The 115,343-nt window shown below is 54.2% G+C and carries 101 protein-coding genes and 1 tRNA gene (2 of these 102 cut by a window edge); 45 read left to right on the top strand and 57 right to left on the bottom strand.

Annotation, left to right across the window (positions count from 1 at the left end; translation table 11 throughout):
• Together PXG97_RS04230 and PXG97_RS04225 are read right to left on the bottom strand one after the other, a co-directional pair.
• A protein-coding gene (locus PXG97_RS04230; protein WP_276496469.1) for an aminopeptidase P family protein crosses the window boundary here: on the bottom strand, positions 1–1,206 show its 5' portion. It extends 165 nt beyond the left edge of the window; 1,206 of the gene's 1,371 nt are visible here — the first part of the coding sequence; it begins with the start codon at positions 1,204–1,206; its stop codon lies beyond the left edge, outside the window.
• 22 nt (positions 1,207–1,228) lie between these two features.
• Entirely contained in the window at positions 1,229–2,104 is an 876-nt protein-coding gene (locus PXG97_RS04225) for a helix-turn-helix domain-containing protein (protein ID WP_276496468.1), read from the bottom strand.
• 136 nt (positions 2,105–2,240) lie between these two features.
• Between PXG97_RS04225 and PXG97_RS04220 the strand changes: the two genes are divergently transcribed.
• The 5 genes from PXG97_RS04220 (at position 2,241) to PXG97_RS04200 (ending at position 9,420) form a co-directional block, all read left to right on the top strand.
• Positions 2,241–3,161, top strand: a complete 921-nt coding sequence (locus PXG97_RS04220) for a dihydrodipicolinate synthase family protein (protein WP_276496890.1) — start codon at positions 2,241–2,243, stop codon at positions 3,159–3,161.
• The gene (locus tag PXG97_RS04215; RefSeq protein ID WP_276496467.1) at positions 3,151–4,605 is read left to right on the top strand and encodes an aldehyde dehydrogenase (NADP(+)); all 1,455 of its coding nucleotides are present in this window, start codon (positions 3,151–3,153) and stop codon (positions 4,603–4,605) included. Before PXG97_RS04220 ends, PXG97_RS04215 begins: the two co-directional genes overlap by 11 nt.
• 8 nt (positions 4,606–4,613) lie before the next feature.
• A complete protein-coding gene (locus PXG97_RS04210) occupies positions 4,614–5,615 on the top strand; it encodes a 4-hydroxyproline epimerase (RefSeq protein WP_276496466.1) in 1,002 nt (333 codons plus the stop codon).
• Position 5,616: 1 nt separating this feature from the next.
• Positions 5,617–6,864, top strand: coding sequence for an NAD(P)/FAD-dependent oxidoreductase (locus PXG97_RS04205; protein ID WP_276496465.1), 1,248 nt, complete (start codon positions 5,617–5,619; stop codon positions 6,862–6,864).
• Between the two features lie 351 nt (positions 6,865–7,215).
• A complete protein-coding gene (locus tag PXG97_RS04200; protein WP_276496464.1) occupies positions 7,216–9,420 on the top strand; it encodes a S9 family peptidase in 2,205 nt (734 codons plus the stop codon).
• Between the two features lie 361 nt (positions 9,421–9,781).
• Here PXG97_RS04200 and PXG97_RS04195 read toward each other — a convergent pair whose 3' ends face one another.
• The 8 genes from PXG97_RS04195 to PXG97_RS04160 form a co-directional block, all read right to left on the bottom strand.
• Entirely contained in the window at positions 9,782–10,339 is a 558-nt protein-coding gene (locus PXG97_RS04195; RefSeq protein WP_276496463.1) for a TetR/AcrR family transcriptional regulator, read from the bottom strand.
• Between the two features lie 65 nt (positions 10,340–10,404).
• A complete protein-coding gene (locus tag PXG97_RS04190) occupies positions 10,405–10,896 on the bottom strand; it encodes a GAF domain-containing protein (protein ID WP_276496462.1) in 492 nt (163 codons plus the stop codon).
• Between the two features lie 48 nt (positions 10,897–10,944).
• Positions 10,945–12,372: an alkaline phosphatase family protein gene (locus PXG97_RS04185; protein ID WP_276496461.1), complete on the bottom strand. Its 1,428-nt coding sequence runs from the start codon at positions 12,370–12,372 to the stop codon at positions 10,945–10,947.
• 6 nt (positions 12,373–12,378) lie between these two features.
• On the bottom strand, positions 12,379–13,593 hold the full coding sequence (gene eboE, locus PXG97_RS04180; RefSeq protein WP_276496460.1) for a metabolite traffic protein EboE: 1,215 nt from the start codon (positions 13,591–13,593) through the stop codon (positions 12,379–12,381).
• 28 nt (positions 13,594–13,621) lie between these two features.
• Positions 13,622–14,812 (bottom strand): 3-dehydroquinate synthase, encoded by a 1,191-nt coding sequence (locus PXG97_RS04175; RefSeq protein WP_276496459.1) that lies wholly within the window; start codon positions 14,810–14,812, stop codon positions 13,622–13,624.
• A gap of 34 nt (positions 14,813–14,846) precedes the next feature.
• Positions 14,847–15,755 (bottom strand): UbiA-like protein EboC, encoded by a 909-nt coding sequence (eboC, locus tag PXG97_RS04170; RefSeq protein ID WP_276496458.1) that lies wholly within the window; start codon positions 15,753–15,755, stop codon positions 14,847–14,849.
• Positions 15,755–16,696, bottom strand: a complete 942-nt coding sequence (locus PXG97_RS04165; protein ID WP_276496457.1) for a TatD family hydrolase — start codon at positions 16,694–16,696, stop codon at positions 15,755–15,757. Before PXG97_RS04165 ends, eboC begins: the two co-directional genes overlap by 1 nt.
• A 14-nt stretch (positions 16,697–16,710) precedes the next feature.
• The gene (locus PXG97_RS04160; RefSeq protein ID WP_276496456.1) at positions 16,711–17,613 is read right to left on the bottom strand and encodes an EboA domain-containing protein; all 903 of its coding nucleotides are present in this window, start codon (positions 17,611–17,613) and stop codon (positions 16,711–16,713) included.
• 426 nt (positions 17,614–18,039) lie between these two features.
• Here PXG97_RS04160 and PXG97_RS04155 point away from each other — a divergent pair, with 426 nt between their 5' ends.
• Positions 18,040–18,273, top strand: coding sequence for a hypothetical protein (locus PXG97_RS04155; RefSeq protein ID WP_276496455.1), 234 nt, complete (start codon positions 18,040–18,042; stop codon positions 18,271–18,273).
• A 269-nt stretch (positions 18,274–18,542) separates the two neighbouring features.
• Here the strand turns inward: PXG97_RS04155 and PXG97_RS04150 are convergent, their stop codons facing one another.
• Both PXG97_RS04150 and PXG97_RS04145 read right to left on the bottom strand, forming a co-directional pair.
• Positions 18,543–19,154: a hypothetical protein gene (locus PXG97_RS04150; RefSeq protein WP_276496454.1), complete on the bottom strand. Its 612-nt coding sequence runs from the start codon at positions 19,152–19,154 to the stop codon at positions 18,543–18,545.
• 48 nt (positions 19,155–19,202) lie between these two features.
• Positions 19,203–19,769, bottom strand: a complete 567-nt coding sequence (locus PXG97_RS04145; RefSeq protein WP_276496453.1) for a hypothetical protein — start codon at positions 19,767–19,769, stop codon at positions 19,203–19,205.
• Positions 19,770–20,907: 1,138 nt separating this feature from the next.
• Here PXG97_RS04145 and PXG97_RS04140 point away from each other — a divergent pair.
• On the top strand, positions 20,908–21,930 hold the full coding sequence (locus PXG97_RS04140) for a rod shape-determining protein (protein WP_276496452.1): 1,023 nt from the start codon (positions 20,908–20,910) through the stop codon (positions 21,928–21,930).
• A gap of 294 nt (positions 21,931–22,224) precedes the next feature.
• Here PXG97_RS04140 and PXG97_RS04135 read toward each other — a convergent pair.
• Positions 22,225–22,298 (bottom strand) — tRNA-Arg (locus tag PXG97_RS04135).
• A gap of 153 nt (positions 22,299–22,451) precedes the next feature.
• Between PXG97_RS04135 and PXG97_RS04130 the strand changes: the two genes are divergently transcribed.
• Entirely contained in the window at positions 22,452–22,868 is a 417-nt protein-coding gene (locus tag PXG97_RS04130; RefSeq protein ID WP_276496451.1) for an organic hydroperoxide resistance protein, read from the top strand.
• An 88-nt stretch (positions 22,869–22,956) separates the two neighbouring features.
• On the opposite strand, the gene sucC is transcribed toward PXG97_RS04130, so the two are convergent.
• Positions 22,957–24,153: an ADP-forming succinate--CoA ligase subunit beta gene (sucC, locus tag PXG97_RS04125; RefSeq protein ID WP_276496450.1), complete on the bottom strand. Its 1,197-nt coding sequence runs from the start codon at positions 24,151–24,153 to the stop codon at positions 22,957–22,959.
• Positions 24,154–24,335: 182 nt separating this feature from the next.
• On the opposite strand from sucC, the gene PXG97_RS04120 reads away from it, so the two are divergent.
• The 6 genes from PXG97_RS04120 to PXG97_RS04095 all read left to right on the top strand — a co-directional run bounded on the left by PXG97_RS04120 (position 24,336) and on the right by PXG97_RS04095 (position 31,230).
• Positions 24,336–25,412 carry an AI-2E family transporter gene (locus PXG97_RS04120; protein ID WP_276496449.1) on the top strand — a complete coding sequence of 359 codons (1,077 nt, stop codon included), beginning with the start codon at positions 24,336–24,338 and terminating at the stop codon, positions 25,410–25,412.
• Positions 25,413–25,533: 121 nt separating this feature from the next.
• On the top strand, positions 25,534–26,202 hold the full coding sequence (locus PXG97_RS04115) for an ABC transporter ATP-binding protein (RefSeq protein ID WP_276496448.1): 669 nt from the start codon (positions 25,534–25,536) through the stop codon (positions 26,200–26,202).
• Positions 26,203–26,613: 411 nt separating this feature from the next.
• The gene (locus tag PXG97_RS04110; RefSeq protein ID WP_276496447.1) at positions 26,614–27,396 is read left to right on the top strand and encodes a hypothetical protein; all 783 of its coding nucleotides are present in this window, start codon (positions 26,614–26,616) and stop codon (positions 27,394–27,396) included.
• A gap of 142 nt (positions 27,397–27,538) precedes the next feature.
• Positions 27,539–28,318, top strand: coding sequence for a transporter (locus PXG97_RS04105; protein ID WP_276496446.1), 780 nt, complete (start codon positions 27,539–27,541; stop codon positions 28,316–28,318).
• A gap of 114 nt (positions 28,319–28,432) precedes the next feature.
• Positions 28,433–30,343, top strand: a complete 1,911-nt coding sequence (locus PXG97_RS04100) for a RecQ family ATP-dependent DNA helicase (protein WP_276496445.1) — start codon at positions 28,433–28,435, stop codon at positions 30,341–30,343.
• Between the two features lie 269 nt (positions 30,344–30,612).
• Entirely contained in the window at positions 30,613–31,230 is a 618-nt protein-coding gene (locus tag PXG97_RS04095; protein WP_276496444.1) for a head GIN domain-containing protein, read from the top strand.
• Between the two features lie 505 nt (positions 31,231–31,735).
• On the opposite strand, the gene PXG97_RS04090 is transcribed toward PXG97_RS04095, so the two are convergent.
• Positions 31,736–31,963: a VF530 family protein gene (locus PXG97_RS04090; RefSeq protein ID WP_276496443.1), complete on the bottom strand. Its 228-nt coding sequence runs from the start codon at positions 31,961–31,963 to the stop codon at positions 31,736–31,738.
• Between the two features lie 71 nt (positions 31,964–32,034).
• Here PXG97_RS04090 and PXG97_RS04085 point away from each other — a divergent pair, with 71 nt between their 5' ends.
• The 3 genes from PXG97_RS04085 to PXG97_RS04075 all read left to right on the top strand — a co-directional run bounded on the left by PXG97_RS04085 (position 32,035) and on the right by PXG97_RS04075 (position 34,304).
• Positions 32,035–32,655 (top strand): YdcF family protein, encoded by a 621-nt coding sequence (locus tag PXG97_RS04085; protein ID WP_276496442.1) that lies wholly within the window; start codon positions 32,035–32,037, stop codon positions 32,653–32,655.
• Between the two features lie 111 nt (positions 32,656–32,766).
• A complete protein-coding gene (locus PXG97_RS04080; protein WP_276496441.1) occupies positions 32,767–33,714 on the top strand; it encodes an NADP-dependent oxidoreductase in 948 nt (315 codons plus the stop codon).
• 62 nt (positions 33,715–33,776) lie between these two features.
• The gene (locus PXG97_RS04075) at positions 33,777–34,304 is read left to right on the top strand and encodes a DinB family protein (RefSeq protein WP_276496440.1); all 528 of its coding nucleotides are present in this window, start codon (positions 33,777–33,779) and stop codon (positions 34,302–34,304) included.
• 104 nt (positions 34,305–34,408) lie between these two features.
• On the opposite strand, the gene PXG97_RS04070 is transcribed toward PXG97_RS04075, so the two are convergent.
• The 4 genes from PXG97_RS04070 to PXG97_RS04055 form a co-directional block, all read right to left on the bottom strand.
• Positions 34,409–35,983, bottom strand: coding sequence for an amidase family protein (locus tag PXG97_RS04070; RefSeq protein WP_276496439.1), 1,575 nt, complete (start codon positions 35,981–35,983; stop codon positions 34,409–34,411).
• Positions 35,984–36,090: 107 nt separating this feature from the next.
• Positions 36,091–37,380: an acetyl-CoA hydrolase/transferase family protein gene (locus tag PXG97_RS04065; protein WP_276496438.1), complete on the bottom strand. Its 1,290-nt coding sequence runs from the start codon at positions 37,378–37,380 to the stop codon at positions 36,091–36,093.
• A gap of 50 nt (positions 37,381–37,430) precedes the next feature.
• Positions 37,431–38,630: a phosphoglycerate kinase gene (locus PXG97_RS04060; RefSeq protein ID WP_276496437.1), complete on the bottom strand. Its 1,200-nt coding sequence runs from the start codon at positions 38,628–38,630 to the stop codon at positions 37,431–37,433.
• A 138-nt stretch (positions 38,631–38,768) separates the two neighbouring features.
• The gene (locus PXG97_RS04055; protein WP_276496436.1) at positions 38,769–39,356 is read right to left on the bottom strand and encodes a nitroreductase family protein; all 588 of its coding nucleotides are present in this window, start codon (positions 39,354–39,356) and stop codon (positions 38,769–38,771) included.
• 231 nt (positions 39,357–39,587) lie between these two features.
• Here PXG97_RS04055 and PXG97_RS04050 point away from each other — a divergent pair, with 231 nt between their 5' ends.
• Together PXG97_RS04050 and PXG97_RS04045 are read left to right on the top strand one after the other, a co-directional pair.
• The gene (locus PXG97_RS04050; RefSeq protein ID WP_276496435.1) at positions 39,588–40,841 is read left to right on the top strand and encodes a PAS domain-containing protein; all 1,254 of its coding nucleotides are present in this window, start codon (positions 39,588–39,590) and stop codon (positions 40,839–40,841) included.
• 45 nt (positions 40,842–40,886) lie between these two features.
• Positions 40,887–41,249, top strand: coding sequence for a histidine kinase (locus PXG97_RS04045; RefSeq protein ID WP_276496434.1), 363 nt, complete (start codon positions 40,887–40,889; stop codon positions 41,247–41,249).
• A gap of 51 nt (positions 41,250–41,300) precedes the next feature.
• On the opposite strand, the gene PXG97_RS04040 is transcribed toward PXG97_RS04045, so the two are convergent.
• Both PXG97_RS04040 and hppD read right to left on the bottom strand, forming a co-directional pair.
• Positions 41,301–43,034, bottom strand: coding sequence for a phospho-sugar mutase (locus PXG97_RS04040; protein WP_276496433.1), 1,734 nt, complete (start codon positions 43,032–43,034; stop codon positions 41,301–41,303).
• 198 nt (positions 43,035–43,232) lie between these two features.
• The gene (gene hppD / locus PXG97_RS04035) at positions 43,233–44,327 is read right to left on the bottom strand and encodes a 4-hydroxyphenylpyruvate dioxygenase (RefSeq protein WP_276496889.1); all 1,095 of its coding nucleotides are present in this window, start codon (positions 44,325–44,327) and stop codon (positions 43,233–43,235) included.
• Positions 44,328–44,502: 175 nt separating this feature from the next.
• On the opposite strand from hppD, the gene PXG97_RS04030 reads away from it, so the two are divergent.
• The 3 genes from PXG97_RS04030 (at position 44,503) to PXG97_RS04020 (ending at position 46,805) form a co-directional block, all read left to right on the top strand.
• The gene (locus tag PXG97_RS04030) at positions 44,503–44,901 is read left to right on the top strand and encodes a hypothetical protein (protein ID WP_276496432.1); all 399 of its coding nucleotides are present in this window, start codon (positions 44,503–44,505) and stop codon (positions 44,899–44,901) included.
• 256 nt (positions 44,902–45,157) lie between these two features.
• A complete protein-coding gene (locus PXG97_RS04025; RefSeq protein ID WP_276496431.1) occupies positions 45,158–46,075 on the top strand; it encodes a hypothetical protein in 918 nt (305 codons plus the stop codon).
• 43 nt (positions 46,076–46,118) lie between these two features.
• Positions 46,119–46,805, top strand: coding sequence for an SGNH/GDSL hydrolase family protein (locus PXG97_RS04020; RefSeq protein WP_276496430.1), 687 nt, complete (start codon positions 46,119–46,121; stop codon positions 46,803–46,805).
• 58 nt (positions 46,806–46,863) lie between these two features.
• Here PXG97_RS04020 and PXG97_RS04015 read toward each other — a convergent pair whose 3' ends face one another.
• Positions 46,864–47,082, bottom strand: a complete 219-nt coding sequence (locus tag PXG97_RS04015; protein ID WP_276496429.1) for a cold-shock protein — start codon at positions 47,080–47,082, stop codon at positions 46,864–46,866.
• A gap of 398 nt (positions 47,083–47,480) precedes the next feature.
• On the opposite strand from PXG97_RS04015, the gene PXG97_RS04010 reads away from it, so the two are divergent.
• Positions 47,481–47,861 carry a methylglyoxal synthase gene (locus tag PXG97_RS04010; RefSeq protein WP_276496428.1) on the top strand — a complete coding sequence of 127 codons (381 nt, stop codon included), beginning with the start codon at positions 47,481–47,483 and terminating at the stop codon, positions 47,859–47,861.
• 249 nt (positions 47,862–48,110) lie between these two features.
• Positions 48,111–48,707: a hypothetical protein gene (locus PXG97_RS04005; RefSeq protein ID WP_276496427.1), complete on the top strand. Its 597-nt coding sequence runs from the start codon at positions 48,111–48,113 to the stop codon at positions 48,705–48,707.
• 78 nt (positions 48,708–48,785) lie between these two features.
• On the opposite strand, the gene PXG97_RS04000 is transcribed toward PXG97_RS04005, so the two are convergent.
• The 9 genes from PXG97_RS04000 to PXG97_RS03960 form a co-directional block, all read right to left on the bottom strand.
• Positions 48,786–49,949 (bottom strand): acyltransferase family protein, encoded by a 1,164-nt coding sequence (locus PXG97_RS04000; protein WP_276496426.1) that lies wholly within the window; start codon positions 49,947–49,949, stop codon positions 48,786–48,788.
• A 174-nt stretch (positions 49,950–50,123) separates the two neighbouring features.
• Complete coding sequence (gene trpS, locus PXG97_RS03995; protein WP_276496425.1) at positions 50,124–51,098, bottom strand: tryptophan--tRNA ligase; 975 nt, start codon at positions 51,096–51,098, stop codon at positions 50,124–50,126.
• An 87-nt stretch (positions 51,099–51,185) separates the two neighbouring features.
• Positions 51,186–51,734: a copper resistance protein NlpE N-terminal domain-containing protein gene (locus PXG97_RS03990; RefSeq protein WP_276496424.1), complete on the bottom strand. Its 549-nt coding sequence runs from the start codon at positions 51,732–51,734 to the stop codon at positions 51,186–51,188.
• A gap of 318 nt (positions 51,735–52,052) precedes the next feature.
• The gene (locus tag PXG97_RS03985; RefSeq protein WP_276496423.1) at positions 52,053–52,964 is read right to left on the bottom strand and encodes an EamA family transporter; all 912 of its coding nucleotides are present in this window, start codon (positions 52,962–52,964) and stop codon (positions 52,053–52,055) included.
• Between the two features lie 253 nt (positions 52,965–53,217).
• Positions 53,218–54,015 carry a queuosine precursor transporter gene (locus tag PXG97_RS03980; protein WP_276496422.1) on the bottom strand — a complete coding sequence of 266 codons (798 nt, stop codon included), beginning with the start codon at positions 54,013–54,015 and terminating at the stop codon, positions 53,218–53,220.
• A 123-nt stretch (positions 54,016–54,138) separates the two neighbouring features.
• Complete coding sequence (locus tag PXG97_RS03975) at positions 54,139–55,056, bottom strand: ribonuclease Z (RefSeq protein WP_276496421.1); 918 nt, start codon at positions 55,054–55,056, stop codon at positions 54,139–54,141.
• A gap of 14 nt (positions 55,057–55,070) precedes the next feature.
• Complete coding sequence (locus tag PXG97_RS03970) at positions 55,071–55,448, bottom strand: STAS domain-containing protein (RefSeq protein ID WP_046313463.1); 378 nt, start codon at positions 55,446–55,448, stop codon at positions 55,071–55,073.
• A gap of 54 nt (positions 55,449–55,502) precedes the next feature.
• The gene (locus PXG97_RS03965) at positions 55,503–56,450 is read right to left on the bottom strand and encodes a phosphoribosylaminoimidazolesuccinocarboxamide synthase (RefSeq protein ID WP_276496420.1); all 948 of its coding nucleotides are present in this window, start codon (positions 56,448–56,450) and stop codon (positions 55,503–55,505) included.
• Positions 56,451–56,624: 174 nt separating this feature from the next.
• A complete protein-coding gene (locus PXG97_RS03960) occupies positions 56,625–58,115 on the bottom strand; it encodes an SDR family oxidoreductase (protein WP_276496419.1) in 1,491 nt (496 codons plus the stop codon).
• A 160-nt stretch (positions 58,116–58,275) separates the two neighbouring features.
• Here PXG97_RS03960 and PXG97_RS03955 point away from each other — a divergent pair, with 160 nt between their 5' ends.
• Positions 58,276–58,713 carry a nucleoside deaminase gene (locus PXG97_RS03955; protein ID WP_276496418.1) on the top strand — a complete coding sequence of 146 codons (438 nt, stop codon included), beginning with the start codon at positions 58,276–58,278 and terminating at the stop codon, positions 58,711–58,713.
• 4 nt (positions 58,714–58,717) lie between these two features.
• Here PXG97_RS03955 and PXG97_RS03950 read toward each other — a convergent pair whose 3' ends face one another.
• On the bottom strand, positions 58,718–60,193 hold the full coding sequence (locus PXG97_RS03950; protein ID WP_276496417.1) for a helix-turn-helix domain-containing protein: 1,476 nt from the start codon (positions 60,191–60,193) through the stop codon (positions 58,718–58,720).
• Between the two features lie 163 nt (positions 60,194–60,356).
• Here PXG97_RS03950 and aceB point away from each other — a divergent pair, with 163 nt between their 5' ends.
• Both aceB and aceA read left to right on the top strand, forming a co-directional pair.
• The gene (gene aceB / locus PXG97_RS03945) at positions 60,357–61,955 is read left to right on the top strand and encodes a malate synthase A (RefSeq protein WP_276496416.1); all 1,599 of its coding nucleotides are present in this window, start codon (positions 60,357–60,359) and stop codon (positions 61,953–61,955) included.
• A 43-nt stretch (positions 61,956–61,998) separates the two neighbouring features.
• Positions 61,999–63,279: an isocitrate lyase gene (gene aceA, locus PXG97_RS03940; protein WP_276496415.1), complete on the top strand. Its 1,281-nt coding sequence runs from the start codon at positions 61,999–62,001 to the stop codon at positions 63,277–63,279.
• A gap of 116 nt (positions 63,280–63,395) precedes the next feature.
• Here the strand turns inward: aceA and PXG97_RS03935 are convergent, their stop codons facing one another.
• The 4 genes from PXG97_RS03935 to PXG97_RS03920 all read right to left on the bottom strand — a co-directional run bounded on the left by PXG97_RS03935 (position 63,396) and on the right by PXG97_RS03920 (position 67,300).
• Complete coding sequence (locus tag PXG97_RS03935; RefSeq protein WP_276496414.1) at positions 63,396–64,469, bottom strand: CNNM domain-containing protein; 1,074 nt, start codon at positions 64,467–64,469, stop codon at positions 63,396–63,398.
• 72 nt (positions 64,470–64,541) lie between these two features.
• Positions 64,542–64,916: a hypothetical protein gene (locus PXG97_RS03930; RefSeq protein WP_276496413.1), complete on the bottom strand. Its 375-nt coding sequence runs from the start codon at positions 64,914–64,916 to the stop codon at positions 64,542–64,544.
• A gap of 98 nt (positions 64,917–65,014) precedes the next feature.
• Complete coding sequence (locus tag PXG97_RS03925) at positions 65,015–66,442, bottom strand: aldehyde dehydrogenase (protein ID WP_276496412.1); 1,428 nt, start codon at positions 66,440–66,442, stop codon at positions 65,015–65,017.
• 3 nt (positions 66,443–66,445) lie between these two features.
• Positions 66,446–67,300: an SDR family oxidoreductase gene (locus tag PXG97_RS03920; protein WP_276496411.1), complete on the bottom strand. Its 855-nt coding sequence runs from the start codon at positions 67,298–67,300 to the stop codon at positions 66,446–66,448.
• Between the two features lie 155 nt (positions 67,301–67,455).
• On the opposite strand from PXG97_RS03920, the gene PXG97_RS03915 reads away from it, so the two are divergent.
• Together PXG97_RS03915 and PXG97_RS03910 are read left to right on the top strand one after the other, a co-directional pair.
• Positions 67,456–68,301 carry a hydroxymethylglutaryl-CoA lyase gene (locus PXG97_RS03915; RefSeq protein WP_276496410.1) on the top strand — a complete coding sequence of 282 codons (846 nt, stop codon included), beginning with the start codon at positions 67,456–67,458 and terminating at the stop codon, positions 68,299–68,301.
• 2 nt (positions 68,302–68,303) lie between these two features.
• The gene (locus PXG97_RS03910) at positions 68,304–69,044 is read left to right on the top strand and encodes a (Fe-S)-binding protein (RefSeq protein ID WP_276496409.1); all 741 of its coding nucleotides are present in this window, start codon (positions 68,304–68,306) and stop codon (positions 69,042–69,044) included.
• 88 nt (positions 69,045–69,132) lie between these two features.
• Here the strand turns inward: PXG97_RS03910 and PXG97_RS03905 are convergent, their stop codons facing one another.
• Positions 69,133–69,810 carry an outer membrane beta-barrel protein gene (locus PXG97_RS03905; RefSeq protein ID WP_276496408.1) on the bottom strand — a complete coding sequence of 226 codons (678 nt, stop codon included), beginning with the start codon at positions 69,808–69,810 and terminating at the stop codon, positions 69,133–69,135.
• A gap of 146 nt (positions 69,811–69,956) precedes the next feature.
• The gene (locus tag PXG97_RS03900; protein ID WP_276496407.1) at positions 69,957–70,604 is read right to left on the bottom strand and encodes an outer membrane beta-barrel protein; all 648 of its coding nucleotides are present in this window, start codon (positions 70,602–70,604) and stop codon (positions 69,957–69,959) included.
• Between the two features lie 159 nt (positions 70,605–70,763).
• On the opposite strand from PXG97_RS03900, the gene PXG97_RS03895 reads away from it, so the two are divergent.
• Complete coding sequence (locus PXG97_RS03895) at positions 70,764–71,675, top strand: TIGR02587 family membrane protein (RefSeq protein WP_276496406.1); 912 nt, start codon at positions 70,764–70,766, stop codon at positions 71,673–71,675.
• A 7-nt stretch (positions 71,676–71,682) separates the two neighbouring features.
• Positions 71,683–72,096 (top strand): hypothetical protein, encoded by a 414-nt coding sequence (locus PXG97_RS03890; RefSeq protein ID WP_276496405.1) that lies wholly within the window; start codon positions 71,683–71,685, stop codon positions 72,094–72,096.
• A 111-nt stretch (positions 72,097–72,207) separates the two neighbouring features.
• Here the strand turns inward: PXG97_RS03890 and PXG97_RS03885 are convergent, their stop codons facing one another.
• From PXG97_RS03885 to PXG97_RS03875, 3 genes are all read right to left on the bottom strand, one after another.
• On the bottom strand, positions 72,208–72,537 hold the full coding sequence (locus PXG97_RS03885) for a 2Fe-2S iron-sulfur cluster-binding protein (RefSeq protein ID WP_276496404.1): 330 nt from the start codon (positions 72,535–72,537) through the stop codon (positions 72,208–72,210).
• A complete protein-coding gene (locus PXG97_RS03880) occupies positions 72,534–73,550 on the bottom strand; it encodes an NAD(P)/FAD-dependent oxidoreductase (RefSeq protein ID WP_276496403.1) in 1,017 nt (338 codons plus the stop codon). Before PXG97_RS03880 ends, PXG97_RS03885 begins: the two co-directional genes overlap by 4 nt.
• 113 nt (positions 73,551–73,663) lie before the next feature.
• The gene (locus PXG97_RS03875; RefSeq protein WP_276496402.1) at positions 73,664–74,401 is read right to left on the bottom strand and encodes a DUF72 domain-containing protein; all 738 of its coding nucleotides are present in this window, start codon (positions 74,399–74,401) and stop codon (positions 73,664–73,666) included.
• A gap of 289 nt (positions 74,402–74,690) precedes the next feature.
• Between PXG97_RS03875 and PXG97_RS03870 the strand changes: the two genes are divergently transcribed.
• The 3 genes from PXG97_RS03870 (at position 74,691) to PXG97_RS03860 (ending at position 77,109) form a co-directional block, all read left to right on the top strand.
• On the top strand, positions 74,691–75,203 hold the full coding sequence (locus PXG97_RS03870) for a hypothetical protein (protein WP_276496401.1): 513 nt from the start codon (positions 74,691–74,693) through the stop codon (positions 75,201–75,203).
• 144 nt (positions 75,204–75,347) lie between these two features.
• A complete protein-coding gene (locus PXG97_RS03865; RefSeq protein ID WP_276496400.1) occupies positions 75,348–76,100 on the top strand; it encodes a hypothetical protein in 753 nt (250 codons plus the stop codon).
• Positions 76,101–76,245: 145 nt separating this feature from the next.
• The gene (locus tag PXG97_RS03860) at positions 76,246–77,109 is read left to right on the top strand and encodes a pirin family protein (protein WP_276496399.1); all 864 of its coding nucleotides are present in this window, start codon (positions 76,246–76,248) and stop codon (positions 77,107–77,109) included.
• A gap of 6 nt (positions 77,110–77,115) precedes the next feature.
• On the opposite strand, the gene PXG97_RS03855 is transcribed toward PXG97_RS03860, so the two are convergent.
• On the bottom strand, positions 77,116–77,523 hold the full coding sequence (locus PXG97_RS03855) for a hypothetical protein (protein ID WP_276496398.1): 408 nt from the start codon (positions 77,521–77,523) through the stop codon (positions 77,116–77,118).
• 133 nt (positions 77,524–77,656) lie between these two features.
• Here PXG97_RS03855 and PXG97_RS03850 point away from each other — a divergent pair, with 133 nt between their 5' ends.
• The gene (locus PXG97_RS03850; protein WP_276496397.1) at positions 77,657–78,232 is read left to right on the top strand and encodes a helix-turn-helix domain-containing protein; all 576 of its coding nucleotides are present in this window, start codon (positions 77,657–77,659) and stop codon (positions 78,230–78,232) included.
• Between the two features lie 94 nt (positions 78,233–78,326).
• On the opposite strand, the gene PXG97_RS03845 is transcribed toward PXG97_RS03850, so the two are convergent.
• The 5 genes from PXG97_RS03845 to PXG97_RS03825 form a co-directional block, all read right to left on the bottom strand.
• Complete coding sequence (locus PXG97_RS03845) at positions 78,327–79,739, bottom strand: MBL fold metallo-hydrolase (RefSeq protein ID WP_276496396.1); 1,413 nt, start codon at positions 79,737–79,739, stop codon at positions 78,327–78,329.
• Between the two features lie 197 nt (positions 79,740–79,936).
• Positions 79,937–82,231, bottom strand: coding sequence for a patatin-like phospholipase family protein (locus PXG97_RS03840; RefSeq protein ID WP_276496395.1), 2,295 nt, complete (start codon positions 82,229–82,231; stop codon positions 79,937–79,939).
• Between the two features lie 190 nt (positions 82,232–82,421).
• A complete protein-coding gene (locus PXG97_RS03835; protein WP_276496394.1) occupies positions 82,422–83,831 on the bottom strand; it encodes a sugar MFS transporter in 1,410 nt (469 codons plus the stop codon).
• 172 nt (positions 83,832–84,003) lie between these two features.
• On the bottom strand, positions 84,004–85,044 hold the full coding sequence (locus PXG97_RS03830) for an aldose epimerase family protein (RefSeq protein ID WP_276496393.1): 1,041 nt from the start codon (positions 85,042–85,044) through the stop codon (positions 84,004–84,006).
• A gap of 165 nt (positions 85,045–85,209) precedes the next feature.
• A complete protein-coding gene (locus tag PXG97_RS03825) occupies positions 85,210–86,028 on the bottom strand; it encodes an RNA polymerase sigma factor (RefSeq protein WP_276496392.1) in 819 nt (272 codons plus the stop codon).
• Between the two features lie 296 nt (positions 86,029–86,324).
• On the opposite strand from PXG97_RS03825, the gene PXG97_RS03820 reads away from it, so the two are divergent.
• Positions 86,325–87,242, top strand: coding sequence for a mechanosensitive ion channel family protein (locus PXG97_RS03820; RefSeq protein WP_276496391.1), 918 nt, complete (start codon positions 86,325–86,327; stop codon positions 87,240–87,242).
• Here PXG97_RS03820 and PXG97_RS03815 read toward each other — a convergent pair.
• From PXG97_RS03815 to namA, 4 genes are all read right to left on the bottom strand, one after another.
• Entirely contained in the window at positions 87,239–88,468 is a 1,230-nt protein-coding gene (locus tag PXG97_RS03815) for a metal-dependent hydrolase family protein (protein WP_276496888.1), read from the bottom strand. The genes PXG97_RS03820 and PXG97_RS03815 overlap by 4 nt on opposite strands.
• 168 nt (positions 88,469–88,636) lie before the next feature.
• Positions 88,637–90,283, bottom strand: a complete 1,647-nt coding sequence (locus PXG97_RS03810) for a M1 family metallopeptidase (RefSeq protein ID WP_276496390.1) — start codon at positions 90,281–90,283, stop codon at positions 88,637–88,639.
• Positions 90,284–90,403: 120 nt separating this feature from the next.
• Positions 90,404–90,691, bottom strand: a complete 288-nt coding sequence (locus tag PXG97_RS03805) for a GNAT family N-acetyltransferase (protein ID WP_276496389.1) — start codon at positions 90,689–90,691, stop codon at positions 90,404–90,406.
• A gap of 54 nt (positions 90,692–90,745) precedes the next feature.
• Entirely contained in the window at positions 90,746–91,819 is a 1,074-nt protein-coding gene (namA, locus tag PXG97_RS03800; protein WP_276496388.1) for an NADPH dehydrogenase NamA, read from the bottom strand.
• Positions 91,820–91,996: 177 nt separating this feature from the next.
• Here namA and PXG97_RS03795 point away from each other — a divergent pair, with 177 nt between their 5' ends.
• The gene (locus tag PXG97_RS03795) at positions 91,997–94,312 is read left to right on the top strand and encodes a GH92 family glycosyl hydrolase (protein ID WP_276496387.1); all 2,316 of its coding nucleotides are present in this window, start codon (positions 91,997–91,999) and stop codon (positions 94,310–94,312) included.
• Here PXG97_RS03795 and PXG97_RS03790 read toward each other — a convergent pair.
• The 5 genes from PXG97_RS03790 to PXG97_RS03770 form a co-directional block, all read right to left on the bottom strand.
• Positions 94,309–95,361, bottom strand: a complete 1,053-nt coding sequence (locus PXG97_RS03790) for an FUSC family protein (RefSeq protein WP_276496386.1) — start codon at positions 95,359–95,361, stop codon at positions 94,309–94,311. The genes PXG97_RS03795 and PXG97_RS03790 overlap by 4 nt on opposite strands.
• 100 nt (positions 95,362–95,461) lie before the next feature.
• Positions 95,462–95,860 carry a response regulator gene (locus tag PXG97_RS03785; RefSeq protein WP_276496385.1) on the bottom strand — a complete coding sequence of 133 codons (399 nt, stop codon included), beginning with the start codon at positions 95,858–95,860 and terminating at the stop codon, positions 95,462–95,464.
• 252 nt (positions 95,861–96,112) lie between these two features.
• Complete coding sequence (locus PXG97_RS03780; protein ID WP_276496384.1) at positions 96,113–97,237, bottom strand: sensor histidine kinase; 1,125 nt, start codon at positions 97,235–97,237, stop codon at positions 96,113–96,115.
• A 66-nt stretch (positions 97,238–97,303) separates the two neighbouring features.
• Entirely contained in the window at positions 97,304–97,699 is a 396-nt protein-coding gene (locus PXG97_RS03775) for a response regulator (protein WP_276496383.1), read from the bottom strand.
• On the bottom strand, positions 97,692–99,182 hold the full coding sequence (locus PXG97_RS03770; RefSeq protein ID WP_276496382.1) for a PAS domain-containing sensor histidine kinase: 1,491 nt from the start codon (positions 99,180–99,182) through the stop codon (positions 97,692–97,694). The genes PXG97_RS03775 and PXG97_RS03770 overlap by 8 nt, the downstream gene beginning before the upstream one ends.
• A 366-nt stretch (positions 99,183–99,548) precedes the next feature.
• On the opposite strand from PXG97_RS03770, the gene PXG97_RS03765 reads away from it, so the two are divergent.
• From PXG97_RS03765 to PXG97_RS03745, 5 genes are all read left to right on the top strand, one after another.
• Positions 99,549–102,371, top strand: coding sequence for a DUF4961 domain-containing protein (locus PXG97_RS03765; protein ID WP_276496381.1), 2,823 nt, complete (start codon positions 99,549–99,551; stop codon positions 102,369–102,371).
• A gap of 203 nt (positions 102,372–102,574) precedes the next feature.
• Positions 102,575–103,603 carry a FecR family protein gene (locus tag PXG97_RS03760; RefSeq protein WP_276496380.1) on the top strand — a complete coding sequence of 343 codons (1,029 nt, stop codon included), beginning with the start codon at positions 102,575–102,577 and terminating at the stop codon, positions 103,601–103,603.
• A gap of 59 nt (positions 103,604–103,662) precedes the next feature.
• Positions 103,663–106,932: a SusC/RagA family TonB-linked outer membrane protein gene (locus PXG97_RS03755; RefSeq protein ID WP_276496379.1), complete on the top strand. Its 3,270-nt coding sequence runs from the start codon at positions 103,663–103,665 to the stop codon at positions 106,930–106,932.
• 28 nt (positions 106,933–106,960) lie between these two features.
• Positions 106,961–108,526 (top strand): RagB/SusD family nutrient uptake outer membrane protein, encoded by a 1,566-nt coding sequence (locus PXG97_RS03750; RefSeq protein WP_276496378.1) that lies wholly within the window; start codon positions 106,961–106,963, stop codon positions 108,524–108,526.
• 17 nt (positions 108,527–108,543) lie between these two features.
• Positions 108,544–109,554 (top strand): cadherin repeat domain-containing protein, encoded by a 1,011-nt coding sequence (locus PXG97_RS03745; RefSeq protein ID WP_266206053.1) that lies wholly within the window; start codon positions 108,544–108,546, stop codon positions 109,552–109,554.
• 143 nt (positions 109,555–109,697) lie between these two features.
• Here the strand turns inward: PXG97_RS03745 and PXG97_RS03740 are convergent, their stop codons facing one another.
• Entirely contained in the window at positions 109,698–111,350 is a 1,653-nt protein-coding gene (locus PXG97_RS03740; protein WP_276496377.1) for a M28 family peptidase, read from the bottom strand.
• A gap of 247 nt (positions 111,351–111,597) precedes the next feature.
• Between PXG97_RS03740 and PXG97_RS03735 the strand changes: the two genes are divergently transcribed.
• The 3 genes from PXG97_RS03735 to PXG97_RS03725 form a co-directional block, all read left to right on the top strand.
• Complete coding sequence (locus PXG97_RS03735) at positions 111,598–112,752, top strand: acyl-CoA dehydrogenase family protein (protein ID WP_276496376.1); 1,155 nt, start codon at positions 111,598–111,600, stop codon at positions 112,750–112,752.
• A gap of 6 nt (positions 112,753–112,758) precedes the next feature.
• On the top strand, positions 112,759–114,285 hold the full coding sequence (locus tag PXG97_RS03730; protein ID WP_276496375.1) for a sensor histidine kinase: 1,527 nt from the start codon (positions 112,759–112,761) through the stop codon (positions 114,283–114,285).
• A 453-nt stretch (positions 114,286–114,738) separates the two neighbouring features.
• Positions 114,739–115,343, top strand: partial view of an NAD(P)/FAD-dependent oxidoreductase gene (locus PXG97_RS03725; protein WP_276496374.1) — the 5' end (the start) only. It continues 781 nt past the right edge of the window; 605 of the gene's 1,386 nt are visible here — the first part of the coding sequence; its start codon is at positions 114,739–114,741; the stop codon falls past the right edge of the window.

Genomic DNA, 115,343 nt, shown 5'->3' with positions numbered 1-115,343 from the left:
TACTTTGTCGTTTCGGCGTATGTCAATGAGCTCAGGAATAATGTAGATGCCTGGCTCCACCGTCAGTACAAAACCTGGCTCCAGTGCACGACCCAGGCGCAGCGACTTTAGCCCGAATTCGGTGCTTTTGCGCAGCTCTGAAGTATAACCGACGTATTGCTCGCCCAGGTTTTCCATGTCGTGCACATCCATGCCCATCATGTGGCCCAAACCACATTGGAAGAACATGGTATGCGCACCTGCCTGCACGGCTTCTTCGGTATCGCCACGCATCAGCCCCACCTGTTTCAGCCCATCTGTTAGCTTGCGGCAGGCCAGCAGGTGCACATCTTTGTACAGCATACCCGGCTTCAGGGCAGCCATGGCGGCTTCGTGTGTCTCCAGCACCACCTGGTATAGTTCGCGTTGGCGCTCTGTAAATGTTGGCCCCACCGGGAACGTGCGGGTCATGTCGCCGGCGTAGCCTGCCGTGGTCTGTATGCCGCCATCAAACAAGAGCATATCCTCATGCCGCAAGGTGTTGCCGCGGTAGTGGTTGTGCAGGATGTGCCCTTGTGTGGTGCAGATAAGCGGGAAAGAAAGGTGATTTCCTGTCGCTTCTGCATAGCGAACCGCTTCGGAGGCCACTTCATGCTCTTTCATGCCTTCGCGGGCAAACTGCATCACGCTGCGGTGCATGCGCGAGGTGTAGGTAACGGCTCGCTCGATCTCCGCTATTTCAGCATCGGATTTAATGGAGCGTTGTGCCACCACGGCTTGTATCAGGTGCAGGCTCGGTTCCAGTACAGTTTTCCTAGTCCAGACCTGTAGTTTGAGCTGATGCTCGGGGCGGTAAGGGGGCAGGTAATGCAGTTTTGTTGCTCCGGCCACGTAGTCGGCTAGCTTCTCGGTTGACAGCACCTTGTGTACACCCACCTGTTCGGCGAGCGAGGCCAGGCTGGGCAGCGGTCCTGTCCACACGACATCATCTATACTTTGCTCCGGTCCGAAAAGGATTACTTCGTTGCGGTCTATATCGATTACGCCCGTCAGGTCAGCCAGGTCCAGGCCGAAGTAGTAGCGGAAGGTGCTGTCCTGGTAAAAAGGATACCAGTTGTCCTTGTAATTCATACTGGCTTCCTCGTTGCCCAGGAGTAGAACCAGGCCCTCGCCGAGTTGTTGTTTCAGTTGCTGGCGACGTTGGGTATAGGTGTTTGCATCAAACATATTAGATGGCTTCAGATTAAGTTTATACTTTATTTACAGATGCCTGGCGGCGGAAATCGCGTGGGGTGATGCCGATGGTCTTAATAAACACCCGGTTGAAATGCGACAGGTTGGCAAAGCCGCAGGTGAAGGCGATGCTGGCAATGGTCTGGTCAGAATGCAAGAGGGCCTGGCAGGCGTTACTTAAACGAAGCTCGTTCAGAAAAGTGACCAGGGTTTTGCGGGTGCGTTCTTTAAAGAAGCGGCAAAAAGCCTCGCGGCTCATGTTGGCGACCGAGGCCACCTCCTCCAGGGTGAGCTGCCGGTGGCTCTCTTCTACCAAAAACTGCAGCACCTGCTCCATGCGCTTGCCTTCGCGCTCACTCAGGTTGTGCATCTGGTCGGCCAGGTTCAGGCGCTGCAGCGTAGCCTGGTGCATCAGTTCGTCCACCAGTTGCAGGGCGCCCACCACTTTGCCCAGATGGTGCCTGTGGTGTAGCTGCCGTACCTGCTCCACAAAATTATCCGGCTCCGCCAGACATACCTTGTAGCAGCCACTCAGTTGCTCAAAAAACTCTTTTACTTCCTGCATTTCCTCAGCCGCCCAAAAAGCTTCACCGAAGGCACGCAAGTCGAAGAACAGGATGATACTGTGGCTTTGCCGGGCTTTGTCGTGCTGATAGTAGGCATCGTCGCTGCGGAACACGTGGGGCACGTTCTGGCCCAGCAGGAAAATGTCACCTGGCCCGAAGCGGCCGATGTAGTCGCCCACGATCAGTTTGCCCTCGCCTTCCAGGATGCAGCTCAGCTGTATTTCGGGGTGCTGGTGCAGTTTATCGTAGAAGTAGGCCTGGCAATCCACCTGGTAGCGGATCAACTCTTTGCTCGGCTTCGGTATTTTAAACGGAATGACCTTCATGATGGTACCATGTTAGCTATTCTCAGGGTCACTTGCAAAATACAGGTCAATATTCTATCATATATTACTAATCCAGTACAGGATTTTGCTTATCTTATACTATACTTTTGAGATAGAACAAAATCTCTTTATTATGATCAACTGGAACGGCGTATTCCCGGCACTTACCACAAAATTCCATGCCGATGGCAGCCTTGACTTCGATACATTCTTTAAGAACGTAGATGCACAGCTGGAAGTCGGTGTGGACGGCATCATTCTGGGCGGCACCTTAGGCGAAGCCAGCGTACTGCGCACAGATGAAAAACAGGAACTGACCCGTAAAACGATTGCATATGTAGCAGGAAGAGTGCCGGTGCTCATGAATATTGCCGAAGGCGCTACACAGGAAGCTATTTTACGTGCCCGCGAAGCTGAAGAGATGGGCGCCAGCGGCCTGATGCTGCTCCCACCCATGCGCTACTACTCCGACCACCGCGAGACGGTTGCCTTCTTCAAGGCAGTAGCCGAAAGCACGTCGCTGCCCATTATGATCTACAACAACCCGGTAGACTATAAACGGCTCATCACCCTGGAGATGTTTGATGAACTACTCGTGCACGAGAATATACAGGCCGTAAAAGAATCGACCCGCGACCTGACCAACGTCACGCGCATGCGCAACCGCTACGGCGACCGCATTAACATACTATGTGGCGTAGATACCCTGGCCCTGGAAAGCCTGCTAATGGGCGCGCATGGCTGGGTGGCCGGTCTGGTGTGTGCTTTCCCGAAAGAAACAATGGCCGTGTTTAAGTTAGCCAAAGCAGGAAGAACACAGGAAGCACTGGAAATCTACCGTTGGTTTATGCCGCTGCTGGAACTGGATATTCATCCGAAACTGGTGCAGTACATTAAGCTGGCCGAGCAGATGGAAGGCATTGGCAGCGAACATGTGCGTGCGCCACGCCTGCCACTGATCGGGGAAGAGCGTGATAGCATAATCGCCATTATCCAAAAAGGAATTGAAACAAGGCCACAGCTGCCAAATTTTAAAGAAGAAGCCTATGCTGTATAACGAAGCTTTAGCACACGCAGAACAGGCGTTTGACTCATACAAGAAAACCACTCCGGCCCAACGGGCACAGCTCCTGCGAAGTATAGCGGAGGCTATTGAGGCGCTGGGGGATGAACTGTTGGATACGGCCAGCCGGGAGAGCAATCTCCCACTGGCCCGCCTGACCGGCGAGCGCGGGCGCACCTGCAACCAGTTGCGCCTGTTTGCCGATCTGGTAGAAGAGGGCTCCTGGGTGGAGGCAACCATTGATACGGCTATGCCCGACCGCCAGCCTTTGCCGCGTCCGGACCTGCGCCGCATGCTGGTGCCACTCGGGCCTGTGGTGGTGTTTGGAGCCAGCAACTTTCCGTTAGCTTTCTCCACCGCGGGCGGCGACACGGCCTCCGCGCTTGCTGCTGGCTGTACCGTGGTTTACAAAGAGCACCCGGGCCACCCGAAAACCTCACAGTTAGTTAACAAAGCCATCGCCCGGGCGCTTGAGGCAAACGCGCATCCGGCAGGTGTGTTCCAGCATGTAGGCGGCGGCGTGGAAGTAGGGCAGGAGCTGGTAAAGCATCCTGCTACAAAGGCTGTTGCTTTTACCGGATCTTATCAGGGCGGCAAAGCCATTTTTGACCTGGCCATGCAGCGCGAAGTACCCATTCCGGTATATGCCGAAATGGGTAGCACCAACCCTGTGTTTATCCTTCCGGAAAAACTGAAGGAGAACACGGCTGAGTTGGCACATCAGGCGGCGGCATCGGTGTTGTTGGGGGCGGGGCAGTTCTGTACCTGTCCGGGCTTGCTTTTCGTGCCGGAGTCGGCCGTAACCGGGGAGTTCATGGAAACGCTTGAAGCAGAGCTTGCCACAGCCAGTCCCGCCAAAATGCTGCACGACGGCATTGCCGGCAACTATTACAGGGGACTGGAAAAGCTTCTGAAAGCGGAAGGGGTGCAGGCACTGGTACAGCAGGAAGCTGACGTGCTGGAAGGACGTGCCTCCCTGGCAAGTACCAGCGTCGCGCAGTGGTTGCAGAACCCGGCTTTGCAGGAGGAAATCTTCGGCCCTTTTACCCTCGTTGTAAAGTATAACAGCGATGCAGAGTTGATCTCTGCAGCAAAAGCATTGCAGGGACAACTGACTTGCACGCTCTGGGGCACCGACCAGGAGCACGAACTTCAGCAGGAACTGACCGATGTACTGCGCGACAAATGTGGGCGTCTGTTATTTTCAGGGGTACCAACCGGGGTGGAAGTAAGTTCTGCCATGACGCACGGCGGGCCATTTCCGGCCACGACTGACAGCCGCAGCACGTCGGTGGGCACCTACGCTATTAAGCGTTTTGCACGGCCTGTCACGTTTCAGTCGGCTCCGCAGGCGCTTTTGCCAACAGAACTCCAGGATGAAAACCGCACCGGCCTGTGGCGCACCATCAACGGAAAACTTTCCCAAAGCAGCTTATAAGTAGACGAATGGCCAGAAAAACATTCTTTTGCATCGATGCTCATACCTGTGGCAACCCGGTGCGCCTGGTGGCAAGCGGCGGCCCTATGCTGCAGGGCCACAACATGAGCGAAAAACGCCTGCACTTTCTCCGGGAGTACGACTGGATCCGGAAAGGGCTGATGTTTGAGCCACGCGGCCACGACATGATGTCGGGCAGCATCCTGTACCCGCCGCACGACCCCGAAAACGACGTAGCCGTGCTCTACATCGAGACCAGCGGCTGCCTGCCCATGTGCGGCCACGGCACCATTGGTACGGTAACGATTGCGCTGGAGGAAGGTCTCATCACCCCGAAAATACCTGGCCAGCTGCGCCTCGAAACACCGGCCGGTCTGGTACGCGTGCAGTATACCCAGGAAGGCAGCAAAGTAAAATCAGTAAAGCTGACCAACGTGCCTTCTTACCTGGATGCGGAAGACCTGACGGTAGAGTGCCCGGAACTGGGTACGCTGAAAGTGGATGTGGCCTATGGCGGTAATTTTTACGCCATCGTGGACCCGCAGGAGAATTTTCAAGGTATAGAAAACTATACAGCCGACAAGCTCATCTCCTGGAGCCGCGTGCTGCGCCAACGCCTCAACGAGCAGTATACTTTTGTACACCCCGAGAACCCGGCTATTCAAGGCCTCTCGCACATTCTCTGGACCGGCGAACCCTTAGCTGCTACTTCCACGGCCCGCAATGCAGTTTTTTACGGCGACAAAGCCATCGACCGCTCGCCTTGTGGCACCGGCACTTCGGCACGCATGGCACAGTGGTATGCCAAAGGCAAGTTGAAACCGGGGCAGCAGTTTGTCCATGAAAGCATCATCGGCTCGGTATTCACCGGCACCATTGAGGAGGAAACCACGGTGGCCGGCAAACCGGCCATTTACCCCGGCATCGAAGGATGGGCGATCATCACCGGGCACAACACCATCTTTTTTGATGATGAAGATCCGTACGTTCATGGTTTCCAAGTAATCTGATATGAGCAAGGTAACTATCATCGGTGGGGGCGTGGTGGGGCTGTTTACGGCCTACTACCTTTCAGAAGAAGGCTTTGACGTGACCCTGCTCGACCAGGGAGACATGCAGCAGGGGTGCTCCACCGGCAACGCCGGTATGATTGTGCCCAGCCACCTGGTGCCGCTGGCCTCGCCGGGCATGATCAGCAAAGGACTGAAGTGGATGTTCTCCGCGACCAGCCCCTTCTACATCCACCCCCGCTTGAACAGGCGCCTGCTGCAATGGTGCCTGCACTTTTACCGCGCCTCCACTAAAAAGCATGTGGAGCACAGCATCCCCTACCTGAAAAACCTGAGCCTGCTGAGCAAGCGCCTCTACCAGGATTTTGCGTTGCAGCACCCTACCTCGCAGATCGGGCTAGAGGAGAAAGGCCTGCTGATGCTGTACAAAACACCTGAAATGGAGCGGGAAGAAACAGAAATGGCGCACCTGGCCAACCAGCATGGGATCGAGGCCAAGGTGCTGTCGCGGGAGGAAGCGCAACAGCTCGAACCAAAAGTTGAGCTGGACGTGCGCGGGGCGGTGCATTTTACAGGAGATGCGCACCTGGACCCTGCCAAACTGCATTGTTTTCTAAAGGACTACCTGGTGGCTAAAGGAGTGAAGCTGGTGGCGCAGGCGCGGGTAGTGAAATTTGAGAGCAAGGGCGACAGGGTACGATCCATCGTTACCACCCAAGGCGACTTTACTTGTGATCAGCTGATCGTGTGTGCCGGAGCGTGGTCCGGGCAATTGGCCGGCAAGTTAGGCCTTTACCTGCCCATGCTCTCGGGCAAGGGCTACAGTTTTATGCAACAGAATAAACCCGCCTTGCAATTGCCTGCCATACTTTGCGAACAGAAGGTAGCTGTGACCCCCTTTGGCGAGCAGGTGCGTTTTGGGGGCACAATGGAAATTACGGGCACCAACCACAGCGTCAATCAGCAGCGGGTGCGGGGCATCTTTGAGGCGATTCCGAAATACTATGCCACCTTCCAGCCTACCTTTCCGGAGCAGGAGAAAGTATGGAGCGGCCTGAGGCCCTGTTCACCGGATGGCCTGCCTTATATTGGCGCCACACAGCGTTGGAGCAACGTGCTGTTTGGTACCGGCCATAGTATGATGGGCGTGAGTCTGGCACCGGCAACAGGCAAAGTGCTGGCCGAGCAGTTGCTGCAGAAAAAGGCAAAATTCCTTACCGATGCCTTTTCGCCGGACAGGTATAGCTAAAGCTGTATTGGAATATTTTCGGTTTATACTTTGGCTACTCTCCGTGTCATTTAGTGCTGTTCCGAACATCCTTGTCCGGAAACCAGTCTGCTGCAGACTTTTCAGTCCGCATAAGCAGTCACACCTTATTAAAAAATCCCCGGCAGGTAACTTCGGATAAAGAAGTCCGGAAGAGCGGGACGCTTACAAAATGCGGTTTGGTAGCATTTCAGAAAACCGGGATGCACGGCTGCAAATAAAACTGTATATTTCCTGCTGTGAGTTCTTTACAAGTAATCTAAATTAGTAAGAGCAAGATCTTAAATGCACATAACCCCCGCATTGGGCTACTATTCATCACATCATTCCGTCATGCACAGCTTTAAACTCCGAACCCTTTTACTGCAGCTGTTGCTGCTCGTTATCTTTGCCACCACCTCCCTTGCCCAGGGTAACCAGAACCGCCAGTGGTTGAAAGCCGGCAATGCCTATCTGCAGGCCGAGCAGGGGCAGCTGGTCAAGTATACGTTGCCGGATGGGGCTTCCCAAGTTTTCCTGGAGAAAGCCGCACTGGTACCAGCCGGTAAAACCGAACCCTTAAAGGTGCGGGGCTTTGCTTTGTCTGCTGATGAACAGAAAGTGCTGCTCTATACCAATACCCAAAAAGTATGGCGCTATGATACCCGGGGCGATTACTGGGTGTATGACCTACAGGCAAAACAGCTACGTCAGATGGGTGCCGGAAGACCAGAGTCATCGCTGATGTTTGCTAAATTCTCGCCGGACGGATGCAAGGTGGCCTACGTGAGTGAGCACAATATTTTTGTAGAAGACCTGCAGAGCGGGCAGCAAAAGCAGCTGACGAAAGACGGCACCCGCAAGCTCATCAACGGCACCTTCGACTGGGCTTACGAAGAAGAATTCTCTGCCCGCGACGGCTTCCGTTGGAGCCCCGACAGTAAAAAAATTGCTTACTGGCAGCTGGATGCCACGCAGGTAAAAGACTACATCATGTTCGACATGCTGGATGGTGTCTATGCCAAGGTGATTCCGGTAGAGTACCCGGTAGCCGGGGAAGCGCCCTCGCCTTACAAGATCGGCGTGGTGGACATCAACTCAGCTATTACCCGCTGGATGGAGATTCCCGGTGATGCGCGCAACACCTACCTGCCCCGCATGGAATGGGCCGCTTCTGGTGATGAACTGATTGTACAGCAACTGAGCCGCAAGCAAAACGAAAGTACACTGTACCTGTGCAATGCAGCTAACGGCCAAGCCAAGCCGATTTACAAAGAGCAGGACGAGGCATGGATCGATATTCTACCGAGTTGGGACAATTCCTATAGCTACGGCGGCTGGGATTGGTTGAGTGGCGGCAAAGAGTTTTTGTGGGCGAGCGAGAAAGACGGCTGGCGCCACCTCTACCGCGTAAGCCGCGACGGCAAAAAAGAGAACCTGATCACCAAAGGCAACTATGATGTGATGGAGATTGCCGGTGTCGACGAAAAGGGAGGATACGTATACTTTCTGGCCTCGCCGGAGAATGCCACCCAGCAATACCTTTACCGCACGCGCCTGAATGGCAAAGGCAAAGCCGAGCGGCTTACCCCGGCAGCGCAGCCAGGCACCCATACGTATACTTTGTCGCCTAACGCCACGTATGCCCAGCACCGCTTCTCGAACCACTATACTCGACCTGTTAGCGAGTGGGTGACGTTGCCTAACCACCAGGCAATTGGCGGTGAAAGTGCCGTACAGCAAGCTTTGGCCAAGGCAGATAAGGCTGCCAGCGGCGTGGAGTTTCTCAAGGTTAAAACTGCGGATGGGGTGGAGATGGATGCCTGTATGGCCAAGCCTGCCGATTTTGACCCGAAGAAGAAATACCCGATCGTGTTTTATGTATACACCGAGCCTGCCGGCCAAACCGTGACCGATACGTATGGGGCAGGTCAAAACGGTCTGTACAAGGGCGACATGGCGGCAGATGGCTACATCTATGTGTCGTTGGATAACCGGGGCACGCCCGCACCGAAAGGAAGGGACTGGCGCAAGAGCATCTACCGGAAGGTAGGCCAGCTCAACATCTCCGACCAGGCAGCGGCGGCACGTGAGCTGCTCAAGCTGCCGTTTGTAGATACTGCCAGGGTGGCCGTATGGGGCTGGAGTGGTGGCGGTTCTGCCACGCTCAACCTGCTTTTTCAGCACCCGGACATCTATAAAACAGGAATTTCGGTAGCTGCTGTAGCCAACCAGCTCACCTACGACAACATTTACCAGGAGCGCTACATGGGCCTGCCGCAGGAAAACCGCGAAGACTTTGTGCAGGGGTCTCCCATCACCCATGCCAAGAACCTGCAGGGTAATTTGCTCTACATCCATGGCACCGGCGACGATAACGTCCATTATAACAATGCTGAGCAGTTAATAAATGAGCTGATTAAGTATAACAAGCAGTTCCAGGTGATGCCGTACCCGAACCGCTCGCACAGCATTTCGGAAGGAGAGGGCACCAACGAACACCTGTCGACTTTGTTTACGAATTACCTGAAGCAGTACTGCCCGCCGGGAGGGAGGTAACTGCCGCGCTTCCCGTAAGCAAGTCACGGAGATGCATCAGCTTGCAGGCTACCGGTGCGCTTTATTTCCCGTGCCGTCTCCATTGCTGTAGCCAGTAAGGTTAACAAAGTGCAGATCGGATGTTTTGCCTGGTCCTGATCAATCCCTCCGGACAGAGCCCTCGTGAGGGCGGCGTGCTTGAGGATGTGGTCGAACCGCTTTATATTCTTATCTGGTTTACCGATACTGTTGGCTAAGAGGTCAGCCTACAGTATCGGTAAATCTTCAGGCTTAAATATCATCCTGTCAGGCTGGAGCATGCTGCCGGGAGGTTATTTCCAGTGTGTTGCCAGAAGTGGCAGAGCGTTGCCTTGCAGCTTGGCTAGCGCAGGTAGGATAGTATTCTGGTAGCGGTAGAGAGGAAGTATCTTTTATCGTGAAATATGGTCGAGAGCATGACGGCGCCTTCTATTTCCTGTACGGCCTGCTCTGCCATCATGTGTGCCTTTGCCTGTTCATGCTGCGACTGAAGCAGGTAAGCAAATGTTGCAATCAGGTCTTCAAAGAACTGTCTGATGATTTGAATAAACTCAGGCTTCACCTGAGCCGACTCCAGCCCGATGTTGGCCATCAGGCACCCTCCCGGTTGATCAAAATAACTACTTTCCAGCGCCAACAGAATTTTCTGGAGTCTTTCTTTGCTTGGCAACTGCTCCTCATAAGCTATAGAGCAAACAATAGTTTTCGTGGCGTCGTGGTCACTGATGAGAACCTGCCTCATCAGCTCCTCCTTGTTTGGGAAATAGTAGTATATACTTCCCTTCAGCAGGCCGCATGCCTTCCCGATATCAGCCATGGAGGTAGCGTGATAACCCTTCTCACGGAAAACCTGGCAAGCCTTGCTTAAGATCTGTGCTTTATCTGTTTTTTGCGTTGGCATAAGTTAGACCGGGGAAGTGAAGGCTGGTAAACGCAGCGGAATGCACACCATATAGTTAGCGGCGCCTATCGCTGCTCCGGGGCAGACTTTGCGCTAAGGTACAGGCTCATTTCTGTTCCAATCTTCAGCAAGGTATCCTGCTCGTCTTGCGTAAAGTCGTAGGGCACTGGCTTTGCAACACCGAACACGCCGTATAGCTCCCCATTCAGCAGCATGGGAACAGCTATTGATCCCTCCACTTTTGTTTCTTTTGCCGCCGGACGGGCCACCCCTGAATTATCCGTTTGGAGGTTACACATCTCCACAGGCTGCCTGCGCTCTGCGGCAATGCCTGCCATACCTTTTCCGATAGGGATCTCCATCATCTTAGGCAGCAGGAAGGCCGGAATCCCCTGCTGCGCTTGTAGCTTCAACAGGTTTGCTTCCTTATCATAAAAATGAAGCGTGCCGGTAGAGCAGTCAAAGGATAAAATAATGTCGTTCAGGAGCGCTTGCCAGTTAACTTCCGAGTCATGGTTGCGGAGGTTTGCGAGAATAGCTGAAGTAGTGGAAGGCATAAATTTTTGTTGTTAGAGAGGACGAGAGAATGATTTTATAACGAAGAATTAGTTTACCAGCGAGCCGGCATGGTGAAATGAGTCCGCATCCTGCTTACGTTTCACATCAAGGTGATGAAGTATGAGCTGGAATACATCCGTTGCCTGTAAGCTGGACGGGAGTGACAGATCTTTGTTATTGGAGAGGAACACAGGCCACTCATCTTGTGTCTCAGGAACTCGCCCATGAGAGCCTTTCACAAGCGTAGCATCCAGTGGGATGATGTCCATCAAGGTTCTGAAGCCAAGCTTTTTCTTGATGAGCTTGCCAGCCACCAGGGGCAAGAGGAATTTTATCTTCGGATCAGCGAACATCTCTACCGGGTCATAGCCTGGCTTTTTGTGGATATCTACTATTCGTGCAAAGTCGGGTGCCTTCCTGTCGTCGAGCCAGTAGTAGTAGGTGAACCAGGCATGCTTGCTGGCCACCACCACCAGTTCGCCGCAGCGATCGTGGCCCAGGCTATACTTATCCCGTTCATCGCCTGCCAATACTTCTTCCACCCCCGGTACCTGTGCCAGGAGCTGCTTTACTTCCTCTATGCGCTCTTTATTTTTCACATAAACATGGGCTACCTGGTGGTCTGCCACGGCGAAAGCCTCGCTGGCTCCTGCATCCAACAGCTCCAGTCCCCGTTCTTCCCGAAGGGCAACCAAGCCACGCCCCCGCAGTATCCGGTTCAGGTGCACGGGCTGATTCACCTCCGAAATCCCATACTCCGACAGCACGATCACATGCGCATTGCGTGCTTCGTAGAACTTGATCAGATCGGCACAAACAGCGTCTATTTCCTTCAGGTCTGTGGCAATGCGCGGGTCATTTGGGCCCAGGCGCTGCAGGTTGTAATCGAGGTGCGGCAGGTAAATGAGCGTGAGCGTCGGGTCGTACAGGTTATCGGTTATTTTAGAGGCATCTGCTATCCACTTGCTCGATTTGATAGAGGTCTTAGGTCCCCAGTAATGGAACAAGGGAAAGGTCCCCAACTCTTTCTGCAAGGTGTCGCGCAGACTCGCCGGGTGGGTATAGCAGTCGGGCAGCTTCCGCCCGTCGGCCAGGTACTGCGGCCGTGGTGTAAGGGAGTAGTCGACGGTGGAGTACATGTTGTACCACCAGCCCATGTTGGCGCACGTAAAGGAAGGGTCTGCCGCTTTGGCGGCTTCCCATACTTTTTGGGCCTGTACCAGTTTGTTCGACTGCCGCCAGAACTTTATCTCGCACTCCTCGCGGAAGTACCAGCCATTCCCGACAATACCGTGCTCCTCCGGCAGTTTACCCGTTAAATATGTTGCCTGCGCCGCGCAGGTAACGGCAGGCAAGACAGGATGTATAGGTGCCTGTTGCGCTGTTTTTGCCGACCACTCCGCTAAGAAGGGAGTATGCTCACCTATTAGCGACTGCGTGAGCCCCACTACGTTGATTACTACCGTCTTTTGCATCTTGGTTTAGTTTATGATGTTCGTAACCCATTCCAGTTCGCGCTGGATGGATTGAGATAAGTCAACTTTTAACCCTTCGGGCAGCACTTCCCAAGTATAGGTCTCTACCTCCAGGTGATTTGTGATGTGCTTGTTTTGTAAGTATACCAGTACCTGCTCCACATCGTCCTGTGTAGACTGGAGTCCGTTATAAGCATCCGTAAAGAGCGGTACATGGAAATGGGTTCTCCACTCCTGGGCTTCTGTCTCCTGAATGGTGTCCAGGGCCAGCTGTAAGTCAGGATAATGGATGAGCTTGCCTGCTGCATCCTGTGCCACCACCTGGTGCAGGTAAGTGGATTCTGCAAAGGGAGCAAGCTTTCCGGCCAGTGCTGCCTTACCGGCACTATCAGCAGGCAATTTCACTTTTAAGGCAGCGCTCAGCTGTATTTTTCCTATTTTGATTCCGGCTGATGTAAGCTTTGCAAACGCTTCTTCCGGCTTTTCATAGGCAAGTGCAAAGTGGCACACATCGTAGCAGAGCTGTATGTGCGTCAGAACAGCTTCTTTGGCCTGCTGCTCCGTTAGTCCGCTGCATTGCACAAGCCTTTCCACCCCTTTAGGAAGCAGCCAATCCTGATAATACCGGATGACCTCTTCGCTGTTTTCAAGGAGTCCGTCCGGCTCCGGCTCGATATCGATGTGGATGGTCTTACCCGTGCTTTCTTTTATTTGACGCAGTTGCGCTACAAGGTCTACCAGGCTAGCTGTTGCGCTGGAGTACACGGTATTTAACTGTTCCGCGTTATTTTCGTGCCAGGGTTTGTAGGAGAGGGGCGAGGTGGAAATTCCCCCTTCAACTCCTTCAGGCAATAGCGTGGCCAGAATATGTGCCAGGCGCAGGGTATAATCCAAGCGGGCTTCGGTTGTCCAGTCAGGTTTGTGTACCTCATCCTTTACCACCTGGTTATGGAAGCCCCCGTAAGGAAAGCCGTTCATGGTGTACACATACAAGCCGTGTTCATCCAGCCACTCCCGAAAAGCGGTTAATCTTTCCTTTTCCGCCAACGCTCTACTGGCTTTATCCGAGAGGCGCAGGCCGATGCCAAATGGTTTACCAGGCGAGAGCTTCTCTTTGAGTTCCGGTAGGTATCTCTTTAAGCTGCTGAATACCTCTTCCCAGGTTTCCCCGGGGTGAATGTTGGTGCAGTAAGATAAATGCAGTGCGTCGTTTATGAGCATGATGAGCGACTAATAGGTAAGCAAAAAGTTATGCAATAGGCTTGAGAACCCTTTCAGGCTGCCATTGCTGTAGCTGCCTTACAGCTTCGGACACAAGTGCTGCATCCAGGTGATGAACCTCTACGCCATGGCCTATCTTCTCAAGCAGCATAATGGTGAGTTGCCCGCCCAGGTGCTCCCGGAACTCCTGCAGGCCCTGAAGTATGAGCAGCTCTTTTGCCGGCGTTTCCAGGCCCTGCGAAAGCTCCGGAAGGTAGAGGGCAAAACCCAGCTCGTAGAGCAAGCTTAGAATATCTTCCCACTCCTCTTCGCTCAGCATTCCAGCCAGTTTAGAATAGGTTACATCCAGGGCAATGCCAACAGCCACAGCCTCTCCGTGGCGTAGGGAATAATTGGTGACTTGCTCCAACTTGTGCGCAGCCCAGTGCCCAAAATCCAGCGGACGGGAAGAACCAAACTCAAAAGGATCGCCGCTGCCGATATGCTCCACGTGCATTTGGGCACAGCGGAAAATCAACTCCTGCATGGGCTGCATTTCCCGGGCCACCAGCGCTGCAGCGTTCTGCTTTATCTGTGCATAAAAAGCGCTGTCTTTTATGAGGGCTACCTTTATGGCTTCGGCTATTCCGCCGCGCCAGTCGCGGTTCTCGAGCGTAAGCAAAAATTGGCTATCGTTTATCACGGCAAAGGGTGGGGCAAAAGTGCCCAGGAAGTTCTTCTTGCCGAAAGCATTGAAGCTGTTCTTAACGCCCACGCCAGAGTCATTCTGGGAAAGCACCGTGGTCGGGATGCGGATGTGGCGGATGCCACGATGTGCCGTGGCTGCTGCAAAACCAGCCATGTCCAGCACCGCGCCCCCGCCAATAGCGATCAGGTAGGAGTGCCGGCACACACCAAAGTTATGGATAGCTTCCAGCACCCGGTTCAACAGGGCGGGGTCGTTCTTTGCCTCTTCGCCGCCAGGTATCAATACCGGGTCTGCCACAGCAGCTAACGTATCGGAATGATGCGCTAGGTAGGTTGCTATATCAGAAAGCAAATTTGGGTGGGCTTTGGCTACGCCATCATCAACCACAAAAAGCACCTTGCGAGGCCCTGTGCCGTCGCTTTTTTGCTTTAGAATGTCAGCAAGCATTGGGTTCTCCTTGCCGAAGAGGCTTTCTGTAAAATAGATGCCGTAGGTAAAGGGCACCTGAAATTCCTGGATGATTGATTTCATAAGTAAGAGTTGACTCTAATGCCGTAGCTAGATTTTAAGTAACGGCAAACTTTTTGGCAATGTAACGCGACACGGGCAAGAGCAGGAGCACGAGAAGGCCATATTGCCAACCTGCAAAACCAGCCGCCATACTTGCGTTCATCACGATCAGGGCCAGTACGCCTGCTTTAACTGCCCGCATCACAGCAGCAGGTTCCTTTGCAGGCATGGCCTTAAAAAGTGGCGGAAAAATAAGGTAGCCGAACAGGGCCAAAAAGGGCAGGCTATAGAGTACGTTAAACTGCGGCAGGAAAGTAAGGCAAATAATGGCGCCAATAACGATAGCGTATAGTAAAACGGCTCCCTTCAGGGCCGAGCTGTTCCCTCCGTGCACCTCGCCGCGGCTCACCATGGTAATGGCTGAAATGTACACGATTGGGATCAGGGCCAGATACCATAGTTGCTCCACGGCAGCCGGAATAGCGCTGATGCCCAGAAGTAGGTTTCCCCCACGGCAGGCTCCCATATTAACCGGGCCTAGCACAGGGTGGTGTTTTCCCTTCCAGTCGTATAGCAAAGCACAGGCTGCTGTGGCAGCGGCAATAACAGCACTTAGTGCCGATACCTGCCAGGCAGCCAGAATGCCGCCCGCCAACAGTGCAGCGCCTAGTGCGGCAGCTCCAGATACTGTTGCTCTACCGCTCGGAATAGGCCTTTCCGGGCGCTCCACCCGGTCGAGTTCCGCATCGAACACATCGTTGAAAACTACGCCGCCCCCATAGAGACCGATCGTGGACAACACCAGCCATAAGAGCGGCTGCAGCGCCGACAAACTAAGAGAGTCGCTCTCCCGAAAAGCGAGCGAGAGCAGTGCGCCGGAAGCTGCAAATCCCATCAAAATATCGGCAATGGCTGTCACAATGTTTGCGGGGCGCATCAACCTGATATAGGCTCCTATGTTCATTAGCGAATGATGTTGTCCTCTATCTGGCCTGTTGACTTGCGTTTGCCAACAAAAGGCTCCTGCCCGCCCCGAAGAATGGAGTTGTCAGAAAACTTATCGCGCTGGTCTACCTGCACAGCCTGTAGCCAATCCGATTCCTTCATCTGGCCGCTCTGCCCGAAAGCATCCAATGCATTCTGATAACATACCTTGCGCACGTCCTCTGCCGAGATGCCGCGCTCGAGCATCAGCGAAGCGGTTTTGGGAACCGACAGCGGATCACTTACACCCCAGTCAGCAGAGCTGTTCACGATGATGCGCTCCGTGCCATACTGCTTCACAATCTCAACCATGCGCTCATTCCCCATTTTAGAGTTCGGATAAATGGTAAAGGCGGCCCAAAAGCCCCTGTCGAGCGTGTCTTTTACTGTTTCCTCGTTGTTGTGATCTACAATTACCATGTGCGGCTGGATGCCGTGCTCCATGGCCACCTCCATACTTCGGATAGTGCCTGCCTTTTTATCGCGGTGCGGGGTATGGATCTGCACCGGGAGCCCTACTTCCTTTGCCAGGTCGAGTTGCAGCCGGTAATACTTGTCTTCGGCAGCCGTCTGGTCATCATAACCGATCTCACCGACTCCCACCACGCCTTCCTTGCATACAAACAAGGGCAAAAGCTCCATAACCTGCTCGGCCAGCGCCTCGTTGTTTGCCTCTTTCGAGTTAAGCCCGATGGTGCAATAATGCTTGATGCCGAACTGACTGGCCCGGAAGCGCTCCCAACCCAGCAGGCTGCTGAAATAGTCTTTAAAGGAACCTGCCTCAGTGCGTGGCTGGCCCAACCAGAAAGAAGGCTCTATAATCGCAACGATACCCGCAGCGCTCATTCTGGCATAATCGTCCGTGGTACGGGAAGTCATGTGAACGTGTGGGTCAATGAACATCATTTTGTTTGGTGTCATGGTGTGTAAGGGTTTTATTGATTGGTGGTGGATACTTTTTCGCCTATGTAGTTCCAATTCAGCTCGCCTGTTTCTATTTTGTTTTTCAGGACAGGGTGCGCCTCCAGTAGCTCTCTTGCCTGCAGGAAACTACCCTGAGAGCAGGCCAAAGCTGCTGCCTCCTGCTGAATGGCATCCGGGTGTTCAAAAAGTTTTTTGATGTCCTGGATGAGTTCCTGGTTGATGAAAGGCCCTACTGGCCGCCATAGCTCTGGTGTTACCGTGCGTCCTGCGGCCCAACGCTCGTGGGCGTAGTCTGACAGGATACGGGCCAGAGTGGGGTTGCTGCGCTTCTCCAGCCCATAGATACGGTAGAGCGGTTTGCCTACGAACACTGTCTTGAGCACCATCTGGTTCCAGGCCCCCTCCTCCAGGTAATCGGCAGGGTAGGGGTTGTTCAGGGCAATCGCTTCGAACACGGTGCCCATGTTAGTCCTGACGCCTTCTGCCGCTCGAAGCTTGTATGCATCAGGGTAAGGCAGGAGAGGAAGGCTGGCGTACAGCGCCACCAGCTCACCCATTTCAGCAGTACCGAACAGCTGGTCTATTTTCTTGAGGTAAGCTTGTTTGTCCTGGTGCGGTGTAGCGAGCAGTAACAGGGTGCGTGCCGCCTGGTCCGTAGTCCAACAGGAAGGATTAAAGCCCGCTCGTATGGTTTCGGCTTTGGCCAGGTCGGCGTCATGCAGCTGGAGCATCTGTTTGCCTGTAAAGCGCGGCGCGGCGCTAAAGGCGAGGTAAAGCTCTTTGCCCGTTTCGGCCTCAGCTACTCGCTGTAGCTTTTCCTTTAGCCAACTCACGGCCTCCTCTGAAGCGCTTCTTGTAAAAATATCAAGTATAAAGTCTCTTGACCTTGATAAATCTGCTTGATAGGTTGTCATGATATAACTGCGAAAGCTTATGATGATTGGTTCTTTTTGGGATGCCAGACCAGGTGGCTAAAACCTGTTTTGCATTACAATACCTTTAACATGCTTGAGCGGGCTTGTGATGGGGCTTTGGATCCTGAGCATTTCTATATACTTAGTATTCGATATTGTTTACCAAACGGTCGTTTTAAGATTTGGTTTTGAGTAAGGCGAATTTCTAGGGTAGCCTTACAAATAATGTTTAAAAAATATCATGCCCTCTCTGCCGCCCCAAGCGCCTCTTTAGAGTGCAGTAGCAAAAACAGAACAGGGACTTAAGAATGTGAAGCTGCTGTAGGCAACTTCCTTGAAGTATAAGCATGCGAGGCTTTTCAATACTATACTCCCCTTAGAACCTCTAGTCCAAGTATAGGGAGGATGCGGTGTAGGTCTGGCAGGATGACGGGCGACATTGTGCATGATAGGTACACAAACCTGAAGCAAGCAGCTTTTAACCTGATGGACGAGGTGCCAAAGACGGCGGACAACCGAAAGCGGGACCCACTGATAGAGGAGATCAAGCACACGCTAAGCCAGCAACATTGGATAAGGGGCTTCAACATCAGGCTACGCGAAGAGGGGCACATTTATTTAGGAGAGGGTTTCGTGGTCCCTAACCAGGAGGATAACTAAACCCAACTGATAGAGGATACGATTCGAGAAGTTGAAAAGCTTAACCGGCGCCTCCAGGTGTTTACCATTATGCCCGTAAGGAAGCTGCCAGAACAGGAGAAGGCCTGACCTGCCACCGCAGGCAGTAGGCGAAGCTGTTTGCCAGAACCAGCATAAGGACTATACAGAAGCACACGGTCTGCAACAACAAGGCGCAAGGCAAACAGCAGCTGCTGTTTGCCTTGCGCCTTACTAGCTTTATAGGTTTACTTATAGTTGTTGCGTGTCAGCTAATAGTTGTCTCTGTCTCTGTCGCGGTTACCGTAGCCTCTGTCATGATCCCGGTCCCGGCTGGAGCCCCTGCTGCCGTAGTCATGGGAACTGTAGCGATTGCCGTAGCCATACTCTCTATCTCTATCTCTATCTCTATCCCTGTCTTGGCCGTACCCGTAGTTTCTGTCTCGGTCCCTGTCTCCGTACATGTCCCGGTCGCGGCCCCTGGAAGAGTAATTCGAGGAGTAGTCGCCGCGGCTGTAGTTGTCGCGGTTGGAGTTGGAGCTGCCATAGTTGTCTGAGCCGTAGCGGCTGCCGTACCTGTCGCCCATATCCTGATTGCCCCGGCGATCTCTATCCCTGTCGTAGTCACGGTTCATGGAAGAGGAGTAGTTGCCGTAGTCTGAATCAAATCTTCTGTTATAGTTGCCGCGGTCTGAGTCGTAGTCTCGGTTGCCAGAGTAGCCACCGTAGTTTGAGCCGGAGCTGTAGTCGGAGCGGCCTGAACGGTCGCCGTAGGAGCCTTGGCTGCCGTAGCGTCCTGAGTCGCGGTCGCGGTCATCGGAGCGGTTGCTACCGCTGCCTTGTCGGTTTCTTCCGTAGTCGGAATAGTCATTTTGATCTCTCATAGCTTGTCTTGGTTTAATTTAAAAAATGGATTTATCTATCTTGCAAGGTTAGCGATTAGCCGTTTCCCGTTGTGCTGTGTCCTGGTCGATGTAATCATAGAGCAGGCCTGCGGCGATGGCATATACGCTGTGGTGCAGCACATCCAAAGCGATCTGCTTTGGCGACCATTCAGTGATGGGCTCTGAGGCATTGGCAGCGGGAAGCATTACCAGGGCGGTTGACCAAATGGCACCGAAATGGGTGGCTGTTGCAGGCCAGCCCTTAACCCCGGCCAAGGAGAGCAGCCCCCGAGCCACCCCCCAGGAAGTGCCGTACTGCCAGTGCATTATCTGGGAAAAGCGCTCTGCATGCTCTTCCTTTACCTCTTTGTTTGTTTTGTCAGTATCTTCAGGCTCGCCGCTTAGTTCCTCCGATTCCTCCTTGTTGCTTGGCGTAACGCCCAGCACCTGTCCGGCTACTTTAGTTGGCGCCTTGCTCCCCTCTCGCTTTGTGATTTGCATCTCAATCATCTGAGAAATAGTAATGGCAGCTGTGCCTGCCAATCCTGCCAAAATACCTTTGCCTATAGCATTTCCTAAGTCAGACAGCGCGTGCTGTACCGTGTCGTTTGTCATGTATATATCTATTTTCTTGAGCAAAAAAGGTTGTACGTGATTTCATATGGAAGCAGTGCATCAAATCATGCTGCCTTGCCAAATGTGCTACTTGCTTCTACGAGGCAGTGTAGTTCCCGACTAAAACGACCTGAGTGCGATACGTTAAGAGCTGTTTCACTTTAGTAACCGTGCTTTATTTTATAGTGGCCTCTATAGGTAACCTCTTAATTTAGGACGATCCATGAAAGTGGAAATGTTTGTTTTTATACTTCGGCGGGCGCTCTTTTCGATGTAGGCAGACATGTATAGGCGGGTAGAAAATGCGGCAGAATAGTCGGTGTCAGGCAACTTCGGCAATCAATTGGTGTGGCATGAGCCACGGCAGTTAGTTCTACTGGCTTACCCAAAAACCTGCAAACGGAAAATGGCCGCTCCATTGGTAGGTTAACCCCACAGTATAAATGCGGTTTACTGCAGATTTGTCTCTGACTTTAAAGCCCGAAGAAGTAGAGTAACTTGCTTGCTGTTAGCCTATCTTCTTGAGATCGGCTCTCTTCAAACAAAGCCTGCGCAGGCCGTAGCACAACGCCTGCAGAAGAGATTTTCACACGTAGTTTAGGGTTAAAGGTAGTATAGCGCAGCAAGTGGGCCTACTGGTAAGTAGATGGCTGTTGCTTTTATAGCGCTATATGCCTTAATTTGTTAAATCATTTTCAGAACCGTGCTGCCTTCCAAACTACTATCAGTTTTCATGTTAGCAAAGCCGCTTACCGGCCTTGTTGCGGCATCGCATCACGTATCGTTATGTGACGTGCTGAATGGTTACTGCCTTTTCTTTTATTCCGCCCCAAAAGCCTTCATTAAGTAGGCCGGAGATTCCGGCCACAGGCGCAAGCCAACCTACCTGAACGGAGGCTCATCCTCTTCGAACGAATTTTGAGCATTTTCAGAAAGTTACTTTTCTGTGGCGCCCACACCGCAAGGGGCAGATAACCTGCAACTTTGGGTCATGGCTGCACGGCCTAACTCCGCTCCATCATTTCCATGATGGGGTGGCGTAGCCTCAGAAAAGCATGCTAGTATATACCTGGAGCTTGTTCATCAGCTCCTTTACCTGCCGACTCGGGCACAGGAGTCGTAATTGAATACAACACAAATGGGTTTTTTAGATTTTTTTAGAGAGGACATTGCCATTGATCTGGGCACAGCTAATTTCCTGATCATGCAAGGCGACAAGGTGGTGGTAGACGAACCCGCAATTGTGGCTTACAGCCGGTCTTCGGGCAGAGTGCTGGCCATAGGCCGGAAGGCTATGCAGATGGAGGGGAAGGTGCACGAGGACATTCGTATTGTACGGCCCATGAAGGATGGTGTCATTGCTGATTTTCATGCGGCAGAGCATATGATCAAAGGTATGCTACTGCTGATCCATGCCGGTAAAAGGAAGTTGGCTACCTCATACAGGATGGTGATTTGTGTGCCTTCCGGTATTACTGAAGTAGAGAAACGTGCCATACGCGACTCAGCCGGTATTGCCGGTGCCAGGGAGCTGTACCTTGTACACGAGCCTATTGCAGCTGCCATTGGCATTGGCCTGGATGTGGAGGAGCCAAATGGGCACATGATCGTGGATATCGGAGGGGGCACGACCGAGATAGCCGTAGTCGCGTTGAGCGGTATCGTCTGCGACCAATCTTTGAAGGTGGCAGGTGAGAGCTTTAATGCCGACATCAGGCACTATATGCGGAAACACCACAACCTGCTGATTGGGCAGTCCACAGCCGAGCGAATTAAGAAGGAGGTAGGGGCGGCACTGCCTGAGTTAGAGGACCCACCTGCTGACCTGCCTATCAAAGGACGCGATTTGCTGACAGGTTTGCCGAAGCAGGTGTACGTTTCCTATGTCGATGTCGCTCAATTTCTGGATCGCTCGCTGTCCAAGATAGAGGAGGCGATCATGAAAACCCTGGAAGCAACCCCACCCGAACTCTCTGCTGACATACACCAAACAGGTATTTACCTGACGGGGGGTGGCGCGCTGCTGCGCGGGCTGGACAGGAGAATCTCCGCCAGAACGAAACTTCCTACCCATGTGGTGGAGGACCCACTCCGTGCAGTGGTGCAAGGCACGGGCATTGCCATGAAAAACATTGACCGGTTTAAGTTCCTGATGAGGTAGCAGGTACTTTCCTTGCTTTAGGTGCGGGTTAGCTGCGTAGGACTTTTCTCGAGAAGCATCTTCTCCAGAGTAGCAGGTGGTATGTAAATACAATCAATAGAAAACTGCTTGCTGGAAAGAGCTTTAGTAGAGGGTTGCAGTTCCTGTTCGATCATTCTGGAGTATCTGGTGATTGATGGGAGAAAAGTACAAACCGTTCGAGGAACGAGGTGGTGCGGGTTATCAGGCCTGCTAAGTAAGTAGATGAATAAAAAAAGGACAAAGAGCTAATTTTTGCTCTTTGTCCAGTACTTGTGCACCCGAGAGGATTCGAACCCCTAACCCTCGGAGCCGAAATCCGATATTCTATCCAATTGAACTACGGGTGCTTGGGTATGCAAAAATAGCAAGTAAATGCACATTACGAAACATCCACCGTTAAAAAATGCTTTTAACCTTAACAATAGGGGCGCCGGAAACATTATCCCCCCTTCAGCAGTTCATCTCTTCTAGAGATAAGTTATTGTAAATAAGTTAAAACTATGGAAAAAGTGTATACAGCGGTGGTGACCGCAACAGGAGGCCGGCAAGGCAAGATTAAGTCAGACGACGGAATAATTGATATGAAGTTAGCCTTGCCTGAAGGTTTGGGAGGAAAAGGGGGGAGTACAAATCCCGAGCAGCTTTTTGCTGCAGGGTACTCTGCTTGTTTCCAAAGCGCTTTACTGGTGGTGGCAGGCAAGCATCATGAACGTCTGGACCCGGCATCTACCGTGACTGCCCATGTGGATCTGAACAGGAGAGATGATGGGGGCTATGCCCTGAGTGTAAAGCTAGAAGTAGAACTAAAAGGCGTAGATAAAGAGAAAGCAAAGCAAATGGTAGATGAGGCGCATCAGATATGTCCGTACTCTGTCGGCACGCGTGGCAACATTGAGGTAGAGCTGGAGGTGCTGTAAGTTTAGGGAGTAGCCAAGATAGCTTACCCGGTATAAAAAAGAAGGGCTGCCAAAACTAGCAGCCCTTCTTTTTTATACCGGGTTTAGGTTATACCTCAGCTAAAACCTGCTTTACTTTTTCAGCAGCCTCTTTCAGGGCTACAGCAGAGTAAACTTTCAAACCAGACTCATCGATGATGCGAGCACCTTCCTCTGCGTTTGTTCCTTGCAGACGAACGATGATCGGAACACGGATGTCTCCGATGTTCTTGTAGGCTTCTACCACACCGTTAGCAACACGGTCACAGCGCACAATACCACCGAAGATGTTGATCAGGATCGCTTTCACATTCGGATCTTTCAGGATGATGCGGAAACCGGCTTCCACTGTCTGCGCGTTGGCGCCACCCCCTACGTCCAGAAAGTTAGCAGGCTCACCGCCAGAAAGCTTAATAATATCCATGGTAGCCATCGCGAGGCCTGCACCGTTTACCATACAGCCTACGTTGCCATCCAGCTTTACGTAGTTCAGGTTAAACTCACCAGCCTCAACCTCCAAAGGATCTTCCTCTGTAATGTCGCGCATAGCTGCCAGGTTTTTGTGGCGGTACAGGGCGTTGTCGTCCAGGTTAACCTTTGCGTCAACAGCCAGGATCTTGTTATCAGAAGTTTTCAGAACCGGGTTGATCTCGAACATAGAGGAGTCTGTCTCCACATATGCCTTGTACAGGTTGGTTACAAACTTCACCATCTCCTTGAAAGCCTCACCTTCTAAGCCGAAAGCAAAGGCGATCTTACGAGCCTGGAAGCCTTGCAGGCCTACAGCAGGGTCGATCCACTCTTTGATGATTTTCTCAGGAGACTTTTCAGCCACCTCCTCGATGTCCATACCACCTTCTGTAGAGGCCATGATCACGTTACGACCTTTCGCGCGGTCCAGCAGGATACTCAGGTAGAACTCCTTCGGGTCCGACTCGCCTGGGTAGTATACGTCCTGGGCTACCAATACTTTCTGTACCAGCTTTCCTTCCGGTCCGGTCTGGTGCGTTACCAGCGTCATACCCAGAATCTGGTCTGCAATCTCTTTTACCTGGTCCAGGTTTTTGGCCAGCTTCACGCCGCCACCTTTACCACGGCCACCCGCATGGATTTGGGCCTTGATCACGTGCCAGCCTGTGCCGGTTTCTTCGGTCAGTTTCATGGCAGCTTTTACTGCCTGGTCTGGCGTCTCAGCCACGATACCCTCTTGGATACGTACTCCGTAGCTCTTTAAAATTTCTTTAGCCTGATATTCGTGTATGTTCATGCTTTCAGTTTTAATGGACGCACGAAAGTAAGCCTTTATCGGCTTAAATTCAAGAAAAGTGTTTTTAAAATATAAGCAGCCTGCTCGTGCATCAGGCTTCTTTTGTAACGTGCATTACGGTAAATCAGTACCAGAGTATACTCATTATTGTACAAGTTGATGCTATTCACGATGCAAATTTTATGATGAATGTATACTTATATGCCAAACGTGTAGCCATTGCAGCCCTGGTGGTGCTCCTGATCGCCACCGGCTTTTACCTGCTGGGCAGGCACGCCTACTTTTTCCTGCTGGTGTTCGGAGCCATACTGCTGGCCGTGCTGTTTTGCGGCATGACCGACTGGTTTAGGGATAAGCTCCACCTGAAGCGCGGGTTGGCACTACTGCTATCTGTGCTTCTCTTCTTTGGGGCGATAGTTGCCGCTTTTTGGCTGGTGGCCCCCACTGTGAGCCAACAGGTGCAGGAAATGCGGCAGACCATACCCCAGGCGATAAAGCAGGTGCAGGACTGGCTCAGCCAGTATGGCTGGGGGCAGAAGCTGATAAGCCAGGTGCCTAACGATATTAGCAAGGCCATGCCCAATCAGGATGCGCTGCTCTCCAAGCTTTCGGGTGCTTTCTCCAGCACGTTAAGCTTTCTGGCCGATTTGCTCATCGTTATTATCACGGCGCTTTTCCTGGCTTCTAACCCCTCGATGTACACTACCGGTTTTGTGAAGCTTTTCCCGTTGCGTAACCGCAGCCGCATAATTGAAGTGCTGGGTAAAAGCTACACTACCCTGAAACTGTGGCTGGTGGGGATGCTTTCGGCGATGGCCATAATTGGTGTGAGCACAGCCATAGGCTATAGCGCCATCGGCTTGCCGCTGGCTTTCGCACTGGCCTTGATCGCCTTTTTCCTGGCCTTTATACCTAACATCGGTCCCTGGATTGCGGGCCTTCCTGCCGTTCTGGTCGGGTTAACCGTTAGCCCGCAGATGGCACTGTACGTGATTCTGGTGTATGGCGGCATCCAGATGGTGGAGAGCTACGTCATCACTCCGCTCATATTTCAGAAGACGGTGGATTTGCCGCCGGCCCTGCTGCTGTTTTTTCAGGTGCTGCTGGGCATTTTGCAAGGGGGGCTGGGCCTGTTGCTGGCCGCGCCTATACTTGCCGTGCTGCTGGTGTGGGTAAATGAGTTTTACGTGAAGGACGTGCTGGAAACAGAGCCTGTGGATGCTTCAGATGAATCGCTTCCCGAAGGTTCAGGCCTTTGAAAGGAGGGGCTTACCGGCAAGTATAACCAGCCTTGCAAAGTATAGGCTACCTACAACGGCAAAATTTTTGTAGCTTTGGCTGACCATCTTAGGTATCAAGCCAAATTATACTTTTCAGAACGTGCTGCAGGTAACAAACATCCATAAAAAATACGGGGCACTGGAGGTGCTGAAAGGCATCGACCTGACAATTAACACAGGGGAGGTAGTTTCTATCGTGGGGGCCTCCGGGGCCGGCAAAAGTACGCTGCTGCACATACTGGGTACGCTGGATACAGCGGATACCGGCGAGGTAATGTTTGACGACAAGAACATCGCGAAGATGAGCGCTACCGAAATGGCGCGTTTCCGCAACAAGCACATCGGCTTTATTTTCCAGTTCCACAACCTGTTGCCTGAGTTCACGGCGCTGGAGAATGTATGCCTGCCGGGGTTTCTGGCTGGCCGGCCGGAGAAGGAGGTGCGCCAGCGCGCCGAGGAACTCCTGAACATGCTGCACCTCTCGCACCGCCTGGAGCATAAGCCTTCTGAGATGTCTGGCGGGGAGCAGCAGCGCACGGCTGTGGCACGCGCCCTCATCAACTCGCCCAAGGTTATCTTTGCCGACGAGCCCAGCGGCAACCTCGACTCCAAAAACGCACAGGAGCTGCACGACATCTTCTTCCGCCTGCGCAATGAGTTCAACCAGACCTTCGTGATTGTAACCCATAACGAGCAGCTCGCCGCCATGGCCGATCGCACCTTGGTAATGAAGGACGGCCAGATAGTGGAGGAGATGAGGGTGAGCTAGGCTGTTGGCCACTAAATCATTAAAACGCTGTTTTCCTGCCGGGACAGGCCACCGCCTGTCCTTTTTCGCTGCTTCAGCAGCTTCGCTTCCGTAAGATCAAATAAATTATATTTGGGAAAATCAGTTCCCAGCGCAGCGCAGGTCCCATGCCTTTGGGCTTTGGCCTCTCCAAGGCTTTGTTTCTCTTTCTCCCCATATCCCAATTTCCTCGATCTACGTATTTATACTTCACCCTTTCCTCAACTTTTAGCTTTTGAGCGGCGTAATTTCCGGGCACATTTTATGGTATGAAAAATTTTGCAACAAGCTGATTATCAGTATGATAAAACGCAAATTTTTTCTGATTTTTTGCACTATTTGCCCTGCAGCTCTGTTAGGTATATGTAACACAACTATGAAAGCTAAATGAGTATGAATCAACCTGATAAAGAAACAAAGGTGCAGAAGAAACCGAAGATTGAGAGCTACGATATAGCCAAGTCTGACGAGACGCTCCACCTGGCCACTGACTTGGCAAAGTTCATCAAGGAGAACCGCCTTTTCCAGAACATCCAGGGCAAGGAGTACGTGAACGTGGAGGGCTGGCAGTATGCTGGTTCGCGTTTGGGTATTCTGCCGGTAGTGGAGCACGTGGTGAACATCAGCACAGACGATGAGATAAAGTACCAGGCAAAGGTGAACCTGTTGGACCTGCGTAGCCAGCAGGTGGTTGGGGCCGGCTTTGCCATCTGCTCTAACCGGGAGCAGGGTAAAAAGTACTACCAGGAGTTTGCCATTGCCTCTATGGCGCAAACGAGGGCCATCGGTAAAGCCTACCGTAATATCCTGGCTTGGGTGATCCGGGCTGCTGGCTATGAGCCAACGCCTTCTGAGGAAATGGACTACGGCGGAAACGAGTCTGCTGCTAAGCCGGCTGTACCAACCGAGAAGAAAGCAACCATGAAGTCTTCTACGGCGGCACCGGCTGCGGAGGCAGAGCAGCCTGAGGAGCAGAGCACCAGTGTGCGTTATGCCTCGGCCAAGCAGAAGGAGGAGATTATCCGCCTGCTGAACAACCCGACCATTACGCGCCAGGAGAAGACGAAGATGCTGCTTAACATCAACCGATTTGATGAGGAGCGTGCTGCACAGGCCATCGAGAAACTGAAGAAAGTGATTGAGGAGCGCGAAGACGGACAGTCTGCCGCTGCTTAACCGGTATAGGACCAATAGCTGTAGTCCCCATCTCAATCGAGGTGGGGACTTTTTTGTTTTAGCAAGCGGAGGAATGACAGGTTGTCCCCTGAGGTTTGCTCCGCCGTATAGACAAGGGAAGACAGATACCGAGGCACCAGCTATGAGACATACGACACAGCTACGATTGGTCCTGCTGCTGGGCATGCTAACCTGCTTTGCCCGTACCGGCTTTGCGCAGGGGGAAGAGAAAATAAAGACAGACCGGCCCGACCAGACGGAAGCATCGACGCTAATACCGAAGGGCACAGTACAGCTGGAGGCAGGGTATTTTTACCAGAAGGCGACGGCCGAGGGGCTTTCTATCAGAACGCATGCTTACCCAACGGCTTTGCTCCGGGTGGGCGTGCTGGACCGGCTTGAGCTGAGGGTGCTAAGTGCCATCCGGGATTCGGTGGTGGAGAACGGTGTGAAGCTGGACGTGGACGGGCTGGCGCCGCTAAACCTCGGGCTCAAGGTTAAGCTGTGGGAGGAACAGGGGTGGAGACCCGAGGCAGCCTTGCTGGTGCGGGCGGCATTGCCGGTGGGCTCCCGCGCTTTCCGGCCCGATGAACCGGAGCCGGAACTAAGGCTCTCGCTCTCGAACGAGGTAACAGACAAGATTGAGATAGCCTATAACCTGACCCACAGCTGGGTGGAGGGAGACCCCAGGCGGGGGTATACTGTCAGCCTGAGTGGAGAGGTGCATAATAAGCTGACGGTTTTCGGGGAGGTATTTGGCAACAAGCAGAAAGGGGAGAAAGCTGAGCATCAGGCTGACGCCGGTGTACTTTTCCTGTTACTGCCCCACCTGCAGCTGGATGTTGCCGCCGGGGCAGGGTTGAATAAGGCGGCCCCTGACTTCTTTTTTACAACAGGCATTGCCGTGCGCCTGCCAAGGTAGCGCAGCAACGGCAACGCCTAGTCTATGCTCTGGCCCGCAAGTATAAACCCGGCCTCCTGGCGCTGACTTCTATGCGCTAACCCTTATCTTCGCGTTACAGAAACCAGCTATAGCGTGCAGGACATCCACCACATACTTAAAACCTATTGGGGCTACGACACTTTCCGGCCATTGCAGGAGGAAATCATTTCCTCGGTGCTGGCGGGGCAGGACACGCTGGCCCTATTGCCCACGGGTGGTGGTAAGTCGATCTGCTTTCAGGTGCCGGCTATGGCGATGGAAGGGGTTTGCCTGGTCATAACGCCGCTCATCGCCCTGATGAAGGACCAGGTGGAGAACCTTAAAAAGCGGGGCATTTCTGCCGTGGCCGTGTACGCTGGCATGAGCCGCCGGGAAATTGATGTTGCCCTGGATAACTGCGTGTATGGCGGCGTAAAGTTTTTATACTTGTCACCGGAGCGTCTGCTGACCGATCTGTTTCAGGAGCGGGTGAAGCGCATGAAGGTAGGGCTGTTGGCGGTGGATGAGGCACACTGTATCTCCCAATGGGGCTACGACTTCAGGCCTCCTTACCTGCAGCTGGCCGAACTGCGCGAGGTGCTGCCCCAAGCGCCGCTCATAGCGTTAACAGCGACTGCAACCGAACAGGTAAAGCAGGACATACAGGTGAAACTGAGGTTCCCGAGGCCCAACGTGTTTCAGAAGAGCTTTGCCCGCGCTAACCTTTCTTACTCCTGTCTGCCAACGGAGGATAAAGCGAACCGCCTGCTGGAAATCCTGCAGCGCATGCCTGGGCAGAGTATCGTGTATGTGCGCAGCCGCCGCCAAACAGTGGAGATGGCCAAGTTCCTGCAGAGCCGCCGCATTTCCGCTGCTGCTTACCATGCCGGACTTAAGTTTGAGGAGCGCAGTAAGGTGCAGCAGCAGTGGGTGGAGGATAAGGTGCGTGTCATGGTGGCCACCAATGCCTTCGGGATGGGGATAGATAAGCCGGATGTGCGGCTAGTGGTGCACCTGGATTTGCCGGAGAGCCTGGAAGCTTATTACCAGGAGGCGGGCCGCGCCGGTCGGGATGAAAAGTATGCGTACGCTACCCTACTGTTGGGGCCAAACGATGTAGCAGAGCTGCAGCGGAAGGTGGAGGAGGCGCACCCGCCGGTGGAGTTTATCCGCAGGGTATACCAGTGCCTGGCCAACTACTACCAGCTGGCCGTGGGCAGCGGGCAGTTCAGCAGTTTCGATTTTGACGTGGCCGACTTTGCCAAGCAGTATAAACTGAACCCGCTGGAAGCGCACCATGCCGTGAAGCGGCTGGAGCAGGAAGGCCACGTGCAGCTCAACGAGAGTTATTACATGCCCTCGCGCCTGATGCTGGCGTTGGAGAACACGGAGCTGTACAGCTTTCAGCTCAAGAACCCGGAACACGACAAGCTTATCCAGCTGATACTCCGGATGTATGGCGGAGAGGCCTTTGTGAATTTTGTGAAGGTGCGGGAGCGGAAAATGGCGGAGCTGCTGAAAGTGCCGGAGCAGGAGCTGCGCCGCAAGCTGGAGTATTTGCACAGGCTGCAGGTTATTAACTACGAGCCCCAGCACGACTCCCCGCAGCTCGTCTTCACGGCTCCGCGCGAGGAGGCAAGCCGCGTGGTACTTAACACCAAAAAACTGAACACCCTGCGCGAGCGGGCACTGCAGCAGGCAAAGGAAATGGGCCGCTATGTGCAGACGGAAAACCGCTGCCGCACCCAACTGCTGCTGGAGTACTTCGGGGAGATCTCTGACGCTTGCTGCCGCATCTGTGATTATTGCCTGGCCGAGCGCAAAAAAAAGCGGGAGGGCGTGGAGGAAAGCCAGCTGCGCGCAAAAGTACTGGAGCTGCTACAGGGCAGGTCCTGCCTTCCCAAGGAACTGGTGCAGCAGTTCGAGCCGAAGCATGCCGAGGCCATCACAACGCTTATTCGGGAAATGCTGGATGTAGGCCAGTTGCAGTACCAGGAGAGCGGCAGGCTGGAGGTAAAAGAATAAAGTTTTCACACCTTACTGCTACTCCTTCACCTGCCCCTGAACCTCCTTTGCGGTATATTTTATACTTCCCGGGGGCGCTCCTCTCATTTCTTGCAACCAATCTCCGTTTTATGGTATCTACTTAGCATTAGGTATCACAAAATAAAACTATGACTAGGATGACCAGAAAAAGAGGGGTGGGAACGCGGAGTAAATTACTTACCTTATTTGTCGGAGTAGCTTTTTTGAGTGCCTGCGAAGATAACAACTGCATAAAAGGCGAGGGAGCGGTGGAAACACGCACGCTGAACCTGCAGCCCTTCAGCAGGGTGGAGGCGAACGGTGATTTTAAAGTATACATCACGCAGGGAGAGACGCAGCAGGTAGAGGTAAAGGGTGAACCCAACATACTGGACCAACTCGAAACCAGCATCAGCAACAACACCTGGGAAATTGAGTACCGCGACTGTGTGAGGAGAAGCAAGACGGTGGAGGTATACATTACCATGCCGCAGGTGGAGTCGCTGTACCTAAATGGCTCCGGGCGTATTGCCAGCCAGGAGGAGTTTACAGCAAACGAGCTGGCTGTGGAGGTTAACGGTTCGGGAAAGATCGATTTTTACGTAGCGGCGGCGAAAGTGATTGCCCGCGTGACCGGCTCTGGCGAGGTGGCGCTGCATGGGGCGGCGCCTTTGTACAACGTGAATATCTCTGGCTCTGGCAAGGCCGCAGCCTTCGACCTGCAGGCCGAGAACGCAACCGTAAACCTTACCGGATCCGGTGTGGCGGAGGTAAACGCATCCGAGGCTTTGGCGGCAGACATTTCAGGAAGCGGAATAGTGTACTACCTGGGCAACCCGGCTGTCACCTCCAACATCTCCGGCTCTGGCAAAGTCGTGAAGAAGTAAAAGTTCTTTAGCAGCAGGCAGGCGGAGCACCTATAACTTCGCCTGCACTTGCCGCAGACGCTCTTGTGCCAGCTGCAGGTTTCCGCCGGGGAGCCGCTCCAGGCGTATATTTTCTGTGGGAACTGGCTTAGCAGGTGGATGAATAAAGGCGCTGGTATTACACTTTAGCAAGCAACTACTGTCTGGAAGGAAGGAGTCTTCGGGCCTTTCTGTTTCCCAGCGCTACCGAAGCTGGCAAAGCCACAGCGGCTATCATCATATAATTCAGGTTGCTTAGGGTTGTTGCCCAGTCTACATCAATTCCTGAGAGAAGGCATCTCCAGGTATCCCAAAGCTTCAGGAAGGCCACGCCTAAATAAAGTATACCAAAGTATGGCAGGCTGTATTGTGCTACTCGCAGCATGTCGTTTTTCTTCATATATGAAATATATAAAATATAAACGGCGGCTCCAAAGCTTATAAAGTATAAGCCTGCATTTGCTGCAAAATTCTTTGCCCGGCTGCCTTACCTGAACTTGCGGCGGGTGTACAAGTATAAACCCTCCACTTTCTCACGGGCCCAGGGCGTGCGGCGCAGGAACGTGAGGCTGGACTTGATGCTGGGGTTGTTCTTAAAGCAGTTAAGGTTGATCTTGTGGCTTAGGTGCTCCCAGCCGTATACTTCTACCAGGTGCTCCAGCATCATCTGCAGCGTTACGCCGTGCAGCGGATTGTTTTTCTGTTCTTCTGCCATACTGCAAAGTTACGTATTTCAGGGCAAAGTATAACGGCACCCTGCAGTGGCAACAGCCGTATAAGGGGGCTATGTTAGAAGAACTCATCATCAGGTCGCTGGCCGATACACTGCCTGATCAGACCTTGGACGCCTTGTTCCTTTTCGGGCAAACAGAAGATAACCAGGAGTCGGGCTTTGCGGTGGCCCGGCAACTGCTGGAGCAGGAGCGGGTGCAGAAAGTACTTTTCCTGAAAACAAAACCCCTTAGCGGCTACCCGGGCTACGAGGCATGGCACCGGGAGCTGGTGAGCCGGGGCATCTCCCCACAGCGAATAGAAGGCATTCCGGATCCCGGTACAGCCTACCTGCATACTTTGATAGAGGCCGAGGCCATGGCCAAACACGCTAAGGCCAAAGGCTACCAGACTGTTGCCGTGGCAGCGGCGCCGTTTCAGCAGCCCCGGGCCTTTATGGCCGCCGCTACGGCAGCACGGCGGCATTATCCACAGCTGTGCCTGTACAGCATTCCCGGTAAAGCCTTGCCGTGGTGCCGCGAGGCCACGCACTCGCAGGGCAAAGTAGAAAACACCCGCGCCGGGCTGATTGCCGGTGAGATGGAGCGCATCCACAAGTATAACGCCCAAGGCGACCTGGACTCGGTGGGGCAGGTGCTGAGCTACCTAAATCGACGTGACAGCAAACAGCTGTAATTCCGCCATCAAGAGCCTTCACTTAAAACTTACCGCCTTGGCATAACCTTCAGCCGTGGCCTTCGCGTTCTTGCTAGTAGATAGTTATGTGCAACCAATCATCCAGAAGCTATGAAAGCAATTGTTTTAACCAAACCCGGCGGTATAGAGCACCTACAACTGCAGGAAATAGACAAACCCACACCACAGAAGAACGAAGTGCTGGTGCGGGTGCATGCCATCAGTGTGAATCCTGTAGACGCAAAGACCCGGGAGGGGAAGTCTTTGTACGACAAGCTGAAGGAGGAGCCACCCATTATCCTGGGCTGGGACATCTCCGGTGTGGTAGAGGCGATAGGAGAGGATGTGACCTACTTTAAAGAGGGCGATGAGGTGTTTGGGATGGTAAACTTCCCGGGTCACGGCAAAGCGTATGCGGAGTATGTGGCAGCTCCCGAAACGCACCTGGCGCACAAGCCGGCCAACATTCCGCACCACGAAGCCGCCGCCGCCACGCTAGCCGCCCTTACCGCCTGGCAGGTGCTGGTGCACGAGGCCGGCATCAAAGCCGGGCAGCGTGTACTCATCCATGCCGCGGCTGGCGGGGTGGGCCACTTCGCCACGCAGATAGCCAAATACTTTAAGGCCACCGTTATCGGCACGGCCTCCCCCGAAAACCACGACTTTATCCGAAACATGGGAGCCGACGAGCAGATTGACTACCACCAGTATAACGTGGAGGACATCGCCATGGACGTAGACATCGTGCTGGATTCCTTAGGGGAAGAAAACACCCGCCGGTCGCTAGCCACCCTTAAGGAAGGGGGAAAAATAATCTCCATACTGGGCGGGGCCAAAGAGGCTGTGCAGGAGGAGGCGAAGAAACGCAACATAGAGGCCAAGAACTACCTGGTGCACTCCAGCGGCGAGGACCAGGAGCAAATTGCGCAGCTGATGCAGCAAGGGCACCTGCGGCCGCATGTATCGCACATGTTCGAGTTTGAGGATATGGGCAAGGCGCACGAGCAAGTGGAAACGCGCAAGACCAAGGGCAAGGTGGTGGTAAACGCCATCCCGTAAATTTATACTTTAGCTGTGGAGAATAACGTAGCTTTCAGTCTACATACCGATCAGAAACAAAAATGACACAAGCAACCAAACCGGAGGCGTGGATGAGCGGGCCTGTGGAGGGTATTCCGCCTCTGCTGCAGCCAGTGGCACACGCGCTGCTGCAGGCAAGGGAGGAGGTGCACACGTATTTGGATGGCTTTCCGGATGAACTGCTGTGGGAGCGGCCAGCCGGTGTGGCCTCCATCGGGTTCCACCTGCAGCACCTGAAAGGCGTACTCGACCGGCTCTTTACTTATGCCCAGCAGCGGCAGCTCACGGAGGAGCAGCTAAACTACCTATACGCCGAAGGCAAACCCGCAGAAAACCAGGTGTACCATGTGCAGGGCCTGCTCCAGACTTTCGGCCAGCAGGTGGACAAGGCGCTGGAGCAACTTAAAAGTATAGATGAGAATGCCTTGACCGACTTCAGAGGGGTGGGCCGGAAGCAGTTGCCGTCCACCGTACAAGGCCTGCTTTTTCATGCCGCCGAGCATACCATGCGGCACGTGGGGCAACTGCTGGTAACGGCAAAAGTCTTGCTGGCCAGGGAAGGTAGGTAGGAGTGGCTTTAAGCTTACCCGGCTTCCTGTGCAGCTGCATGTACCGCTCCATGGCAGCCGGCTCATACTTGCATACTTTCGGCGCCATACAAAGTACATGAGGTTTATTTTCCTACGGCCGTAAACCTTACCGGCGGCTTTCTGTGCCTGGTGCCCTGCTCATAGGCGTACGTATACTTTATGAGCGTCGGCTCATCGTACATGCGCCCCAAAAACTGCAGCCCGGCAGGCAGGTTTTCATACGTATAGCCCATTGGCACAGTAAAGGCCGGCTGCCCTGTGTGGGGCGCTATGATCTGGCTGTTGTCGCCCTTATAGCCGGAGAAATCGCCTACCTTGGCAGGTGGGTTGTTCCAGGTGGGGTAGATGATGGCGCCAAGCCTATGCTTATCCATGGCAGCATCCACCGCATTCCGAAAAGCGATTCTTCTGGGATCGTTATAGGCATCGCCGCACGTATGGGAGTCGCCTTTCTCCTCAAACTGGTGCTGCTGGAAGTACTTTAGGTTCTCTTCGATGTAGGGCGCATACTTGCCGGAGGCGATCACCTCATCCAGGCTCTTGACAGGCACGTCCGGCCCTTGGGAGGCAAGGTAGTCGTTCAGGTCCTGCCGGAACATATCACACCACTGGTCCTGGCGCAGGCTATCAAAATCCGCAATCTCTAAGGAGTCCACAACCACGGCTCCCAAGGCTCTCAAATCGGCGATGGCCTGCTCGAACAGCGCCTTCACCTGTGGGTCCGGGTCCTTCTCGCTCAGCTGCCGCAGCACCCCGATGCGGGCACCTTTCAAGCCGTCCTTCTTCAGGTACTGCTGGTAGTTCTGTGGCACTTTGCCCCGGCTGTGCGCCGTTAGCGGGTCAGCCGGATCGTAGCCTGCAATCAGCTCCAGCACCCGGGTGGCGTCCTCTACGGTGCGTGCCATAGGGCCGCCCACGTCGTTGCGGAGGTAAAGCGGCACAATGCCTGCCCGGCTGGTCAGGCCCAGGGTGGTCCGGAAGCCGACCAAAGCGTTGTGCGAGGAAGGCCCCCGGATGGAATTGCCGGTGTCAGTGCCAAGCCCTATGGTGCCAAAGTTTGCCGCCACAGCCGCGGCGGTACCACCGCTGGAGCCTGCAGGCACGTGCTCCAGGTTGTAAGGGTTGCGTGTTTCGCCTGCTATGGAGCTGATGGAAACCATAGGGCTGAAGGCCCACTCCGCCATGTTGGACTTGGCCAGCACTATGGCTCCGGCCTCTTTCAGCCGCCTCACCTGCGTGGCGTCCTCTGCGGGCTCAAAGCCTTTCATGGCCAACGACCCGGCGGCCGTCTGTAAGCCTGCGGTATTGTAGTTGTCTTTCACGATGATCGGGATGCAGTGCAGGGGGCGCAGCTTTTTGGTGCGGGTAAACTCCTCGTCCAGTTCCTGGGCGCGTTGCATGGCTTCGGGATTTGTCAGTACAATGGCATTAAGCCCGGTAGGCTGGTCATACTTGTCTATGCGCTGCAGGTAAGTGGCCACCAGTTGCTGGCAGGTGCAGGAGCCCTCCCTGAAGGCTTGGTGAATCTCCCCAACGGTGGCTTCCTGCACATCAAAATCGCTCATATTGGTGGAGGCTGGCTGTGATCCGGAGCTACAGCCATAAAATAAAACAAGGCTGAGCAGCAGGAACAGTTTTGATAGGAGAACTCTTAGCATAGGCAGTTGGCAGGCTTTGGTAAATCAATATAAGAAATAAATCCCTGCTACTCTTAAAAGCGGCAGGGATTTATACTTGCAGGCAGGTTGGGTCTGGCGCCTACAGCCTAAAGGTAGCCATAGCGGTCCACGGCCTCCCGCTCCAGCCGCTCGCGGTGGTCGGGGTGGGCGATGTTGATGAGTGCCTTGGCGCGTTGGCGCAGGTTCTTGCCATACAGGTAGGCTACGCCATACTCAGTGACCACGTAGTGCACGTGCGCACGGGTAGTGGTCACGGCGGCCCCCTCGTTTATGAGCGGGGTGATTCTGGAGATACCCTTGTTCGTAACAGAAGGCAAGGCGATGATCGGTTTACCCCCCTGGGACAGGGCGGCACCGCGTATGAAGTCCATTTGCCCGCCGATGCCGGAGAACTGGTGTTTGCCTATGGTATCGGCTACCACCTGGCCCGTCAGGTCTATTTCGATGGCGCTGTTGATGGCCGTTACCTTTGGGTTGGAGCGGATGATGGTCACATCGTTCACATAGTCGGTACGCTGCATCAGGATGAGCGGGTTGTCGTCCACGAAATCGTAGAACTTGCGGTTGCCCACGATAAAGCCGGTGGCGATGCGGCCCGGGTGCCTGTACTTGTGCTCGTTGGTGATGACGCCTTTCTCCACCAGCTCCATCACGCCGTTCGACATCATCTCGGTATGGATGCCCAGTTCCTTGTGATTGGTCAGGCTGCTGAGCACGGCGTCGGGAATGGCGCCAATACCCATCTGCAGCGTAGCGCCGTCCTCCACCATCTCAGCGATGTACTTGGCAATGGCCTTTTCCCTGTCGGTTATCCGCAGGCTATAGTCAACTTCCGGCAATGCCTCGTCCACCTCTACCAGCACGTCGAAACGCCTGATGTGGATCAAACCGTCGCCGTGGGTGCGGGGCATTTGCGGGTTCACCTGGGCAATCACGTGCTTCGCGTTCAGCACGGCCTCGCGCGTAATGTCCACCGACACGCCCAGCGAGCAATAGCCGTGCCTGTCGGGCGGCGACACGTGCACGATGGCCACATCCAGCGGCATATGGCCTGAGCGGAAAAGGTTCGGGATTTCACTCAGGAAGATCGGGACATAGTCGCCGCGACCGCTGTTTACGGCCTCGCGCACGTTGGCCGACACAAACAGGGAGTTGATGAAGAACGATTCTTTGTAGCGCTCCTCCGAGAGCGGGAACTCGCCGTAGGTTGTGATGCTCACCAGCTCCACATCGCGCAGCTCATCAGCCCGCTCGGCCAGCTTACGCACCAGGTACTGCGGCGTGGCCGCGCTGCCCTGTATGAACACCCGGTCCCCGGACTTTATGACTGAAAGGGCTTCCTCGGCAGTTTTGTAATTTGCTTTATTATCCAGCATAGGTATAAAAAACTGCCCTTCTGGTTTAGGGAAGGGCAGCGGGTATAAGGTTAATAATCATTGCGTTCGAGTGCGGCCACACCAGGCAGGGTTCTGCCTTCCATGTATTCCAGCAGCGCTCCGCCACCGGTAGATACATAGGACACGCGGCTGGCGTAGCCAAATTTATTCACGGCAGCGGCAGAGTCTCCGCCCCCGATCAGCGAGTAAGCGCCTTTGGCTGTGGCGGCCACCACGGCATCGGCCACGGCCTCTGTGCCCACCGAGAAGTTCGACATTTCAAATACCCCCATTGGGCCGTTCCAGAGGATGGTTTTGGAGTTGGCGATAACAGCGGCATACTGTTCGCGCGCCTCCGGCCCGATGTCCAGCCCCATCCAGTTCTGCGGAATGTGGTGGCTTAGCTTGGTGTCGATGTTGGCGTCGTTGCTGAAAGCATCGGCAATCACGGAGTCCACCGGGATCATGATGTTCACGCCTTTTTCTTTGGCCATGCGGATGAGTTGGTTTGCCAGCTCCAGCTTGTCTTCCTCCACCAGTGAGGAACCGATCTGGCCGCCATCCGCCTTTACGAAAGTATAAGACATGCCGCCGCCTATGAGCAGGTTGTCCACGCGGTCGAGCAGCTTCTCAATGATCTGGATCTTATCGGAGATCTTGGCGCCGCCCATGATGGCTGTAAACGGGCGCTCGGCGTTCTCCAGCACGCGGCGGGCGTTATCCAGCTCGGCCTGCATCACGTAACCCATCAGCTTGTCGTTCGGGAAATAACGGGCAATAACGGCTGTGGAGGCATGCTCGCGGTGGGCGGTGCCGAAGGCATCGTTCACATACACATCTCCCAGCGAGGCCAGCGCCTTGGCAAAATCAGGGTCACCTTTCTCCTCTGCCTTGTGGAAGCGCAGGTTCTCGAGCAGCAGAATCTCGCCAGGCTGCAGCTCCTGTGCCAGCTGCGCCGCCTCGGGGCCAACACAGTCCGGGGCAAACAGCACGCGGGTGTTAAACTCCTGCTCCAGGCGCGGCACCAGGTGGCGAAGCGAGAATTTCTCCTCAGGCCCACTCTTCGGGCGGCCCAGGTGCGACATCAGGATCACGGCACCGCCATCGCTCAGGATCTTGTTGATGGTAGGCACTGCCGCACGGATGCGGGTGTCGTCGGTGATTTTATACGCGCTGTCGAGGGGCACGTTGAAGTCTACACGGACCAAAGCCTTCTTACCGGCAAAGTTATACTCGTCTATTGTTCTCATGGGTATGGTTATGATTTCGTAAAAGCGTTAACTCGTTTTTCGTGATCCACGGAATTTTGTTGCTCTACAAATATAGTGATTTGGCAATGGCAAGATAAGCGGAACAGGATCAAATCAAAAGAGAAACGAGCTGTTAAGCTAGCTGACCCAGGTTACCTTCTCTGGCAGCGGTACGGTGCGCTTGCCTTCGTGCGCGGCGTTTTCGGCATAGCCCAAGTATAAAATGCCCAGCACCACGTCCTGCTCCCGCAGCTGCAGGTGCTTTTTCATACTTGGATGGTAGGCCATGCCGCCCGAGCCCCAGTAGCTGGCAATGTTCAAGGCTGTGGCCCCTAGCAGGAGGTTCTGGATGGCGCAGGAGGTGGCGGCTATCTCCTCCAACTCCGGAATTTTGGGCAGGTCGCCGCGGCGCATGTAAGCCACGACAACGTGCGATGCCTTCTCGCCCATGTGCAGCAGCTTCTCATACTTCTCGTTCAGGAACTTGTCTGCCGGTGTGTTCTGCTCATAAAGCGCCGCGTGCTGCTGGCAGAAGCCCTTAACGGCAGCATCCGCGTAAACAATAAAGCGCCAGGGCTCGGTGTGTCCGTGGGTGGGGGCCCAATCGGCAAGCTCCAGCAACTGTTGTACTTGGGTGTCGGGTATGCGTTGCCCGTTCATTTTTGGCGGCTTTGTCGTTCTTCTCAGGGTGATAACACGGGCTAGGCTTTCAAAAGTATCGTTCATAAGGTCTTCCGTTTCTAAAGAATGGTTGTTGTCTCAGAATGCTTGTGTGTCGGCTGCTGGCTGGCAAAAGCGACCACTAGCAGGCTGCTTCTCTCCAAAGGTAATGAATTGCGCATGCTGTACTAAATTAACACAGAACACTTCTCCTTGTTATGCGTTTAGGAGGTTGCAGTGCAACCGTTCCCAGCGTATCTTTGGCAACACCCGCATAACAACCGATTACCTACCCTGATGATGGATTTTGTAAAAGTATTTGAAAACGTGCCAGAGGCCTTGGTCGTGGTTTCGCCAGCCTACAAGATATTAGCCGCTACAGACAGATACCTTCAGATTACCATGCGCAGACGCGAGGACATTGTGGGGCTGCACTTTCTGCAGGAGGCTTTCCCGGATAAAGAGCTGCCCTATGAGGAAAACCCGGTACGGAAGTCGCTGGACAGAGCCGTAAGTGCTAAGCAAGTGGATTACCTGGACGTGATCCGCTACGACCTGACCAAACCGGACGGCACCTATGAGGAGCGTTATTGGGAGGCGTCGCACACCCCTGTGTTAGACAGTGAAGGCAATGTGGAGTACATCATCCAGCGTACCTCCGACGTGACGGAGCGGGAGAAGGCGAAGAGGGCCCTGCACGAGAGCAACGAGAAATTCCGGTTTATGGCCGAGGCCATGCCGCAGCTTGTTTTCACGACAGACGATAAGAGCCAGGTAACCTATTTCAACAAGCGTTGGGAAGAATATACAGGTGTGACTTTGGAGCAGCTGCATCAAGCCAGTTGGCATGAGATAATTCATCCGGATGACCTGAAGGTTACGCAGGAAAAATGGGAGCGTGCGATCCTTAACGGCGAAGCGATGCAGGTGGAGTTGCGCAAGCGGGATAAAGACGGCGAATACCGCTGGCACTTGTGCCGTGCCAACCCCATGAAGGATGCGGAAGGCCACATTACCATGTGGGTGGGTAGCTCCACAGACATCCACGATACCCGTAAGCTCGTGCAGGAGCTGCTGGAGTCTAACGAGCAGATGGCACAGCTATCGGACCAGGTGCAGCATGCTTATGAGAAAGCGGAGTCGGAGCGGAAGACGCTGGAGACGTTGATTATGGAGGCACCAGCCATGTTTGTTCTCCTGAAAGGCCCGGAACACAGGTTTGAATTACTGAACGACAAGTACCAGCAGCTTTACCCCGGCCGCAACCTGATTGGCCTGCCGCTCGCGGAGGCGCTGCCAGAGATAGAGGAGCAGGGGTTTATAAATCTGCTGGACAATGTATACAACACTGGCGAGACGTATGTGGCGGAGGGGGTGCCAATCCTGCTTCCGCAGAAGGGAACCAGGCCTTTAGAGGAGAGGTTCTTCAACTTCTCTTACCAACCTGTATATGTGGCTGGCAAGGTAACGGGGATACTAGCCTTTGGCTATGACACTACGAATGAAGTGCTCTTTAAGCGGAAAATGGAGAATCTTGGACAGGTCGGGTAGCAATATGAAAAACCATATAGAGGGCAGGGAAGGAGCCAACATTAAATGGAGATAGCCCAGATAGATTTTCAGCAGCTCAGAATCAAACACATTCTGTATAAGTCGAAGGTGCGCTCTTTTCTCTATGGCGGTGCTTTCGATGCTGCGTTCTTTTCATCTTCCGGGCCAATCGACCTCTGGTTTACGACGGTGGGGATGGTGCGCTATGAAAGTGAGCCCGAGATAGCCTCTCTTGTAAGGCTACATCGGGAGCTAAATGCGCTGGCCCTTGAGCTGTATAACCTGTACCGCCATGGCCAAATAGACCAGGCGCACGACGGGCTGAAAACCCTAGAGAAAAAGTCGGATCAATTTATTGAGATCCTCTCTCACCTCGATAAAAGGCTCCAGGAGCCCTTGTTAGATTAAAACAAAAAAGGCCGGCAACTACAGTTGCCGGCCTTTTTTGTTCATGGTTCCTTATTTTAGCTTCAGGTCTTTCAGTATCTGCTCAATTTTCCGGTTCAGCTTCTGCTCCGTGGCCTCGTAATCAGCAGGGGAGGCGAGCGGTTCTTTCACGCTCATGTAGAACTTGATCTTCGGCTCAGTGCCGGAGGGGCGGGCCGATACTTTGGTGCCGTCCTCAGTAAGGTACTGCAGCACGTTAGAGCTCTCCAACTGCAGCTTGTGCTCCTCGCCGGTGAGCAGTAACTTGCGGGTGCTCATCTTGTAGTCATGCACCTCCGCTACGTTAGAGCCGCCAATCTGCTTCGGCGGGTTGCTGCGCATCTCGGCCATCATCTGCTGTATTTCCTCAGCGCCGCGCTGGCCTTTCTTGGTAAACGAAACCAGCTCCTCTTTGTAGAAGTTATACTTGGTGTACATCTCCACCATCATCTCGAACAAGGTCTGCCCGTTATCCTTGGCCACGGCAGCCATTTCGGCAATCAGGGCGCAGGCCGAGATGGCGTCCTTGTCGCGCACAAAGTCGCCGATCATGTAGCCGTAGCTTTCCTCGCCGCCGCCAATGTATACCTCCTGGCCTTCCTTCTCGCGGATGATCTGTGCGATATACTTGAAGCCGGTCAGCGTCTCATACATGGTTACATTGTAGCTGTCGGCAATCTCCTTTATCAAATCGGTGGTTACGATGGTCTTCACCACGAACTCCTTACCCGTTAGTTTGCCGGCATTTTGCCAAGCCTGCAGCAGGTAATTGATGAGCAAGGCACCGGTCTGGTTGCCGTTCAGCAGCATAAACTCGCCTTTCTGGTTTTTCACGGCGATGCCCACTCGGTCAGAGTCGGGGTCGGTAGCCAGCACCAGGTCCGCGTCAATTTCCTTAGCCTTGTTCAGGGCCAGGGTCATGGCCTCTTTTTCCTCCGGGTTCGGGTACACCACCGTCGGGAAATTGCCGTTTGGCTCGGCCTGCTCCTGCACCACATGCACGTTGGTAAAACCGAAGCGCTGGAGCACCTCCGGCACCAGCGTGATGCCTGTGCCGTGGATAGAGGAGAAGACGATCTTGAGGTCGTGCTGGCGCTTAATTGCCTCCTGCGAGACAGACAGCTTCTGCACCTCCTGCATATACGCCTCGTCTACCTCCTGGCCGATCATCTCGATCAGCTCCGGGTTTGGCTCAAATTTTACCTCATCAATGCTGGTAATCTTGTTTACCTCACCGATGATGTTCTTGTCGTGCGGGGCGGTTACCTGGGCGCCGTCGTTCCAGTATACTTTGTAGCCGTTGTATTCCTTGGGGTTGTGCGAGGCAGTTACCACCACGCCGCTCTGGCAACCCAGGTGGCGAATGGCAAACGAGAGCTCCGGCGTAGGACGCAGCGCTTCGAACAAGTATACTTTGATGCCGTTGGCAGAGAAGATCTCCGCCGCGATACGGGCAAAGGTATCGGAGTTGTTGCGGCAGTCGTGGGCGATGGCCACCTTTACCTGCTCTCCCGGAAAATTCTGCTTTAGGTAGTTGCAAAGGCCCTGTGTGGCCATTCCCAGGGTATAGCGGTTCATGCGGTTGCTGCCCGCGCCCATGATGCCGCGCAGGCCGCCGGTGCCAAACTCCAGGTCTTTGTAAAAAGCATCCGACAGCGCCTCGTGCTCGTTGCGCTCCAGCATGCCGTTTATTTCGCTTTTAGTAGCCTCGTCGTAGTTGCCGGCCAGCCACTGGTCGATTTTAAGTTTTACAGATTGGTCTATCATAGTCTGTTTTTGCTGATATTATAGTAGCAGTATTCTCTCCTTCATGTATAACGCCGCTGCGGGGCAGGCGTTAAGACAAAAAATCACACCAGCCCTTGCCGTACTTAGCGCACAGCCCAAGAACTGGTGTGAAGTATAGTTATATCAAAATAAAGGTATTTTAGCCACATTTACACGCGGCTATACTTTATTTTTCGCCTAAAGGTTGCCTCTTAGCGCCTGCTCGCGCTCAATCGCCTCGAACAGCGCCTTAAAGTTGCCCTTGCCGAAGGACTTGGCCCCTTTGCGCTGGATGATCTCATAGAACACGGTTGGGCGGTCCTCTACCGGCTTGGTGAAGATCTGCAGCAGGTAGCCTTCGTCGTCGCGGTCCACCAGGATGTTGAGCTTCTTCAGGTCGTCCATGTCCTCATCGATGTGGCCGATGCGCTCAATCAGATCCTCGTAGTACGTCTCAGGCACGTACAGGAACTCCACGCCGCGGCGGCGCAGCTCACTTACCGTGTGCAGAATGTCGTTGGTGGCCACGGCAATGTGCTGCACTCCGGCACCGCGGTAAAACTCCAGGTACTCGTCTATCTGCGATTTTTTCTTGCCCTCGGCCGGCTCATTTATCGGGAATTTGATGTAGCCGTTGCCGTTGGACACCACTTTCGACATTAGGGCAGTGTACTCGGTGCTGATGTCCTTGTCGTCGAAGGTGAGCAGCAGGTTAAAGCCCATCACTTTTTCATAAAATTCCACCCACTCGTTCATGCGGCCCAGTTCCACGTTGCCCACGCAGTGGTCTACATACTTCAGGCCCACAGGCTCAATATCGAGTTGGCTCTGGCGCGGCACGTAACCCGGCATAAACACGCCGTTGTAGTTTTTGCGCTCCACAAAGGTGTGGATGGTATCGCCATACGTATGGATAGAAGCCACTTTCACCTCGCCGTGCTCGTCGGTGAGGGTGGTAGGTGCATGGGCCGGTCTTGCGCCGCGGGCCACTGTTCCGCGGAAGGATTCTTCGGCATCGTCTACCCACAGGGCCAGCACTTTTACGCCGTCGCCATGCTGGTGCACGTGCTTCGAGATCTCGGAGTTGGGGTCCAGCGAGGTGGTGAGCACCAGGCGGATTTTCTCCTGCTGCAGCACGTAAGAGGCACGGTCGCGCATGCCGGTTTCGGGGCCGGCATAGGCCACCAGCTTAAAGCCGAAGGCAGTCTGGTAGTAGTGCGCCGCCTGCTTGGCGTTGCCCACGTAAAACTCAATGTGGTCGGTGCCGTTAAGTGGCAGGATATCTTTAACTATGGTTTCGGAAGGTGAGGTGTTGGTATTCATAGTCTTTTGATTAGTTAATAATGGATTACGTAAAAATACAGCTTTTAACGGTTTATCAAAACGTAGGCCCCAAGCCCAAATTATCAAACCTATTTCTTGCAATTACTGAGGCATGTTTCCAACTTTGTAAAAAACAAGACTACATATGAACGCAAAAGCCCTGAACGAGTCCATTGTGGCCATCCTGGAGAAAAAGCAAGAGTTGCGAGCGCTTGACTACAACGATGCGCGCTACGATGACATAGAAGAAGAGCTGCACGACCTGGAAGACGATTTTAACGAAGAATACGGCGATGAGCTGGAGGAGGTGCTGGAGGATGTGCACGGTAAAATAAAGTCGGATGCTGATATCCTGCTGCCAACCGCCTACCTGGCCAGCTCGCTGGACGGAAAAGAGCTGGAAGACGGCGATGATACCGAAGGCGTTTGGGTGGAGTCAGATACGTTCCCGGGCGTGGAGATGCGCTTGGTGCTGGTGGCCAACCCGCCCCGCGTGCTGCTTATCCTCTCGGACCAGGAGCGCGTGCTCTGGACAGCCGAATAAAAGATTTTATACTTGAGTAGCCTTTAGGCTGCTGTTTATACTTGCCGCACTTGCCAAGGCTTTGAGCTGAGGTGGGTGCGGCTTTTTTTCATTGTTACGTAATTCAAAGTTTTAACTATATTGTGGTAGTAAGATGTAAGAGAAGAAGAAAGTTGAAAAAATGCTGGCTAAGGCACCTACAACTGAAGTAACTGCATTTATTATAAAATTTTGGCTGATTTAAATTAAAACTGACCTGAGACGAGAAAAACTGCGCATGAAACAAACTATACTACTCATATTTATCTGCTTCACATCATTTTCGTCTTTTGGACAAATCTATCCGGAAGATTCTACCATGCAGGTTATTGGCTACTGGGATCTGAATGAAAAACAGACATATGAGGTGACGAAGGAGAAGTATCGGGTGCAGCATGCAGACACTACGCAGCGTGAATTGGTAAAGTATGAGGTGGATATCACCATTGTTGACTCTACAGCTAGCTCATACACCATTGAATGGGTATACCGCCACATCGATCAAGACTCAGAGAACGAGTTTGAGAAGAAATTAGCAGGTATTTCGAACAACAGGAAAGTGATTATCAAAACCAGTGAAATGGGAGCATTTCAGGAAGTGGTTAACTGGCAGGAGTTACGCGATGAGATTAAAGGCGCTACCGGAGTTGTACGCAAAGAATTCAAACACATTCCTAAAATCGACCTTGTGATTGATAAAGTAGAAGCCATGTTCCTGACAAAGGAAGCGATCGAGTCGATGGCTATCAAAGATATTCAGCAGTTTTACTCGTTCCATGGAGCTGTTTATACTTTAGGAGAGGAGGTGAGCGGGCAGTTGCAAGTGCCGAACAACTATGGAGGAGAACCGTTCAACTCTGATGCTTCCCTTATTCTAGATGAGCTTAATGTGGAGGATAATAATGGTGTGATTTGGATGTGGCAGACCATAGATTCTAAGGCGCTGACAGATGCAACCTACAGTTTTTTGAAAGAGAGTGCCACCGCGGCAGGCAATAAGTTTCCGGAGAGAAAAGACTTCCCCTCGGTGCAAAGTAAAACCACGACAGCTGCGCGTATACACGGCTCTGGCTGGCTGGTGTACAGCCGGGAAACAAAAGAAGTTACAGCAGATGGGGCATTGGCATTTGAAGAGCGTACTATCGAAATAAAGTAAGTAGAAGAGCGTGCCGAATAAATGAACCTTAAAGAATCCTTTTATGAAACACCTATACCCTGTCACTTTTCTCCTCATCATGCTAACCACAGACGTTGCCGTTGCGCAGGATTGGGCGCAGCTGAACAAGTATAAAGCGGAGAACGCAAAGCTGAATGCCCCTGCCCAGGGCGAAAACCGCGTGGTGTTTATGGGCAACTCTATAACCGAGGGCTGGGGCAGTCACGATCCTTCCTTTTTTAAGGGAAAGCCCTACATCAACCGTGGCATCAGCGGGCAGACCACGCCGCAAATGCTAGTGCGTTTCCGGCAAGACGTGCTAGAACTGCAGCCGGAAGTGGTGGTGATTCTGGCCGGCATCAACGACATAGCCGGCAACACTGGACCTGCCACGCTGGAGGAGATCATGGGTAACATTGCCTCCATGGCAGAACTGGCCAGGGCAAACGGTATTAAGGTGGTGCTCTGTTCTGTGCTGCCGGCCCTGGATTTTAAATGGAACCCGGGGCAGGAGCCGGCGCCAAAGGTGGTTGCCCTGAACACGATGATCAGGCGCTACGCGGCGGAAAAGAAGCTGGTTTACCTGGATTATTTCTCCGCCATGGCAGACGCGCAGCAGGGCTTGCGGCAGGAGTACACGTACGATGGCGTGCATCCGAATGCGGCTGGGTATAAGGTAATGGCACCCTTGGCCGAGGCGGCTATAAGCAGAGCGCGGGCGCAGGAGTAATGTAAAGAGCATTAAAAAAGGCAGGTGAGAAATTACTCTTGCCTGCCTTTGCTGTATTTTAAGCTTTGTCTTCTTCCCCAGAATCCGTCTTCTTGTTTTCTTCGGGAGGGGTGTCCGTAATGTTTCCAAACTCATCTACGTAGGCGATCATGGCGTCGAGGCTTCCGCCGGCGGAGTTCTCCTGGCGCTCCTGCTTACGCTGCATTTTATCCTCCTTCTTCTTTTGCTTCTGTTTCTCGCGTTGCTTCTTCAGGAAAGTGTTCTGTGATCTTGCCATATGCTATCTTGTTATGTGAGAAATGTGCCCCGGCCAAAAGGTATGGCGAGCGAGGCTTTACAAGGATGGCGGCCTAACCTAACCAGCGCGTGACTCATAAAAGAGCCGTGGCCGGTGGGCTGCCAACGTTTAAACCCTGATAGGTGATGTCTGATAAAACCGCAGGTGAGGGTAAACCAAAAGCGGCTACGAGTGCTGATCAGAGGTGAACTCAGGATGTTACAGTATTACAAAGATAGCAAAATTCTGGGAGAAACGCAGGTTCTGGAGCAGGTTTCTCGGAAGGAGGTATGGCAAAGAGATGCATCTAAAACAAATGGTAACGCATGCCGATTCTAAAAAAACTGTATCTTTAGGCATGGCTACCTTAGCAGGGGCCTAACACTAAAACAATGCATATGAGAACCACTACCATTGCGCTTATTGCCCATAATCAGAGAAAGACAGAGTTGCTGAACTGGGCCAAAGTACACCGTGACGAGCTGGTAAAGCACCATTTGATAGGCACCAGCAACACCTCCAAGCTGCTAAACGACATGCTGGAGCTGGATGTGCAGCCCTTCGGCCACGGCCCAAGCGGCGGCGACATACTGCTGGCGGCAAAGATACTCCAGCACGAGGTACACAAGGTCATCTTCTTTATCGATGCCGAAACACCCCACGGGCATGAGCACGACATACAGACGCTGATTCGCACGGCCGTGATCAACAACATCCCGATCGCGCTCAACCGCGCCTCTGCCGACCTCCTCATCATGGAGGCTGCCGACGAAGTATAAGGCGGCTAAGTTAATGGCAGGTGTTGCACTTATGGCTGTTTTGGCAGCGGTAAGTGCTTTTTTATTTTGGGGCAACGTCATGTAACCGGCTCCAGTAGTTGCACTTTTTAGGGTGTTCTACTGCAATGTGTTTTGTTTATACTTCGTCTGTGGGTGCATTTACTTCTCTTGTGGCTGATTTTTAACCTTAACCACTATCAGCCCCGTAAATTAATAGTAACTGCATAATTGAACTTAAAAAAGAGAGCTATGAAAACAACGAAAAGAAAAGTAAGCATGCTTATCAGCAACGGTCTTTGCTGCGCCCTATTGGCGGGCTTAGTGGCCTGTGGCGGAGAAAGGCAAGAAACGGCAGCCGTTGCAGAAGACGACATGGTAGCGGAGGAACAAACCGACGCAGATGCCGGTGTGATGGATAATTGGGATACCAACAGGTTTAACACCACCTTTGCCTCCAACAACCGCTACGGGGAGTGGGACGCCAACGATGACAATAACCTGGATGAGAATGAGTTTTACGGCGGTTTCTACGATACCTGGGATGTGAACAATGACAACAGCCTGGACGAGAACGAGTGGACCACTGCCACCAGAGACTACGGCATCGAGAACCAGAACTGGAGCGATTGGGATACCAACTCGGATAAGAGCCTGGACGAGAATGAATTCAGGACCGGGATGGCCAACACCAACTACTACACCGACTGGGATGCTGACCGCAACAAGATGATCAACGAGCGAGAGTACACGGATGGCATCTTCGGCCTGTGGGATGATAACGATGACGACATCCTGGACAACAATGAGTACAACGAGAGGTACAACCGCTACTACAATGCTGATTAGGCCTTGTTACAGACCATAAGCAAGAGGGCCTGCCACTTTCGTGTGGCAGGCCCTCTTGCTTTACCGGAAGTACCTCATTTATACTTTTACATAAATCCGGTTGCGGTCCATGAGGTAGCCCATGAGCCAGTGCACCAGCATATAAGCCAGCGCAAACATCAACGAGGCGAACTCGCCCTCGCCCCAGCTCAGGAACCAGTTCTGGTAAATCCAGCGGCTTAGGCGGGTCTGCTCGTCTACCTTAATAAAGCTCAGGGTTTTGATGATGATGATGGACATGGCGTAGATAAAGAGCGGGTTCTTGCCGAACACCTCAAAAAAGTAAGTCCATTTTCTAAGCTGCAGCACCTCGATCAGGAGCATCAGCGTGGAAAGCACCAGCATCACCAGGCCCACCGTATGCAACGTATAAGTGCTGGTCCAGAGGGCTTTGTTGATCGGGAAAACCATGTCCCACAGCAGCGCCACGATAATGATGGCCGCCCCAGCCAGGTTCAGCTTAAACACCGTCCCCAGGTTATTGCCGTAGCGCTGGATGGCCATGCCCACCAGATAACCGGCAATCACGTTAACGGCAGCCGGTAACGTGCTCAGAAGCCCTTCGGGGTCAAACGGAATACCGTAGCCTTTGTACAGCACCTCCGGGGAGAAGAACAGCAGGTCGAACTTCAGGGCCGCGTTTCCTTCCAGCGAGTACGGGTCTGGCTGATCGCCGAAGAAGTACAGCACAGCCCAATAACCCAGCAGCACCACCGCACTAAAGATGATGGCGCCTTTGGCTTTAAGGTAATGCACCACCAGGGAGCCGATGAGGTAGGCGAGGGCAATGCGCTGCAGCACACCCATCACACGGATGGCGGTAAAGTCTATCACCTCAAGGCCTCCGCCCTCGGCATGGGCCACGAACGGAAAGGCCCGCATGCCCAGACCGATCAGGAAGATAATGGCGGTACGCTTGAACACCTTCTTCAGGAAAACGCTATCGGGCTGCAGCTCAAACTTGCGCATGCTAAAGCTCATGGCATTGCCCACCGCAAACAGGAAGGCCGGGAACACCAGGTCGGTAACCGTAAAGCCGTGCCAGGCGGCGTGGCGGAGCGGCGGGTAAATGGTGCTCCAACTGCCAGGGGTGTTCACGATCACCATCAACGCCACGGTGAGCCCCCGCAGCACATCCAGCGAGAGGTAGCGTTCTGATCGTTTTTTTGTTAAAGGTACTGATGCTGCGACTGCGTTTGCCATACGTTCAGGGTCTGGTGTAGGAATTAAGTATAGTTTGCCGCCTTAAGATATAGATATTACATGATATGTTAAAGCGAACGGGTAAATCAGTGTGAGGACACAAAAAAAGCGGCAGCTGACCTTGGCCAACTGCCGCTCCTATGCATTGACTCCCGAAGAAGCCTGCAGCTATGCTTAATAACCCAGTCTCTGGCGCACGCGCTGCAGAACCGGTGTTGCTATGGCTTTCGCTTTTTCGGCTCCTTCCTTCAGTTTCCTGTCCAGTTCCGGCAGGTTGTTCATGTAGTAGTTAAACACCTCACGCTCCTTGGCATATTGGCGGATGATGAGCTCGTAAAGCGCTTGTTTGGCGTGGCCGTAACCATAGCCGCCGGCCAGGTAATTCTGGCGCATTTTCTCTACCTCCTCCGGCGAGGCCAGCAGGCTGTACAGCTTAAAGGTAGTGTCCTCCTCCGGGTTCTTAGGCTCCTCCAGCGGGGTACTGTCCGTCACGATGCTCATGATCGTCTTGCGCAGCGGTTTGTCCGCCTCAAAAATATCGATGATGTTGCCGTACGACTTGCTCATTTTCTCGCCGTTGATGCCTGGAACCGTCATCACTGTTTCGTCGGTCTTGGCCTCCGGCAGCACGAACGTGTCGCCGTAGACGTGGTTAAAGGAGCTGGCAATGTCGCGGGTGATCTCCAGGTGCTGTACCTGGTCCTTGCCCACGGGCACAAAGTTGGCGTCGTACATCAGGATGTCGGCGGCCATGAGTACCGGGTAGGTAAACAGGCCGGCGTTCACGTCAGCCAACCCGCGGCGCGCGGACTTGTCTTTAAACGAGTGGGCATTGGCCAGCATGGGGAACGGCGTGAAGCAGCTCAGGTACCAACTCAGCTCTGTTACCATCGGCACATCGGACTGGCGGTAGAAAACGTGCTTGTCTGTATCAAAACCAAAGGCAAGCCAGGCCGCAGCCACCGAGTATGTATTGTGCCGCAGCACCTCCGCATCGCGAATGGTGGTCAGGGAGTGCAGGTCGGCAATAAAATACATGGCCTCCTGTTCGGAGGTTTCTGAAAACTTGATTGCAGGAATAATAGCGCCCAGCAGGTTGCCCAGGTGCGGGCGGCCCGTGCTCTGGATGCCTGTAAGATATCGTGCCATAGGTTAGGGTGTTCTTGTTTGTACCGCAAAATAACGTAAAATGCTGAAAACACCCGAAACCCGGCTACCACATTTCCACAGTGCCGCCTAAAGTTTGCGGAGCGAGTAGTCCTTGGAGTCGCTTATTTCTTCTTGCCGGTTGTTGAGTAGCTTCACCTCGCTTTCGCTCATCTGAAGGAAGTACATCAGGTCCAGGTCGCCGTCGGTGGGGACGAGCTGCAGGATCACGGCGTCCGGGTTCTGCTTGTTCCCTTTGGCCAGAAACCACTTGCCGCTTCCTGAAACGATGTTTTTATCGGTAGCTTTGCCCACGTACATCTGCCGCATCGTGAACGAGCGGTTAGCGTCTTTGGGGCTGCCGGACAGGATTAACTCGGTGCGTATGCCCTTGCAGTCGGCGCAGGCAAACGTGCCCCTGAAAGTACCGACTGGTGGGGCCATAACAGGGGCTTCTTCTTTAGCTGTGGCAGCGGCCGCGGCCGTTTTGCCCTTGGCGCTGGTTTTTTTAGCCGTTGTTTTGCTTTTAGACCGGCTTTCCTTCAGCCACTCCTGGTAACTTTTGCCGGATTGGGCCTGCGCCTGCTGCAGGCCAAGGGTAAGGGAGAATAAGACGAAGAAGGCGATGATTGTTCTCATAAGGTGCGGTTTTTTCATTCGGTGTGTATCAAAAGAAAACGTACCAGTCTCTATGCTGAATTGGCGTTGTTTTTCAATTTAAACTGCCATATACCCGCAATTATTGTTCTTGTGGCCTTTGTTGCGGCTGCAGGAGCAGCTTTATGCCCTAACAGGCGCTCAAGAGGCAGAGGCATTGGAGGTGTGGCTAGGGGAGAGGGAAGGGAGGCGGCATCTGGGCAGGAACGCAAAGCACTTTACCCCACCAGCAACAGAAAGGGTCAGGCACTGCAAAAAGCTTCACCTGACCCGTCTGTCATTAACCATCAACAAAAATCTTTAAGAAGCTGCCAGCACTTGCTCCCGTTTCTTCTGCTTCACAGAGCTGATGTTGGACAGCACGATAGCCAACAAGATCAGCGCCACACCCAGCCATTGCACTGCCCACACCTCCTCCTGCAGCACCAGGCTCGACATCAGCACTGCCACCGGCAACTCAGCGGCGCTAAGTATAGCGCTCAACCCTAGCCCTGTTTTAGGGATACCGTAGGCATAAAACAGCGGCGGTATAACGGTGCCGAACAGCGCCAGGACCACCCCCCATTTTAGCAGGCCGTTGAACAGGGCGCCATTTACCAGGAAAGCTGGCGGAAAGATGCTCAGCACCAGTACAGCGGCCCCTGTAAGTAAAAGTGCGCTCTTCGTGGTGGGGTGCAGCGCGTTGCCAACCGAGCCGTTGATCATCAAAAAGAAAGTATAGCACAAAGCAGCCAGGAGGCCATACACGATGCCAGCCACATCAAAGGTAGGAATGCTCTCGGATATAAGACGGCCTGCCAGCGCCGTGCCGGTAAGTATAAGCGCCACCATGGCTAACTGAAAAGGGCTGGGCAGCTTGCGCTTTATGATAGATTCCAGCAGCAGGCTCATCCAGGTGAACTGCATCAGCAGCAGGATGGCGATAGAGGCCGGAACGGTTTGCACGCATTTGTAGTAGAAAATGCTGACAAGGCCGGTGCTGGTACCCATGGCCACCAGTTTCAGGGCTTCCCTGAACGACGTGCCGTTGCTCTTGCTGCTCAGCAGCGTTCGCAACAACACGATGGTCCAAAGAATAATCAACCCAAAAAAAACCTGCGTGCCCGTTACTTCACCCAGGTTAAAACCTTCCTTGTAGGCTAGCTTAACAAAAGTAGATAATACCCCAAAACTGCATGCGCCCAAAAAAACCAAGGCGACTCCTCTGAACATACGTGTCCCTCCAGTCTAAAAAATCAATCAACCAAAAAATAGCAAAGGAGGGGCCGGTGCAGCCCCAAAAGAGAATGGGGAGCTGTTACAGGTCGTGCAGCTCGTAGCCTGTGATGAAAATCTGAGTATGTGCTAAATGTGCAGGCATTTTCTATTTTGCAAGACTACAAAGGTAAGGGCACTGCACGTATAAATGCAAGTAAAAAAGTTGTTGCGACTTTAATTTGCTGTCAATCAGGCTGTAAAAAGTGTTCTAGCCTTCGCTCTCCAGGGCCGCTTCCTCAATCTGCTGCTCTGCATAGCGCTCCCCTAAGTAGCCGTCAATCAGGTAGTGGGCCAGGTACAGGAGGGGGGTAAGCAGAATCGCGACACTGAATTTGTAGATGTAGTTGATGAGCGCCACAGATAGCACCTGCTTCATGCTCCAGTTGCCAAACACGAAGAAAGCCACAAACAGCACCACCAGCGAGTCGATGATCTGGGAGACAAGGGTAGAGCCGGTGGCGCGGAGCCAGATCTTGCTGCTGCCGGTGAAGCGGCGCAGCCAGTGGAACACGGTGGCATCCAGGAACTGTGAGAGCAGGAAGGCGGCCACCGAGCCAAGTATGATGCCCAGGCCCTGGCGGTAAACACTGTTGTAGGCGTAGTTGATGTCAAAAGGGTTGCCCTGTGCGTCGGTGCTGTTCACATCGAGCCAGAACTGCGCGGGCGGCAGGCCTGTAACTGCCGTGATGACCAGGAAGGCATAGAGTATGAGTACGACAGTGAGAACACTTATCTTCTTTACGCCAGCCTTGCCGAAATATTCGTTGATGATGTCGGTGGTAACAAACACGATCGGCCAGATAATGACACCCGCTGTCAGGTTAAAGTCCAGCTTCTCGCCTCCGATTGGGATTTGGGCACCCGGCAGGCCAAAAAGCGCCTCACCCGAGAAAATCTTCACCCCGATCAGCTCTGCCAGCAAGGCATTGGAGATAAAGATGCCGCTTAGCACCAGAAAGAGGTTGGTGCGCTTTTGCTCTTGTGTAGTTTTAACGGGTTGCGGCATGCTGTGGCAAAGCTTAAGGTTTGGCAAACAAGGTATGGGGCGCTGTTGAAGCGGAAAATCGGGCTCAAATATAGCAATCTTCCGCTATACTTCTGAGAGGGAAGGCAAGGAGGTATGCCTGTGCTACTCCCGCACCGCAAAGATGCTTCCTTCGGTAGCCAGCTCGGTCGCCGCAAAAACCTCCCGGGCCTCCTGCAACAACGGCGTCAGGTCCTTGTAGCGCACCGAGAAGTGCCCGATAAGCAATTGGCGCACCTGGGCAGCAGCGGCCAGCTCAGCAGCCTGCTGGGCTGTGCTGTGGTAGGTATACTCCGCGCGTTCGCGCAGCTCGTTAGTAAAGGTGGCCTCGTGGTAGAGCAGGTCCACGTGTTGCAGGTAGGGCAGCAGGGATGGCTTATAACGGCTGTCGGAGCAGTAGGCGTAGCTGCGGCTGCGTTTGGGCTCCAGCGTTACCTCGCTGTTGTGCACCAGGATGTTTCCGGCTTCGTCCCTCACGTCTTCGCCCCACTTCAGGCGCACCAGCTGCGGCGGGCGCAGAAAGTCCGGCAGCTTCTCTTTGATGAGGGGGCGCGGCTTCTGCTTTTCGCGGAACAGGAAGCCGCAGCAAGGCACCCGGTGCTCCATGGGGATGGTGTGCACGGTAATGGCTTTGTCCTCAAATATTTTCTTATAGCCAGTCGTGTCCAGCTCATGGAAGACAAGACGGAAGTTAAGGTTGGTGCCGGAGTACTTGAATTGAAGGCTGAGGATCTCAGAAAGGCCGGGAGGGCCGAAGAGGTGCAGCGGTGCCTGGCGGCCCTGCAAATGCATGGTGGAGAGAAGCCCTGCCAGCCCAAAGTAGTGGTCGCCGTGCAGGTGGCTGATGTAGATGTTACAAATGCGCTGATGCTTTATCTTGTAAAGCATCAGCTGCATTTGTGTGCCTTCACCGCAATCAATCAGGTGGTGCTGATTACCAAGTGTAAGTACCTGGGCGGTATGGTGCCTGTTTGCCGAAGGGGTGGCCGACGAACTACCAAGAATCCTGAGTTCGAAATCCACTACGGCGTATTTTGTTAGTCTTCCTTGTTAGTCAGATCCTGCTCTATCTCGTGCAGAAACACACGGTCGATGGCCTCTTCAACAGTTGGCAGAATGTTCAGTACGGACTCTAGCTTAGAGATCGAGATCAGCTTCATCACGTGGTCCTGCAACCCTGTCAGGATCAGAAGGCCGTTTGACGAGTTGCAAAGGCGGTTAGCGATCAGGATAGAGCTAAGGCCGGAGGAGTCTGTATATTTTACTTCGTTCAGGTCAAGAATCAGGTTGTTGATCCCTTCGGCATTCAATTTCACGAACTCAGACTTGAGGTCTGGTGCGATCGAAGTATCCAACTTCTTCTCATCAATCGTGATAATCGTGTAGTTTTCTTTCTTATCTATCGTGTACTTCATGGTCAACCAGTAAAGGATTTAAATGCGAATGTACCAAAATCTACTTTAACAAACTTAATTTTTGGTAGTAAAAATATTGTCATTAATGTGTTTCTCAATGCGTTCAAACACTGAGTTGTAGTCTTCTCTCAGGAACTTTTCGCCCGTGAAGACCTCATAGAGCTCTATATAGCGCTCCGATATGTTTTTAACAACCTCATCGGTCATTTCCGGCACCTGCTGGCCATCTTTGCCCTGAAAACCGTTTTGGATAAGCCATTGGCGCACAAACTCTTTCGAGAGCTGGCGTTGTGGCTCACCTTTCCGCTGCCGCTCCTCGTAGCCCTCGCTATAGAAGTAGCGGGAGGAGTCCGGGGTGTGAATCTCGTCGATCAGGTAAACCTGGCCGTCGTGCTTGCCAAACTCATACTTGGTGTCTACCAGTATCAGGCCGCGCTGGCGGGCCAGCTCGGTTCCCCGCGCAAACAGGGTGCGGGTATAACGCTCTAATATCAGGTAATCTTGCTCCGACACGATGCCTTTTGCCAAAATTTCCTCCCGCGAGATGTCCTCGTCGTGGCCTTCGCTGGCTTTGGTGGTAGGGGTGATAATGGGCTCAGGCAGCTTATCGTTCTCGCGGAGGCCCTCCGGAAGATCCACCCCACAAACCGTGCGCCTGCCAGCCTTATACTCCCGCCAGGCATGGCCTGCCAGGTAACCGCGTATCACCATCTCCACCTTAAATGGCTCACAGTGGTACCCGATGGTCACGTTAGGGTCTGGGGTGCTTAGGACCCAGTTCGGCACCACATCAGCAGTGGCTTCCAGGTTTAGGCTGGCAATCTGGTTCAGCACCTGGCCTTTGTAAGGAATGGCGCGTGGCAGCACCACATCGAAAGCAGAAATACGGTCGGTGGCAACTACGGCCAACCTGCCTTCGAAATAGTATACGTCGCGTACTTTGCCCCTATAAAATCCGGTCTGGCCGGCAAAGGAGAAGTTAGTTTCTTTAATGGCCTCCATTAAATCAGTATCGTTATAGGCAAGCAAAGTTAATTATATTTTACAGGGCAGGAAATAAATCTAAAGGTTGCGAAAAAACTCGGGTCAAATAAAAAAACATAGCTGCTAAAAGATATTGAAGTATACTTAGGGCAATCCTTTTAGTTTTATACTATAGAGGCTATAGTTTGCACCTTATTTTGATTTTTGAAGCTGCAGCTGCTGTTGATCCTCTTTTGGCGTGCCAGCCCTGTAGCGGACGATGTTCCGGGCCATTCCGCCGAAGATGATGAAGTGGAATGGCAGCACAGCGTACCAGTAGAGGCGCCCCAGCAAACCGTGCGGGCGGAAGGCCGCCAGCTGCTCCAGGTAAGTGCCGTCGGCTTCCTCACAAATCCTGAATTGCAGCCAGGCCTCGCCAGGCAGCTTCATTTCGGCGTAGAGCAACAGGCGCCTGCTTTGCCTGTCGGCCAGCAGCACCCGCCAGAAGTCTATGGTATCGCCGGCCCTTACTTCTGTGGGGCTACGGCGGCCGCGCCGCAGGCCTACGCCGCCCACTAGTTTGTCCAACAGCCCCCGGAGCCGCCACAGGAAGTCGGTCTTATACCAGCCGCGCTCCCCGCCTATGCTCCAGATGTTGGCCAGCACCTCCTCCGGGTCGCGGTCAAATCTCAGGCGCTGTTTGTCCGTGAGCACGCCATGCTCGGGTACCTGTACAAAATCCATGTAGTTGAGGGGCATGGTGCCGCTCACAAGCGCGTCCTTCCAGCTCGAGACGACAGAGTTCTGCTCTATTTTGCTGTAGGCCAGGTGCACCGCTTGCTCGTACGGCAGGCAGTGGTGCGGTAGCAGCTCCTGTATACTTGTGTCCTGTACCACGGCGTCGTTCCGCAGGCTGTCCACCAGGCTTTGCGCCAGCGTGTAGTTGGTGCTGGTCACAAAGTATAGCCAGTAGGAGGAGAGGCGGGGGGTAAGCACGGGCAAGGTGATGATGTAGCGTTTCAGGTGACGTGCCTTAGTCAGCCTCAGGAGCATGTCCCTATAGGTGAGCACATCGGGGCCGCCGATCTCAAAGCGCCTGCTGTAGCATTCTGTTCGCCCCAGCACCGCAGTCAGGTAAAACAGCACGTCGCGGATGGCAATGGGCTGGCAGCGGGAGTTTAGCCATCGGGGGGTGATCATCACTGGCAGTTTCTCCACCAAATCGCGGATGATCTCGAAGGAGGCGCTGCCGGAGCCGATGATAATGGCTGCCCGGAGAACTGTTAGTTTTGCCTGTGCCGTAGCCAGCACATCTTCCACATGCCGCCTGGAGGCCAGGTGTTTCGAAAGAACTTTATCGTTGGAGATGCCGCTGAGGTAGACGAGCTGCCGGGCAGTGGTGGTGTTAAGGTAAGCGGTGAAGCACTGTGCCGCCGTGCGCTCAGCAGCGGAAAAGTCGCTGTTGCCTGAGCCCATGGAGTGCACCAGGTAGTAGGCGGCGTCAATGTCTGTGGGCAGGTGCGTGAGCCCATCCGGCTGCAGCAGGTCCCCCTGCACCACCTGTACCTTGTCTTGCAGCGTGTCAGGCAGCACGAAGCGGCGCGGGTCGCGCACCAGGCACACTACCTCGTGCTGCTGCTCTACCAGCAAAGGCAGCAGGCGCTTTCCAATATAGCCGTTGGCCCCGGTCAACAATAGCTTCATCGTTTTTATACTTGGGTGCAAAGGTAGGTGTACTTTCAGAACAGGCAGACGCCGGATAGGTTAATTTAAATTCTTCTCGGCGGCCAGGTTTATACATTGCAACCTGTGGGGGCGCAGCCTGTATAAAGCAGGAAGTCTAAACTTAAACTTAAGTATGAGTATGGAGCAGTATTTAAAAGCAGCCTTGGAGGAGGCAAAGAAAGGCTACGCAGTGGGCGGCATTCCCATTGGCTCGGTGCTGGTGCACCAGGGCAGGATCATAGGCCGTGGCCACAACAAACGCGTGCAACAGGGCAGCGTGGTGCTGCACGGAGAGATGGACGCCCTTGAGAACGCCGGCCGCCAGCCTGCCTCCGTCTACCGCGAGTGTGTGCTCTATACCACACTGTCGCCTTGCCCCATGTGCTCGGGCACTATTTTGCTGTACGGCATCCCGAAGGTGGTAATAGGGGAGAACCGGACCTTTATGGGAGAGGAGGAGCTGCTCCGCTCCCGTGGGGTGGAGGTAGAGGTGGTTGACGACCAGGAATGCGTGCAGCTCATGCAAAAGTTCATTGCTGAAAAGCCGGAGCTTTGGAACGAGGACATTGGCGTATAGGCGACTACTCCTCCCGCAGCTGCCCCAGCACCTGCCCCACGCGCTCCTGCCACAGCTGCTTTTCCAGGATAACTGGCGGGGCGGCCCGCTCCAGGCAGTCCAGGGCGGGGCAGCGCTCGCAGGTTTCGTTTACCTTCCGGATCACGATGGCAGGGTCTTCCAGGAAGTTTACCTTGCTGCGCAGGTTCTCGTTTAGCAGCAGGCCAATGCTGACGGTGCCGTGGCGGCTCTCGGAGGGCTGCGCCAGGGCCAGCACCAAATACTCGTTGGCGGAGTTGATGTAGGAGGAGCGCTGCAGGCCCACCAGCGTTTTTTCCGGATGCCCGGGCTTCTCCAGCTCCTGGAAAAGCGTGAGCGAGATCCAGCGGCGGCAGTAGTGCTCGTTCAGGAAAGAGGCGTGGGGGTTGTGCAAGCCGGCCAGGTGCAGCTCCTTGCTAAGTATAAACTTGTCGCGCTGTGGCTCGTGGTTAAAGCGCAGGAAGAACAGCTGCTTGATGCCGAAGAACTTGGGCAGCAGCGAGGTGAGGCGGTGCAGCAGTGTTTCGGGCGAGGTGCTATACTTCTCCATGAGTTGCAGCAGGCGCTCCGGCTGCCAGGTTGGCAACGCAAAGAAATCCTGCATGTCCTGTACCAGCCGGTCCTGGTTTAGCAGCAGCGCACCGGCAAAATAAGATGCCTTAAAGTTATTAAGCACCTCCTCAAAGGAACCCACTTTTACCCAGGTGGAAGTATAAGGCCGCTCCTGCAGCTGCAGGAAGTGGAAGCCCAGCTCCCGCGCCACGGCAAAGGTTTTCTGGTGCTCCGTAAGGGACGGGTTAAGCAGCAGGCGTGGTTCAGGTACGGGGACCAGCACCGAGCGCAGGGGAGCCAGTTCCGGGTGCTCGGCAAAGCCTTCGGTGCCGGTGCTGACGCCGTACTGCTTCTGCAGCAGCAGGGCCAGTTCCTCATACGTGGGCGTCACCTCTTCATCCAGCCCATGCTTCTCTATAAACCGCTCCGCCTCCAGCTCGATGTCCTCAAAATAGTTGTCGTGCAGCTCCTGATAAGAGCGCAGGGCGGAGAAATAGAACTGCTCTACCCGCAGGTCGAAGGCGCGGGAGATCTCCAGCAGGGTGTTTACGAAGGCGCTAAGCTTGGCCGGTGCGGTGGCAAACAGGTCCAGCACGCGGCTCATGTCCAACCCAAAATGCTCCAGCGGCAGCTCCGATAGGATGTTGCTCTGCAGCAACTCGCCCACCGGCTGCAGGCGCTTGCTCAGTTGCAGCGACACCAGGTAGTCATAACTTACGCCCAGTGCGTCGGCAATCACCGCCACCTTGCTCGGCTTGGGGTGCTTCTTCCCTTTCTCGATCTCGTTCAGGTACGACACCGAAATCCCTGTTCTGGCTGCCAGGTCAGTGAGCGAGATGCTTTTATCGGTTCGTAACTGTTTCACTTTCAGTCCGAAGATCATCCGGATGACATCTTCCTGCAGTTTCATGTGCGGCGAAATTCTGGTTTGTACTTCAAGTAAGGCCTTTTTGCGTGATTCACCTTAAAAACGTAAAAAAATATTTTAGCGAAAATTCGCCACTTATATAAAATTCGCGTATAAATGGAAAAAGGCATTAAAATCATAGTATAAACTAATAAAAGAAGAAGCCATGGTCATCGCAAGCACTGTAGAGGTTAAGGGCAAGCAGCAGCCCGGATTTGATAGTATTCTCACCCCTGAGGCTCTTGAGTTTCTGGAGATGCTCCACCACAAGTTTAATGCACGGCGCAAGGAACTGCTGCAGCTGCGTGCGGAACGCCAAAAAGCGATCGATGCCGGAGAGCAGCTTTATTTTTTACCGGAGACGGAGCAGGTGCGCAACGGAGACTGGAAAGTGGGGAGTATACCGGCGGACCTGCAGCTGCGCCGCGTGGAGATAACCGGCCCCGTGGACCGCAAGATGGTGATCAACGCGCTGAACTCAGGGGCCAACGTGTTCATGGCCGACTTCGAGGATGCCAACTCGCCGACCTGGGAGAACGTGGTGCAAGGGCAGGTTAACCTCCGCGACGCCATCCGCCGCGACATCGACTTTACGGTGCAGAACGGCAAGACTTACCGGCTGAACGAGAAGGTGGCCGTGCTGAAGGTGCGCCCCCGAGGCTGGCACCTGCCCGAAAAACACTTGGTGATCGGCGGCGAGGAGATCTCAGGCTCGCTGTTCGACTTTGGCTTATACTTCTTCCACAACGCCAAAGAACTGCTGGAGCGCGGTACCGGCCCATACTTCTACCTGCCCAAATTGGAGAGTCACCTGGAGGCCCGCCTGTGGAACGATGTATTTGTGGCGGCGCAGGAGGCGCTGGGCATCTCAATCGGCACGATCAAGGCAACTGTGCTCATCGAGACCATAACTGCGGCCTTTGAGATGGAAGAGATCCTGTACGAGCTGCGCGAGCATATCGTGGGCCTGAACGCCGGCCGCTGGGACTACATCTTCAGCGCCATCAAGAAGTTCAGGAACAGGCCGGAGGTGCTGTTCCCGGATCGTACCGACGTGACCATGCGGGTGCCTTTCATGCAGGCCTACACGTCGTTGCTGGTAAAGACCTGCCACAAGCGTGGGGCGCATGCCATGGGCGGCATGGCCGCCTTTATCCCGAACCGCCACGACCCGAAGGTGAATGAGACTGCTTTCGCTAAAGTAGAGGCAGACAAGGCTTTGGAGGCAAAGAACGGTTTCGACGGAACCTGGGTGGCGCACCCGGACTTGGTAGCGGTGGCCCGCACAGAGTTTGACAGCGTGCTGGGTGAGCGGCCGCATCAGAAAGAGGTGCTGCGCGAGGAAGTGCAGGTAACGGCGAAGGACCTGACAGATTTCCACATCCCCGGAGGCAAGATCACAGAGGCAGGGCTGCGGCTGAACATCAACGTGGGCATTATGTACATCGGCAGCTGGCTGTGCGGCACTGGCGCCGCGGCTATCCATAACCTGATGGAGGATGCCGCCACCGCCGAGATCTCCCGGGCGCAGGTATGGCAGTGGCTGCACCACCCGCACACCAAAACCGATGACGGCGTGGAGATTACCGAGGAGCGCGTGCTGCAGCTGATACAGGAGGAAACGGCCAACATCAAGGAAGAGGTAGGCCTGGTAACTTTTAAGAACTGCCACTACGAAAAGGCCGCGCAGCTCTTCTCCGAACTCGTGCTCACCAACTGTTTTGTTGATTTCCTGACCCTGCCGGCCTACAAGTACATTGATTGATCATCTCCTGAAACAAAGCATAAAACCGCAAAAGTCTAAAGCCATGACAAAGAAAGATAGAATCCAGAAAATTGAAAGAGATTGGATCGAGAACCCGCGCTGGGCGGGCATCCGCAGGCCCTATAGTGCCGAGGAAGTGGTGAAGCTGCAGGGCTCGGTGCAGATAGAGTACTCCCTAGCGCGTAGTGGTGCAGAGAAGCTATGGCGCCTGCTGCATTCGGAGAAGTATGTGGCGGGCCTGGGGGCGCTTACGGGCAACCAGGCGGTGCAGGAGGTGGAGGCAGGGCTTAACGCCATTTACCTGAGCGGCTGGCAGGTGGCCGCCGACGCTAACCTGGCCGGGCAGATGTACCCGGACCAGAGCCTGTACCCGGCGGACTCCGTGCCGAACGTGGTGAAGAAGATCAACAACGCCCTTATTCGCGCCGACCAGATTCAGAGCGTGAATGGCGAGGGCGAGAAGGATTACATGGTGCCGATCGTGGCCGATGCCGAGGCAGGCTTCGGCGGCAACCTAAACGCGTTTGAGCTGATGAAGATGATGGTCGAGGCCGGTGCCGCCGGTGTGCATTTTGAGGACCAGCTCTCGTCGGCGAAGAAGTGCGGCCACCTGGGCGGCAAGGTACTGGTGCCCACGCAGGAGGCAATCAACAAGTTGGTGGCGGCGCGCCTGGCCGCTGATGTGATGGGGGTGCCCACCTTACTCGTGGCCCGCACTGACGCAGACGCCGCCAACCTGCTTACCTCCGACATCGACCCGCGCGACCACGCGTTTATACTTGACCAGCCGCGCACCAGCGAAGGGTTTTACCACGTGCGCTGCGGCATGGAGCAGGGCATCGCCCGTGGCCTGGCCTACGCCCCCTACGCCGACCTGATCTGGATGGAAACCTCGCACCCGGACCTGGAGCAGGCACGCCAGTTTGCCGAGGCCATACATAGGCAGTTTCCGGGCAAGTTACTAGCCTATAACTGCTCGCCGTCTTTTAACTGGGCGGCAAAACTGAGTATAGAGCAGATGGAGACCTTCCGCGAAGAGTTGGCGGCCATGGGGTACAAGTTCCAGTTCATTACCCTGGCCGGCTTCCATGCCCTGAATACCAGTATGTTTGAACTGGCCAAGGCTTACCGTGAGCGGGGCATGGCAGGCTATTCGGAACTGCAGCAGCGGGAGTTCGGGTTAACCAAAGATGGCTTCAAAGCCGTGAAGCACCAGTCGTTTGTAGGGACCGGGTACTTTGATGCCGTGCAGAACACGGTTACGGCCGGTGCTACCTCCACCGCTGCCCTGGTGGGTTCTACGGAAGAAGAGCAGTTTCATTAGCGGGGAAGTATAAACAGGAAGAGTGCAGACCAAAGCGCCAGCCACGGCATTGCCGTGGCTGGCGCTTTACTTGCTGGTTAGATATCGTAGCTTTTTTTGATGCTATAAGCAGGGGCTCAGCTTGGTTTTCTGTTAGCGTCGTTTTCGGGAGTATAGCCCAGGCGCCGGGCCCGCTTCTCCCAATTCTGGCGCGCCCAATGCTGCAGGTCGGCCACCTGGTCCAGCTCGTCAATAATCTCCATGCCCAGCAGCGTCTCAATGATGTCCTCCACCGTGATCAGGCCTGCTGTGCCGCCATACTCATCCACCACCAGGGCAATCTGCTCCTGCTGCTCCAACAGCTTGTTGAAAAGCGTTGGGATCGGCATGTGCTCCGGCACTACCTGTATCTTGCGCAGCACTGTTTTCAGGGGTTTGTTGCCTTCGTCGTTGATGATCTTGTGAAGCACTTCGTTCTTCAGGACATAGCCCTGGATGTCATCGAGGTTGGTGGTGTAAACGGGGATGCGGGAGAAGCGCAGGTCAGGGAAATCGCGGAAAAAGTCGGACATGGACATGTTTTCCTGGGCACTGACGATAACGGTGCGGGGAGTCATGATGTGGCGCACCATGATGTTGTTAAACCGTAGGATATTCTGGATAACCTGCGACTCACTTTTCTTAAAAATACCCTCTTTTATGCCCAATTCGGCCATGGCCGTGAAGTCTGCCCGGCTCAGCACGCTACGGCCTTTTTCGGTCTTCAGGCGCTTGGTGATCACCTGCGACAGTAATATGATCGGGTAAAGGGGCGAGTAGATCATTATTTTAAGCGTGCGCACGGTAAAAGGGGTGAGCTGTTTCCAGTAGTTTGCCCCGAGCGTTTTAGGGATGATCTCCGTGAGGATCAGGATAACGATTGTCAGCACCACCGACACGATGGTCAGGGACTCCTCGCCCCAGATCAGCTGCGCCTGCGCGCCCACGCCCGCAGCACCGATGGTGTGGGCAAAGGTATTGAGGGTAAGGATAGCGGCCAGCGGCCGGTCGATGTTGTCTTTAAAGTTCTGCAGGTCTTTGCCAAGCGAAGGGTTCTCGTTATTCACGATAGCCACGTGCGAGGGTGTAACACTCAGCAGGGAAGCCTCCAGAAGAGAGCAGAGGAAAGAGAAAAATAATGCTATGCCTAAATATAGAAGGAGTAAGCCCATGTAAAGTATAGTGGTTGTCGGGTGTAAAGCTAGTGGATTGGCACGGCTTTTAAAAAATAGCTTTTGTGCCGCTTAATGCACCACCCGTAGAATTGGCTCGGGCAGCGGCTGGTGCGTTTCGTGGTCGGCGGTGAAGTAGCCCACCATGCTGGGGCCGTAGCCAAGGTTTACCTCAATAAACTTATTCTTCTCGGGCAGCATCTGAATGATCTCCTGGCGCAACTCCTCCAGGCGCTGCACCATCTCCTGCAGTTGCCCTTCTGTAACAGGAGGGGTTTCTTTCAGGGTGGTAGCGGTGTTCTCCGCTGCTTTCTCCACCGGGCCCCGCGTCTTGGTCAGCAGGTCCACCTCCAGCTTGCGGATGTCTTTCTCCAGGTTCAGGTACTCCATCACCTTCTGCTCCAGCGGCACCAGCGAGTCGTCTAAATATTGTATCAGGTTTTCCATTGTTTTCCTTTTATTGCACATGGGGCACTAGCCTGACAGGCCATGCCTCTTCCTGAAACGAAGTATAAGCTTGCTAGGTTAAAGATCACGGCAGCGGCTTAAAGCCATTTAAAGAGTTTGCGCAGGGCGGGCAGGCGGTTCCCATAGGGCGGGTAGCGCAGCGGAAGGTCCAGCCAGGTGCCGCGGTGCAGCACGCTTTTTTTCTGCGAGAACAGGTCAAAACTGCTTTGCCCGTGGTAGCTGCCCATGCCGCTCTGGCCCACCCCCCCAAAGGGCAGGTGCGGGTTAATGATGTGCGAGATCGTGTCGTTGATGCAGCCACCCCCGAAGAAGGTATGCTTCAGCACCCGTTGTTTCTTTTCCTCATCTGACGTGAAAAAGTACAGGGCCAGCGGCTTCTCGTGCTGCTTCACCATGGCAATGGCCTCGTCTAAGCTCCTGTAGGTGAGCACGGGCAGGATCGGGCCGAATATCTCCTCCTGCATCACCGGGTGTTGCCAGGTTACCTTATCCAGCAGGGTAGGGGCAATATACCGCCTGGCGGCATCGGTTACGCCGCCCGCACGCACCAGCCCATCCTCCAGGTAACTGCTGAGTCGGTTAAAATGCCTGTCGTTCACGATACGGGCATAATCCGGGCTCTGCTGCGGGTCTTCCCCATAAAACCTTTCGATGTACTGGCTGATGAGCTGCATGAGCTCTTCTTTTATACTTTCCTGCACCAACAGGTAGTCCGGGGCAATGCAGGTCTGGCCGGCGTTCAGAAACTTTCCCCAGGCTATGCGGCGGGCGGCCAGGCCCAGATCGGCATCTTCTTCCACAATCGCCGGACTTTTGCCTCCCAACTCCAGCGTTACCGGCGTCAGGTGCTCGGCGGCGGCTTTCATCACGATCTTGCCCACGTGCGTGCTGCCCGTAAAAAAGATATAGTCGAAGCGCTGCTGCAACAGGTGCTGTGTGGTGGCCACGCCTCCCTCCACTGTCGTGATGTAAGACTCATCAAAGTTCTGTCGGATCATCCTGGCAACTACCGCAGAGGTGGTGGGCGTAAGCTCAGATGGCTTGACGATGGCACAATTTCCTGCGGCCATGGCCCCGATGAGGGGGTTGAGCAGCAACTGGAAAGGATAGTTCCAGGGGCCGATGATGAGGGCAAGGCCATAAGGGTCGGAGTGGATATAGCTGCGGGACGGGAAATTGATGAGCGACTCTTTTACCCGCTTCGGTTTCATCCACTTGCCCAGGTTCTTCAGCACCAGCTTTAGCTCCAGTTCCACAAAGCCAATCTCGGTGCTGTAAGCCTCCATCTCGGGCTTGTGGAAATCGGCGTACATGGCGTCCATCAGCTCTTGCTCGTGCTGCTGAATGACCTGGTGCAGCTCACGCAGCCGCTCCCTCCGGAAGCTTAGGTCCAGGGTATGGCCGCTGGAGAAAAATTCGTTTTGCTTGCCGATAAGCAACTGGATCCGCTGCAGGTCGGTTTCTACTGCGGTGGGCGTGGTTCGTAAAGTGTTGGTGCGAGGCATGGCTTATACGTTTGTAGTAGTGGGTTTGCCCGGAACAGCCTCTGCAGCAGGACGTCCTGCAAAGCGATCCATGGAGGTGTATACGTTAAAACCGCGGCCTACCAGGCTGTCGAAAAGCCTTGTTGGTAAAATTCCGCGGAGCAGGGGCAAAAGGTGCACCAGGGCAGGCCGGCGAAGTAGGATCTTATTTTGCTCCACGGCATCCAGTATACTTTTGCTGATGGTTTCAGGCTTTAGGATAGGGGTGAGAAAAGGAGCCTTCACCCTGGCGAACATGCCGGTGTCGATGTAGCTCGGCGTAACGGTGGTAACATGCAGGTCCTGCCGCAGCGCCTCCAACTCCAAACGCAGGCTCTCCGACCAGCCCAGCACCGCCCATTTGCTGGCAGCGTACACGCTCATGCGCGGGTTGGGCAGCAGGCCGGCTGCCGAGGCAATGTTCACGATGTGGCCGCTGCCGCGCGCCAGCATGGCGGGCAAGAACGCCCGGGCCACGGCCATGGCTCCCAGCACGTTTATATCCAGCGTGCGCTGAATGTCCTGGTACGTATGCTCTGCGAATGGCTTGCCTACCACGATACCGGCGTTGTTGAAAAGGATATGGGGCACGCCAACCTGATGCATCACTTGCCGCGCGGCCTCCTCCACCTCCTCAGGCTTGGAAACATCCACCACACAGCCCCAAACACTGTGGCCATCTGCTTGTAGTTGCTGTGTTACCTGCTGCAGGGCCGAGGCATTTACATCCCATATCACCAGCTTTCGGGCAGCCCGCTGCAGGCAGCCCTGGCCCATCAGCTTCCCGATGCCCGAGGCGCCTCCTGTCACCAGCACGATGCTGTCTCGTATCTTTGTCATAGGGCAGTGGCTACTGTTATTTCAACATGGTTTTAAGAGATAATATATTTAATATCAGCATAATATCAAAGTATAAGTTTGTACTTTTTTAGTTTAGAAGATAACTGTATCTTTGGGATAGGCAGCCATGCCACACGTTTGAACGAACACGCACTATGAAAATAATTGAATGCCCCCGCGATGCCATGCAAGGCATACAGGGCTTTATACCTACCGATGTCAAGGTAAAATACATCAACCAACTGCTGAAGGTCGGTTTTGACACCATTGACTTCGGCAGCTTTGTCTCGCCGAAAGCCATCCCGCAGATGCGCGACACCGCCGAGGTACTGGCAGGGCTGGATCTGGAAACTACTTCCTCAAAGTTACTGGCCATCATTGCCAACACGCGCGGTGCGGAGGATGCCGCAAAGTATGCGCAGATAGGTTACCTGGGCTTCCCGCTGTCGGTATCGGAGACGTTTCAGCAGCGCAACACCAACAAAAGTATAGCCGAGGCCATGCAGCAGCTGGCCGAAATACAGGAGATCTGCCACAAGCACAACAAAACGCTGGTTACCTACATTTCCATGGGCTTCGGGAACCCCTACAACGACCCCTGGGATGTGGAGACGGTGATTCGGTTTGTGCAGGAACTGGATGAGCTGCAGGTAAAGATCGTGTCGCTTTCGGACACCATTGGCGTGGCTACGCCAGAGAACATCACCTACCTGTTCAGCCGCCTGATCCCGGCTTTTAAGCACATCGAGTTCGGGGCGCACCTGCATACCACCCCTACTACCTGGCAGGAGAAAGTGGAAGCTGCCTACCAATCCGGGTGCCGCCGATTCGATGGGGCCTTGCGTGGCTACGGTGGCTGCCCCATGGCCAAGGACGTACTAGTGGGCAACATGCCTACCGAAAATATGATCAGCTACTTCGAAAATATTGGCGTAGATTTGCACCTCAACAAAGTTGCCCTGCAGGCCGCCATGGCTGAGTCCGGGGCGGTTTTTCTATAGTTATGGCAAGGAGAACAATAGTCGATATTTTTGTGCCGTGCTTCGTAGACCAGCTGTTTCCGGACACGGCCATGAACATGGTGAAAGTGCTGGAAAAGGTAGGGTGTGAGGTACGCTACAACCAAAACCAGACCTGCTGCGGTCAGCCCGCCTTCAATGCCGGCTTCTTTAATGAGGCCCGCGAGGTGGCCGACAAGTTCCTGGACGATTTCTCAAGCGATACCTCGCATTACATTGTGGCGCCTTCTGCCTCGTGTGTGGGCATGGTGCGCAACGCGTACCAGGATATTTTCGTGAAGTCGTCGAAGCTGGTGAAGTACAGGGCCATGCAGAAGAAGGTGTACGAGCTGACGGAATTCCTGACCGATGTATTGGGCATTACGCGCATTGAAGGAGCATCCTTGGCGGGCAGGTACACCTACCACGACTCCTGCAGTGCCCTGCGCGAGTGCGGCATTAAGGCCGGCCCACGCGAGTTGCTAAGCCATGTGCGCGGGCTGGAACTGGTAGAAATGGAGGATAGCGAAACCTGCTGCGGCTTTGGCGGCACCTTTGCGGTGAAGTTTGAGGCCATTTCCACAGCCATGGCCGAGCAAAAGGTAGACAACGCCATCGCCACTGGTGCCGATTACATCGTCTCCACCGACAGCAGCTGCCTGATGCACCTGGAGGCCTACATCAAAAAGCAGAACAAGCCGATCAAGACCATGCACATTGCCGATGTGCTGGCAAGTGGCTGGTAAGTATAGATCATACTAAGCAAGTATAAAAAGAGAGGCCTGCGCAAGTATAGTTTGCGCAGGCCTCTCTTTTTATACTTGCTATACTTGTTTAGCGGCTGATGTAGTAGCCTAAGCCAAAGGAAAGGGTGCTGCCACTCAGGTTAAGGCCAAATTCAGAGGAGGTTGATTTGCTATCTTCAAAGTACTCCAGCTCTGAGGTTGATGTACTGCGCGTGTATCCTAAGCTTCCGAAACCTGCGCTCAGGCCTATTTTGGAGGTTGGGAAAAAAGTTATCCCAGGTCTTAAGCCTACACTAAAGCCTGTGGATTCATAGTTTGATCTTGAACGACTGTTACTGTAGTCTGAGTGGTAGTCATGTTCAGCTGAAACATAGTTCAAATAAGCCTGACCGGTGAAAGCGATTTTCTCTGAAACAGAGAAGTACTTCTTTAGGTACGGGCCTATTGCAAGGCTGCGGTTTGTGGTTTCACTGGTGGAGCGTAATTCGAGACTGCCACCTGGTAACACATTATAAACTTTAGACTCGTCATTTGAAGAGGTATAACCTACAGAAATACCCGCTTCCAGACCATCCCTTAGCATGTAGCCTATACTAGGAGCTAATGTAAATGATCTATTTACAGACTTTTGTGTGTCAGCATCATTTTTATGATTGTTATTTTGATAGCCCAGAGAGCCGGAGGCGACAACGGTACCCTGAGATGTTTGAGCGAGAGCTGCCGAAGTTAAACATGCAAATACAGCGGCAAAGAATAGTTTCTTCATGGTTTGTCTTCTTTAGGAATATAAGTTTTATACTTGGGTGTAAATCAGGTTATTTATCGACAATGGTTCATATGGCCACTCCCCGGCTCCATCATCCGGAGAAGCAGATAGTATAAGTACAGGAATAAAAGCAAGTGACGTTTGTGTTAGCGATTGATGAAATAGCTTAAGCTGAAATAAAGGGCATCCTCGAAATCAATGCTTAAGCCGGAGTATGTTTTGACTGGAGAATCGCTTGCTTGCGTTTTCTTCAATGTCTGGTCATATCGCAATCCCCCAAGGCCAGCACTTATGCCAAGTTTATCAGTAGGGAAATAAGTTATTCCCGGGGCAAGCGCTGCATTGAAAAAAGAGGTCTTCTGCTGGGAAACAGCATTCGCGTCATTCTCTCTTTTGTAGCAGCCAAGCCCGGCAGAAAGTTGGCCGGTAAGGGCAAACTGCTCAGAAAGCATGAAGTACTTTTTAAGGTAGGGGTTAACGGTGAAGGCATTCGTTTTTGTCTTCGTTTCGCTTCTGTCACCTGTACTGTTAAAGTTTGTGTTTGTGGTTGTTGAACGTGAAAAGCCCAAACCAGCACCAAGCTCAAAGTTATTTCCAAGCAAATAGCCTACACTTGGGCCTACTCCAAACGCTGTTCCAAGAGATTTTTGGCTCAGTGTGTCGTTGCGTTCGGATTCTGAGGTTTGGGTACTAAAGCGAAGGCTGCCAGTTACCACAACGGTACCCGGAGAAGTTTGCGCAAAGGCTCCAGAGCCTAGTAGAGCAAATACTGCTGCGGCTAAAAGCTTTTTCATGTTTGTTTTCTTTTGTGTCAGAACATTTAAATAGTTAAAGATATGCAAATATCGTTATTTAACAATACTTGCTTTTGCCATCATGTACTTTTGAGTCCAAAGTATAGCCAAAGCAGCCAGGAAGCGACAGCCGCCGTATAAGCCACCAAATATTTAGAAGTGGCAGAGACTAAACAAAGGAAAAAGGCAACAAGCAACAACCGGCCGCTGCGGCAGTCGCTGAAGGAGTATGCCCGCGGGATAACCGGCGGCCTGCTATTCAGTTTCCCGCTGCTCTATACCATGGAAGTATGGTGGGCTGGTTTTACAGTCTCGCCACAGCAGTTGCTGCTGCTGGTAGGGGTCACTTATCTGCTTTTGCTGGGTTACAACCGCTTTGCCGGTATGCGTCCTGATGTGTCGTGGCGCAGCGTAATGGTAGATTCGGTAGAGGAGTTAGGGATTGGCCTGCTGCTCTCCTTTGCTGTATTGCTCATGCTAAACCGGATCGAGTTTGGGCAGATGTCAACCGACGAAATAATGGGGAAGATAATCATCGAGGCCATGGCCGTGTCCATTGGGGTGTCGGTGGGAACTGCTCAGTTGGGCGTGAACGAAGGGGACACAAGCGCGGACGAGGAGACAGAGCGGAGGCAGAAGGAGCAGGCTGAGCGAGCGAACAAAGACTCCCTCTACCGCTCGCGTCTGGGCAGCACGGTGCTGGCGCTTTGTGGGGCTATATTGGTGGGTGGCAACGTGGCCCCTACCGAGGAGGTGCTGAAAATCGCCACGGATGCCACCTCTGTTAACATTCTGATGATGGCGCTGGTCTCCATTGTACTATGCGCCATCATCTTGTTCTTTAGTGATATTAAAGGGCGGGCTAGCAGCCACCAGAACGGCTTCCTGTATAACCTTACCTTCGATACCTGCATCAGCTACCTGGTGGGGCTGGCGGCGGCGGCATTTATGCTGTGGTTCTTTGGTAGGTTTGATGGCGCCAGTTTCTGGGTGATTACCTCTCAGGTAGTAACATTGGGGGTTTTAACCTCTTTGGGAGCCTCGGCGGGTCGTTTGCTCATTAAATCGTAAAATGCACATGGAGGAAAAACAAGATCATGCAGATGATATAAAGGACCGGAAAAATTGGTTTGAATGGGTTGTTTTCGGAATCGGGCTGCTGTTGTTGCTAAGCGTTTTTGGCTACCTGGGCTTTCAGGCGTATACCCGCAAGCCTTCAACTCCAGACCTGGTGGCGGAGAACTTTCCGGATCCGACCAAGTATGCCCCCTACCGTTACCGCGTGGTGCTGTACAACAAGGGTGGCGAAACGGCAGAGCAGGTAAAACTAGAGGTAAAGGTGCAACACAATGGTACAGCCGTGGAGCAGGCCGACCTTGATTTTCCCTTTGCCCCGCAGGAGTCCAAACGCGAAGGGTGGGTAAACTTTGACAATGATCCCAAGCAGGCGGACACGGTGGTGGTGAAGGTGGTAAGCTATAAGCGGCCGTGAGGGGTAGAACTGCCCCGGGCTTAAGCTTAGGAAACCTGCATTTAAAATTACGCAAATAAAAAAGGTGCCACCGCAGCAGCACCTTTTTGAAGTATGAATCAGGAAGCACGCCTACGCTTCCGGCATAATGCGTACCACCAGGCCGTCAAGCTCCGGGTTTACGCGCAGCTGGCACGAGAGGCGGCTGCTTTCAGTGGCGTGTGGCAGGGTTTCGAGCATGTACGCCTCGTCGTCGTTCATCTCAGGCAACTCTCCCTCGCCGTTCTGGAGCACCTCCACGTGGCAGGTGGCACAGATGGCCATGCCGCCGCATACAGCCTGCACCGGGAACTCATTCGCCTTCAGCACCTCCATTACCGAAAGGTTCATGTCCAGCGGAGCCTCCAGTGCTATACGTTCTCCGTTTTCCTGCTCAACATATATGTTTATCGCGTCTTTCATTGCTGTAGCTCCTGAATGCCGTTAACGGTGGTATACTTTAACACAAACTTTTTATCCGGGTAGATGATGTTGTAAGCGCTTTGGGCCATCAGCGCCGCCTCGTGGAAGCCACAGAGGATAAGCTTCAGCTTGCCCGGGTACGTGTTGATGTCGCCAATGGCGTACACCCCCGGCACGTTGGTGGAGTAGTCTTCGGTGTCCACCACGATCGCATTCTTGTCCAGCTCCAGTCCCCAATTCTCAATAGGCCCCAATTTCGGCACCAATCCGAACAGAGGTATGAAGTTATCCACCTCGATCTGGTAAGGCTCTGTGTTATCCACCATCACGGTAACGGCCTCCAGGTTGTCTTCGCCGTGTACCTCCGTTACGTTCGATTTCAGGATCAGCTTGATGTGGCCTTCCTCTGCCATACTCAACACCTTAGCCGCCGACTCAGGGGCTCCCCTGAAGGTAGTACCGCGGTGCACCAGCGTCAGCTCTTTGCAAAGGCCTGCCAGGTAAATGGTCCAGTCCAGGGCAGAGTCGCCGCCGCCGGCCAGCACCACGCGCTTATCGCGGAAATGCTCCGGGTCGCGCACCATGTACTCCACGCCCTTGCGCTCGTAACGCTCCAGGTTCTCGATGGCAGGCTTACGGGGTTCAAAGGAACCGAGTCCTCCGGCAATCACTACCACCTTACAGGCAATCTCGGTGCCATCCACCGTGTGCACGATAAAAGAGCCATCGTCCAGTTTCTCCAGTTCCTCCACGCGCTCGCCTAAGGTAAAGGTGGGATGGAAGGGGGCAATCTGCTGTTCCAGGTTTTTGATCAGGTCTCCGGCTAAAATCTCTGGGAAGCCCGGTATGTCGTAAATCGGTTTTTTAGGATAAATCTCAGACAGCTGTCCGCCAACGGCAGGCAGCGCATCTACTACGTGGCAACGCATCTTGAGCAGGCCGGCCTCAAACACGGCAAACAGACCGACAGGTCCTGCGCCCACAATGCATATATCCGTTGTTATTTTGCTCATGGTATATGTCAGTTTTTCGAATTATTTACGGGTGTAAAGGTAGCCACCATGCGGCAGCTTCCATAGGTTTTTCTAGGTTTTTTGGGTGTTTTGATACAATTTTCGCGCCACTCTCAGCCATTGATTTGCCGCACGATCTCCCGCAGCCTCAGTGCGTTAAAGGCAGCGTAGCCAAGCTGGTCGTTGTCAAAATAGACATACACTTGCAGGCCCTGCTGTTGCCATTGTCGGCACTGTTGCGCCCACCATTGCAAGGCTTCCTCTGCATAGGAACCTGCGTACTTGCCGTCGGGGCCGTGCAGGCGCACATAAACAAAATCAGAAGTGACATGCAGCGGCGAAACATGGCCGTCCAGTTCATAAATACAAAACGCGGCATTATGTTTTCGGAGGAGGTCCAAAATTTCACTTGTGTACCAACTCGGGTGCCTGAACTCGAAGGTATACTTGTAGTAGGGCGGCAAAAATGAGAGGAACTCACGAAGGCGGCCGGCATTTACTTTCCAGCCTGGCGGCAGTTGGAACAGCACCGGCCCCAGCTTGTGCTCCAGGGCATTGGCGCTGGAAAAGAAGCGGCTCAGGGGCTCTTGCGGCTCCAGCAGCTTTTTCATGTGGGTAAGGTAACGGCTGGCCTTTACCGCAAACATGAAATCATCGGGCACCGACCGGCGCCAACTGGCAAAGGTATCCGCAGACGGTAACTTATAGAAGGAATTGTTGATTTCCACCGTCTGAAAGAAGCGGCAATAGTAACCTGTAAAGTCCTTTGCCCGTAGTTCCTTGGGATAAAACGTGCCCACCCAATGCTTGTAGTGCCATCCCGAGGTGCCAATGTGTATATGCTGCTCCATCTGCTGCTTTGTTACAGCGTATACCCACAGCAGGAAGCAATGGTTATTTGCTTGGTTTTTTCAGGAGGTGAAAAAGTGTTTTAGCTGCTGCAGGAGGAGTGTCAAAACGGGCAGAAAATCATCCTAAATCATACGTAAAAACTGAATATAGGGCAGTTATCTTAACTATATAAATATGGAATAGCAATAAGCTGGGGGTGAAGGTGCTTTATTAAGAAGTTAAACACAGAACTAGCTGTTCTAACATAGCGTTTAAATAAGAAAGAATATTAACTAAAATGTGCATATCATGAACTCTAACTATCCATACGACCGCAACGCATCTGAGCAGCGTGATGTAGGCAACAGCTATGAAAGCAGCCACATAAGCTCAAACCAGAACAGGCAGCACAGTTACGGCCGCGATAATGCAAGCATGCGTGGAAACGACTTTTACGGCACCCAGAGCTATAACAGTGATTATAACCGCGGGGCTTACAGTACCTCCACTTACGGCACTGGCCGCAGCAGGCAGGGGGGCTATGCTGCCCGGAACACGGGAAGTATGGAAAAGCACTACGTCGAGTTTCCGGATTACAGCAACAGGCCTACCTATGGCAGCTATGCCGGTAGCCGTGCCTACACAAATTTTATTAACCATAACTATGGCTACGCCAGGTCCGAGGCAGGGAACACCGGCGAGGATAAAAGCCAGCCCGGGGCAGCGGAACGTAAGTCTGGTACAGCAGGCACAGGCACACGCACCCCATTCCGGTCGGAAAACCAGTCTAGGTACAGCGAGAATGATGGCCGACGAAGATAGTTAAGAAGTTCATAAACATATATAGAAAGGCCTGCTTTAACAAAGCGGGCCTTTTTCTTTGCCTGTACCGCAGGAGGATAACCGTTCTTTCCCGCCTGCGTTTAGATTAACCTGTAACAAATGTAGAACAAACTTACCTTGGCTATGAGAGACGAAAGAGAAAATAACCCCTATTACCACGAAGGCCTCTGGACCGGCCGGGACGCGTATGACTTTAACCGCGATACGCGCGACGGCGACTTCGGAAAGGAGCACCAGGAGCGTTACCGCCACGGCAACAACCCCCAGGATTTCCGCAACCGCCGTGATTTCGATGCCAACCGCTTCCAGAACTATCCAAGCCGCGACCACGACATGGAGGACAACTACTACGACAACACGCGAGGCCGTCAGCGGGAGCTTGGCAACATTCGGCAGGGATATGGTTTCCCTAGCTTTGGAGATTCAGCCGACAGCTATAAAGGAGACATGCGCCACATGCAGCGTGAGCGTAGAGCGCAGCAGGAGCAGGGCTATGGCTCAGGCAGAATGAGCGGCTACAGCGGCGCTGCCTTTGGCGGCTCCAACTATAGCGCCCACGGCGATTTTGGCGGCTCCTCGCATTACGGCTCCATGAGCGGAGGGGGTGGCCATATGGACGATACGGTGTCCTCTTCCGGTTATGGCGGAGGCCACAGCAATAACTCGATGCACCCGGACAGGAGCACCCACTCCGACAGGGGAGAACCCAATTACACAGGCAGCAACCGCAACCCGCTGGAGCAGCAGGGGTACAGGGGCAACAGCAACATGCACCGGGAAAGAGGCAGCTATAGCAGCTCGTACAGAGACCGCTACAGCAGGGGCAGCCGCCGCACCGACAGAGGTGGCTATCTGAACCAAGATCCGAATTACTAGAATAAACCTGCTTTTGAGTGGTCATACAACAGCACCTGCCGCATTTGCGGCAGGTGCTGTTCTTTTTGTTGTGGCACATTTTATACTTCAGGCTTCCATAACATTACCGCACCCACCGTGTTTCATACTTTGATAGCGAATAAAGATGAAAAACAGAACAGTAGCCCGATTGCTTTACGCTGAAACCGTGGACATGGGAGGCTTGCCGGTGCGCCAGCCTTTCCCTACAAAGCAAGTAGGCCAGATCGACCCCTTCCTGCTGCTACACCATCACCTTACAACCATGCCGGAGCATGTGGTGCCGCATAAAACAGGCGTGGATCCCCATCCGCACCGCGGCTTCTCGCCGGTCACCTTCGTTTACCGGGGTGGGGTGCACCACCGCGACTCCCGGGGCAACAACAGCGTGGTATATGAGGGGGGCACGCAATGGATGAACGCGGGCCGCGGCCTTGTGCACAGCGAGCGGCCACCTCAGGATATTCTGGAGCGGGGAGGGGTGCAGGAGATTATTCAGGTCTGGGTAAACACGCCAGCGGCCAATAAAATGGACCAACCTGAGTATACGCCGCTTCAGGCTGAGGCTACACCTACGGTAACAGGAGAAGGGGTAACCGTGCAGGTCGTGGCTGGGGAGTTTGGAGGAGTAAAGGGCCCTGTCAACACCAAGTCGCCTGTTCTGGCGCTGCGCCTGGAACTTAGGGCGGGCGCTAGCTATCCTCTCCCGCTGCTAGCCGCTTATAATGCCTTTTTATACTTGCTGGACGGGCTCCTGCACGTGGAAGGCTACGGTTTGGTGGAGGGGCTGCACCAGGTAGTGTTCAACCAGGATGGGGAAGGCATCACCCTTACGGCAAAACAAGACACCCGCGCCCTGTTGCTGGCAGGTAAGCCGCTGGAGGAGCCGGTGGTAGCCAACGGACCTTTTGTGATGAACAACGAAACTGAAATCATGCAGGCCATGCGCGATTACCAGATGGGGAAACTGGGTATTCTGATAGAGGAGTAAACTATGTTAATCGTTCATGTGGAGCCAAGCCAGGGCAGACTCAACTGTCGTGAACTGCTCCATATGCCCCTGTACGTTATAACATTCCTGCGCCTTTCGCATCATGTTCTCAAACGTGATGTAGCTGAACACATCCGGCTTTACCACGCGGGCTACCTTCTGCAGGTTGCTCTCGAGCAGCAGCGGAACGATCTCTTTCATGATCCACTGCTGGTCCTCGAAGGTAACGTGCGTCAGCAGCCTGGAATCGACAAGCCATAACCTGATGTTGTTTTCAAGGAGGATTTGCTTGGTTAGCCGAATTCCCTCGCGGTACTCCAGGGTGCTTACACCACGGAGCCAGGTAATGTGCAGCAGGTAGTCCCCGGGGACCATGCGTGCCGTTAAGTAGTCGGGTAGTGTCAGGGGTTCCATAGGATGTCTTAGCTGTGCAAAGCTATAAAACTTTGAAACATAACATGGCCCGTACCTTTATTTGATGCAGCATATTTTTATACTTTGCAATATGGTAGAAGGTGATTATAAACGGGAGCGCTAGCTTAAAAGTATGGCAACAAAAAAGATACTCATAAAAAACATGGTTTGTGACCGCTGCAAGCGCGTGGTGGCCGAAGAGCTGCAAAAGCTAGGCTACACGGTGCTGCAGGTGGGGCTTGGCGAGGCGGAGGTAGCTGCTGAGGGAGAGGCAGACATGAAGCAGATAAGGCAGGTGCTGGAGAGCAACGGCTTCGAGCTGCTGGACGACCGCAAAACGCAGCTGATCGAGAAGGTGAAACTGGCCATTATCGAGCTGGTGCACCAAAGCGGTGAGCAGGAGCTGCATGTGAACACATCCGATTACATTGCGGAAAAAGTGGGGCTGGACTACAACTATATCAGTTCGCTCTTCTCTTCTTTTGAGGGCATCACCATTGAAAAGTACCTGATCCTGCAGCGCATAGAGCGGGTGAAGGAACTGTTGGTGTATGATGAGCTAAGCCTGAAGGAAATCGCCTACGAGTTAGGATACAGCAGCGTGGCGCACCTCTCCAACCAGTTCAAGAAAGTTACCGGCCTTACCCCCAGCCACTTTAAGCAAGTGAAGAGTGACAAGCGTAAAACGCTGGACAAGGTACAGGATTAAGGTAGCATCAACACAAGTATAAAAAAGGAGAGGCAGTGGCTACAAAACCACTGCCTCTCCTTTTTTATACTTGTTTCCGTGTACCGTATGGGCTCTATTTCAGGGTGCTCGGGCATACAAAGCTGGTGCGCGGCATGTTTGTCTCCGCAATGGCTTTGTACCCGCCTTGTATGTCTACAAGGTCGCGGTAGCCCCTTGCCCTCAGTATAGAGGCGGCGATCATGGAGCGGTAGCCACCGGCGCAGTGAATGTACAGTGTCTTGTCGTGGGGCAGTTCAGCCAGGTGCTCGTTCAGGTAATCGAGGGGGGCGCTATGCGCCGCCTGCAGGTGCTCAGCCTCGAACTCCCCTGGCTTGCGCACATCCAGGATATAAATTCCCTTGTCCTGCCCGAACTTCTCGGCAAGCTCTGTAGCAGGTATAGAGGCAATTTTGTCCGTCTCTTTCCCGGCTTGTTTCCACGCTTCAACGCCTCCTTTCAGATACCCGATCGCATGGTCGTAGCCAACGCGCGCCAGCCTTGTTACGACCTCTTCCTCACGGCCTTCCTCCGTTACAAGCAGTATCCGCTGCTTGATGTCCGGAATTAAGGCGCCCACCCAAGGGGCAAAGCCGCCGTCTATCCCGATGTTAATGGCGTTAGGGATAAAACCTTGGGCAAAGTCCTGCGGCTTGCGGGTGTCCAGGATAAGGGCACCGGTCTCGTTGGCGACAGCCTCAAATACCTCTGGGGTAAGTTCCTGCAGTCCCTGCGCCATCACCTCGTCCATGCTGGCGTAGCCTTCGCGGTTCAGTTGCACATTTAGCGGGAAATAGGTGGGCGGTGGGAGCAGGCCATCTGTTACCTCTTTTACAAATTCCTCCTTGGTCATGTCGGCGCGCAAGGCATAGTTGGTTTTCTTCTGGTTGCCTAACAGGTCGCTTGTTTCTTTGCTCATATTCTTGCCGCAGGCAGAGCCGGCCCCGTGCGCCGGGTAAACGATCACATCATCCGGCAGGGGCATGATCTTGTCTCTGAGCGAGTCGTAGAGGAAGCCTGCTAGCTGCTCCTTTGTCAGCTCTGATTTGGCGGCCAGGTCCGGGCGGCCCACATCCCCGATAAAAAGCGTGTCGCCGGAGAAAATGGCATGCTCTTTCCCGTTCTCATCCAGCAGCAGGTACGTAGTGGACTCCATGGTGTGGCCTGGGGTGTGCAGCACCCTAATGGTCACGTCTCCTACTTTTAACTCCTCACCATCCTGTGCGCTATACATCTCGAAGGATGGCTGTGCATTCGGGCCGAACACAATCTGAGCCCCGGTAGCCTTCGCCAGATCCAGGTGGCCTGATACGAAGTCTGCATGGAAGTGCGTCTCCAGCACATACTTTATTTTCGCGCCGTCTTTTGCGGCCTTCTCGATGTATGGCCTTACCTCGCGGAGCGGGTCAATGATGGCGGCTTCGCCGCTGCTCTCGATGTAGTAAGCGCCCTGTGCCAGGCAGCCGGTATAGATCTGTTCTACTTTCATAGATCGGTCCTTCTATTGATAATCAGGACAAATATCGATAAAATATATGCTTTCCGCAGTGATAATGATCACTAATCTAAAAAGAGGGAAGGTTAAAAAGCTGGAGATTAGGTAAAAAAGAAGTCGCTCCAGAAGCAGGAAGAGGCCTGAAAGACTAACTAATACACAGTATAACCTTATGGTCGCTTAAGCCACTGTTACCAAGGCAGTCTAAAACCGAGGCTGAGGAAGCCGCGCCAGTCGGAGTGGCTCTCGTGGGCTATACCTGTTGTGATAGGACCGAGTGGAGTAAGGTAGCCCAGGGTGGCGCTGTAGCCAAGCCGGGTAGCCCGGCCACGCAGGGTGCGGTAGCCGTGCAACAGGCTGGTATTCAGAACCGTGGAGCTAAGCTGCAGGTAGAGCTTCCGCCGCAGCTCCGCCTGCAGGCCAATGCCGGAGTAAAGCAGGTTATCGGCAGCGTAGGCAAAGGGCTCAGCCGCACGGTATGCAATCATGTTGGGTAAAACGGATGTATAGCCGCCAACCAAACTCTCCTCCCCAATGGGCAAGTCGTTGCTGGTATACATCACCAGGCCCTGGCGCAGCATCAGGCTTAGCTTATGGCTCAGGGGAACTACGCCATCCGCCTGCAACGAAATTTTAAAGTATGGGTCGAGATGAGTACTGCGCATGCCCTCTTGCGGCATTGGGTGGTCTGGCCGGGCGCGCACCGTAAACCTGTTGCCGAAGAGGAAGCTCCCCTGCACCTCGCTTTTCCAGCCGCGGGTAGGGTAGGCCTGCCGGTCCTGCGTGTTCAGCCGGAAAAAAGTGGAGAGGGCCCAGTTCCGCACCTTCAGCTGCTCCAGCGTATTGATGTCCACAGTAAGGGTATCCAGGTTAATCTGCCCTGCCACCTGCGGGTAAAGGCGCGAGAGTTTATACTCCAGTTGCTGCCCCAGCGTCCAGGTATTGTTGGTGGTGGTTTGCCAGCCCAGGGTGCCGATGTTAGTGTTGCGTTGCAGGATGGCTACCTTGCTGCCGCTGCCGTTAAACAACGCCAGGTCGTTTTTATAGTACTGGCTGCCCAGCTTGGCGGCGAGGTGATAGCGGTAGCCCATGTACTTCAGGTAGTTCACATCGCTGCGGATGTTCTGGCCCAGGTCTACCTCCGCCACAAAGCGCGAGCCTTGCCAAAGCAGGTTACGTCGGGTAAAGTTAACCGTGGCCCCGGCCCGGTTCTCCGAGTCGTAGTATACGGCTGTTTTCAGGAGCCCCTGAGCAGCCTCCTCCACATTCACCTGCAGGTGATGCCCGCTGTCGGTGGGTACCATGGCGTAAGACACCTTGTTGAAGTGGCCGGTGCCGTAGAGGATCTCAATGCGGTTCTCTATCGTGCTGATGGTGGTGGCCTCATGCTCGTGGAGGCGCAGGCGGCGGCGCAGAATGCGCCTGGGGGTGGAGTTGGTCCCGCTGATGAGTACCTGGTTGATCATCACAGAGTCTTCCAGGTTGCTTAAGGCAGGTTGGTGCATTGGCTCTGGGAACGACTGAAAGTATGCCGCCAGCGCCTGTAGGCTGTCAGCGTACTGCCTGGCCACGGCCTCCCCAATCTTGATGATCTTTTCGGAATCGGTAAAGCTGCTGGTCTTATAATTTTCCAGGTAAGGGAGGATGTCGATCAGAAAGTCGGTTTTCTTCTTTTCGCTCTCAAGGTTGGAGGCACTCGTAAAGAAAGTAGCCTGTACCAGCACGTCAATCATGGATTTTAGCTTCTGCTCCGGCTCCAGCCCGCCACCCACATTCACCCCAATCACAAAATCGGCCCCCATATCCAGCGCCTCCTGCACAGGGAAGTTCTGCACCAGCCCGCCGTCCACCAGCATGTGGTCGCCTATCTTGATAGGCGTAAACACCGTAGGGATGGCCATGCTCGCCCGCAGTGCCTCTGGCAGAAATCCCCGCTGCAGCACCACTTTCCGGCCCGTAACAATGTCGGTGGCAACGCAGGCGAAGGGGATCGGCAGGTCCTCAAAATCCTGTATGCTGTGGGCCCCACGCGTAAGCCGGATGAGCAGGTTATTCAGCGCCTGACCCTCTATCAGGCCGCTCGGGAAGCTTATCCTGGTGCCGTTCACGGGCAACTCCAGCAAATAGCGGCTGTAGTACTCTTTCTCCTCTATCGCGATCTGGCTCAGTGGCACCTGATTGCTCAACAGCATCTCCCAGTCTTGGCTCAGGGCGATCTGCTCGATTTCGCTGGCGGAGTAACCGAGGGCGTACAAGGCCCCCACCAGGCTCCCCATGCTGGTGCCGGTAATGTAATCAGGCCGGATGCCGGCTTCTTCCAGCACCTTCAGCACCCCGATGTGGGCCATGCCTTTTGCCCCGCCGCCACTCAGCACCAGCCCTATCTTAGGCCGCTTTGCCGGACGCTCCGGCCCCGCCTGTGCCCATGCCTGCGCAGGTGCAAAGGCTGCGAAGAGCAGCAGTAGGGGAAGCAGGAAGTGCCTCATCAAGTATAATATCCTTTGGTTGATGTCTCTGTTAACTCTACAGCGTGGCTTCTAGTATGGAGCAAGCTGTAAACCGGAAAGTTAAGCAATTCTGCGAAAGCCACTAAAGCGCCAATGGTTTTTAAAGTGAAGGCAATAAAAAAGCCGACCCAAAGCATTAGGTCGGCTTCTGTAAAGTATAAATCCTCGGTTAAATTGTTTCGTCAGCTATTTTGTATCCTGCAAAGCCATAGTACATAATGTACAGGTAGCAAACCAGCGGCACCAGGAACGAGATCTGCAGGCTACCGGTCAGGTCGGCTACGGCGCCCTGGAGCGGCGGCATAATGGCGCCCCCCACAATGGCCATCACCAGCAGCGACGAGGCCTGGCTGGTGTGCACGCCCAAGCCCTTGATGGCCAGCGTAAAAATGGTTGGGAACATGATGGAGTTGAACAGGCCGATAGCGATAACCGACCACATGGCTACCGGGCCAGTGGCAAAGCTGGTGATCAGCAACAAGGCAACTACTGTGGCGGCAAAGAAGCCGAGCGTTCTGCTAGGGATGAACCTCCCCAGCATCAGCACGCCAAAGTTAAGGGCGATCAGGCCCAGGGCGATAAGCGCCTCATTCAGGCCATAGGCCAGGAAGAGCAACACGAACACCACCGCAGCGATGCCGCCTATCACCAGGTACTTGCCACCGGTGTTCTTGGTGTTGGACAGGGCTACGGCCCCGAAGAAACGGCCCACCATGGCGCCGCCCCAGTAAAAGGCCAGGAAGTGACCAGCCTCTGCCTCCTCCAGGCCGGCGATCTCCGGCAGCCTGAAGTAGTTGATGAGCGCACTGCCAATGGCTACCTCACCCCCCACATAAGCAAAGATGCAGACGATGCCCAGGACCAGGTGACGATACTGCAAGGCTCCTGCGCCCGGTACTATCTCGTCGGTGCTGCGGATGCTTGGCAGCTTCGAGACCTTGATAAGCAGGGCGATTGCCAGTAATGCGGCTGCCAGGCCAAGGTATGGCATTTTCACGGAGTCAGCGCCCGTGTCCATTGCGTTCACAGCGCCAAAGATGAGGTAACCCCCAATGATAGGGGCCACGGTGGTACCCAGCGAGTTGAGGGCTTGTGTCATGTTCAGGCGGCTGGCCGCCCCCTCTGCCGGACCTAGTATGGCCACATAAGGGTTAGCGGCGATTTGAAGGATGGTGATGCCGGAGGCAAGCACGAACAGGGCCCCCAGAAAGAAGCCGTAGCTGAGGGTGTCGGCCGCCGGGTAAAACAGGGCGCATCCCACGGCTGCCACCAGCAGGCCTACTATGATGCCGTTCTTATACCCGATCTTGCGGATAGGGTCTCCTTTGGTGATGGAAAGTATAAAGTACAGCAATGATACAAAGAAATATGCCCCGAAAAAGGCTGTCTGGATGAGCATGGCCTGCCACAGCTCCAGGGTGAACACCTGCTGCAGCTTGGGGATGAGAATGTCGTTGAGGCAGGTAATGAAGCCCCACATGAAGAAGAGCAGGGTTACGGTAACCAGAGGCCCCTTGTAATTTTCTGTGATCTCCGATGCCGGAGGCGTTTGTGTATTGGTGTGCGTTGAGCCAGCCATAGTTGTTGTTTAAATTTTGCGTTTAGTTGGTGTGTGATGAGCGGCTAAGCGTTGTGCTGTGGCAGCCAAGAGCCGCTGCTAGTTCATTGGTATGGTTCTGCAGGATAACGGGCAGTAGCGCAAGTACGCTAGAAAGACGTTGCAGGTCTTTACTGCTTTTCAAAACAAATTGCTACTCCTGCCTCACCGATAGTTTATAAACGGTGATCTGCTGATAAGATTCTCCTGGCCTGAGCACAGCATTCGGGAAGCCAGCTTGGTTCGGGGAGTCCGGGAAGTGCTGCGCCTCGAGGCAGAAGGCGTAGTGCCTGGTATACCTGTGGCCGCCTTTGCCGGTCAGGGAACCATCCAGGAAGTTGCCGGTGTAAAACTGTATCCCGGGCTGGGTGGTGTAAACCTCCAGCACTCGGCCGGAGATAGGCTCATACACTTCTGCCGCCTTGGTTATACTTTCATCCTGGCGGTGCAGCACATAGGTATGGTCATAGCCGCCCGCTATTTCTGGCAAGTGCCTCCCAATAGGCTGCGGCTCCCTTAGGTCCATGGGCGTGCCCGCCACGCTTGCCAGCTCACCGGTTGGGATAAAGGTCTCATCCACCGGAACATACTTGTCCGCGTTAATCTGAATGAGGTGCCCGTAAACGTTCCCCACGTTTCCGGCCGAGAGGTTGAAGTAGCTGTGGTTCGTCAGGTTCACCGGGGTGGCTCTGTCGGTGGTGGCGCTGTAGTCTATCTGCAGGGCATTTTCTTCTGTTAAGGTATACACCACCGTGGCTGTCAGGTTACCGGGGTAGCCTTCTTCACCGTCCGGGCTATGGTAGGTCAGTTTCAGGGCGTTCTGCTGCGGCAGTTCCTCGGCGTGCCACACCTTCCGGTCGAAGCCCTGGTTGCCGCCGTGCAGGTGGTGCGGCGCGTCGTTTACGGTCACGCTGTAGGACTGTCCGTCCAGCGTGAACTTGCCTTTGGCAATGCGGTTAGCAAAACGACCAACAATGCCGCCAAAGTGCGGCTCGTTGGGTACGTAGCCGCTCAACTCCTCAAAGCCAGCCACCACATCCCCCATTTCCCCGGATTTATCGGGTGTTACAAAAGCGGTGATGATCGCGCCATAGTTGGTGATTTTTACCGTTACGCCATTCCGGTTAGACAACGTGTACAGCTGTACTTGCTGCCCGTCCGGGGCGGTGCCAAAGGGCTTTTTCTGTATGTGCATAAGTATAAAGTCGATCGTTGAACAGAGCAAACGCAGCAGCAGGCAAAACCAAGCCTGCCAAGCCTACGCGTAGCTGCCGGAGTAAATTAATCGGGAATCAAGTTAACGGGTTTCGGCAAGAATGCCAATAAAAGAGAGGCTTCAGGCGCACATTTAGGAAAAGCTTTAGTCAAAGCCAAGTATGAGGGGGCCTGTGCCAGCCAAGGGGTCCAGGACAGCCTGCTGGTCCTGTGCGGTGGGGCTCAGGCTGTTGGCCAGGCCGCGCACACGTTTGCGCAGAGACGTTTCCTCCTGATCTCTGCCGTGAAACAGCTTGTGCAGTTTATCGATGGCCTTATACGTGAGTTTGTACACCGACTTCTGGTCGATGCCCATGACGTCGGAAATCTCGTCGTATTGCAGGCCCGTGTAATATTTGAGGAAGATTACCTCGCGCTGCCGCTCCGGAAGCCTTGAGAGCAGCAGGTGCACTTTCTGCCGGTCTATTTCCAGCGACTGCACTTTGATGAGTTCCGCTTCATGCGAAGCCTCCAGGCCTGCCTGTGCATCATCAGAGAGAGACTCGTGCTTGCTATTGAACGTGGCTTTTTTGCCCAGTTCGCAACGGAATGCCTTAAGTAAGTAATTACGCACGTTTGGAGGGGTGGAGAGGTTCAGCCTGCTCTTCCAAACCTGGAAGAAAACCTGCTGTATGCTATCCTTCACCAGATCAGGGTCTGAGGTAAGGCGTTGCCCATAGCGTAGCATTACCGGTGCATAGCGCCTGTATAAGAGGGTAAAATCCGCCTCACTGCCATCCCTAAACCTATTCCATACTTCCAGCTCTTCCATGCGAACCGATTTTATACTGCCCTGCTGCACTGCTTCCCCAAGCGCTGCCGGCTTGCCCGAACCGGCCTGGGGCGTAGCAGTATCTTCTGATTGGCGAAAGGTGGCATCCTGTTGTTTTGCCCAAATGAGTTTTTGTCCCTGGTCTCCGCGCATGAACGCCAGGTATGAATTCACGCAATTTCAGAATTACCCAAATTTAGAAATATTAGTATACAATAAAAACGGTATTTTGTTGTACAGAAATTGCTGTTTAAACAGTGTTAAAGCTTATGATCTGTGCCACTGCTAGTTATGAGCTTTGGCGGCAACATCCTCTTTTTTTACTGGTATTGTAGTACTCACTCATTTTTTTCAGAAGCAGCCGTGCCAACAGGAATTTGGACAGAAGCGGCAGGAGGTAAACTTATTAGAGGCTGAGCTCCGTAGTATAGATTTTAAAAGGATAGTTCATGCGCAAGGTTACCTATTGGCTCTCATCCCACACCGGATTCACCCCGGAGTTCTACAGCAAGCTGCTTTACTCCCTGGCCACTCTGCTCGTGCTTTGGCTGTTGAGCCTGTTCCTGCAGCGTTTCGTTAACAGGCAAAAAGGGGATATACGGAAAAAATACCAGTGGCGTAAGGCTGCCAACTACATCATTACCGTACTTGGCCTTATCTGTCTTTCCTATATCTGGTTCGACGGCTTTCGGTCCATTGCCACCTTTTTGGGGCTGTTGTCGGCTGGTTTGGTGCTGGCGCTGCGCGAGCCTGTGCTGAACATGGCGGGCTGGGTGTTTATCATCTGGAAGCGCCCTTTCCATATCGGCGACCGGATTCAGGTGGGCGACCATGTGGGGGACGTAATCGATGTGCGGTTGTTCCAGTTCACGCTGAACGAGATTCAGGGCTGGGTAAAGGCCGACCAGGCTACCGGCCGTGTGGTGAACATCCCGAACATGCGGGTGTTTACCGAGCCTCAGTCCAATTATAACTTCGGCTTTCCGTTTATCTGGGAGGAGGTGCCCGTGCGCATTACGTTCGAGAGCAACTGGCAGAAGGCGAAAGGCATCTTGTACGAGGTGATGCACGAGCATGCCGAGCAACTGACGGAGGCAGCGCGGGAGCAGGTGAGGCGGCAATCGCAGCAGCACTTGATTTTTTACGATAACCTGGAGCCGCGCCTGTACACCCGCGTGCAGGAAAATGGCATTGAGCTAACGATGCGCTATGTGTGCAGCGTGCTGCGCCGGCGCCAGAGCGTTCACCTAATATGGGAGGATGTGCTCACCAAGTTTATGGCCACGCCCGACATCCACTTTGCCCTGCCAGCCACCCGCTTTTACCGCGGGGAGGAAGGGCAGGAGCCGTTCCCGAAGCAGGTCTAATCCTTGTACACCTTGCCGTCCTTCATGACGAACTTCACCTCCCGCAGCTGCTGAATTTCTTTAGAGGGGTCTCCGGGAACGGCAATGAGGTCAGCCAGCAGCCCGGGCCTGATCCGCCCAACTTTGTCCTTGAGGCCAAAAACGTCTGCGTTTACCGATGTGGCGGAGCGCAACGCCTGCTTTGGCTCCATGCCATAACTGACCATGAGTTCTAGTTCCCGGGCATTGTCGCCGTGGGCGAATACCCCCACATCACCGCCCATGCATATGGTAACGCCCGCCTCCAGCGCCGCTTTAAAAGACTCACGTTTCTGCCGGATGCGCGCTGGCTCCGGCTCCTGGCCTTTGCGCCAGCCGCGGTACTGCGCAATGGCGTCGCCGGCGGCCAGGGTGGGGCACAGGGCTACCTTGTGCTTTTTCATGAGCCGCAGGATCTCGGGGGTGGCCCCATCGCCGTGCTCAATGGTGGAGACCCCGGCCAGTATGGCGCGGCGCATGCCTTCAGGGGTAGAGGCGTGCGCTACTACCGGGCGGCCGCTGCTGCTGGCCACCTCCACAATCTGCTGCAACTCTGCCAGGGTATAGGTCGGGGATGCCTCCCCGTTTAGCCCCCAGCGGTAATCCGCGTATACTTTGATGAGGTCGGCGCCATGGCCTATCTGATCGCGCACCTCCCGCGTCACCCCTTCCAGCCCGTCGGCCACGGCCGCCCCGATGGGAGCCTCGATATCGTAGCTAAGCTCTTTAGGGCCATAGCTGCCGGTGGCAACCAGGGCCTTGGTGGCTACCAGCATCCGGGGGCCGGGAATGGCGCCCTTCTCTATGGCCTGTTTCAGTCCCACATCGTCAAAGCCTGCGCCTTCCGAGCCGAGGTCGCGAACGGTGGTGAACCCCGCCAGCAGGGTCCGCTGTGCATGCACGGTGGCGCGGGCTACCCGCTCCGCCCGCGATTCGCGCAAGACCTGGTCGTTCCAGGGCGTTTCGTTGTAGGGGTGTAGCAGCAGGTGGCTATGCCCCTCAATCAGCCCGGGTAACAAGGTCATACCTGGTAAGGCCCGCACAAGCGTCCCTGCCGGTGCCTGCAACTGTCTTCCCACAGCTTCTACCTTGTTGTTCTTCACCAGTACCTGCCAGTTTTCGTGCATCTCCTCACCATCGAATATGCGGTCTGGCTTCAGGAGGGTGTAGGTGTCCTGGGCCTGCAGATCCTGGAAGAAGCAGCACATAAGCACGGCGGTAAGTATAAAGATCCGTTTCATGTTCGGTTCGTGTGAGGTGACAAAGTATAAATATATTGATTTGTGAAAATTTGGCCCTGTGTGGGAGGCGGAGGCAAAGAAAAAACACCGCCCTGCCAGAGCGGGCGGTGTTTTAAGTTTACAATGGAAGCACGCCTAAGCGGCCGTCAGGTTCTGCTCCGTCACGTAGAAGTTCGGGTCTACCTGCAGCTTGGTTCCTTTCTTTACCTTCAGCCCCTGCCACTGGGTGGTTGGCTCCAGCCACTGCTCTTTCCCGTTCAGGTACACTTTTACCGGCATGTTGAAGTTGTCTACTGCATTGGTCCAGCGGTACTGCAGTTTTTTGCCGTTCAGTTTATACTCCAGGGCGGGAATGCGCACATCGCGCAAATACTGGTCGAACACCGGCGTCAGGTCGCGGCCGATGTGCTGGCTCAGGTAGTTCTCGATCTGCTGCGTGGTTACTGTCTGGTGGTAGAATTCCTGGTTCAGGCCGCGGAGGATGCTGCGCCACTTTTCGTCGTTGTTTGTGATCTGACGCAGGTTGTGCAGCATGTTGGCCCCTTTCGGGTACATATCCCCGGAACCTTCTTTGTTCACATTGTATACGCCAATAATCGGCTTGTCACTCTGGATGATGTTGCGCAGCCCGATCACGTACTCGTTGGCCGCCTTGGTGCCGTAGTGGTAATCCAGGAAAAGCGACTCGGAGTAGTTGGTGAAGCTCTCGTGGATCCACATGTCGGCGGCATCCTTGTAAGTGATGTTGTTGGCAAACCATTCGTGCCCGGCCTCGTGTATGATGATGAAGTCGAACTTCAGTCCCCAGCCCGTGCCGCTCAGGTCGCGGCCCCGGTAGCCATTTTGATACCCGTTGCCGTAGGTTACGGCGCTCTGGTGCTCCATGCCCAGGTAGGGCACCTCCACCAGCTTGAAGCCGTCCTCATAAAAAGGGTAGGGGCCGAACCAGTGCTCGAAGGCCTGCAGCATCTGGTGCGTTTGCGTAAACTGCTTTTTAGCCTTTTCGAGGTTATAGCTTAGCGGGTAAAAGTTAAGGTCCAGCTTGCCCTTCTCGCCCAGAAAAGTGTCTGAGAAGTGGGCGTAATCGCCAACGCTCAAGTTCACGCCATAATTGTTGATCGGGTTGGCCACATACCAGGTGTAGGTCTTGCTGCCGTCCGCATGCTCCTGCACGGTCTTCAGGCGGCCGTTGCTTACGTCCATGAGGCCTTTCGGCGCCCGTACGCTGATGCGCATGCTGTCCGGCTCGTCGTACATGTGGTCCTTGTTGGGCCACCAGAGGCTGGCGCCGTCGCCCTGGTTTGAGTTGGCTATCCAGGGATTGCCGTTGGCGTCCCGGGCCCAGGTGATGCCGCCACTCCAGGGCGGGTTTACGCTGACCTGTGGTTTACCGCCAAAGTATACTTCAACCTCTTTCTCCTGGCCCACTTGCTGTGGCTCCTGCAGCTGCACAAACCAGGCATTGCCGTCCTGCTGTACCTGTAGCTCTTTGCCGTTCTGCGTTACCCGCTGGATGCGCATAGGAGGCTGCAGGTCCACCTGCATGCGCTGCTGCGGCTCCAGCACTTTATAGCGAATGGTATTGCTGCCCTGCAAGCTGCTGTCCTGCGGGTTCACGGCCACGTTAAGGTGGTAGAAGGTGAGGTCCCACCAGGCGCGTTCGGGCGTGATGCTGCCGCGCAGCGTATCTTGGCGGGTATATTCCTGCGCCTCTGCAGTAGCAGTGCCCAGGCAAAGTATACCGCCCAAAGCCAGCATGCGGAATAAAGGAGATTTCTTCATAGGTTGTTCTTAAGGTGATCAGCTAAAAAAACATCCTGCCTCATATAAGATCAAGCAGGATGCAGTAGCTAAGATAGCTGATTTAAGATGTTCGGCAACATTGCCGGTGCAATTTCTGCATTACACCGGGTGCACCATGTCCTTGTACTCGGGGTAGCGCTCTATATAAGCCTCCACTACCGGGCACGAGGGAATGATTTTATAATTGTTCGATTTGGCAAACTCCAGGCCCTCCTTTACCAGTTTTCCTGCCAATCCTTTGCCGCGCTGGCTGTCGGGCACAAACGTATGGTCGAAGTCCATGATCTGGTCTTCGGTATAGGTGTAGGTGAGCTCCGCTTCTTCATCCCCTTCAAAAGGCATGTAAAAACGGAAGTCATCCTCGTCGTGAATTATGTTAACGCTCATGTTATTCTAAGTTGATGTGTTATACATTACGTGTGCTTTGGAAGCATGTTGAGCCTACTGACGAGGTTTAGCCCTTTCATACTGTGGTGGCCATTGGTGCTGATCACCCAATTCAAGTGCGGCGTGCATCGGGAAGTACGGGTCGCGGAGCAGCTCACGGGCTAGTATGATCATATCCGCCTGCTTGTTTTCCAGTATCTCCTCTGCCTGCCTTGCCTCTGTGATCATGCCTACAGCACCCGTTAGGATACCTGCCTGCTGCTTTACCTGCTCCGCGTACGGCACCTGGTAGTTAGGGGCAACCGGAATGGCCGCACGAGGCACATTACCGCCGGTAGAGCAGTCGACCAGGTCTATGCCCAGCTTTTTCAGTTCTTTGGCCAAGTCCACGGAGTCGTCGCCGGTCCAGCCGCCTTCGGTCCAGTCGGTGGCGGAGATGCGCACCAGCAGCGGCAGCTCCTCTGGCCATACTTGGCGCACGCGCTCTGTTACCTCCAGCAGCAGCCGGATGCGGTTCTCGAACGTGCCTCCATACTTGTCGGTGCGCTGGTTGCTGATGGGGGAGTAGAATTCGTGCAGCAGGTAGCCGTGTGCGGCATGTATCTCGATCACTTTAAATCCTGCCTTCAGCGAGCGGATGGCAGCGGCCTCAAAAGCATCTTTGAAGTCTTCGATTTCCTGCAGCGTCAGTTCGTGTGGCACAGGGCTCTCCTCCGAGAACGGAATGGCGCTGGGAGCCACGGTTTGCCAGCCGCTATCCTCCTCCGGAAGTATGGCTGCCCCTCCGTCCCACGGCCTGTGGTGGCTGGCTTTGCGCCCGGCATGGGCCAACTGTATGCCCGGCACAGAACCCTGCTCGGAGATGAACTTTGTGATGCGCTGCAATCTCTCAATGTGTTCATCCTTCCAGATGCCCAGGTCGTGCGGGGTAATGCGGCCTTCGGGCACCACGGCCGTGGCCTCTGCTATTATCAATCCGGCGCCACCCACGGCACGGCTGCCCAGGTGCACCAGGTGCCAGTCGGTGGCAAAGCCATCCTGGCTGCTGTACATGCACATCGGCGACACGGCAATGCGGTTTTGAAAGGTGATGCTGCGGATCGTGAGCGGGGAGAAAAGTATGGACATGATGATAAATCTATGTTTTTAAAAATCAGACTTAGGTTAACAGATACCACTTTAGAAGGTTTTGGGTTGACTTGTCTGGGCATTAACGCTGGTGAGCTTTTGCGATGTAGAAGTGGAGTTTATAAAAGTATATTTTATATTTAACGTTTCGCTCTCTTGTACTGCAATCGCTAACGTATGAAAAAAACACTTCTGGCATCGCTCTTCCTTTTTCCGTTGTTAACACTGGCCCAATCCAAAAGCGCACAGGATTTGGTAAAGTATGTAAACCCGATGATCGGCACGGCCAAGATGGGCCATACCTACCCTGGAGCCACGGTGCCCTTCGGCATGGTGCAGCTGAGCCCGGACACCGACACGATTCCGTATGCGGTGGATGGCAAGTATAACAAGGATGTCTATAAATACTGCGCGGGCTACCAATACGACGACCTGACCATTGTCGGCTTCAGCCATACCCACTTCAGCGGCACCGGCCACTCCGACTTAGGCGACTTTTTGCTGATGCCCACCACCGGCAAGCTGCAGCTGAACCCGGGCACCGAAGACAAACCGGAGAGCGGTTACCGCTCGGCCTTCTCCCACCAAAATGAGAAAGCCGAAGCGGGCTATTACAGGGTAAAGCTCGACGACCACAACATCACCGCCGAACTCACGGCCACCAACCGCGTGGGCATGCACCAGTATACTTTCCCGAAGACCGAGGAGGCGCACCTGATCTTGGACCTGATGCACGGCATCTATAACTACAACGGCAAAAACGTATGGACCTTTGTGCGCGTGGAGAATGACACGCTGGTGACCGGCTATCGACAGACCAACGGCTGGGCCCGCACCCGCACGGTATACTTTGCCATGTCCTTCAGCAAGCCGATCAAGAGCTACGGGAATAAGGATTTTTCAGAGCCGCAGGTATACAAAGGCTTCTGGCGCAAGTTCGACCAGACCAAGGATTTCCCGGAGTTTGCCGGCACCAAACTGCGTGCTTATTTTGATTTTGATGTGCAGGCAGGGGAGAAGCTGCAGGTGAAGTTTGCGCTCTCTCCGGTAAGCACGGAAGGGGCCCTGGCCAACATGCAGGCTGAAGTACCCGGCTGGGACTTTGAGCAGGTAAAGCAGCAGAGCCAGACGCTCTGGAACCAGGAACTGAACAAGATACAGGTAAAGGCCCTGTATCAGAATGAGCTGGTGAACTTCTACACCGCCATGTACCATACCTTCCTCGGCCCGACTACTTACATGGACGTGGACGGCAAGTACCGCGGGCTGGACCAGAACATCCACCAGGCCGATGGCTTCACCAACTACACCACCTTCTCGCTGTGGGACACCTACCGGGCGCTGCACCCGTTCTTCAATATCGTGCAGCCCAAGCGCAACGCCGACATGGTGAAAAGCATGCTGGCCCACTACGACCAGAGCGTGCACAAAATGCTGCCCGTGTGGTCGCACCACGCCAACGAAAACTGGTGCATGATCGGCTACCATAGCGTGCCGGTGATCACAGACGCCGTGATGAAAGGGAACGCTGATTTTGATGAGGAGCGAGCTTTGGAGGCCTGCGTGGCCACCGCCCGCACCCGCTACTACGACGGCCTGGGCTACTACATGGACATGGGCTACGTGCCAGAGGATAAAAACGGATCATCGGTATCCAAAACGCTGGAGTATGCCTACGACGACTGGTGCATTGCCCAAATGGCGAAGAAGCTGAACAGGCAGGATGTATACGAGGAGTTTATGCAGCGGGCGCAGAACTACAAGAATGTATACGATGCCCGCACCGGCTACATGCGCCCCAAGCTCAGCGACGGCACCTGGAAAAAGGAATTTGACCCGCTGGACACGCACGGGCAGGGCTTTATCGAGGGCAACTCCTGGAACTACAGCCTGTACGTGCCGCACGACCCGGCCCAGATGATCAGCATGATGGGCGGCAAGCAGCGCTTCGTGCAGCACCTCGACTCGCTCTTTACCATGGAGCTGCCGGACAAGTACTTTGCCAATACCGAGGACATCAGCCGGGAAGGCATCATCGGTAACTACGTGCATGGCAACGAGCCGTCGCACCACGTGGCCTACCTCTACAATTGGACCGACGCGCCCTGGAAAACACAGGAACGGGTACGCATGATCCTGAAGGCCATGTATAAGCCGACGGTGGATGGCCTGGGCGGTAACGACGACTGCGGACAGATGAGCGCCTGGTACCTCTTCAGCACGCTGGGCTTTTACCCGGTGGCGCCAGGCTCTGAGCAGTATGCCATTGGCAGCCCGGCCATCAAGGAGGCAAGCATACACCTGGAGAACGGAAAGACCTTTGCCATCCGCACCAAAAACCAGAGCGACAAGAACGTGTATGTGCAGAAGATGGAGCTGAACGGTAAACCATTAAACCGCAGCTACCTGACGCATTCCGACCTGACAAGTGGCGGCGAGCTTACTTTTTATATGGGCGCAAAGCCTAACAAGAAGCAGGTGAGCATGCCTTAGCGTGCCGCCTCGGCCAGGATACGGTTCAGGTCGGTGAGGATGCTGCCCACATCGCGCAGGGTGCGGTTGGTGTTGATGTTGCGGAGCGTGTCGAGGCACTGGTTCTGCAGCTTCTCGGCTTCGCGGATGCTGGCCAGCAGCGCAGGGCGGTGCCGCTTCTCAGGTCCCACTATTGTATGGCTGAACAAGGTAATGCAGGCGGCTGTGGCCTCCATGGCTTTTTGCAGCGCCTGCGTGTCCTGCAGGTCCGTTTCAAATATGCGGGCAGAGTTCAGGTCGGCGATGCCGCGGCGAATGCCCCGGATCTGGGTGGTGATGTGCTCCAGCCGCTTCACCCCAATGGCCAGGCGGCTCAGGCGGGTACGTTTGTGCGTCAGGAAGGGGTTATACTTCAGACTCTGCTCGGCCAGCTGCAGCGATTTCATACTTTGCTCGGCGGCAGCGATCAGTGCATCCGTTTCCTGGCGGCCCACCAGTTGCCCTTTCTCCGTCTGCCGCAGTTGCGAGGCCAAGATCTGGAGCGTCTTTGTGCCCTGCTCACCCACGGCGAGCATGCTGTTTTCCACTTCCGGAAGGGCGTTCTGCGGCACGATCAGCGCGTTAATCAGCACGGCCACCACCGAGCCCATCAGCGTCTCTACCACCCGCTCCACCGCATAGCCCTCTTCCTGCAAGCCAAAGGCCAGCACCAGAAAAGAGCTCACCGCCACCTGCGAGACGATCTGGGGGTTCATGCGCAGTGCTTTGGAGATCCCCATCCCCACCAGTATAACCAGGAAAATGGAGAAGGTGCTGATGCTGAGCCAATGCCCGATGAGCAAGCTCACGGCCACACCGCCGATGATGCCGATGATACGCTGGGTGGCTTTCTCCACTGAGTCGGCCACCGTCACCTGCACCGTAAGTATGGCTGCCAGCGGTGCAAAAAACGGGTACTCTGAGCCCAGCACCATGGTGGCCACCAGCCACGACACGGCTGCGGCCAGCGCCGTCTTCACGATTTGAAGGGTAAGCCCGATGCGGGCAAAGAAGTCTGTGGCTTTGGGCATGTCTTGCTTTACAGGTGGCAGCCGCTAAAGTTCCAGCAGGTGCCACCGCCGCAAAGGTAGGAACAATTGGCACGCGTGTAAACCGTTTCAGAAGTATACTTCAGGGCCGCTCCAGTATACGCTTGATCATTTTATCCTCCAGCGGCTTCTGCAGGAAACCGGATAGAAAATCGTACCCTTGGGCGCGCTTTATTTCCAGCATATCTACCGAGGAGGTGAGAATGTAGATCCGGCAGCAAGACTTCAGTTGCGAGGCAAACGGCGCTAAGTTGTCCAGGAACTTCCAGCCATCCATGTACGGCATGTTCAGGTCCAGAAATATGACGTCAGGCAAACCATCCAGCTGCTTTTGCTGCAGGCGGGGCAGAAGGCAGTTTAAGGCCTCGGATGGGTTCAGGAAAGTCTCATACTTCTGGGCGAAGCGTTCCGCGATGAGCATCTCATAAGTCAGGAAAGTGCTGACCTCATCGTCATCAATGATACACACATGCTTGAACATAGGTTTTTGCGTTTACCTCTGAAGTGCCGAGCCAATGCCTATAAAGTATCATTTGGAGAAAAATTCCTTTTTATCCTGTGTGAGCCTAAAGTATGCGGCATCGGCCTTTTGGCTTACGCAAAAGGGCCGTGTTCCATGTAGTAAGAATGATTTTGATTAGTGAGGGGATACGTAATTTTAGCTAGCGCTAAGCGCACGGGGGCGCTACTGCTCAGGGCCTAAGAAAAGTATAAATGGGAAGGGTAGGGTAAACTATAGAAACATAGGCAGCCTTACGGTAAACGTTGTACCTACCCCGGGGGTGCTCTCTACCTCGATGCGGCCTCTCAGCAGCCTTACCTGCTCTTTTACCAGGTACAGTCCCAGGCCTTTTCCGTCTATGCCATGGTGGAAGCGCTTATACATCTTAAACAGCGAAGGGCCAACCTGTTCCAGGTCCATGCCGCTGCCATTGTCGGCCACGGAGATCACCGCCTCCTCGTCCTTCTGCTCCAGCGACACCTTCACTTGCAGGGGCCGCTCCGGCTGCCTGTATTTGATAGCGTTTGAGAGCAGGTTTTGGATGATGCTCAGCAAAAAGGCCTTCACCGTGAAGAGTTGCATACTCTCTGAGCCAGCCAATGTTATGGTGGCGCCGGCAGTGCTGATTTCCTGCTGTATGTTCGCCACGCAAAGCTGCACAAGCTCCTCCACATCGCACAGTTCCCGCGGCTCGTCGCCCTGGTGGTGCAGCGTCAGCATCTGGTTTAGGTCACGTACCATGCCGTCGAGTTGTTGGGCCGACTGCAGCAGGGCGCCAATAGCCGTTTGCTGCGTCTTCTCGGGCAGGTTGTCTTTCTGCAGCAGCTTGCCCAGTCCCAGCAGGCGGGCTATCGGGCTGCGGAAGTCGTGGGCGATGATCTTGCGGAACAGCTCCAGTTCCTCGTTCTGGCGCTGTAGCTCCTGGGAGGTGCGCAGCAGCGCCTGCTCGCGCTCCTTCTGCTCGGTGATGTCTTTGGCAACGCCAAAGATGCCGACCATCTCCCCGTTTACTTTCAGAGGGAAGTTTGTGACATCCAGGAAAACAGGCAGACCGCTCTCGTTGAGCACCACGGTGTGGTAGCGCTGCGGCTGGCCCTGCCTGGCGGCCTTAAAATAATGAAGCGACTCGTCCCAGTGCTCCGGGTGTATAAACTGGCGGTAGCTCTGTCCGATCAGCTCCTCCCGTGATTTTTGCAGCACCTGGCAAACGGTCTGGTTCACGGTATGGAACTTGTTGTCCATACAGATCGTGTAAATCGCGTCCGGGTAATTGTTGAACAGGAGGCGGTTGAGTCGCTCCAGCCTCATCGACTCGAGGCCAGGGCTGCTCTGGATAGGAGATGTAACGTTGTTCATCGGGTGTTAAGTTTGTAAATAGGGTCGTGGTAATAGGTGTGGTAAGCTGATTCGCATGATGCGGTATCAGCTGCTTTTCTTTAGCTGCAGGAGCCACTCATCCTCCAGGGGCTTTTGCAGAAAACCGGCCACCAGGCTGTTGCCATGGGCCCGCCTGCGCTCCTGCTCATCCACCGAGGAGGTGAGGATGTAGATGCGGCAACGGCCCTTCAGGTCCTCCTCATAAGGCGAGAGGGCCTCTATGAAGTCCCAGCCGCTCAGGAACGGCATGTTCAGGTCCAGGAAAATCACCTCTGGCAGGGCCTCCGGGCTGTCCTTGGCACTCTCTAGTAAGTTTTGCAAGGCGGCCTTAGCATCCTGAAAGCCCTTACACTCGGTAGCAAAGCTTTCTGCCTCCAGAATTGCTTCCGTCAGAAAAATGCTCACTTCGTCATCGTCTACTATGAAAACCTTGTTATACATGTCTTGCTCCTAAGTATATCTTGAATGTGGTGCCCTGGTCCGGGGCACTCTCAACTTCTATTTTTCCGCCAAGCGCCTGCACCTGGGTCTTTACCAGAAACAAGCCGATGCCTTTGCCATAGGTGTTGGGGTGGAAGCGCTTGTAAAGCTGGAACAACTGGTGCTGCACCAGGTGCATGTCCATGCCGGAGCCGTTGTCGCTTACAGTCAGCACATAGCCACGGTTGTCGCGCTCTGCCCGAATGGTAAGCTCCAGCTGCCGGTAGCTGGATTTATACTTCAGGCTGTTAGAGACCAGGTTGTACAGGATGCTGTAAAGATGTGAGCTGATCGATTGCAGCCTAAAGCTCGGGTCAATCTCTACCTTTACCTGTGCCGCCTTCAGCTCTGTCTCGCCCTGGAACTGCTCCAGCACCTGCTGGCATACTTTACTGAGGTACACCGTCTCCCTTTCTGATATCCGCCCGCTTTCGCGCAGCGACAGTACCTGGCTAATATCCTTCACCACCGTGTCCAGCTGCTCCACCGAGGTATGCAGCTTCTCCACAGCGGCATCGTAATTCGCCGTATCCTTTGGTAGCTTCCTTACCAACTGCACAAGCCCCAAGGCATTGGCTACCGGGGCACGCAGGTTGTGCGAGATCATGTAAGTGAACTGCTGCAGATCCAGGTTGTGCTTGTACAGGTCATCGGCCAGTTTAATAACGAGCTTCTGCGATTTCACAGCCTCCGTGATGTCCTTGGCTATACCCTGTGCCCCAAGAATCTCTCCCCGAAAGTATACTGGCATCACAGAAACACTCACATTTCTGGTTTCCCCGGCTTTGTTAACCATGCACACCTCTTCGGTATGGGCTTTGCCAGACCAGACCTTCTTCATTGCCCTGTCAGCTATTTTCAAGGAGTCGGGGTGCAGCATCCGGGTATAGGGCTGGCCCAGCAGTTCCTGACTGGTATAACCTGTCAGCTCTTGCACATGGCGGTTCACTTTCTTAAACTCCCCGTTCAGGTCTAGGGTAAAAACCGTATCGGGGTGCTGAAAAAACAGGGAGCGGTAGTACGCCTGGTGATAATCGTGGTCATAGGCCAGCTGAACAGCAGCCGTTATATCGCGGGAACTGGTAAGGATGCCCCGCACGTGCTCATCATGCAGCATATTCTTGCAGGAGCACTCCAGCCAATGCCACTCCCCGTCTTTATGCCTGAACCGGAAAGGAGGGACCACGACGTTTTTAAGGTTCAGCAGTTCTTCCAAAGCTGCCTGTATGCTTGCCAGATCCTCGGGGTGCACCAGTGTCATGACGTTTACGCCCAACAGCTCATCAGGGGTATAACCCAGCACACCCGTTACGGAATCGCCCACAAAGGTATAGGTACCCTCCGCATCCAGAACAGAGACCAAGTCAATGCTATTGCCGACCAGGGCACGGTAGAATTCCCGCGAATGGCTCTGCGTAGCTTCTTGTAGAACAGGAGGTTGCAAGCGTATGGGTTTTGTGGTTGGTTTAAAGCATTCGGTGCTGCCTGCGTACCCTTCCTGAGCTTGCTGTAGCGCAAGGAGTGCCGGCAATACAAAATAATCGCACTAATATACAGAAGATTTCTAATTTTATAGGATGGAAATAAATTTTAGACCCTACGGGCACGGCCATTGCCTCTTAAACGAAACGATCCTAGCGTATTACGTCGCTTTGCAGCCAAGCCAAAGGCCTTTCTAAAAGTAGCCGCGGTCTTGTTGTGGCATTATTTCACCTTTTGTTATGATAGGTTTGCTTACCTTGGTTACAATGGGCGCTTCGGCTGAAGCTAGCCCGGACCGTGGCGGCACCGACCTTTAAAACTATTGCGTATGAAGCTTTTTACCCCTCCTCAATTTTTACTACTGTTCTTTTTGCTGCTCGCGGGGCAGGCGCAGGCGCAGGTGGTCACCACCGATCCGGCCTTCCCGACGGCGGACAAGCCGGTTACGATTACCTTTGACCTGACCAAGTCGAAGGATAGCCGTTCCAAAGGCCTGCTGGGGAAAACGAACGACGTATACTTATGGTCTGGCGCTGGCACCACCGCCGATGGGGGAGCCTTTGAGTACCAACCGGCTGGCCAGACAAACTGGAGCGCCCCCTTTGAGCCCGGGAAAATGACGCCACTGGGCAACGACAAATGGCAAATCACACTCGAGCCGCGTACGTACTTCGGTGTGCCCGCCGACAAATCCATCTATAAATTAGGCCTGTTGCTTAAAAACGGCAGCGGCAGCGCCCAAACCGAAGACATTGTCCTTCGGGTTTACGAAGATGTACTGAAGGTGTCATTTGTGCAGCCTATGCAGGAGTTCTTCTTTGCAGAAGCCAACAGCGCCCTGCAGGTGGAGGTTGTTGCCTCTGAGGCAGCGGAGCTGCGCCTGCTGCACGACGGCCTGGAAGTAAAGCGCGTGGCAGCCGGCGAGAAATTGAGCCATACCATCCGCACCGGTGCAAACAAGGGGCTGCGCCACCGGGTTACCATAGAGGCTAGCGCGGAGGAGGAAAGCGCTTCGGATGTGTTCGAGTACATGATCAAACCGACCCCTGCTGTGGCGGCGCTGCCCGCCGGCATGGTAGATGGCATTAATTACATAGATGAGGATGAAGTGGTGCTGGTGCTCTACGCGCCGCAAAAGGAAAATGTGTATGTGATCGGGGAGTTTAACGCTTGGCAGCCAACGCAGGAGCACCTGATGAACCGGACCCTGGACGGCGCGCGCTACTGGCTGCGCCTGACAGGGCTCCCGGCAGGGGAAGAGGTGGCTTACCAGTTCCTGGTGGATGGCATCCTGGCTGTAGCCGATCCTTATGCGGAAAAGGCCCTGGACCCGGAGTACGATCGCTACCTGACCAATACCGCTTACCCAAACCTGAAAGCTTACCCGGAAGGGGCCAACGGCATTGTATCGGTGCTGCAGACGGCGCAGCCCGAGTATAGTTGGCAGGTAGAAGGCTTTGAGCGCCCAGCTGTGGAGCAACTGGTGATTTACGAACTGCTGGTGCGTGACTTTGTGGAGACCCGCAACTATAAGACGCTCACCGACACCCTGAGTTACTTCAAGAAGCTGGGAATTAATGCTATCCAGCTGATGCCGGTCATGGAGTTTACCGGAAACGAGTCGTGGGGCTATAACCCTACTTTCTACCTGGCCCCGGACAAAGCCTACGGCACGGAGGAAGACCTGAAGGCCTTTATCGACGCGGCGCATGCGGCAGGCATCGCCGTTATACTTGATGTGGTGCTGAACCAGGCTGATTTTGAGTTCCCGTACGTGAAGCTGTACTGGGACGAAGACAACGATAGGCCAGCAGCCAATAGCCCCTACTTCAACCCGGTGGCTACCCATCCGTTCAATGTGTTCTTCGACTTCAACCACGAGCAGCCGGCCACCAAGGCCCTGGTGCAGCGCGTGACGGGGCATTGGCTGAAGGAGTACAAGGTAGACGGTTTCCGCTTTGACCTCTCCAAAGGCTTCACCCAAAGAAACACTGGCGAAAACGTGAATGCCTGGAGCGCTTATGACGCCGCCCGCGTGGCCACCTGGAAGCGCATTTACGACGAGATACGCGCGCTGGACGAAACGGCCTACGTGATTCTGGAGCATTTTGCCGACAACACAGAGGAGAAGGAGCTGGCCAACTACGGCATGCTTTTCTGGGGCAACGCCAACCATGATTTCCGCCAGCTGGGCAAAGGCACCAACGCGAACCCACAGTGGCTGTCTTACCAGGAGCGGGAGTGGGGGGAGCCGCGTGTGGTCGGGTACCTGGAGAGCCACGATGAGGAGCGCTTCCTGTTTGACGTGAGGCAAAACGGCAAAGCATCGGGCAGCTACAACACCCGCGACCTGACCACTGCCCTGAACCGGGCGAAACTGGCGGCGGCTTTCGGCTTGGCCATCCCTGGCCCTAAAATGATCTGGCAGTTTGGCGAGCTAGGATATGATGTCTCTATCGACGACAACGGTCGCACCGGCAACAAGCCCCTGCGCTGGGGCTACCAGAATGAGCCGGAGCGTGCCAAGCTCTTCCAGGTATACGCTGAGTTGATTAAGCTCAAAACATCCCAGCCGGCATTCGCCACCGAAGATTTTACGCTCGACTTAAAAAACATCGTGAAACGGATCATACTGCATGGGGAAGAGACGGATGTGTTCCTGATCGGCAACTTTGACGTGAAGCAGCAGATGCCGCCGGCGGGCTTTCCGGCTGCCGGCACCTGGTACGACTACTTTACCGGGGATGAACTGGTTATTAGCGATCCGAATAAAGAGATACTGCTGGCCCCGGGCGAGTTCAGGCTCTTCACCACCCAGCGGCTGGAGGCGCCCGAAGCCAACCTGCTGCCGTGGTCGCGCATTATACTTTCGGCAGAAGATGAGCTGGCTGCCGGCACAAGTATAAAAGTATACCCAAACCCGGTTGCCGGCACCACCACGCTTTACCTGGAAAACGCTTACCGCGGCCAGGTACAGTTGCAGGTGCAGGACGTGACAGGCCGCATCATCTACCGCCAATCGATAAACAAGACACAGGAGGTGCTGCAGCAGCAGGTAAGCCTGCCCCGCATTGCCAATGGTTTGTACTACCTGCAGGTGACGACCGGCGAAAAGCGGCACGTGCAGAAGTTGGTGAAGGTGGCCGAATAGGCCCCACGCGTAAGTATAGCGGAGGAAAAGCTTAGCGCCGCTGCATCGTGTCAGAGGAAGTATGGATCCGGGAAATCTCACCGGATCCATACTTCCTTTTTTTATGAAAAAATATTTCTGATGTAGGAGGGATAAAAAAGAGCGGAAGCCTCTATAGTAGTTAGTGAGCAGGCACTGTACCCTGTGCTATTCTGATAAACAAAATGAAGTATCAAAATTATAGGGCTTCTGACTTTGCTGCGGATGAAGACTTCATCCAATGGGTGCAGCAGCCTACAGAAGCGACGGATGCCTTGTGGGGTGCTTTTTTGCAGGAGCACCCCTGGCAGCGCGCAGCTGTTAAAGAGGCCCGTGAGCTGGTGCAGTGCCTGTCGGAGGACCCCTGGCCCGCCGCAGACACCGCGCTGGATGAAGTATGGGAACAGCTCACTGCCGCCCGCCAGCGCGACGCTGAAGAGGGGGAAGAATCTGCCGTTGTAGTGGCGTTGAAACCTGCCGGTCCCCAAAAATACGCCCTGCTTTGGGCCGCCGCCGTGGCGTTGCTTTTTGTCTGCAGTTTCCTACTGTTCCTGCAGCAGGAAAAAACCATCACGTACGCCACTGCCGCCGGGGAGCGCATGCACCTGCGCTTGCCCGATAGCTCCACCGTGGTGCTCAACAACAACTCCAGGCTCACCATACCGGCCAAATGGGCAAAGGATAAGGAACGCATCGTGCAGTTAGAGGGACACGCATTTTTCTCGGTCACGCACAAGCACAACAACCAGAAATTTGTTGTGAAGACAGCCGACGGACTGGCGGTAGAGGTGCTGGGCACGGAGTTCAGCGTCTCCAGCAAGGGCAACCAGCAGCAGGTTATACTTGAGAGAGGCAAGGTGCGCCTCCGTGTGCCGGGCGAAGGAGAGGAGCAGCAGCTGGAAATGCAGCCTGGCGAGCTGGTAGAGGTGACGGAGGAGAAGGACATCATCAAAAAGAAGGTAAATCCGGCACTCTACACCGCCTGGAAGAACACGGGCCTGGCACTGGAAAACATAACGCTGGAGGAAGTGGGCCAGATGCTGCAGCACAGCTACGGGTACTCTGTTACCATCACGGACCCGGCTCTGAAGCAACAGCGCATCACCGCTTACCTGGATAGTAACACGCCAAGCCATATACTTTCTACCGTCTCGGAAACGCTGCAGGTAGAAGTGCAAATACAACGCGAAAGCATCACTATAAGCTCTAACTAATTATTAACTAAATTCCTATGCGTAAAAAAACTACAAACCGAACAAGGACATACGGCCTCATGACGGCTGCATGTTTCCTTTACTTTTCGGGAGCAGCTCAGGATCATTACGATGGTAAGGTGGCCTTGGCTGCCAGTTCAAGCGTAGTGAGCCAGAGTTCTTCTACAAAGTCGCTGAACGATGTGCTGAGAGACCTGCGCAACAAGTATGGCATACAATACTCTTACAAGGCCGATGTGGCGCAAAACCTGCAGCTGCAGGTGCCGGCCGGCCTTGCGGAAGAGCAGAACGTGGAGGTGGTGCTCTCAAAGGTATTAACCCCGGGCGGCCTGACCTATAAGAAGGTGAACAACGTGTACATCATCGTAAAGGATGTGAACACGGCGCCCGCCGCCACGCCGGCTGCCTCTCCGGCTAAAACTACCAACGTGAGACAGGAGCAGACTATCCGCGGCACAGTCACGGATGATGGCGGTACGCCACTTCCCGGCGTGACCGTGGTGGTGAAGGGCACTACGCGTGGCACCTCTACCGATGCGAGCGGTAACTTTACCCTTTCTGTGCCAGCCAACGCCACACTGGTACTGAGCTTCATCGGCTTCCAGACGCAGGAGGTTGCTGTTGGCAATCAGGCTACCTTCAACATTGCCATGCAAACCGACACCAAGGCGCTGGAGGAGGTTGTGGTTGTGGGGTATGGTACACAGCGCAAGCAGGATGTAACGGGTTCAGTAGCCTCTTTATCGCCTAAGGAGTTTAACAACGGTGTAGTTGGTACCCCGGACCAGTTGCTGGCTGGCAAAGTGCCCGGCCTGACTGTAAACCGCAGCAGCGGTGACCCTACGGCCGGTTCTACCATACAGCTGAGAGGCCCGTCCTCCCTTACTGCAGGTTCCTCTCCTTTCTATGTGATTGACGGCGTGCCAGGCGCTTCCATCGATCTGGTGGCCCCAGATGACATTGTATCCATGGACGTGCTGAAAGACGCCTCTGCCACCGCGATCTATGGCTCAAGAGCAGCGAACGGTGTGATCATGGTTACCACCAGAAGAGGCAAGGCAGGTGCCCCAACTCTATCTTACAGCGGCTATGCAGCCTTGGAAACAGTTGCCAACAAAATTGATGTCCTGAGCGCGGACGAGTACCGCCGTTTTCTGGCTGACAATGATATGGAAGTGGCGGCCAGCGAGGATGGCGCAAGCACAGACTGGCAAGAGGAGATCTACCGCAATGGAATTTCCCAGAACCATAACATAGGTTTCAGCGGCGGGAATGAAACTACGCGCTACAATGCCTCTGTTAACTACTTCAACAACGAAGGTATCGTTAAGAGAAATTCCCTGGAGCGTGTTATTGGCCGCTTAGGCGTTGATCAGGATATGTTTGAGGGCAGGCTGCGCTTGGGCTTGTCTGTAGTGAACACTATGATCAACTCTAACCACGTAGACTACGGTATCTTCAACGGAGCTGCCAGGTTCCTGCCTGTTTCTCCTGTCACCAGCGACGCTACGGAGTATGAGCGCTACGGAGGATATTTCCAGGTGCCGGGCCGCACAAACTACTTTAACCCGGTAGCCATGTTGAACCAACGTGATGAGGAGCGCAACAGAAACATCATGCTGGGCTCTGCAAAGGTAGGCGTAGACATTCTGCCAGGCCTGGTGCTTGACTTAACAGGCTCGTTGCAGCGAGAGAACTATGACCGCAACTACTACATGCGCCGTAGCGACTTCGACCCGCGTGCCTTAGGAATCGGTTATGCCGAGCGTGAAGGCCTCAAGCACACAGACAAGATCTTCGAGTCGGTATTGAACTATACTAAAAACTTTGCTGACCGTCATGAGCTGAAGCTTTTAGGGGGCTACTCTTACCAGAATACCATGAGAAACGATGGCATTAAAGCCATTAACGATAATTTCTCTTCTGATGAGCTTGGCGCCGGTAACCTGTTCGCCGGTAACGGTGATGCCGCCCTGCACTTCAGAGGGTTCCCAAGAAAAGAAGAGTCCACGCTGGTGTCATTTTTTGGCCGTGTAAACTACAGCTTTGATGAAAAGTACATACTGAGCGCCACACTGCGCCGTGACGGGTCTTCTAAATTTGGGGTGAACAACAGGTGGGCGATGTTCCCGTCGTTTGCTGCAGCCTGGAGAATATCCGAAGAATCGTTCATGCAGACGCAGAGCCTGTTCAATGACCTGAAGCTTCGTGTTGGCTACGGTATCTCTGGTAACCAGAACATTCCTCCATACCGCTCTATCACATTGTTCGGCCCTCAGGAAGACCAGTTCCTTTACAACGGTGAGTTCATCAACAGCTACTCCGTTATTCAGAACCCTAACCCTGACCTGAAGTGGGAGAGCACCTCGATGCTGAACGTGGGCGTGGACTTCGCAATCCTGAATGGCCGTGTTTCCGGTACAGTGGAGTACTACGACAAGCAGACAGATGACCTGCTGTATGAGTACAATGTGCCAACCCCTCCTTACCAGTTCAACCGACTGCTGGCCAATGGTGCTACCATGAGCAACAAAGGTGTAGAGATTATGCTGACAGGCGAGGTAATGAGCAGCAGCAACTTTAGCTGGAACAGCTCGGTTAACTTCGCGCGCAACAAGAACGAGGTAGGCTCACTTGCCAGTAACGTAGACAACCTGAACGTAACGCAGCGCCTGGAAGGCTACCTGACGTTGGATGGCTGGACAGGCCAGTCTGTGAGTTTGGTTGAGCCAGGTCTGCCACTAGGTACGTTCTATACGGCCAGGTACATTGGCTATGATGAAAATACGCGCCAGACGATCTATCAAACCCCTCAGGGCGAGCTGGTGACGGCAGATCAGCTGCGCACTCCGGACGATTTCCAAATTGTAGGGCAGGCCTTGCCTAAGTTTACGTACGGCTGGAGCAACAACTTTAACTATAAGTCCTTCGATTTCGGCTTCTTCCTGAGGGGCGTGTATGGTAACAAGATTTTCAATGCTACCAGAGCCGACTTGTCTCGCCTCACCCAGGCAACATCATTCAATATCTCTCAGGAGGCGCTGGAGGATGGTATCTTCGAGGCGCCTGTGGCATCGAGCCGCTGGATTGAGGATGGCTCTTTTGCACGCCTTGAGTATGCCACACTAGGGTACAACTTTAATGTGGCTGGCTTGAAGTACCTGAAAACGGCAAGAGTTTATGTAACTGGCCAGAACCTGTTTGTGATTACGGATTATACCGGCGTAGACCCAGAGGTATCGCTAGATGGCCTGGCTCCAGGTATCGACAACCGTAACTACTACCCTAAGACAAGGTCGTTCCTGCTGGGGGTAAACCTAAGTTTCTAGTCTAATACTATTTAACACGGAATTGAATATGAAATCACTGATAAGAAAAAGTTTGGTAGTCTTGGGCTGTGCCTCAGTGGGTGCTTTCGCATCTTGTACAGACCTGGACGAAGAAGTATACTCTGACTATACAGAGCAGAACTTCCCATCCACGCCTGAGCAGTACGCTGCCCTGACCGGGCCTGTGTATGTAGCCGCCCAGAAATTCTTCGACAATAACTTCTATGACCTGCAGGAGACAGCAACAGATGAGGTTGTAGTGCCTACCCGTGGCGGTGACTGGTTTGACGGCGGCAAGTGGCGCGCGATGCACTTGCACACCTGGACTCCTTCCCATGAACTGATGCGGAACTCCTGGGACTGGGGCTTTAACGCCATCGGTACAGCGAACCGTATCCTGACGCAACTGGAGACTGCTCCGGAGTCTGACAACAAGCGGCAGACGATTGCAGAGGTGAAGACCATGCGTGCCTGGTATTATTACAACATGATGGATGCTTTCGGGAACATACCGGTAGTGACCACATTTGATGATAATGCCGCTGCCCCGATGCAAATGCCACGGGCTGAAGTGGCTGCCTTTATTGCGGCTGAGCTAGAGGAAAACCTGCAGTACCTGACAGAGGAGGTGAGCCCAACCACCTACGGCAGGCCTACCAAGTGGATGGCCCACACGCTGCTGGCGAAGCTCTACCTGAACTCTGAAGTATACACCGGCAAAGCAACGGCGCCGGATGGAGAGCTTTACTGGGATAAAGTGGTAAAGCATGCCGACGCAGTCATCAACTCAGGCAAGTATGCGTTGGAGTCGAACTACTTCGATATGTTTAAACCTACCAATGGCCCTCAGAACAGAGAGCCCATCTTCTCTATTCCGTTTGACGCGGTGAAGGCAAAGGGTAACCTGCTCTATAACAAAGTGCTGCACTACGCACACCGCGATACTTACGGGCTTACCACTAACCCCTGGAACGGCTGGACCACTACGCCAAGTTTCTTCAACCTGTTTGCAGATCAGGACATACGCAAGCAGCAGTGGCTGTACGGGCAGCAGCTAAACGCAAGCGGCGACAACCTTGTGTACAATGGCGTGAATGTGGTGCTGGATCCTTACTATTTCCCGGCCTTCGATGTAGGAGGTGAGGATGACCTGGGCCGCCTAGCCGGTGCCCGTAACATCAAGTATCTGCCAGACCCAAACGCTGTTAACTTCAACGCTAACAACGATGTGGTGATCTTCCGTTATGCCGACGTGCTTCTGATGAAAGCGGAGGCTATCCTAAGGGGCAGCAGCCTAGGGTCAAGGGCAGATGCGCTGGCGCTCGTAAACCAGGTCCGTGACAGAGCCTTCAACGATAACCCTGAGTTTAGGTACACAGACGCTAACCTGACACTGCAGAACATCTACAATGAAAGAGGCCGCGAGTTTGCGCTGGAGATGACCCGTCGTACAGACATGATTCGCTTCGGGAGGTTTGAGGATGAGATACTGTTCAAGCCTGCCAACCCGGGTGAGACCTATAAGCGTCTCTTCCCGATTCCAGCTACAGCGATCGCGTCGAACCCTAACCTTGTGCAAAACCCTGGTTATTAATCCTAAAATTTCGAAAAATGAGAAGAGTAAATATACTATACAGGCTTATGGCGCTGCTCTCGCTTAGCGGTGCCCTGCTGACGTTCAGCTCTTGCGACAAGGTAGAGCATGAGTTGGATGAACTTGTAGTGTCGCTTGACGCGCAGACACCGGATACAGTCTTCTTCGGTGAAACGTTTGAGGTAAAGTTGTTGGCAAACCAGGCCAGGGAAGTGCAGATTTCCTTGGCTCATGAAGATAACCCTACTGAAACAGTTCACACTGAGACGCTGGTTAACGAAGGAAATGGCTTTGTTTTCACTACGGAGGTAGAGGTGCCCGAAGACGGCTCGTGGTCCGGTGATTACGTGCTGAAAGCCGTTGCTGTAGGTGGCGGTGGCCAAACGGAGAAGACAAGAACTGTGCATTTCAAGCCTTCCCCAATCAAAAACTATTATTTGGTCGGTGGGTCGTCTGCTGCTGGCTGGGAGCCAACCAACGGTATCAAGATGATGCGCCATACAAAAGAAGATGATGGGGTGGTGACCGAGTGGTATGATGTGTTCGGTTACTTCACGGTAGATGGCGATGGCCTGAAGATCCTTCCTACTAACACAGGATGGGATGGCGACATGGGGGCCAAAAAGGGAGAAGAAGGTGCCCTGACGGACACGGATGAGGATAACATCACCGTTCCGGCCGATGGCTTCTACCGCTTGCGCATCAACCCTAAGGCTGGAACGTACAGCCTGGTTAAATCTAACTGGGGTGTTATTGGTGATGCAACCCCGGGAGGATGGGACAACGATACTGACATGACCCTGGTTTCTGCCAGCAAAGGAAAGTATGAGTGGACCGCCACGATCAACCTGGAAAGCGGCAAAGCTTTCAAGTTCAGGGAGAATGATGGCTGGGATGTGAACCTCGGCTTGGACGGTTCTGGACCTCAGCTCAAGTATGACGGCGGCAACATTCAAGTAGGTGCCACCAAGCAATACACCGTGAAGCTGAACTTGACCCCATCTGGCTACACGTACACAATAGAATAAGTAAGGCCACCTATAAAACCAAAACAGCCCGGTAGCTTTTGCTGCCGGGCTGTTTTATTTTACCTTTTAGAGAAAGTATAAACCCTTAACTGGGAAGTATGGCTTCTCTTCAGGCGTTACACTTTAATTTATACTTCTGCCGGCTACTTCGCCTGGCCAAACCTGGTGCCAAAGAAATCTCCTTCTTTCCAGTCGGGCCTTTGCGCGTCCTGGGCCACCAGGTAGCCGATCAGGAAGTTAAGCTGCACGTATTTCTTGGCGGCATTAAAATCAAACACGCCTCCCTCGAAGTTGTCCTGCGGTTTGTGGTAGTATTTCTCGCGCCATACTTTCACGGTCTCGTCCAGGTTGTTTTTTCCGTCGGCGGTTTTGTTGCCATACTTGATGTGAAGCGCCGGCACGCCCTGCACCACAAAGCTGTACTGGTCGCTGCGCACGAAGCGGTTCTGCTCCGGCTCCGGGTCTTCCTCCACATCCAAACCCAGGTACTCGCTGGCCTGCTGTACCTCGTCCTGCAAAGACGAGTGCGCGGCTCCCAGCGGCACCACCGCCAGCAGCGGCGCGATGAGTGTCGGCATGTCGGTATTCACGTTAGCCACCAGCTGGCTGGCAGGCACGGTAGGGTATTTAGCAAAGTAAGCAGAGCCCAGCAGGCCCATCTCTTCCGCCGTTACCATCACGATCAGAATGGATCGCTTCGGTTTCTGTTTTAGGTTGTCGTATAACCGGGCGATCTCCAGCAAACTGGCGACGCCGGAGGCATTGTCGTGGGCGCCGTTGTAGATCGAGTCGCCATCGATTGGCTTGCCTACGCCTACGTGGTCGAGGTGGGCGCTATGCACCACGTACTCGTTCTTTAGTACCGGGTCGGAGCCTTCGATTTTGCCCACCACGTTGTATGTCTCGATATCCTCGTAGCGGTTGCTGTAGTTGCTGCTGATGCTAAACGGAAGCGGTGTAGAGGCGGGTGTACCGCTGCGGAGGCTGCCGGCTACCTGCTGCAGGTCCTGCCCGGAGGTGGCCAGCAATTTTTGCAGTACATTAAAGTGCACCATCCCGAGCAGTTTTATTTCTTCCTGATGGCTACGTGAGGCGGCCACTTTCCCATCGGCGCCCATCACGCTGGACATCCCGCGGGATGAGAAATCGGGTAGGCCGCCGTTCGGGTTCATGGAGGCGACCAGCACACCTACGGCCCCGTTTTTGGCTGCGGTGCTCAAAATGGTTTGGTAATCGGTGCTGTAAGAGGCCACTGTGGAAGGAAAGCCTTCTGGCGTGCCGCGTACGATCACCACTACTTTTCCTTTGGCATCAATGTTTGCGTAGTCGTCGTAGTTCAGGTCCGGCGCGCTAATGCCGAAACCGGCAAACACCAGGGGCGCCTCCAGGTCCACCTGTTCCTGGCCTGCGTTCGGGAAAATGGTGAAGTCCTTGCCATACGCCAGCTCTACAGTGCCCGCTGTGTCGGCAGTTAGCTGCATGGTAGCGTTCGGGTTGGTGTAAGCGGTGCGCACCCGCACCGTTTGCAGGTACGTGTTGTTCTCTCCGGCCGGTTTCACATGCAGTTTCCTGAACTGGTCCGTAACATAGTCTACGGCCATCTGGTACCCGGGCGTGCCCGGCTTGCGGCCCAGCAACTTGTCATCAGCCAGGTAGGCAATATGGGCGCGAATGTCGGCTGGCTTTACTTTTTCCATAGCCTTGGCGACGCGTTTCGGAACCTCAGGTGCCTGCGCCATGGCTGCCGAGGAGGCAAGTACCAGGCAAAGGCCGCTTGCTATACTTCGTAGTTTCATAGTAGTTTTGTTGATCAATCTGTAAATAAAAACATTAAGCAGCAGTAATACTACCAGTGGGGTGGTTTCGCGCAAATTTGTAGCCTCCGGATGTATCACGGAAGTACAAACAGGAGTATGCACCATCATGGGGAGGACGAGTCTGGGCACCAAAACGATAAAAGCATGCAACGGGGCGCATTATAGTGGCCAATCCTTTTATAGTGCTTACCTTTAGCCTGTATCGCCACTAACCTAAGAACATGCCATGAGAAGTACAAAGACACTGGACCTAATCAGGAGTATAGCAGAGAGCACTGTACGGGAGGAGGCGCCGGCGATGGATAAGGAAGCGAGGTGGCCGGAGCAAAGCATGCGCAGGCTGCAGCAAGCGGGGCTTGGAGGCTTTGTGGTGCCGCAGGAAAGTGGCGGCATGGGCGAAGGGCTGCTGGGGCTGGCTTCGGCCTGTGAGATACTAGGGGAGGAATCGGCCTCTGCAGGGCTTTGCTTTGGCATGCACTGCGTGGGCACCGCCATGATCGCCGCTAAGGCTACCGAATACCAGAAGAAGCATTTTTTGGAGCCGATTGCCGCCGGTGAGCACCTGACGACGCTGGCCCTGAGCGAACCGGGAACCGGGGCGCATTTTTATTTTCCGCAAACGCAGCTGCTGTCGATTTCGGAGAGTGAGTTCCTGCTGCGGGGCGAGAAAACCTTTGTTACAAACGGTAGCAAGGCAGATTCTTACGTTATCTCCACGATGGGGGTAGACCCGGAGGCCATGCAGCACGAGTTCTCCTGTGTGGTGGTGGAGGCCAACCGCGAAGGCCTGGGGTGGGGGCCGGAATGGGGCGGCATTGGCATGCGCGGCAATTCCTCGCGCAGCCTTGCCCTGAACGATGTGCTCATCCCATCGCAAAACCTGCTCGGCCAACAGGGCGACCAACTGTGGTATGTGTTCCAGGTGGTGGCGCCGTACTTCTTAACGGCTATGTCCGGAACGTACCTGGGGGTGGCCCAGGCGGCATTTAACGAGGCCCGGGAACACCTGATGCACCGTTCGTACCGCCACACCGGCATGTCGCTGAACCAAAACCAGTTGCTGCAGCACCGCCTGGGCACCCTGTGGGCGAAGGTGGAGCGAACGCGCCAGCTCGTGTACCACGCCTGCCGCCAGTACGATAGCGGCGACCCAATGGCGGTGCTTTCCATCATCTCGTCTAAAGCGGAGGTAGCTACCTGTGCCGTGGAGGTCGTGAACGAAGCCATGACCCTGGCCGGCGGAATAGCCTACCGCGAAAACTCCCGGCTGGAAGTGTTGTTGCGTGATGCCCGCGCTGCCCATGTGATGGCGCCTACCACTGATTTACTGTATACCTGGCTGGGCCGCGCCCTGCTGGAGCAACCGATTCTTGATAGTTAAACACCTATGGCGGAGATCCTGTACACTGGGCTGCACACTTCTACACTCGCGCTGCTGCAAAAGCACTTGCAGCAGCAGGGCCTGTCGTTTCATCAGGTGGCGGAAGGAGAGGTGCGCCGGATGGACGGTAACCTGAAAAAGTACAGTGTGCTGCTGGTGGGGGAGGAGACAAACAACCCCGTGCGGGTGGCGCAGGAGGCGTATGCCCGTGATAAGTACCTCTCCGTGCTTCTGATCAATGATGAGCGAAACTTCGTGCGGGTAAAGCAGTCGCTGCAGTTCTCTCCGTTTGTAGGCCCTACCGTGATGTGCGTATCGAACCAGGTGCAGGAGGGGTTAGCGGGAATGGTGCAGGACGCAGTGCAGCGCACCGAGCAGCGGCGCAGTTTCCAAAGCCTGCGCAAAGCCATTGGCCCGGACCTGGACTTCAGCGTGTCCGCATTGGAGAAAGTGCGCGGGGATTACACCGCCCGGGTGCTGGAGGAGGCACCTATCGGGGCCGCCCTCATCTCCAAGTACGGGAAAGTGCTTACCATCAATGCCTATGCGGCACAGCTGTTTGATAAGTCAGAGCGCGAGATACTGGCTGGGCCGTTGCTGCAGCTGTTCCCAGAGCAGACACAGCCAATGGTGCAGCAATTCGTGAACCAGGAGCCCCTCTCTGAGCCGAAGCGGGTGTTTGAGCTGGCGCTGGAGTCGGGCACAAAGTACCTGGAGATGTCGCTGGCGGAGGTGGATGACCGCAACCGGGAGAACTTCCGCATCCTCATCATCAACGACATTACCGAAGCCACACGCTCGCAACAGCGCACGCAGGCGCATCTGGAGGAGCTGGAGCGTATGAACACCAACCTGAAGCGGCTGAATGCCGACCTGGATACCTTTGTGTACACTGCCTCCCACGACCTCAAGTCGCCGATCCTCAACATCGAAGGGCTGGTGGAGCTGCTGGAGGACAGCCTGGGGGATCAAAAGCAGGAGGTGACCGCTGAACTGGAGCATATAAAGGCATCGGTGCAGCGTTTTAAGAACACGGTGGAGGACCTGACGGAGGTGGCGCGTATCCAGAAAAGCTTTGAGCAGGAAGCCTCCCTGCTACGGGTTGAGCGCCTGGTGGAAGAGGTAAAGGAGCTGATTTCTTTTGAAGTAAGTGCTGCCGATGCGGTGGTGGAGCTGGATGCCAGCGGAGCACCGCAGCTATACTTTTCCAAGCGCAACTTCAAGAGTATACTTTACAACCTCATCAGCAATGCCATTAAGTACCGCTCCCCGGACCGCACCCCACGCATTTGCATTAAAACCTGGCAGCAGGAAAGTAACTTTTACCTGCAGGTGAAGGACAATGGCCTCGGCATCCCAGAGTCGAAAAAGCACAGGGTGTTCGAGCTGTTCAAGCGCCTGCATGCCCATGTAAAGGGCACCGGCATCGGTCTGTACATCGTCAAGCGCATTGTGCAGAACAACGGCGGCGACATAGACCTGCAAAGCACCGAAGGCCAGGGCAGTACCTTCACGATCAGGCTGAAAGTATAAGCCATGCTGTTGAGCAGGCTGTTTTGCCCCCTGAAGCCTTAGCCAAGGTCAGTCGTGTGAGATGTTGTGCCAGGTTGGCTGGATTAGCCTTTAACCGCCGTTGCCCTTGTTATACCATCCACCCGCATCCGGTTGGTCCGGATAAAATCCTTTGCGGGCGGCTCAACAATTTACCCCTCTTCCTGCTTTACTATACATCCTGCTTCAGGGTATAAGATACAGGCGCCTCGCTTATAGGTACAAGAACAGTGTCTAGTTGGGTTTAAAAGGAGCTGTGATGCCAAAAGAATCATTAGCAACAGAGGCGCCTTACCCCGGTGGCTAAGCCGGGAGGCTTGCCCACAGGGGCCTTGCAGGAAGACAAAAGTGTAAACAGATGCTGTCCTACCACTAATTTAAGGTAAATTTGAGAAGTAAGCCATCTTTTGCCACACCAGCCACCAGCGCAGCAAAATGAAAGGAACAGAGCCAACAGCTGATTTTTGCATCCGGACCGCGGGCCGCCGCATCGTTATCATCGGCAACGGCATCTCGGGTGTTACCTGCGCGCGCCACATCCGCAAGCGTGATAGTGAGGCGCACATCACCATTATCTCTGGCGAAACCAAGCATTTCTTCTCCCGCACCGCACTGATGTACATTTACATGGGCCAGCTCAAGTATGAGCACACCAAGCCCTACGAAGACTGGTTCTGGGAGAAGAACCGCCTGAACCTGGTGCACGATTGGGTGACAAGTATAGATTTCGGGAAAAAGGAGCTGCAGCTACAGCAACTGGAGCCGTTACCGTATGATATCCTGATTCTGGCGCTTGGCTCTAAGCCCAATAGGTTCGGGTGGCCGGGCCAGGAGCTGCAGGGGGTACAGGGGCTGTATACCTACCAGGACCTGGAAAAGATGAACGAGAGCACCGCCAGTTGCCAACGTGCTGTGGTTGTAGGAGGCGGGTTGATTGGCATTGAGATGGCGGAGATGCTCCTGAGCCGCAACATTCCGGTGACTTTTCTGGTGCGGGAAGAAGCTTTCTGGCGAAGCATACTTCCCAAAGAAGAGTCGGA

This window comes from Pontibacter litorisediminis, assembly GCF_029360645.1.
Lineage (GTDB): Bacteria > Bacteroidota > Bacteroidia > Cytophagales > Hymenobacteraceae > Pontibacter > Pontibacter litorisediminis.
The sequence above is the reverse complement of the archived record's forward strand: the minus strand, read 5'-3'. Positions and strand labels throughout refer to the sequence as shown.

Excerpts from the sequence above, each read along its gene's own strand:
- trpS (WP_276496425.1), bottom strand. The coding sequence starts at position 51,098 with ATGGCACGATATCTTACAGGCATCCAGAGCACGGGCCGCCCGCACCTG.
- PXG97_RS03740 (WP_276496377.1), bottom strand. The coding sequence starts at position 111,350 with ATGAAACTACGAAGTATAGCAAGCGGCCTTTGCCTGGTACTTGCCTCC.
- PXG97_RS03980 (WP_276496422.1), bottom strand. The coding sequence starts at position 54,015 with ATGCCGCAACCCGTTAAAACTACACAAGAGCAAAAGCGCACCAACCTC.
- PXG97_RS04150 (WP_276496454.1), bottom strand. The coding sequence starts at position 19,154 with ATGAGAGATCAAAATGACTATTCCGACTACGGAAGAAACCGACAAGGC.
- PXG97_RS03750 (WP_276496378.1), top strand. The coding sequence starts at position 106,961 with ATGAAATCACTGATAAGAAAAAGTTTGGTAGTCTTGGGCTGTGCCTCA.
- PXG97_RS04185 (WP_276496461.1), bottom strand. The coding sequence starts at position 12,372 with ATGCAAAAGACGGTAGTAATCAACGTAGTGGGGCTCACGCAGTCGCTA.
- PXG97_RS04070 (WP_276496439.1), bottom strand. The coding sequence starts at position 35,983 with ATGCTAAGAGTTCTCCTATCAAAACTGTTCCTGCTGCTCAGCCTTGTT.
- PXG97_RS04190 (WP_276496462.1), bottom strand. The coding sequence starts at position 10,896 with ATGCCTTCCACTACTTCAGCTATTCTCGCAAACCTCCGCAACCATGAC.
- PXG97_RS04145 (WP_276496453.1), bottom strand. The coding sequence starts at position 19,769 with ATGACAAACGACACGGTACAGCACGCGCTGTCTGACTTAGGAAATGCT.
- PXG97_RS04195 (WP_276496463.1), bottom strand. The coding sequence starts at position 10,339 with ATGCCAACGCAAAAAACAGATAAAGCACAGATCTTAAGCAAGGCTTGC.
- aceB (WP_276496416.1), top strand. The coding sequence starts at position 60,357 with ATGGTCATCGCAAGCACTGTAGAGGTTAAGGGCAAGCAGCAGCCCGGA.
- PXG97_RS04055 (WP_276496436.1), bottom strand. The coding sequence starts at position 39,356 with ATGAACGATACTTTTGAAAGCCTAGCCCGTGTTATCACCCTGAGAAGA.
- PXG97_RS03780 (WP_276496384.1), bottom strand. The coding sequence starts at position 97,237 with ATGAACAACGTTACATCTCCTATCCAGAGCAGCCCTGGCCTCGAGTCG.
- PXG97_RS03810 (WP_276496390.1), bottom strand. The coding sequence starts at position 90,283 with ATGAAGAAATCTCCTTTATTCCGCATGCTGGCTTTGGGCGGTATACTT.
- PXG97_RS03905 (WP_276496408.1), bottom strand. The coding sequence starts at position 69,810 with ATGAAGAAACTATTCTTTGCCGCTGTATTTGCATGTTTAACTTCGGCA.
- PXG97_RS03930 (WP_276496413.1), bottom strand. The coding sequence starts at position 64,916 with ATGGAAAACCTGATACAATATTTAGACGACTCGCTGGTGCCGCTGGAG.
- PXG97_RS04130 (WP_276496451.1), top strand. The coding sequence starts at position 22,452 with ATGGAAAAAGTGTATACAGCGGTGGTGACCGCAACAGGAGGCCGGCAA.
- PXG97_RS03735 (WP_276496376.1), top strand. The coding sequence starts at position 111,598 with ATGAGAAGTACAAAGACACTGGACCTAATCAGGAGTATAGCAGAGAGC.
- PXG97_RS04215 (WP_276496467.1), top strand. The coding sequence starts at position 3,151 with ATGCTGTATAACGAAGCTTTAGCACACGCAGAACAGGCGTTTGACTCA.
- PXG97_RS03970 (WP_046313463.1), bottom strand. The coding sequence starts at position 55,448 with ATGAAGTACACGATAGATAAGAAAGAAAACTACACGATTATCACGATT.
- PXG97_RS04225 (WP_276496468.1), bottom strand. The coding sequence starts at position 2,104 with ATGAAGGTCATTCCGTTTAAAATACCGAAGCCGAGCAAAGAGTTGATC.
- PXG97_RS03790 (WP_276496386.1), bottom strand. The coding sequence starts at position 95,361 with ATGCCCAAAGCCACAGACTTCTTTGCCCGCATCGGGCTTACCCTTCAA.
- PXG97_RS04020 (WP_276496430.1), top strand. The coding sequence starts at position 46,119 with ATGAAACACCTATACCCTGTCACTTTTCTCCTCATCATGCTAACCACA.
- PXG97_RS04030 (WP_276496432.1), top strand. The coding sequence starts at position 44,503 with ATGAACGCAAAAGCCCTGAACGAGTCCATTGTGGCCATCCTGGAGAAA.
- PXG97_RS04075 (WP_276496440.1), top strand. The coding sequence starts at position 33,777 with ATGACACAAGCAACCAAACCGGAGGCGTGGATGAGCGGGCCTGTGGAG.
- PXG97_RS04065 (WP_276496438.1), bottom strand. The coding sequence starts at position 37,380 with ATGCTGGATAATAAAGCAAATTACAAAACTGCCGAGGAAGCCCTTTCA.
- PXG97_RS03890 (WP_276496405.1), top strand. The coding sequence starts at position 71,683 with ATGGAGGAAAAACAAGATCATGCAGATGATATAAAGGACCGGAAAAAT.
- PXG97_RS03820 (WP_276496391.1), top strand. The coding sequence starts at position 86,325 with ATGCGCAAGGTTACCTATTGGCTCTCATCCCACACCGGATTCACCCCG.
- PXG97_RS04000 (WP_276496426.1), bottom strand. The coding sequence starts at position 49,949 with ATGGCAAACGCAGTCGCAGCATCAGTACCTTTAACAAAAAAACGATCA.
- PXG97_RS03875 (WP_276496402.1), bottom strand. The coding sequence starts at position 74,401 with ATGGAGCAGCATATACACATTGGCACCTCGGGATGGCACTACAAGCAT.
- PXG97_RS04040 (WP_276496433.1), bottom strand. The coding sequence starts at position 43,034 with ATGATAGACCAATCTGTAAAACTTAAAATCGACCAGTGGCTGGCCGGC.
- PXG97_RS03755 (WP_276496379.1), top strand. The coding sequence starts at position 103,663 with ATGACGGCTGCATGTTTCCTTTACTTTTCGGGAGCAGCTCAGGATCAT.
- PXG97_RS03920 (WP_276496411.1), bottom strand. The coding sequence starts at position 67,300 with ATGACAAAGATACGAGACAGCATCGTGCTGGTGACAGGAGGCGCCTCG.
- PXG97_RS04210 (WP_276496466.1), top strand. The coding sequence starts at position 4,614 with ATGGCCAGAAAAACATTCTTTTGCATCGATGCTCATACCTGTGGCAAC.
- PXG97_RS04105 (WP_276496446.1), top strand. The coding sequence starts at position 27,539 with ATGAGACATACGACACAGCTACGATTGGTCCTGCTGCTGGGCATGCTA.
- PXG97_RS03815 (WP_276496888.1), bottom strand. The coding sequence starts at position 88,468 with ATGTGCTGCTTCTTCCAGGATCTGCAGGCCCAGGACACCTACACCCTC.
- PXG97_RS04050 (WP_276496435.1), top strand. The coding sequence starts at position 39,588 with ATGATGGATTTTGTAAAAGTATTTGAAAACGTGCCAGAGGCCTTGGTC.
- PXG97_RS04140 (WP_276496452.1), top strand. The coding sequence starts at position 20,908 with ATGGGTTTTTTAGATTTTTTTAGAGAGGACATTGCCATTGATCTGGGC.
- PXG97_RS03965 (WP_276496420.1), bottom strand. The coding sequence starts at position 56,450 with ATGGAGGCCATTAAAGAAACTAACTTCTCCTTTGCCGGCCAGACCGGA.
- PXG97_RS04120 (WP_276496449.1), top strand. The coding sequence starts at position 24,336 with ATGATGAATGTATACTTATATGCCAAACGTGTAGCCATTGCAGCCCTG.
- PXG97_RS04085 (WP_276496442.1), top strand. The coding sequence starts at position 32,035 with ATGTTAGAAGAACTCATCATCAGGTCGCTGGCCGATACACTGCCTGAT.
- eboC (WP_276496458.1), bottom strand. The coding sequence starts at position 15,755 with ATGAACATAGGAGCCTATATCAGGTTGATGCGCCCCGCAAACATTGTG.
- PXG97_RS03730 (WP_276496375.1), top strand. The coding sequence starts at position 112,759 with ATGGCGGAGATCCTGTACACTGGGCTGCACACTTCTACACTCGCGCTG.
- PXG97_RS03785 (WP_276496385.1), bottom strand. The coding sequence starts at position 95,860 with ATGTTCAAGCATGTGTGTATCATTGATGACGATGAGGTCAGCACTTTC.
- PXG97_RS03960 (WP_276496419.1), bottom strand. The coding sequence starts at position 58,115 with ATGAAGCTATTGTTGACCGGGGCCAACGGCTATATTGGAAAGCGCCTG.
- PXG97_RS03910 (WP_276496409.1), top strand. The coding sequence starts at position 68,304 with ATGGCAAGGAGAACAATAGTCGATATTTTTGTGCCGTGCTTCGTAGAC.
- PXG97_RS03775 (WP_276496383.1), bottom strand. The coding sequence starts at position 97,699 with ATGTATAACAAGGTTTTCATAGTAGACGATGACGAAGTGAGCATTTTT.
- PXG97_RS04025 (WP_276496431.1), top strand. The coding sequence starts at position 45,158 with ATGAAACAAACTATACTACTCATATTTATCTGCTTCACATCATTTTCG.
- PXG97_RS03885 (WP_276496404.1), bottom strand. The coding sequence starts at position 72,537 with ATGAAAGACGCGATAAACATATATGTTGAGCAGGAAAACGGAGAACGT.
- PXG97_RS03825 (WP_276496392.1), bottom strand. The coding sequence starts at position 86,028 with ATGCGCGGAGACCAGGGACAAAAACTCATTTGGGCAAAACAACAGGAT.
- PXG97_RS03955 (WP_276496418.1), top strand. The coding sequence starts at position 58,276 with ATGGAGCAGTATTTAAAAGCAGCCTTGGAGGAGGCAAAGAAAGGCTAC.
- PXG97_RS04110 (WP_276496447.1), top strand. The coding sequence starts at position 26,614 with ATGAATCAACCTGATAAAGAAACAAAGGTGCAGAAGAAACCGAAGATT.
- PXG97_RS03845 (WP_276496396.1), bottom strand. The coding sequence starts at position 79,739 with ATGAAAGTAGAACAGATCTATACCGGCTGCCTGGCACAGGGCGCTTAC.
- PXG97_RS03850 (WP_276496397.1), top strand. The coding sequence starts at position 77,657 with ATGGCAACAAAAAAGATACTCATAAAAAACATGGTTTGTGACCGCTGC.
- PXG97_RS03950 (WP_276496417.1), bottom strand. The coding sequence starts at position 60,193 with ATGAAACTGCAGGAAGATGTCATCCGGATGATCTTCGGACTGAAAGTG.
- PXG97_RS03925 (WP_276496412.1), bottom strand. The coding sequence starts at position 66,442 with ATGCCTCGCACCAACACTTTACGAACCACGCCCACCGCAGTAGAAACC.
- PXG97_RS04160 (WP_276496456.1), bottom strand. The coding sequence starts at position 17,613 with ATGACAACCTATCAAGCAGATTTATCAAGGTCAAGAGACTTTATACTT.
- PXG97_RS03745 (WP_266206053.1), top strand. The coding sequence starts at position 108,544 with ATGAGAAGAGTAAATATACTATACAGGCTTATGGCGCTGCTCTCGCTT.
- PXG97_RS03990 (WP_276496424.1), bottom strand. The coding sequence starts at position 51,734 with ATGAGAACAATCATCGCCTTCTTCGTCTTATTCTCCCTTACCCTTGGC.
- PXG97_RS03900 (WP_276496407.1), bottom strand. The coding sequence starts at position 70,604 with ATGAAAAAGCTTTTAGCCGCAGCAGTATTTGCTCTACTAGGCTCTGGA.
- eboE (WP_276496460.1), bottom strand. The coding sequence starts at position 13,593 with ATGCTCATAAACGACGCACTGCATTTATCTTACTGCACCAACATTCAC.
- PXG97_RS03840 (WP_276496395.1), bottom strand. The coding sequence starts at position 82,231 with ATGAGGCACTTCCTGCTTCCCCTACTGCTGCTCTTCGCAGCCTTTGCA.
- PXG97_RS03855 (WP_276496398.1), bottom strand. The coding sequence starts at position 77,523 with ATGGAACCCCTGACACTACCCGACTACTTAACGGCACGCATGGTCCCC.
- PXG97_RS03860 (WP_276496399.1), top strand. The coding sequence starts at position 76,246 with ATGAAAAACAGAACAGTAGCCCGATTGCTTTACGCTGAAACCGTGGAC.
- PXG97_RS03985 (WP_276496423.1), bottom strand. The coding sequence starts at position 52,964 with ATGTTCAGAGGAGTCGCCTTGGTTTTTTTGGGCGCATGCAGTTTTGGG.
- PXG97_RS04080 (WP_276496441.1), top strand. The coding sequence starts at position 32,767 with ATGAAAGCAATTGTTTTAACCAAACCCGGCGGTATAGAGCACCTACAA.
- PXG97_RS03915 (WP_276496410.1), top strand. The coding sequence starts at position 67,456 with ATGAAAATAATTGAATGCCCCCGCGATGCCATGCAAGGCATACAGGGC.
- PXG97_RS04090 (WP_276496443.1), bottom strand. The coding sequence starts at position 31,963 with ATGGCAGAAGAACAGAAAAACAATCCGCTGCACGGCGTAACGCTGCAG.
- PXG97_RS04015 (WP_276496429.1), bottom strand. The coding sequence starts at position 47,082 with ATGGCAAGATCACAGAACACTTTCCTGAAGAAGCAACGCGAGAAACAG.
- PXG97_RS04155 (WP_276496455.1), top strand. The coding sequence starts at position 18,040 with ATGACGGGCGACATTGTGCATGATAGGTACACAAACCTGAAGCAAGCA.
- sucC (WP_276496450.1), bottom strand. The coding sequence starts at position 24,153 with ATGAACATACACGAATATCAGGCTAAAGAAATTTTAAAGAGCTACGGA.
- PXG97_RS03760 (WP_276496380.1), top strand. The coding sequence starts at position 102,575 with ATGAAGTATCAAAATTATAGGGCTTCTGACTTTGCTGCGGATGAAGAC.
- PXG97_RS04200 (WP_276496464.1), top strand. The coding sequence starts at position 7,216 with ATGCACAGCTTTAAACTCCGAACCCTTTTACTGCAGCTGTTGCTGCTC.
- PXG97_RS03865 (WP_276496400.1), top strand. The coding sequence starts at position 75,348 with ATGAGAGACGAAAGAGAAAATAACCCCTATTACCACGAAGGCCTCTGG.
- namA (WP_276496388.1), bottom strand. The coding sequence starts at position 91,819 with ATGTCCATACTTTTCTCCCCGCTCACGATCCGCAGCATCACCTTTCAA.
- PXG97_RS04045 (WP_276496434.1), top strand. The coding sequence starts at position 40,887 with ATGGAGATAGCCCAGATAGATTTTCAGCAGCTCAGAATCAAACACATT.
- PXG97_RS04060 (WP_276496437.1), bottom strand. The coding sequence starts at position 38,630 with ATGAGAACAATAGACGAGTATAACTTTGCCGGTAAGAAGGCTTTGGTC.
- PXG97_RS04165 (WP_276496457.1), bottom strand. The coding sequence starts at position 16,696 with ATGACACCAAACAAAATGATGTTCATTGACCCACACGTTCACATGACT.
- PXG97_RS03765 (WP_276496381.1), top strand. The coding sequence starts at position 99,549 with ATGAAGCTTTTTACCCCTCCTCAATTTTTACTACTGTTCTTTTTGCTG.
- PXG97_RS04010 (WP_276496428.1), top strand. The coding sequence starts at position 47,481 with ATGAGAACCACTACCATTGCGCTTATTGCCCATAATCAGAGAAAGACA.
- PXG97_RS03935 (WP_276496414.1), bottom strand. The coding sequence starts at position 64,469 with ATGGGCTTACTCCTTCTATATTTAGGCATAGCATTATTTTTCTCTTTC.
- PXG97_RS03795 (WP_276496387.1), top strand. The coding sequence starts at position 91,997 with ATGAAAAAAACACTTCTGGCATCGCTCTTCCTTTTTCCGTTGTTAACA.
- PXG97_RS03835 (WP_276496394.1), bottom strand. The coding sequence starts at position 83,831 with ATGGCTGGCTCAACGCACACCAATACACAAACGCCTCCGGCATCGGAG.
- PXG97_RS03805 (WP_276496389.1), bottom strand. The coding sequence starts at position 90,691 with ATGAGCGTTAACATAATTCACGACGAGGATGACTTCCGTTTTTACATG.
- PXG97_RS04005 (WP_276496427.1), top strand. The coding sequence starts at position 48,111 with ATGAAAACAACGAAAAGAAAAGTAAGCATGCTTATCAGCAACGGTCTT.
- aceA (WP_276496415.1), top strand. The coding sequence starts at position 61,999 with ATGACAAAGAAAGATAGAATCCAGAAAATTGAAAGAGATTGGATCGAG.
- PXG97_RS04175 (WP_276496459.1), bottom strand. The coding sequence starts at position 14,812 with ATGAAATCAATCATCCAGGAATTTCAGGTGCCCTTTACCTACGGCATC.
- PXG97_RS04205 (WP_276496465.1), top strand. The coding sequence starts at position 5,617 with ATGAGCAAGGTAACTATCATCGGTGGGGGCGTGGTGGGGCTGTTTACG.
- PXG97_RS03870 (WP_276496401.1), top strand. The coding sequence starts at position 74,691 with ATGAACTCTAACTATCCATACGACCGCAACGCATCTGAGCAGCGTGAT.
- PXG97_RS03830 (WP_276496393.1), bottom strand. The coding sequence starts at position 85,044 with ATGCACATACAGAAAAAGCCCTTTGGCACCGCCCCGGACGGGCAGCAA.
- PXG97_RS03880 (WP_276496403.1), bottom strand. The coding sequence starts at position 73,550 with ATGAGCAAAATAACAACGGATATATGCATTGTGGGCGCAGGACCTGTC.